Here is a 115,343-nt window from a genome sequence, read left to right as displayed (position 1 = left end):
GGAGACACTATGAAGATGACCCATTGGCTGGCAGCCGCCAGCGCCACTGTTCTGGTGGCAGGCGCCTCATTCGCGCAGATCGGTTCGACGCCGCAGGTGTACAGTGAAATGGTCCCACCGGACAAGGGCACCGCGGAAGTTGGAATCGCTTTCAACGCCGTTCTGCATCAGTCCGGCGGCGGAACTTCGCAGTCTCTGAACCTGCGATATCTCCCCTATCTGAACCGCAACGTCCAGGTCGGCGGCGGGTTGGCTTATTCGCACGTTTCCGGTGGCGATACGTTTACGTCCATTGAGGCCGTCGCCAACTACAACTTCATGCCCCAGGAATCCACGGCAGTCAGCCGCACGGTTCCTTACGCCGGCGCCGCTATCGGCACCTCCCACGTGAAGACCGGTGGAAACTCGGACAACGTTTCGCACTGGGGCCTGCAGGGCGGCGTCAAGCAGTTCATCAGCAACGACGTCTCGCTCTTCGCCGAAATCAACTACCGCAAGTACAACAAGGGCAACGGCAATCAGACGCTGCTTCTGATCGGCCTGAACACCTATCTGCGCTAACATCGGCTTCGTGACGGCTTAGGGCGGGGGGCGGTCCATACGGGCTGCCCCCCGCGCGCGTTTGACCCTCTTCGGGCGTTATGCTATGTTCAAATCAGCGTCGGGACCTGCCCCGGCGGTGCCTCCCGGAGGAACGCATGCCCATCCTCACACCCGAAGATGTCCGCAAAATCGCCATACTCGGCCGCCTGCAATTGAGCGAAGACGAAGTGGACACATTCGCCCGGCAACTGGACGGCATCCTCGACCATTTCGCGGAGCTTCAGGCCGTGGACACAACCGGGGTGGAACCAACCGCCCACAGCGTGGGCGCTAAGAACGTGACGCGTGCGGACGAAGTGCGCCCGAGCCTGACCCCCGAGGAAGTGGTGGCCAACGCCCCGCGCGCCGAGTTGAATATGTTCGTCGTTCCGCAGATTGTCGAGACCTGAGGCCCCGTTCCCCCACCATGTCGAATTGGAACACAAAGCCCGCGCACGAGATCGTGGCGGCGATAACTAGCGGTGAAACCACGGCGCGGGCGGTGATGCAAGACAGCCTGGCGAAGATCGCGCGCGTCGAACCGGACGTGAAAGCGTTTCTGCGCGTGATGGGCGATTCTGCCCTGGAGCGCGCGGATGGCATCGATGCCTTGCGCGCCGCCGGCAAGCCGCTGCCGCCCCTGGCGGGCGTGCCCGTGGCGCTGAAAGACAATATGGCGATGCGAGGGGTCGAAACCACCTGCGCATCCCGCATCCTGAAAGGCTGGAAACCGCCGTACAACGCCACCGTTGTGGAACGCCTGGAGGCGGCCGGCGCGATCATCGTGGGCAAGGCAAACATGGACGAGTTCGCGATGGGTTCATCCACCGAGAACTCGGCGTACCAGGTCACGCACAACCCATGGGATACCGATCGGGTTCCCGGCGGCTCCAGCGGCGGATCGGCCGCGGCCGTTGCGGCCGGCGAGACGCCCGTCGCCATCGGCTCGGATACCGGCGGCAGCATCCGGCAGCCCGCCTCGTTCTGCGGAGTCGTCGGCGTGAAGCCGACGTACGGCAGAGTCTCAAGGTACGGGCTCGTCGCGTTCGCCTCGTCGCTCGACCAGATCGGCCCGCTGACCCGCGATGTGCGCGACGCGGCGCTGTTGTTGAATGTGATGGCCGGACACGACGCGTGCGATTCGACGTCCATCGACCAGCCGGCGCCGGATTTCGCCGCGGCCCTGGAAGGTGGGGTGAAGGGCCTGACCATCGGCCGGCCGATCGAGCTGTTCGGCGAAGGCCTCGAGGAAGGGACCCGCGCCGCCGTCGCCGCCGCGCTCGCGAGATTTGAGGAACTTGGCGCCAGAGTGGTGGACGTCTCACTGCCATACCTCCGATATACGCTGCCGGTGTACTACATCATCGCGCCGTGCGAAGCCAGCAGCAACCTGGCCCGCTACGACGGCGTCCGCTACGGGCATCGGACCGACAAGGACGCCGATATGATCGAGATGTATCTCCTCACCCGCGAGGAAGGGTTCGGCGCGGAGGTCAAGCGTCGGATCATGATCGGCACATACGCCCTGTCATCCGGTTATTACGACGCCTGGTATAAGAAGGCGCAGCAGGTTCGGACCCTCATCCGCCGCGATTTCGATGCCGCGTACGCCCAGTGCGATATGCTGATGGCGCCCGTGTCGCCCATCCCGGCGTTTCGAATCGGCGAGATGGCCGACGATCCGTATCAGATGTGGCTGTCCGATATCTGCACGCTTCCGATCAATCTCGCCGGGGTTCCGGCGATGTCCATTCCGGCGGGCTTCTCCAACGGTCTGCCGGTGGGACTCCAGATCATCGGGAAACCGCTGGACGAATGCGCCATGCTCAGGGCCGCGTACGCGTACGAGCAGTCCACGGACTGGCACACGAAACTTTCACCGGCAGCCCGGGCGTAATGGTGACAGAGCCGACCAAAGAACGAGATATGTCTGACACAGTCCTGTATGAACCGACAATCGGCATGGAAACTCACGCCGAGCTGAAGACCCGGAGCAAGATGTTCTGCGGGTGCAGCGCCGAGTTTGGCGGCTCGCCAAACTCACACGTCTGCCCGGTATGTATGGGGCTGCCCGGCAGCCTTCCGGTGCCGAACCAGAAGGCCATCGAGTTTGTGATCAAGACGGCCATGGCGCTTGGCTGCAAGATCAACACGCCGACGATTTTCCATCGCAAGAACTATTTTTACCCGGACCTCCCCAAGGCGTATCAGATTACGCAGTACGGCGACGAACCGATCGGAACGAACGGGCATCTCGATATCACGGTCAACGGGGCCGTGAAGCGTGTCCGCATCCGGCGCGTCCACCTCGAGGAAGATACGGGCAAGCTTTTCCATAACGCGGGCGATGTGAGCAGCCTGGTGGATTACAACCGCTGTGGGGTTCCGCTGATGGAGATCGTGAGCGAACCGGATGTGGAAAGCGCGGAACAGGCCCGCGAGTACGCCACCACATTGCGCAATATCCTCGTGTACCTCGGCGTGTCCGACGGCAAAATGGAGGAAGGCTCCTTCCGCTGCGAACCCAACATCTCGATCAAGCCCGTCGGGACCACGGAACTGGGCACCCGCACCGAACTGAAGAACCTCAACTCCTTCAGGGTGCTCTTCAAAAGCAGCGAGGCCGAGATCAAACGGCAGGAACGCCTGCTCCGCCGGGGCGAAAAGGTGATGCAGGCGACCCTGCGCTGGGACGAGGCAAACGGCGTGACCGTGCCGATGCGCTACAAGGAGTCCGAGGCGGACTACCGTTACTTCCCGGATCCGGACCTGGTCCCGCTTGAATTCAGCGACGCGTTGCTGGAGGGAATCCGCTCGTCTCTGCCCGAACTCCCGACGGCGAAGGCGGCCAGATTCGTTGCCGATTACGGCCTCAGCGCGTACGACGCTGCGGTCCTCACCGTCGAACGGCCGATCGCGGACTACTTTGAGTCGGTCGCCAACGCGGCGGGCGATCCGAAAGCCGCGGCGAACTGGGTCACAGGCGAATTGGCACGACTCTTGAATGCCGACAATCTGGACATCCGCGAGACGCGGGTGACGCCGGCGGAACTGGCCGCCCTTATCGGACTCATCCGGGACGGCACGATCAGCGGCACCATCGCCAAGGCTGTTTTCGAGGAGATGTTCGCAACGGGAAAGAGCGCTCACGCCATCATTGACGAAAAGGGCCTGGTCCAGGTGAGCGATGCGTCCGCCATCGAAGGCATCGTGGACGAGGTCATCGCGGCCAACCCGGGCGAGGCCGGTCGTTACCGCGCGGGCGAGGATAAACTCCTCGGCTTTTTTGTGGGCCAGGTGATGCGCGCCAGCAAAGGAAAAGCGAACCCCGGTCTGGCAAATCAAGTCGTAAAGAAGAAACTCGCGTCTTGAGCAAGCCCTGCCGCGCCGGCGAATGAATGATTACTGACTACTAACTACCGACTACTGACAACTGACTACTAACTACCGACTACTGTCTACTGTCTACTGTCTACTGCCTACTGACTACTGTCTACTGCCTACTGCCTACTGCCTACTGCCTACTGATGGAATCCGTTTACCTCAAATTGTTCGTGGTGTTCGCTGTGCTGGCCGGTTTCCGGCTGGCCACTTTCGCGCGCTTCGTGCCGGCGAGGGTGCGGTCCGCGATCGCCGAATACACGGACAGCGGGATCATCGCCAGCGTGGTCGCTATCTTCGTGGTGACTTTCCTCCTGCAGATATCCCGTGTCGAGGGCATCTCCATGGCGCCCACCCTGCACGGCGGCGAGTACACGCTCATCAACAAGCTCACCTACCGGTGGCGCGTGCCGGAGCGCGGCGACGTCATCGTGTTCCGCTCACCGACGGATCCCCAGGCAGACTACATCAAGCGCGTCATCGCCGTTCCCGGTGAGACGGTGGAGGTGAAGGACGGCATCGTCTTCGTGAACGGAAATCCGCTGAAGGAGTCGTACGAAGAGACGATGCCGGACTACAACTACGCTGAAGCGAGGGTGCCGCCGGGCAGTCTCTTCGTCCTGGGCGATAACCGGAACCGGAGTTTCGACAGCCATCTTTGGCCGATCCCGTTCCTTCCAATGGCCCTGGTTCGCGGCCGCGCCAGCATCGTGCTCTGGCCGCCGCAGCGCATGGGCGCCATCCGCGGAATGCCCATCGCCGGGCCGGCCACCCAACTGCCGATGAACGCCTGCCGCTGAACCCGCCGGAATACCGCTATGTCCCACACAATCAAGCCAATGATCCGCGTGTGGCGATTCGTCAGGACGGTGGTGCGCGAGTTCCTTCATGACCACGGCCCGATCATGGCCGCCGCGATGAGCTTCTTCGCGACCCTCTCCCTCTTCCCCCTGCTGCTGTTCGGCGTGTCCGCCCTGGGCTACGTGGTGGGATCACAGAAGGCTTTCCATCAGGTGATGGATTTCTTCCAGTCCTACGCGCCCGGCCCGGTGGCCGATATAGTGCGCACCACGCTGGGCAACATCGTGGCCACGCGCGGCAAGGTGCTGGCGGTCGGTGTGCTCGTCCTGTTGTGGACCGCCACGGGCGCTTTCGTGAACATGGAAACCGCGCTCTGCATGACGTGGGATGTCGAGAAGCGAAAATTCCTGAAATCGCGATTGCTGGCGACCGCCATGCTGTTGCTTGTCGGCGCCGGGCTGCTCGTGTCGCTCGCGTTCACCGCCATCACGCTGCGGATCGAGGGCCTGCATTGGCGCGTCTTCGGCCACCAGACTCCGGACCTGCCGGTGTTCTGGCACGCTATGGGATACCTCGTCCCCATCCTGCTCGGCGTGGCCATGTTCACCGCGACCTACTACATCCTGCCCAACACGCGCGTGCATTTCCGGGCGGCTCTGCTCGGCGGCGTCGTCGGCGGCCTGCTGTGGCACCTCGCGCTGCTGGGTTTCCGCTGGTACCTGAAACACTACGGGCACTTCGACGTGGTCTACGGCTCGCTGGGCGGCGTCATCATCCTCGTCATGTGGATCTACTACTCGATGATCGTGCTCCTGCTGGGCGCCGAACTGGCGTGGCAGGCCGACCAGAGGCTGCGTCACCAGGAGGGGAATGAGGCGCTCAGCCCGGCCGAAAAGCTCTCGAGTCCCGCGCCGATGCCGTGACGGAGGGCCGTGGGGGAAAGGGTTGCAAGGGACCCGCGAGTACCGTGAGGAGTCGTGTTTGAACCCTTCTGGTAGAAGGGTGGGCCGCTCGGCACGTACGTAATGCCCCCGGATCCAGGCCGGGTACCACCCGGTACGCACGCTCGCAGCCCTTAGAGTGATTGTCGGCTCAACACGAACGTACCCAGCACCAATACCGCAGGGAGCCCCTTGCTGTCTCTATGTTACCACGTTCTTCGCTGGATAGCGAGAGATTGGGCTAAACGATGAAGGATGAACGATGAGCGATGAGTACCGTCACCGTTCAGTAGAAGCGGTCGCCGGTAACACAGTGGATAAACGGCATACGCAACTCTTATATATCGAATCCTTGACAAGTAAGCCGGGGGGGGACAATCCCTGTGAGCCAAAACTCTTCTCGCGCGAAGTGACCATCAAGACATGCCACCAAGCGCACTGTTGTTCGCGAGGAGGTGCGTCATGCGAGTTCGCCTGGGCCTGTTGACGGCATTATCCCTTCCCCTTCTGCTCGCCTGCGCGGGAAATGCGAACGCCGAGGTGCCAAGGCCACCCGGTATCCCGACCCAGTGCATTATCAGGAAACTCGAACCGAAAGGCTCCGAAAAGCGAGTGCTGCCCAGTGCCATACTTCCAATTACCCAACCGGACGGCAGATCGGTTCTCGTACCGGTAGAGGTGTGCGGCACGTATCATCGTTGCGAATACCGGGAGGTGAGCGGCCTGGGACGAAAGGACAGGGCTTTCGACCGATACTGCTATGAGGTGAGGTCGACGGATACCAACAAATCGTTTCATTGGTACTTGTGGTCGGATTTCGCCTTAGGGCGGTTTCACATGTGGACCACCGAGACCGGTCGATCCTACCTAACTTCCATCAGCGGCTTTGTGATCTTGGGTGATGAGGTCGGCAAGACGCAAGACAAAGCCGCGAGCTTCTCCGATTGGGTCGTGATGAAGAAGCCGACGACCAGGCAGTTCTTCGTACCGGTAGCTGAGTTGGTGGGGTATGCGTCGCTCCCCGCTTCGGGAATGGTGGATCACAATGCGGTGATCGATGTGCTCTCGTTGGCCGAGTCCGCAGACGGGATATTCACGATTCAGTTCAGATCGGCGGATCCAACCAAGGTTTACACCGCAAAGTCCGATCCTTCCACCAAACTGAAGTGGAAGCTCATCGAATAGGGGTACTGTACCCTGTTCTGGGAACCGCGCATTGTTGGCGGCTTCGGTCGGACGGCGGGGCGGAGCGGGGGCAATCCTTCTCCGCCCAGTTTGTGTACGCCGCTCACTCGCCGCGCCTCCCACCGGCTTACTATCCTGTGCGGGTGAGCCTGACCGCAAATAGCCGGGCCGACCGTTCCGTGTTCGCCCGATACGGCGCGCCGATGATGGTGGCCATGAACCTCGTGTGGGGCGCCTCCTACCTCGTGGCGGACATCGGTTTGCGCGAGATGACGCCCGCCGGCCTGGCTGCGTGGCGTTTCCTCATCGCCACGCTCGTCTTCTTCCCGATTCTGGTGGTGCGCCGCTCGAGGATCAGCATCCGGCGCGCCGATATCGTCCGGATCGTCGCCATCGGCGGCATCACCGTCGCAGGCAGTTACCTGCTGACGTATCAGGGCATTCTCCTGGCCTCATCGACAGACCGGGCCGTTGTGAGCCCGTTGGAGCCGGTCGCGCTGGCGATCATGGGCGCTATCTTTCTCCGCGAGCGGCTGGCCGGCCGGCAATGGGCCGGAATCGCTGTGGCGTGTATTGGGGCATACCTCCTCGTGTCGCGGCACGGATTCGGCCGGGCGAGCGAGCGCGTGATGCTGGGGCAGGGTCTGATGCTGCTCAGCTTCTTTACCGAGGGGCTGTATTCCATCCTGGGCAAGCCACTGCTGGGCCGCTACCGTCCCCTCGTGCTCACGGTGTGGGCGATGTTGTTCGCCACGATCATCCTCTTCCTCACGGCAGCGTTCAAAGGCGGGCTTCCGGCCCCGCCGCACACACTCACAACGTGGCTCGCCGTGCTGTTCCTCGCGATACCGTGCTCGGTTGTGGGCTATACGCTCTGGTACCTGGTTCTCGAGCATATGCCGGCGGGCAAGGTTGGAGTGTTCGTCTTCCTCCAGCCGGTTGTGGGCATTGGGTTGGGCATGCTCTTCCGCGCGGAGCGCGCGACGCTCCTCCTGCTGGCCGGAACGCTGTTGGTGGTCCTCGGCGTTTGGCTCACCGGCGGAGGCGCGGTCGAAGCTCTGCCTGTTGCGGAACCATCCGCATAGCGGAGGTGTAGCCGGTGAGAATCGTTTAAGATAATCGGTGAATTGGCTTTACATGCTCTGTTGGAGCGCCAATAATGGGAAGGGCGAGCGGCCAAACGTCCGACGCTCAGCGTACGAGCTATGGCATAGTATATGCACCGAAAACCGAAGTGAATATGCTTGTCCGGCGTGGGAGAAATCCCAGGTTTCCATTTCGAGAGGGCCCGGAACCCCTTAATAAGATGACTATTGCAAGTACTGACGAACACTGTAAGCATCCCGCATTGCTGACGCTTTTCAGCGAGAACGACCTGCGTCCCGCCCGGCGCGCGGTTAAGCAGATTGTGCAGCATTTCCCGTTCGACAATCGTCAGGTGGCGGACATCACGCTCGCGGTTGCCGAAGCCTGTGTCAACGGCGTCCGCTACGGCGCCGCCCCCAGTGTCCCCGAAGATGCGCCGGTGGTCACGGTCGCCGCTCTTCCAGCGGACGACCATCTCGCCATCGAAGTCCGCGATTTTGGGGATGGCTTCACGTTTGAAGAACCGCACATGGCGGAGAATTCGGCGGAGTCCGGACGCGGCATCGCATTGATCCACGCCCTGATGGACGACGTGGACATCACCAGCACCCGGCGCGGCACCAAGGTCCGAATGGTCAAATATTTCAACCGCTGAGCGCGCGGCGCCGGTTCCGGCGCATAACGTTAATGAAGTGACAACTCAGTGACAGGCCCCAGACGCCTACTCCCCCTCATCGTTGTCCTCGCCCTCGTTGCGCTGTTCGCCTTCCGGAATAACCACGAGCTTCGCGAAGCCGTCCGCATCCTCCAACACGCCCGTTCCGGGCCCCTGATGTGGGCGCTCGCCGCCCAGATCCTCTATTATGCCTTCGCGACGCTCACCGTTCGGCAGTGTCTGCGCCTCGTCGATTTTGACATCCCGTTCGCCCAATCGCTGCGGGCCACGTTTCTGCTCATATTTGTCAACCGAATCGTGCCCGGCCCGGCGGCCACCGGCCCCGCGGCCATGTACCTCATCCTCGGCCGGCGCGGACTGGACAAAACGCGCGCCGCATTCGTCGGGCCGATGTTCTATGCCGTGGATTACGCGGCGTTCTTCCTCCTTCTGCTGCTGGGGGTCCTCAGCGCGATTCTGAACCGGCAGGATGTGCGCTCGGCTGTCGCGGCGATTCCCATCGTGGGCGTCGCCGTCGTGGTCGCGTGGGCGGCTCTGCGGATGTGGCGGCGTCCCGAACGCGTTCGCCGCTTCCTGACCAGATGGCGCGACGCCCTGAACGCAACGCTCGCCGGATTGCGGTTGAAAGCCCGGCTGCCCGCGAACGGTCCGGACCACGTGGCGGAAACCGTCGCCGGCATGCGAGACCGTTTGGACCGCCATCCCGGCATAGGCTGGAAGATGGGGTTCGCCGGCGTCGCGATGCTTCTGTCCGACGTGGTGACGATGGCTCTGTGCCTCAGCGCGTTTGGCTACTCTCCCTCCGTGTCCACTGCGCTCCTGGGGTTCTGCCTCGCCACCGTTGGCGCCATCATTTCGTTTCTCCCGGGCGGTCTGGGCACCTTTGAAATCGCCATGGTCGCCGGGTTCGGGAGTCTGGGCGTGCCCAGACCGGTCGCCCTGGCCGGGACGCTTGCTTACCGCATCATCGCCACCTGGCTCCCCGCGGCTCTCGGGGTGTTCGCGTCGGGCGAACTGGCTCGGCCAAAGGCGAATCGGGACGCAGGGTAAGGGCTGAATGCGCCCACCCTGCGTCCCGATTCGGTTAACCCTCCCGGTATTCGGTACGGCGGGCCGTACCGTGGACCGCCGTCTGTGCTAGAAAGCGTAGACGGTTCCCAGAAGCACCGTCGCCTGGGAGTCCTTTCCGGTGCCATCGTGATTCTGAAATGAATCCGCGTTGGACTTGTCGTATCGGAATTCCGCGCGGGTGAGGAGGCCGGTCGTGGATTTCCACTCATAGGTAAGCGTCGCTTCCTTCACCTTCTGAACCGTGCCTGTGGTGAAGCCATCCTTATCATCGTAATACTCCGCGCGGGCCACCACGGCTGTGGATGGCGTGAGCGCCTGGCGGACGTAGCCGGCCACCCCGCTCCATTTCACGTTCTGCCCCGCAACCTTGTCGAACCCGAAGTCCGTGTTCAGCATCAGCGACGTCTTGTCCGTTGCGTTGTAGGTCAGCACCGTGTCAATCAGGTGCCGGATATCCTTGTTGTCCTTGTTCTGCTCGGGCCCTCCCATGTAGTTCTGCACCCAGGTGAACTTCGGCGTGAACGCCTTGGTGTACATAAAGCCGACGCTGGGCGAGGTGTTATTGTCTTCAACATTATTCCAGCCGTTGACCAGATGCAGGGTGAGGCTGGATGTCGCGTCGATTGGGTGGTTGTATCGCAGTCCGGCGTGGTAATAGGGGATGGCCCACGCGAAGAGCAGGCTGCGCGTGTAGTTCCAGTTGTCCTTGGTTTCGATCACCTCGGCGCCGTGGGAAGTCACGAATTTGCCGACATCGATCGTGTCCCCTTTGCCGAACGCCTTCACCGGGGCGGTCAGGTAGGCCTGTAGGATATGCTTGTACGTGTCGGCGCCACCCGGTTCGCCGGCGTGGATATAGTCCGTGGCCTTCCCGAACGCCAGGTTCACATGGAACCCAACCGGGGCCGGCGCCTTCTGGATAACCACTTCCGCCATGTTGAGAGCGAACTGATTGTCCTTGAAATCAAAATTCCGCAGGTTGTTCTGGATGGGATTGAGAGTGGTTCCGCCTGCGCCGTCGGAAATGTACCGCTGCGGACGGTTGAAATTGTACTCGTAGTACCAGTCCACGAAGCCGCTCACCTGGATGGCGGGCGGCGCCGGAGCCTGGACGACCGGGGCATCCTGGGCGTGAGCGACGGCGGCAAGCAGCGGCAAAGCCGCGAAGAATGGGCGTATCTTGTGCACGGGCAACCTCCATTGAACATCCGCGACGCGAGAGCAGGGACAATTCCCTCGTTCCGTCCGATCCTCTCGGCTGTCGCAAGTCGATGTTCAAACAATACCATTCAGGCCGTTTCACACCCGTGGCGAAACCATTAAGATTGCATTAGGCCGGTGTTGCCGGCTTGTTTCGAGAGCCCGAATGAAGAGAGGATGACCAATGTGAAATTCTTTTGGAACTTATATTCAACCGTCCATTCGGTCTAAGCATCCTGCCTCCATATACCGATGCTATCATCATGGCAGAGCAATCACGCTCTCCGCGCAATCCCTCGACCCGTCCGCCCGGACGAAGAGGAACACGCGTCATCCCCTTTTTGGAGGAGGGAGACAACTGTGAGACTTACTGTTCGCTCGCTTGCGGCCATGATGGCGCTCGCTATGACCGTTGGTCTGGGTGTGGCAACACGGACACACGCCCAATCTTTGACCACCGGCACCATCGCGGGAACCGTCAGTGATGCCAACGGCAACTCCCTGCCCGGTGTTCAGATCTCCGTTGACACCGGCCAGATGGACGTCACGAACGCCTCCGGCAAGTTCGTGATCTCGGACATCCTTCCCGGCACCCACACCGTTCAGGCAGCCCTCGTTGGCTTCCAGACGGTCAGTGCCAGCGTGAACGTGACCCAGGAACTGACGAGTACTGTTGACCTTGTCCTTTCCAAGCGCGAAACCGTATTCACGGGCGTGCAGACTGTCATTGCACCGCTCATTCACAAGAACGTCACCCCGACGCTGTACACCGTGACCAGTAAAGAGGAGCAGCTCGTTCGCTCTCAGCCGAACAACCTGTACCAGTATCCTGGTGCCCTCATTTCCCAGCCTGGTATTATCCCGGACGCGGACGGCTACCCGTCCGTGCGCGGATCGCGCATTCAGGAAGTCGGCTACATGCTGGACGGCATCCTCATCGTTGAGCCGTCATCCGGTGGATTCGCCACCAACCTCGTCACCGTCGGCCTCGACCGGATGAACGTCTACACAGGCGGCTACCGCGCTGAACTCGGCTCCGCCATCGGCGGCATCATCAATTCCGTCGTCAAGACGGGCGCCTCCATGCGCGGCCAGGCCGCCGTGGAAGCCAGCACCGGTTCGTGGGATTACAGCGGCCTCGTTTACGAACAGGGCAACGTTGAAAAGAACGGGTTCAACTGGTACGTCTCCGGGAACTTCTTCCGCACACGCTTCGAGAAGAACCACCAGCTGGAATCGCTCCCCGCATCCAACGACGAAATCATCAAGCTCATCCAGCCCTTCGGCAAGAAGGACCGCTTCACCCTGATGTACACAAACGGCGCCGAGCATTACAACCTGCCCGTCAACGACCCGTACACCGGCAAGCCTTGGGCCGACACCTATACCGGCGCCCACATCTACGAGTTCAACTACCAGAACAACGCCTTTGTGAGCACTCCGCTCACTCAGGACTACCAGGTCCAGCAGCACAACATCGGTTCCCTCACATGGAACCACCAGTTCACCAATACCAGCGGACTCACCGGCCAGTTCTATTCGTGGGACCGCCGCGTGGACGCCAACCAGCTGTCTTCGTGGGACATCGCGGACGTCACCAACCGCGACAAACTGAATGCCGGCAAACTCGACTTCACCACCCAGATGGGCCCGGCGTTTACGGTTCGTATCGGCGGTGAGATGGTCGACGCCGCTAACAGGAACGCGCTCGTCCAGCTGTCCGGCGATTTCAACGACCCAGCGTCGCTCCGCGTTTCCCATCGCGTTCGCCATAACCCCACGCTGGACCGCAACGGCTATCTGTCAACCACCTGGAAGCCCACCGGCAGCCTCGTGATCGACGCCGGTCTTCGCTACGACTCCCGCCGGTATGACCGGTCGGCAGCCGCCGCCACCCTGAGCACGATGACAAACGCGGACCGCAAGGCCGCGGACGAGGCTCTGCTCGCTACCATGGGCGCCAAGAACACCTACTCCAAGACCACGCCGCGTATCGGCGCCACGCTGACCCTGTCTCCCAAGACGCTCTTGAAGGCGTCCGCCGGACGTTTCATTCAGTTCGCGCCGGCCAACCTGGAATCCCGCTACTACGTTGCCACAACCGGCCCGGGCGGGAACACGCGCCCGCTCAGCATGGGCAACCGCCGCCTCTTTGACGTGAAGCCGGAGATCGTGGATGGCTATGACGTGGGCATCGAAACCCAGCTGTCCAAGGTCGTCGGCCTCGCTATCACGCCTTACTATCGCAAGACCAAAGACGCGTTCAACTACACGAACTTCGGTCAGTACGATCCGACAGACAAACAGGGCTTCGTTTACAATAACAGCGGCCATGGCAAGACCAGGGGCGTTGAGACCAAACTCGAGATGCGCGAAGTGAACGGCCTCAGCGGCTGGATCACCTACACGTATCAGACCGCCAAGAGCAACGTCGTCGGTTCTCTCGTTACCGATTCTATTGGCTCGGCTACCGATCCGAACGCGGAGCATCGCCTGAACTTCGACCAGAAGCACACGATCTACGTCGTGGGCAAATACAATAAGGGCGCCTTCGAGATCAACCCGATGCTCGAACTCGGCTCCGGCTACCCGTATGGACAGCCCGGCGACGGTCCTACCGGGGCCGGCTACGGCCTGGACCCGAACGGCAACCAAACCACCGACGAACTTCCCATCATCGTGAACGGCAAGCTCAACACCGGCGAAGTGAACCCGTTCAACACGGGCTGGCACAAGAACCTGTCCGTCACCTTCCGCCTCTACAACAACAAGCAGAAGTCGTCTTACTACTTCATGCAGGTTCAGAACCTGACGAACAGCAAAGACGTAACAGCCAAGTTCTGGCAGAACCCGCTGACGGGCACGAACACCTACGGATACGTTCCCACCCCGGTAACGGTGGACGGTACAACGTACCCGGCGCACTTCGAGTACAAGACGTGGACCACCGTCCCGCCGATCTTCGTCCTCATCGGTGTCCACCAGACCTTCTAAACCCACAAAGAGGCAATCGCCTCCACGTTAAAGGAGCGTGGCCCGGACTTCGGTTCGGGCCACGTTCCTTTTTGGTGGATGGTGAATGGCGGGTGGGGGAAGGTAGTTGAAGTGGCGATTCCACTTCCGCCCCGCTATCGGGCCAAATGGCCGTCTGTTGTGGCATCATACGGATGGAAGAACCGGAAACGGTGGAACCAGTCATTTTTGTGGAGGTGAGCGACATGAAATCGAAGTTACTGCTGCTGGCGGCGATGGGGGTGATGGCGGTCTTGGTGGCCGGCTGCGGCGGCGGCGGCGGCGGAGATACTGACGTCTCCCGGATCAAGGGCCGCTATCGCGAGCTGCAGAAAGGCATTGAGAACAAGGATATCCAGCGCGCGATGTCCGTGTATTCCTACTCCTACCTGGACTACGGGTACACCTATGACGACGTTAAGAACGGCTTCGCCAACCTGTTCATCGACTGGAACAACATCCAGGAAGACCAGGTGTTCCACGACATCCGCGTGGCTGGCAACATGGCCTACGTTAACTGGACCGAGACGCTGACCGCCACAGATGCCAATACCGGCCAGGTGAGCCAGTCCGTGCAGACCTACGACGATGTCCTTCACTGGGAAAACGGAGACTGGTACCTTTACGGCAACCAGCAATCGGCGGCGCCCGCCGCGAAGAGAGCGCTCCGCTACAGCGGCCAGCGCCTCCGCGAAGCACCCGCCAAACCTCGATAGCCATTTGTGCCCCGCCCCACCGGGCGGGGCACAAACGTTGTTTGGGTGATAGACCCGCCGAATCATGGCATAAGCTTGCGGGACCTGCGGCTGAGAGCATTGCCGGGGCGCCTGAAAGGACACCTGCCATGCGCGATGTGTGCGGCGGATACGCCATTACTAAAACTCCTGTTGTTTTCGGTCCGTGGTCAGTCGCTTTGGCGGCGGGCCCAGACGCTCGTCCTGTGCGCCTGACGCAGCTGGCGATTCCCGATGCCCTGTACGAGGCCGACCTTGCCGCCGTGACCGCCGTCTACCAGCGCATCGTGGCCGCGGCGGTGGCTACCCCAAGCCCGGCCTCCGTCCTGTCCGTGCTCGGCGGAGGGGTGGAGAGCGGAGTGCTGTGGTTGGCGGAGGAGGCTCCCGGCGGGTCGTCCCTCGCGGACGTCATCGCTGGATCCGGTCCCATGGCCGCCGATCACGTGCTGGCTTTCATGCATTCAGTTGCGGCCGCGCTCGAACCGATGCACTCGGCGGGCATTTACCATGGTTGGCTGTGCCCCGCCAACGTGTTCCCGGAAGGCGCAGCCGTTCGCGTCGGCGGTTGGGTTTGGGCGTACCCTATGGCGCGACTGGCCGACGTCGGCGGTCTCGAATCCTGGCCTGAAGAGGCCTACGTGGCGCCTGAGTCAAAGCAGGGGGGCCAGCCGACCGCCGCATCGGAAGTCTTCTCCGCGGCGGCGATGGCGGCCTTCGCGTGCTCGGGTAAGGCGCCCGCCGGCGCGGGAGCGGTCACCGGGCTGCCGCCGGCATGGGAGAATGCCCTCCGAACAGGCATGTCCAGCGACCCCGGCAAGCGGTACGGAGGGGTGAAGGAGATGACCGTCGATGTGACGGTCGAGCAGGCCATCTCGATGACCGACCAGGCCGAGACCCACGCCGTTCCGACCGGCGGCGACGTTCCCGATTGGGCCACCGATCTGTTGGCGGAAACGATCGCCCAGCGGGACGCCGTTCCGGCGCCGGTGGAGGCTGCCCCTGCGCCGCCGCAACCGACCGCCGCGCCGCCACAACCGGCCCGGCAGGCTCCGGCGCCCGCCGCGCCCGTGGTTGCAGAGGCCGTGGTAATCGTCGAGCCGGCTATGCCGGCGTCGCAGAAGGCGTCCGGCGGCTCAGTTTTCGAATGGAACGTCGGCGATCAGCCCGGTAAGTCCTGGGCGCCCCTTGCCATCGGAGTTCTCAGCGCGCTCTTCGTGATCCTCGGCATCGCGATCACCCTGGTGCACCATCACTGACCCCGCGCCGCGCGTTTGGACAGAGCTGGGATTTCGAAATGCGGCCTTCTCGGGCCGCATTTCCTTTTTCGGCAGCGTCCCCGTCCGATTGCCGGCGCCGGAGGTGGCCCCAAAACCAGGGACGGCGGACGCATCTATCGCATCCGCCGTCCATAGGCTCGTCGCTCCATATTGTGCCTCCAACCCTCTCAGGCCGGTTGCGACCCGGATTGTCCGGGATACTGAACGGAGCCGATTCCAAATACGTTTTACCACTTCCATCTGAATTTGTCACATCCGGACGCAGTGGATATTCGGGGAAATGCACGCGGGCGCCGCGGTCGTGCTCCGTCACCCCTTCAGATAGTGGTCCGCCACCTGATTTGCCAGCCGCGTCAACACGGGTTCGCCGCCGTTGACCAGCAGAATAACGCTCAGTCTGTCCTTCGGGAATTGCGCAATCACCGCTCTCTGCCCGACGCCGCTCGAACCGTAGTGCCAGATGCGCGGGCGGCCCCTGTAAGTGTCCACGAAGAACCCGAATCCGTATTTGCACCCCGACGGATCCGTCACCGTTCCGGGCGTCCACATTTGCCGGCGTTCCGCCGCGGTAAGGACCTTGTCCGTGTCGAGCGAGATGTCCCATTTGGCGAGGTCCAGCACGGTCGAAAGCACTCCGCCGTCGGAGATCTCCGCGGAATCCCCCGGCGGGGCGCCGTTCACAAATACACCCGCGTTCCACACATATCTCGCGGCGCGGTGCGGAATTACGGCCATGGAATTCGCGTTGCGCGTTGCCGTCATGCCGAGCGGTTTGAACACGCGGTCGGCCAGCAGGACGGGGTCGGGCGCCCCGCTCACCTGGTGGATGATCAGCGCCAGCATCACGTAACCGGTGTTGCTGTACGCGTACTTCTCGCCCGGTTTGAATTTCAGCGGGAATCGCGCCACCGCGGGTGGAATCGCTGAGTCCGGCGCGTTCGGCTCCAGGTTCAGGTTGAGGTTGTCGTTCAGGTAGTCCGGGATGCCGGAAGTATGGTGCAGCAGATGACGGACCGTGATGCCATCCCATGCGGGAGACGTGCCCGGGAAGTACTCTGTGACTGGGTCATCCAGCCCCACCTTGCCGTCGCGCACGAGAAGCATGATGCCGGTCGCGCAGAATTGCTTGCTCACGGAGTGCAGGCTGTACACCGTTTCCGGCGTAGCGGGCGCCTTCAACTCCAGGTTGGCGAACCCGTAACCCTGTGCCCGGATGACCTTCCCGTTTTGCACGATCGCCATTGAAAGCCCTGGCACGTGCGTCTTATGCATCACGTTGCGTATCAGGTCGTCCACCCTGTCGGCGTGCCCGGGGGCGGAGAGCGCACCCGCCAGAACGGCCGCGGCAAAGAGGCTGGAAATGGTGTTTTGCATATGTCTTGAACTCCGGGGCATGGCGCCCGCGACGCGATCAGTTACCGCTTCCTGTCGTTCAGAAATTGCGCGGCGATCCGGTTGACCAGCGCCGGCAGTTTGGGCTCGCCGCCGTTCACCAGGATGATGACGGTGACCTTGTCGTCCACGTAGCGCGCGATAACGCTCCTCTCGCCGCTGAACCCCGCGCCGTAGTGCCACACTCTGCGATGGCCGTTGAAAGAGTCGAGGTAGAATCCGAAGCCGTAGTGTGCCTTTTCTTCTTCGTCGTACGGGCCCGGCGTCCACATCAGGCGTATCTCTCCCGCCGTTAGGATCCTGTCGGTATAAAGCGCGGCATCCCATCTGGCGAGGTCGAGGACCGTGGACAGCATCCCGCCGTCCCCAATCTCAGGCACGGTCGACGGCGGCCTTCCATTCACGAAATGGCCGTTCTGCCAATCGTACCGCGCGGCGCGGCGCGGGATGATATCCGCCTGGCTGGACGTCCTCGAAGAGGCCATCCCCAGCGGTTTGAAGATCCGTTCGCGGAGGAATTCCGGGTCCGGGCGGCCGGTCAGTTGATGGATCATCAGTGCCAGCATCAGGTACCCGGTATTGCTGTACGCGAACTTGCTGCCCGGCGCGAACTTGAGGGGCAGTTTGGAGACCGCGCCGGGGATGGCCGAATCCGATGCGGCGTCCGGCAGTTTCAGGTCTTCATTGAGATAGTCGGGGATTCCGGATGTATGATTAAGCAGATGCCTGACCTGTATCGCATCCCAGGCGGGCGAGCACTCCGGGAAATACCTGGTCACGGGGTCGTCCAGTTTGATCTTCCCGTCGCGGATGAGCAGCATGATCCCGGCCGCGCAGAACTGCTTGCTCACGGAATGCAGGCTGAACACGGTGTCGGGCGTCGCACGGATGCCCAGTTCAAGATTCGCGAATCCGTAGCCTTTGGACCGAATCACCTTGCCGTTGCGGACGATCGCCAGGGCGAGACCGGGAATGTGGCGCTTGTGCATCTCGCTGCGGATTTCATTGTCCACGGCATCCGCGAACGACCTGCCGGCCTGGAGAAGCAGGCCGGCGAACACCAGCGTTCGCAGCGCCATAATTCGACTCACGGTTGCCATGGGCCGATGAACTCCTTTATGCGGCACATTTCTTGCCACTGAACATAGCGGTTTGCGGGCGGCCTTACAGACTGAGTGTTCCCTGGCGCCTCGCACGGAAGTCAAAGAGGTAAGCGCGATGAACTCCCGATATTGGCTGCTGGCCGGCGCTCTGATGCTGGTTCCCGCCGCGTGGTCAGCACCCTTGTACGGTGATGTGAACGGAAACGGTGTCATTGACTTCAAGGACGCCGTCGTATTGCTGCGAGTGGCCGGTGGCCTGCGCCCCGACACAGATTCCGTCCGGCGAACGGGCGACGTGGCTCCACTACGAGACTATAACGGTGGCAGTTTCGGGGATGGCAAGATCGACATACTGGACGCGCTGCGCGTTTTCCGCAAGGCCGGGGGTTTGTCTACCGCCGAATGGCCCGCCAAGTTCACCGCTTTCGTGCTCGAACAGGACAACACCTTCGTGCTCCGAAAATACGGAGTCAACGGCGCCGCCGTCACCGGGCCGGACCAGGATGTTCCGGACGTGGCCGAAACCATCTCGGGCCCCATCACCGATCTGGTCGGCGGAACGGCCGTGCCCGGTGTCTACGTGATCAAGCCGGTCAATGGCATCGAAGAGCACATGCTTCAGGTGCTGGACGGCACGAACACGCCGGCCTCGCTCCAGGCCACCCAACTCGTGTTCGGAGGGAACGCCACAACGTTCAATCCGCCGCTGATTGTTGCCCAGTATCCCTTCCAGGACGGCGTCACCTGGTTCGGACAGACTACGGTGACCGACGTGGTGTCTGGCTTGCAGTTCCCGGCCACATACGCCGGAACGGTTCAGGGGCCGGTGGTGGTCACAACGGCCGACCAGACGCACGCTTTCGACAACGCGTGGCGCGTCACTATCACCTACAGCACCGCGTTCCCCGGCCCGAGCGGCACGGAGTATTACTGGTTCGTCCCGTTCCTCGGTCCGGTTCAGCACGGGTACAGCCGCACGATCTTCCTGCAGACGACGACGATCAACCCCGACTACAAATTGGTGAACGCGAACATCCACGGCGTGTTGTATCCGTAGGCGAGCGCCGGTCAGGCGAGGGCAGGGGGCGATATTGAGAATCATTGCGGCGGCGGCGGTTATCCTCGGGGCAGCGTGCGCACACGCGGCGCCGGTCTATGGCGATGCGAACGGCGATGGCGCGGTGGACTACCGGGACGCGGTTGTCCTGCTGCAGGCGGCGGCCGGGTTCACGCCCGTCGATGATACGATGCGGCGAAACGGTGACGTCGCCCCGGTGAACGACTACAACGGCGGCAGTTTCGGCGACGGTAGAATCACAATTCTGGACGCGTTGCGGGTCGCGCGCCGGGCCGGAGGCCTCTCGACCGCCGCGTGGCCGGCGAAATCCACGGGGATGCTCCTGGAGAACGGCAATTCGTACACCGTCCGGAAGTATGACGCCACCGGCGCCGCCACGACGGGGCCCGGAACCGGCCTCCCCGACGAATCGAACGTCATTACAGGGCCGATCTCCGAGACAGTGGGCGGAGTCACCTACAACAACGTTTACGAGGTGACCGCGTCCGACGGCGCCGTGCAGCATCTGCTTCAGGTCACGGACGCGACGGACACGCCGGCGTCCGTTCAGGCAACCCAGCTCGTGCTCGGCGGCAACGTAACCTCGTTCTCTCCGCCGCTCATCGTTGCCAAATACCCTCTGCAGAATGGAACGACGTGGAGCGGAACGACGACGGCGACCAGCCCCGCCGCGCCCTCGCCGGTGACGGTTTCGTACAATGCCAGCGTCTCCGGACCCGTATCGGTCACCATCGCCGATGGTGTACACATCTTCGATAACGCCTACAAGGTGACGCTGAATTACAGCAGCTTCCCGTTGCTGAGCGGCAAGGACTACTACTGGTACGTCCCATTCCTCGGCCCGGTGCAGCACGGCTACACGCTCACCACCCTCCTGACGACGACCAAGACCATCAATCCGGACGTCAAGCTCGTTTCAGCGAACGTCCACGGAGTGCTGTACCCGTAGGCCGGCGGCTCACGCTTGCGCGGCGGCGCGCCCTCTCGCATCCAGCACAACCAGGAGCACCGATATATCGGCGGGGGTGAGCCCCGGTATTCTGGACGCCTGCCCCACTGTCAGCGGGCGGACCGCGCCGAGGTTATGAATGCCTTCGTTGCTGAGGCCGCGAATCGCCGTGTAGTCGATATCCGGCGGGATGGCGCGGTCCTCCATGCCCTTCTGCCGTGACGCTTCCAGCCTTTCCCGCTCGATATAGCCGGAATACTTGATGCTGACGCTCAATGTCTCGACATCGGAGGACTGAGGCCTGAACGCCGGCAATTCCCGCGCATTGCCTGGTACCACGCGCTCAAGGTCGCATATATCGTGGTACGAAAGGCCGTTCCGTTTCAGCAGGTCGCCCAGAGTGGTCGGCTGCGCCATCGGCGGCTGTCCGCGCTCCGCCAGCCATGCGAGCACCGCGGCGGTAGGCGTCACCACCGTGCTGAAAAGGTGCCGCTCCTCGCCTGCGATCCAGTCCCGCCGCGCTTCGAACAACCCCCAGCGCGTATCATCGACAAGACCGACCTCGCGACCGATCGCGGTGAGGCGGAGGTCGGCGTTGTCGTGGCGCAACAGCATCCGGCGTTCCGCCCGGCTTGTGAGCAGGCGGTACGGCTCATTGACGCCCTTCGTCACGAGATCGTCGATCATCACCCCGATGTACGATTCATCGCGACGCAGCACCATGGGCGGCTCGCCCCAGGCCAGGCGTGCCGCGTTGATCCCGGCGACGAGCCCCTGGCCCGCCGCTTCCTCGTAACCGCTGGTGCCGTTGATCTGCCCCGCCGTGAACAGCCCCCCGACGCGCTTGGTCTCCAGCGTGGGGTACAACTGCTGGGGGAACACCACGTCATACTCGACCGCGTAACCGGGCCGGAGCATCACCGCTTCCTCCAGCCCCGGCATCGTGTGGAGATATTCCACCTGCACTTCGGCGGGCAGGCTTGTGCTCATTCCCTGTACGTAGATGCTGTTGGTGTCCCAGCCCTCCTGCTCCAGGAAGACGTTGTGGCGGTCGTGGTGCGGGAAGCGGACGACCTTGTCCTCGATGCTGGGGCAATAGCGCGGGCCGATACCCTCGATGTGACCTCCGTACATCGCGCTGAGGTGAAGATTGCGGCGTATGACCTCGTGCGTCGCCTCGTTCGTGAACGTGAGCCAGTTGCTCAGCAGGCCGGGACGCTCCAGAGGCTCGGCGGTGAACGAAAACCAGAGCGGTTGGGGATCCGACTGCTGTTCCTCGGCCTTCGAGTAGTCGACTGACTCCTTCGCCACGCGCGGCGGCGTCCCGGTCTTGAACCGGCCCAGGTCGAACCCCAGCGCTTTCAGGGCTTCGGAGAGCGGATATGATGCGTCCTCGTCAACCCGGCCTCCGACCGTCTTCACATCGCCGGAGTGCATCAGACCCCGTAAAAACGTACCAGTCGTCAGTACAACCGCCTTCGCCGCAACTTCGCCGTTGAGTCGGGTGATAATCCCCAGAATCCGGATTGGCCCCGCTGAATCCTGAATCCTGAATCCTGACTCCTGGCCCTTGGATCCTGTCTCCTGTCTCCTGCCTCCTGCCTCCTCAGTCAGCAATCCGACGACCTCGTCCTCCAACACCTCCAGGTTTGGCTGGTTCTCGATGGCGTCCAGCATGTGCCGGTGATAGAGCGACTTGTCGCACTGGGCGCGGAGGCATTGGACGGCCGGCCCTTTGGCGGTGTTGAGCATCCGGATGTGCGTCGTCGTGGCGTCCGACGTAATGCCCATCTGCCCGCCCAGCGCGTCGATCTCGCGCACGACGATGCCCTTGGCAGGCCCGCCGATGGAGCAGTTGCACGGCATCGTGGCGATGCTTGCCCTCGAAAGCGTCACGAGCAGCGTGCTGCGCCCCATGCGCGCGGACGCGAGCGCGGCCTCGCACCCCGCGTGCCCCCCGCCGATCACGATGACGTCGTATTCCCGGTCCGAACTCATACGGGCATGATAGACGGGAGTTGCCCCCTCCCCCTAACCCCCTCCCCCGCGCTGCGGGAGCGGGGGAACCCGGAATGAACTCCTCCTGCAGCCACCCACACCGCGTTCTGTCGCAGACCTACTGGTTGCCCGTTTCGGCTCCCCTCCTCCGCAGCGCGGGGGAGGGGCTGGGGGAGGGGCTGGGGGAGGGGGCTCCGTACCGGTGCGCTTCGACATACCTGGCAATCGTCTCAACCACGGCTTCGATATCCGATAGCACGTCGGTGTTCGTGAAGCGTAAGACCTCCAACTCGAACTTCCGCATCGCGGCGTCCCGGGCGTCGTCACGCTCCCGCTGGGAGGCTTCCAAGTGAACGGCGCCGTCCACTTCAATCACGAGGCGTGCGTCGTCGCAGTAGAAGTCGGTAATGAAGCGGCCCATGGGGTGCTGCCGCCGGAAATGCGCGCCGCATACCTGGCGCCGCCGCAATCGATTCCAGAGATCGTGCTCGGCGGGCGTCGGCTCCTTGCGGAAGCAACGAGCCTGCTGAATGAGCCTATCGGTAGGTCTGTCCTTGCGATCTACGCCGTGATTCCGGCTCCCCGCCCCCGCAGCGCGGGGGAGGGGCTGGGGGAGGGGGCACCCCTACACCCCCAGCGCCCGGTCCAGTATCTCCACCGGGTGAAGCACTTCCAGGTTCTCGCCGTGCTTCAGCAGGCCGTCGTTGATCCAGCTCAGGCAGCCCGGGTTGGCCGTGATGACCATCTGCGCGCCGGTCGCCAGGATGTTGTCCACCTTGCGGCGTTGCAAACGGCCGGCCATATCGGGCTCCAGGAAATTGTAGATGCCCGCGCTTCCGCAGCAGAGCTCGGATTCCTCGAGCGGCAGCAGCGTGAGGCCGGGAACCTGCGCCATCAGGCGGCGAGGGGCCATCCGTATGCCCTGCGCGTGGCCGAGGTGGCACGCATCGTGGTAGGTCGCTACGGCGCGGACCGGGTTGAGGGGCTGGGTGAGGCCGAGCGCGTCCAGGAACTCGTTGACGTCCTTCACCTTGGCGCTGAACGCCGCCGCGCGGGCGGCCCAGGCCGGATCGTCGCCCAGCAGGTGGCCGTACTCCTTCATCGTGGACCCGCAGCCCGCGCTGTTCACCACGATCGCCTCGACGTCCACCCTCTCAAACGCGGCGATCGTCTTCTTCGCCATCTCCTTCGCCCGGTCCAGTTCGCCGTTGTGAGCGTGCAAGGCGCCGCAGCATTGGTGGCCTTTGGGAATCAGCACCTCGCAACCGTTCGCGGCCAGCACGCGGATCGTCGCCATATTCACATCGTGATACAGGACGTTCATCACGCAGCCGGACAGCATCGCCACGGTCGCCCGCTTCCTGCCGGCGGGCGGTGTGCGCCGGGGGACGCCGTGCGCCAGGGGAGCTACCGGGTGGTGCAGGTTCATCGGCTCGGTACCGCCCAGCAGGCGGGTGAACAGCGCCGGTATCACGTTTCGGCCCGCGCCCAGAATGCGCCCGGCCCAGGCCGCCGGCCCCATCGCGAGGGCCGCGCGGCGCTCGTCCGTCAGCGTCCAGAGCAGCAGGCGTTTCGCTCGCGAAATCGGTTTCGGGTCCATACCGGCCAGGCGAATGCGCTGCCTCTGAATCTCGATCAGCCCGCCATACGCGACGCCGCTCGGGCAGGCGGTCTCGCAGGCGCGGCACCCGACGCAGCGCGATAGGTGCTCCACCGCCGACGCGTCCAGCTCCCGAACGCCCTCCTCGACGGCGCGCATCAGGTAGATGCGTCCGCGCGGGCTCTCCGCCTCGTTGCCCGTCTCGGCATACGTTGGGCACACATCGAGGCAGAAACCGCAGTGAACGCAGTCCAGCAGGCCGTCGTAGAACGACCGGACCGGCGCGGGTGAATTGGTGGCTGTTTGCTCCATTACGTGCATCCTACGCCCCACGGGCGGTGGGGGTCAATGAGCGGGGAATTGCGCACGTTCGTTCTCGGCGGCACGGCGGTGCGCCGGACCGTGATTGAACGATGGACGCCCCCAGCCGGAACTTCATGCCCCTGAGAGGTGTGATACTTCCGTTCCAGCCGGCCCAATCCCGGGCGGCTGTTGATCAGGAGGTACGTTAGATGAACCAAATGGCTTTGCGCACCGCGCGTTACGCCGCCTTGATACCCTTCGTGTGCGCAGCAACCCTCGCAACGGCAGTGACCCACGCGTGGGCTGCCCCAACGGCTACTGTTGTCGCTACCGGGCTCGATGCACCCAAACAGGCAGTCGTTGGCCCCGATGGCTGGGTGTACGTTGCCCTCTCCGGGCACGCCGCCCCCACCGATCCTCTCCTGGACGGGGCTCCGTTCAACAAGTCCGGCGGTGTTGTCAAGGTATCCCCGGACGGAACTGTCTCCCCGGTCGCGACCGGGCTCCTCTCCCGTTTCGATGAAGGCGCCTCCGTCGGCCCATCCGGCCTCGCGTTCTGGCACGGCAGCCTTTACATCGCACAGGCGATCTACGATCCCCTCAACGGCGTTGCAGGCGACCTCATTTCGTCCCCGATCCTGAAAGTGGTCGGAAGCCGGACGCGAACGTTCACTTCCTTGCTGGCGGAGTCCAACGATCTATCCGTCGGATCGGCGCCGGATACCAACCCGTTCGCAATGACGGTGGGCGCGGATGGGCAACTGTATGTTGCGGACGGCGGCGCCAACGGAGTGTGGCGCGTCGCACCGAACGGTGACGCATCCCTCTTCGTCCAGTTCCCGGGCGATCCCACGGTTACCGGAATCGCCGTAAGAAGATCACCTCGCGACGAAGGCAGATACCAGAGAGGGCGCAGTTTCGGCGGCCTGGTAGTATGCCTCTTCGGGAACGGCAGATCCGGCTTTGCGAATGGCAGAGTGGAAATGGTCGATGGTGAGGGGCACCATACCCTCGTTCCGACCGGCACGATCACGATGCCCATCTCGCCGGCCTATTCGCCTTCCGGCCAGTTGTACATCCTTCAGTTCGCCACTCCCAACCCCAATCCTGGCCCGCCGTTCGTACCGGGGAGCGGCGCCATCTGGTCGATCGCTAAAAACGGCGCCGCCACCAAGGTGCTGGACGGGCTCAATTTCCCGACCGGGCTTTGCTTCGCGCCGGACGGGACCGCCTACGTAACGAATAACGGGATCCTGCCGGGAGCCGGCACGGTCTCAGGCGAGTTGCTCAAGGTAGTCGGACTGTAAGTTGAAGCGGTTGGGGGCCGGCATGTAACGTTCGCCGGCCCCCACGGTCTTCGGGGAACAAGAATGCGATTGCGGAGTGTTGCGTATGTTCTGGCGCTGGCGCTGGGAGGGACCATGGCCCACGCGAAGATAGTCTCGAAGCCGATCGAATACTCATCAGCGGGGCTCACGATGCGGGGCACGATCTCCTGGGACGACGCCACATCGGCCAGGCGCCCCGGTATCCTCGTAGCCCACGACTGGCTGGGCGAAGGGCCGTTCTCGCGCTCTAAGGCGGAGGCGCTGGCCAAACTCGGCTACGTGGCCCTCGCGGTGGACCTTTATGGCAAGGGGGTTCGGGCGGCAAACGCCGACGACGCCGGCAAGCTCGCCGGCGCGCTGAAGGCCGATCGCCCGCTGCTTCGCGCGAGGATGAGGGCCGCGATGGATGCCTTGCTTGCCAACAAGATGGTGGATCCCAGGCGCGTCGCCGCCATCGGGTACTGCTTCGGTGGTTCGGCCGCGCTGGAACTGGCCCGGAGCGGGGCGGACGTGGCCGGAGTAGTCACCTTCCATGGCGGGCTGGACACCCCCACGCCGCAGGACGCGAAGAACATCAAGGGCAAGGTGCTCATCCTCCACGGCGCCGACGACCCGTTTTCGCCCCTCACGCAGGTCATGGCCCTGAACCAGGAGATGAAAGACGCCGGCGTCGACTACCAGATCGTCCTGTACAGCCACGCCGTCCACTCGTTCACCAACCCCGAAGCCGGTTCGGATAACTCCAAGGGCGCTGCCTATAACGCGGAGGCCGACCGCCGCTCTTGGGAGGCGATGAAGGCCTTTTTCGCCGAGATATTCAAAAAGGAGGGGTGATCCGTCGCATATTGAAAGGAGAATGAACGCTCGCCCCTCCACCGATTCGGCCCCTGCACTCACATTCGTCGCCCTGGGCGATCTGCACATTGGCGCGAATGACCGCGCGCGCCTGGAGACGGCGTTCCGGGGCGCCGCCCGGCACAAAGACGCCGCATTCCTCGCGGCGCCGGGCGACCTCACTAACGCGGGCCTTCCCGAGCAGTATGCGGAACTCCGCGCCTATGCGGAGCGCCTGCCCATGCCCCTGGTGGCAATAATGGGCAATCACGAATACCACACCGGCCCCGACGATGACGCCAGGAAACGATTTTGCATGGCGCTCGGCCTGAAGGCGCCGTCGTACATCCGGACTGCCGGGCCCGTGACGATGGCCTTCCTTTCCACCGACCGCGATATCGACGGCTGTTCGGTGGATATACGCGACTCGCTGCCGATTCTGGAGAGCGCGCTCGAGCGCGCCAAGGGCCCGGTTATCGCCTTCTGCCACGCGCCGCTTTCGGGAACCGTCGGCGCCGCGGAAGGGCGCAACTGCTTCCTGTCCAGCGATCCCTTTTTCAGCGTCGGCTGCAGCGCCCGGGTGCGCGCGCTGGTCCGGTCCGCCGGAAAGCCGGTCGTCTGGATCTGCGGCCACACCCATTCCCCGCTTGCCACGGATGGCCTGATCGGCACGGAATACGCCGGCGATACGCCGATTCACACGGTGAACCTCTCATCGCCGTACTATACGGGGCGCGACTTCGTACAGACGGAGCCCATCGCGGTGTACCGGTTCGAGGTGAGCGAAACCGGGGTGGAAGTGATCATCGAGGACGCCGACACGGGCGCCGTGCTGCGGCGGGAGAGCCTGCCTCCAGGATAAGGCGCCCCGCCGCGAAAACGGTACGACCGGCGTCCCGCCGATCTCCGGGCCTGCGATAAGCGTTCGGGAAGGCCGGCGAAACGCCTGTTATTCCTCCGCAGTCGGCTTCAGCCGACTTTGGGGGGCGCCAGACGCCGACTTCAGTCGGTGTGGCACGCTCCCGCCGGATCCCCCGGAGGCGAACACGGTACGACCGGCGGAACGCCTGCTATCCCTCCGCAGTCGGCTTCAGCCGACTTTGGGGGGCGCCAGACACCGACTTCAGTCGGTGGGACACGCTCCCGCCGCTTGCCGCGAACACGGTACGACCGGCGGAACGCCAGCTATTCCTCCGCAACCGGCTTCAGCCGACTTTGGGGGACAACAGACGCCGACTTCAGTCGGCGTGGCACTTCCACAAAACGTGGATCCGGCGGCCTACGCAGTTCGTCCGAAAAGAGGAACACCCCAAGGGCCGCGGGCGTCAATACGGATGTAGCATTTTCAGGGGGTTGGGGGTATACTTAATAGGGAGAGCACTAATCGTTGGTTATACCAATGGCCCTCATCCGGCATCGATGCCGCCGCGCCTCTGCGGCGGTCAACCCGCCCCAGGCGGGTGCCCCACGGCGTCGATTACCGTGACAAAACCTTCCGAAAGGGGGTGACTAAACTACAACCGAATACACCGCCATCCATTTATACCATCATAACCGCTCCCCAATCACAGGGAGTGGCGTCGGTAAGTCCGGTCCATCACCGGCGCTTGCGACGCGGCCGCCCGACAGCACGCGGCCTTCGTCGCCCAATGTCTTCCCGCTTCGGCGGCGGACCCAAGGGTTCGGCAACGGCAAACTGAAAACCCGGCAGTGTCAACGTCCTGGCTGACTCTTGAAGCCTTTGACGTGGGCGCATACCCCGGGGTTGCATAGCAGGTTCACACAGATAATTGATTCGAATGGAGAAAACAATGCAACGGAAAAGAGCGTTTACGCTCATTGAACTATTGGTGGTTATCGCCATCATCGCGATCCTGGCGGCCATCCTCTTCCCGGTCTTCGCCAAAGCGCGTGAGTCCGCCCGGAAGACGAAATCCCTGAACAACATCAAACAGCTCGCCACCGCCGTCACCATGTACTCCCAGGACTACCAGGAAACCTTCCCGGGCTGGACCCAGATCAGTGCGACCGCTTACGCGCACAACTGCTGGGATGAGCAGATCAACGCGCAGGTCAAGGCCAAAGACGCCTTCAATAACGGCGACACCGGCATCAAATCGCTCGCCGATCCCGTTCGCAGCCGCGTCCTCACCTACGGCATCAACGCCCTGCTGATCACGCCTCCGCTGGCCACCTTCACCGGCAACGCCGACTTCAGCGCGGCCAACAACAACCCGCCCGCCCCGTCCAGCCCCGGCGCCATCGGCAGCCCGGCCCAGACGATCCTCTTCGCGGAACTGGCCACCAACACGGCCATGACCGGAACCTACGCGCCGCTCACCCCCGCACCGATCGTTGGAACCCCGCCCTCCGGCACCGGCTCCACCCAGTGGCAGGGTGCTCTGTCCAGCCCCATTGACATCAGCCCGCGCGCATTCGTTGAAACCGGCACCAACGTCACCTCCTACAACGAGCCCTGGGCCGCCGGCGTGGCGGACAAGGGCGTTGCCCGCGACCTGTACGGCGGAGGCGGAGTCTACGCCTTCTGCGACGGCCACGCGCAGTTCATGAAGATCGGCAAGAGCGTCGGCCTCGGAACTTCCGTCGGCGGCACCGTCATCACCAACACCAACTGCTGGGCTGCCGGCAATACCAACAACATGTGGAACCCGCAATAGGCTGCCGCATGACTGTCTAAAGGGAGGGGCCTCCACCTTCACGGTGGAGGCCCCTCCTTCGTCAGCCCCTCCGGGCCCAGGGGTGCGTGTCAGGAATGTGGTGCGTGTCCGATCCCGTTAGTCCCCATCGGCTGAAGCCGACGGCTGGTCGCACAGAGTCGTCTGAAGCCGACTGATGAACGCGCACACCGACGGAAGCCAACCGGGTTGAGCCGGTTTCGTATAGCAGACGTCGGCTTCAGCCGATGGGGCAAATGCGGGCCCCCTCCCCCCACCTTGCACTTTACATTCTCCATTGCACGACCCAAGACCCCCAGCCGCTGTTTGACACGGCGCTCCGTTCTCTGGTATCATTTCTCTGTCTCAGCGGCCCACATGGGCCGCCAATTCGTATCGGAGGTATCTACATCAACGACCGCTATAGGGGGCGTGACCCCCGCGACTTCCGGGATATGCCCCGGCTCAATGAGCGAATCCGCGCAATGGAGATTCGCGTGGTGGACGAAGACGGTGGCCAATTGGGCATTATGTCCAGCCGTGAGGCCAACGACCTCGCCCGTTCGCGTAACCTGGACCTGGTCGAGGTTGCCCCCCAGGCGAAGCCGCCCGTCTGCCGCATCATTGATTACGGGAAGTACAAGTACGAACAGAGCAAGCGCGAAGGCGAGGCCCGCAAGAAGCAGAAGACTTCCGACCTCAAGGGCATCCGCATGCGCCCCCGCATTGACGAGCACGATCTGGTCACCAAGGCCAACAACGCCCGTAAATTCCTGGCCGCCGGCGATAAGGTGAAGGTCACCATGCTCTTCCGAAGCCGCGAAGCCACCCACCCCGAATTCGCCCGCAAATCCATGGACCGCATGGCCGACGAAATCAAGGAAGTCGGCATCGTGGAGCGCCCCCCCATACTCGAAGGACGCCAGATGACCATGATCCTGGCGCCCAAACCGGCCGCGTGATTTGGGAAACGGGGAAACCGGGTGATTCGGAAATGAGGTAATCGGGAACGCAGACGGTCTGCGTGACATCCTGAGCGAAAACTCCTTGCGGCAAGCCGCACCACAAAAGATGAAAATGGCGACGGTGGCCGTCTCTGTCGTCCGAAGGACGATTGGCCGAAGGCCCTTCAGACGGGTACTTCAGTGCCCGGTCGGTAGCGCTGTTTTCACAACTGCGAAGGATCTCAACGCGACCTTGAGATCCTCCGCTTCGCTTAGGATGACAGCCTGATCCATTTCTCCATTTCCTCCTATCCCCATCTCCCTTCTCGGGGTTGGCCGTCGCTAACGTGCCCTGGCTCGATACGGTGAATTGATGAATGACATTACTGCTTCGGCCCGTAGCCTGGCGCGGCGCCTCATCACGCTCGAATCCCCCTCGGAGGATGGCTCTGAACCAGCGTTCGGCCCAGCCCTGCGCGCGGTCGAAAAGCTGCGCCGACCTCTGACGCGGCTCTCTGGAACCGCGGGCTACCGGTCCCTCGTAATGCGCGCTCTGGCACTGTCAAGCGCGTACACGCCTTGGCTCACACCTCTGCGAATCGAGCCCGACGGCTCCATTCAGTGGGCTGGCGAAGCCCTCTATTCCGACACATCGGACGGGGCCGAGGAGGGTGGACTCGCGCTCGTTTCGGAGCTGGTTGCCCTCCTCATCACCTTTATCGGGGAAGGGATTACCCTCCAGTTGGTGCGATCTGCGTGGCCGGACGCAAGTCCGGGTATCACTGGTTTCGAAGAGAAGGAGGCTCCGCGATGACGGCACACGAGGGACAACCGACGGTAACCATCCGAAGAATGCCCACCGGGGTTCCGGGCCTGGATGACGTGCTGGGGGGAGGGCTGCCGGAATACTCTTTCAACATCATCGCAGGCGCTCCCGGGAGCGGCAAGACAACGCTGGGGCATCAGTTGGTTTTCGCCAACGCTACCCCGGAGCGGCCCGCTCTCTACTTCTCCGTCCTCGGCGAGTCCGCCATCAAGATGCTGCGCTGTCAGCAGCAATTCTCCTTCTTTGACCTAACCAAGGTAGACAACTGCATCCGCTTCATCAATCTCAGCGAGGTGGTCCTCGAACATGACCTCGGGGCCGTGCTGGAAACGATTCTCAGTGAGGTCGAAGCCGCCAACCCGGCCATCGTCGTTGTGGATTCCTTCCGAACCGTCATACGGAAGGCTGTCGGCGTCAACAGCGAACTCGAACTGCAGGGCTTCGTCCAGCGCCTCGCGCTCCATCTGACCAGTTGGCAGGCCACCACTTTCCTGATCGGCGAGTACGGTGAGGGCGAGATGCGCGACAACCCCGTATTCACTGTGGCGGACGGCCTCTTCTGGCTTTCGCAGAACGTGGAACGAAACTCCATCGTGCGAAAGCTTCAGATCATGAAGATGAGAGGCCAGTATACGGTGCCCGGCCTGCACACGTACCGGATAACCGCGGACGGGCTGCAGGTCTTCCCCCGCAACTTCGGTCTCTCGGAAGGAAGGGCCAAGAACAATCCCTCACGGCGCCTTTCCACGGGCAACGCGGAGCTGGATAAGATGACCGCGGGAGGTATCCCCAGAGGGGATAGTATCCTCATTGCGGGCGCATCGGGCACGGGAAAATCGCTGGTGGCCACCCAGTTCATCGCGGAGGGCCTGCGCCAGGGCGAAGCCGGGCTCGTGCTGGTCTTTGAGGAACGCCCTTCGGATTACGCTGGCAGGGCCGAGACCTTTGGGCTGCCTCTGGAGGCGGCGGTCGCGGATGGCAAACTGGATATCCTGTACCTGCGCCCCCTGGACCTGTCGGTCGATGAAACCATGCAGGAGATCTTCGCGGCCGTGAAGAGGATCGACGCGAAGCGCGTTGTCATCGATTCGCTTGCCGGGTTCGAGATGGCGCTGGCCCCCGGATTCCGGCAGGATTTCCGGGAGTCGCTCTACCGCATGATCACGGCGATGGCGGGCATCGGCGTCACGATCCTGAGCACGGTGGAGGTCCCCGAAGTCTTCACCGAGTTCCAGTTCAGCTCCTACGCAATATCCTTCCTGACCGACGACATCATCCGCCTCCGATACGTGGAAATCGACGGCGAACTCCGGAGGATGCTCGTGGTCGTGAAGATGCGAGGCGGAAACCACAGCAAGGAAATCCGCGAGTACGAAATCACGTCGGAAGGGATCGTCATCGGCAAGCGCCTGGCGGGCTATCGAGGCCTGATAACCGGCGTCCCGGAGCGAACGTAGCCCCAGCGAAATTGGGTAATGGGGAAATGAGAAAATGCTCCGGCCCATTTCCTCATTACCCCATTTCCTCATTACCCCGTCACCCCATTTCCCCATTTCCCCGTCACCCCATCGCGCCGGTTTGCCATCCGCCCCTTATGCCGTTTATACTGAAGCGCGCTGGCCCTTATGGGCCGACGCATTTACAGGAGAGCGTAATGCCCAAGAACAAGATGAAATCGAACCGGCGCGCCGCAAAGACTTTCAAGATCACCGGCACCGGCAAACTCACCCACCTGTCCAGCAATAACGCCCATAAGGCCGTTAAGCGCCGCCAGAGCCGCAATCGCCGGCTTGAGATTGAAGCGGTTGTGACAGGCAAGACAGCCAAGCGCATCGCGCTGCTGCTGCCCGGCAAGTTTTAGTCGGCATCCAGCATTCAGCATCCGGCATTCAGGCGGTCCTCAGGACCTGAATGCTGGATGCCGAATGCTGAATGCTGACCTTCCCCCCGGACATACGCCCGAAAGGGTTGGTCTCCGTGGATTCAAGAGGAAAATGACACATGGCAAGAGTTAAGCGCGGGCAGATGACCCGCAAGCGGCACAATAACGTCCTTGAGCAAGCCAAGGGCTACAGGATGTCGCATCATTCGCAGTTCAAGCAGGCGAAGGAAGCCGTACAGCACGCGTTGCAGTACGCTTACCGTGACCGCCGCGTCCGCAAGCGCGAGTTCCGCGCCCTCTGGATCGCGCGAATCAACGCCGCCTGCCGCCTGAACGGCGTTACGTACAGCGTGTTTATGGCCCAGCTCTCCAACAGCGGCATCGAACTGGACCGCAAGGTCCTGGCCGATATGGCCGTGAGGGACGCCGCCGGCTTTACGGCACTCGTCCAATCCGTTCGCCCGCAGTAAGACGCGCACAACCTGTTTGATTCCGTAGCCGCCTTCTGTGGACAATGACACAGAAGGCGACTCCTTTTTGGGGCTGCGAGTTCCTGGTTCCGAGTTCCGAGATGGACTCGGAACTCGAAACTCGGAACTCGAAACTCAACTCCCGAACATGAATATCGATCAACTCTTACAAGATGCGCGGACCAGAGTCTCCGCCGCGGGCGTCAGCGCCGAACTCGACGCGCTGGACACGGAACTCCTGGGCCGCAAGGGCTCCATCACCGCTCTGCGCCGCACCCTCGGGCAGGCCGCCCCGGAAGACCGCCCGCGTCTCGGCCAGGCGATCAATGACGCCGCCGAAGCCGTGGAAGCCCTCATCGCCACCCGCCGCGCCGAACTGGTTTCCGGCGAGAGCGCCAGGCGCCTGGAAGCGGAACGGCTGGACGTCACCATGCCCGGCGCGCCCGCCCGCCTGGGGCGCACACACCCGCTCACCGCAACCCTCAACCGCGTGCAGGACATATTCGCCGGCCTCGGCTTCGAGTTCCTCGACAACCCGGACCTCGAAGACGTGAAATACAATTTCGGCGCGCTGAACTACCCGGAAGACCACCCGGCCATGGACGAGCAGATGTCGTTCTTCCTGGAGGGCTTCAACGGCAAATACATGCTGCGCACCCAGACCACGGCATTCCAGGGCCGGATACTCGAGAGGCGAAAGCCGCCGTTCCGCCTGGCCACCATCGGCCGGTGCTACCGATACGAAGCCGTTGATGCCACGCACGGGCACACGTTCCATCAGGTGGACTGCTTCGCCGTGGGCGAGGGGATCAATATGGCCGATCTCCGCGGCACACTGCAGGCGTTCGTGAACCGGATGTTCGGCGAAGGAGTCACCGTGCGCTTCCGCCCGGACTTCTTCCCGTTCGTCGAACCCGGCGCCGAAATCGCCATCTCATGGGAGTCGGAGGGTGAAACCCGCTACCTGGAACTCGGTGGCGCCGGACTCGTGCACCCGAACATCCTGGAGAGCTTCAGCATCGACAGCGAGAAGTACACCGGATTCGCATTTGGCCTCGGCATCGAGCGCATGCCGATGATTCAGTACAACATCCCGGACCTGCGCCTCTTCTGGGAGAACGACCTGCGCTTCCTGGAACAATTTTAGGGTTGCGGGTATAGGGTCTCGGGTCTAGCAAAGGCACTCGAACCCTGCACCCTGGACCCAACACCCTAGACCTTGACTATGAAATATCCTACCCATTGGGTTCTTGAATATGCGCCCGCACCGTGGTCCGCCGAGGAATTGGCGGAACGCCTCACAATGAGCGGGTCGGAAGTTGAGCACATGCGCGACGGCGTGATGGAGGTGAAGGTCACCCCCAACCGCGGCGACACGCTCAGTATGATCGGCCTCGCGCGCGAGGTTAGCGCGCTCTCCGGCGTCGCCATGCAGTATCCGGATCTATCTGTGCCCGAATGGGGACCGGATGTGAACACGCTGGCCCGGGTGGACATCGAAGCGCCGGACCTTTGCCCGCGTTACGCCGCCCGTGTGGTGCGCAACGTGAAGATCGGCCCGTCGCCCGAGTGGCTGGCGAACCGCATCGAAGCAGCCGGCTTGCGCAGCATCAGCAACGTCGTCGATGTCACCAACTACGTGATGCTCGAGTTCGGACAGCCGCTTCACGCCTTCGATTATGCCCTCCTCCAGGACCATCGCATCATCGTCCGCCGCGCGCTGCCGGGCGAAACGATCACCACGATCGATGGCGTGGAGCGGGCGCTGGGACCGGACATGCTGGTCATCGCGGATGCGAAACACGCCGTCGCCGTCGCCGGCGTGATGGGCGGCTCCGACTCCGAGATTTCAGACACCACCACCGACGTGCTCCTGGAGTCCGCCTGCTTCGATGCCCTCTCCGTGCGACGGACCGCCAAGGGCCTCGGCATGAGCACCGACGCCAGCTACCGTTTCGAGCGGGGAGTGGATCCGAATGGCGTTGCCAGGGCGATCGACCGCGCCGCGATGCTGCTGGCCGAACTCGCCGGCGGTGAAGTGGCCAAAGGGGTGGTGGACGTCTATCCCGTTCCGGTTGAGCCCTGGACGCTTACCCTGCGCCCGGCGCGCTGTAACGCCCTGCTCGGCACGGAATTCACCACCGGCCAGATGGTCGACGCCCTCGCCGCGCTCAACATGGCGCCGGCTGGCGCCGACCCAATCTCGGTCACCGTTCCCACATACCGCCCGGACATCCACCGCGAAGACGATCTGGCCGAGGAAGTCTGCCGTATGGTGGGGTACGACTTCATCCCGGCGACGGCCGTGCGCGGCGAGCATCTCAACGGCGGCATCAGCGCCTGGGAGCGATTCCGACGCAGCGTCCACGAAACTGCATTGGCCTGCGACTGGCAGGAAGCCGTCACATCCACCCTCGTGGACGAGGCGACGGTGAACGCGCTCGGGTTCACCGCCACTGCCCGCCTGAGCAATCCGCTTTCGCGTGAGGTGAACGTCGTCCGCCCCAGCCTCTTGCCCGGACTGGTGGACACCGTCCGCCGCAATCTGCGGCAGGGGAGGGGAGACCTTGGTTTCTTCGAGGTCGGCCGCACGTACTACGTGAAGGACAACGCTCCCGGAGAGGACTGGAAATGGGCCGCCGCCGTTCTAGGCCCGCCCGTGACAGCGTCGTGGACCGGGACCGCCGCTCCCGCCGATTTCTATACCCTCAAGGGCGCTCTGGACGCCGCCCTGGCCCGCCTCGGCGCGCCTGCGGCGGTCTACGAGCCCTGCGAGCAGATCGGATTCCACCCCGGCCGTTGCGCCGCCATTTCGCTGAACGGCCGTCCGTTCGGCATCATCGGCGAAGTGCACCCGGACGCCGCCGGTAAGTGGGACATTACCGGCAGGCTCATCTTGTTCGAGGTGGACGTAGCAGCCCTCCATCATGCGGCTTCCGCCCGCCGTTTCGAGGCGCTGCCACGCTTCCCAACGGTGGCACGCGATATTTCTTTCGTCGTCAACCGCGACGTTCCGCAGGAGCGGATCGCCGCCGCCATTACCCGTGGCGCCGGAGCGCTGCTGAAGGACCTGACGCTCTTCGACGTCTTCCGCGGCGAGCGCCTCGGCCCGGACGTTCAGAGTATGGCCTACCGCCTCACACTGCGCGCCGACGACCGCACGCTGTCCGACGCCGAAGCCGTCGAAACGATGGATAACGTCCGCGCCGCCCTCGCCGCCGACATCGCCGCCAGCTTCCGCTGATGAAGAAGGAAATGGGGAAACGGGGAAACGAGGAAACGCCCGAAAGCGGCGCCATTTCTTCGTTTCCCCATTTACCCGTTTCCCTATTTCCTCGTTTCCCCATTTCCCCATTTCCTCATTTCCTCATTTCCTCGTTTCCTCTTCTCGTCGCCGCCTTCCTCCGCCTGCAGGGCCTCTCGTGGGGCCTTCCGTGTGCGCGGCACTGGTTCTCCTATCACCCGGATGAATCGCTCGTCCTCCGCGCCGCCGCGAACGTGAACCTCTTCGCCGGCCACCTGGACCCCGGCTTCTACAACTACGGCAGCTTCCTTATCTACTGCGTGAGCGTGGTCACGCAGATCCTGGATTCATGGTCGCCCCTGAAAACCCTGCCCAGCGAAATGGCGCGGATGACCCTGGTTGGCCGCTGGGAGGTAGCGTTCTTCGGGATCGCGACCGTCTATGTCGTCTACCTGATCGGCAATCGCATTGCCGGGCGCCGGGCCGGATTCCTGGCCGCGACGATCATGGCCGTCCTGCCGATGCACGCCGTGCACAGCCACTTCGTCACGGTGGACGTCCCCGCCACGTTCTGGGTGGCCGTCGCGCTCTACAACGCCCTTCGTTATCCCGAAGGCCGGCGGGCGGCACTCTGGTGCGGAATCGCCGCCGGCATCGCCGCCGGTACGAAATACAACGCCGCCCTCGTCCTCCTTGCGGGTTGGGCCGCAATAGCCCTTAGCCGTGGCGCCGATCGACGTGGCGCCGGCCTCCGTGCCAGCGAAGCGTTCGTCGCCGGAAAGGGCAGGCGAATTGCGGATTGGGTCATCATGACGGCCGCCACTGTGACCGCCTTCCTCATCACCACGCCGGGCATCCTCATCGCGCAATCTGCGTTTCTCCGCGATTTCGGCTACGAGGCCAATCACGTCCGCACCGGGCACGGCCTGGTTTTCGTAAACACAGGCCCCGGCTGGTGGTATCACCTGTCAACCAACCTCTGGCAGGGCATCGGCGCATTCCTGCTCCTGGCCGTCGTGATAGCTTTCGGGGTCTACGCCGCGTCGCCGCGTCGCCCCCTCTTCCCCTCATACGTTCATCGTTCATCGTTCATCGTTCATCGTTTCGGTCCGCTCGCCGCCTTCGCTCTCCCCTATTTCGCACTCATCAGCCTCGCCGCCGTCCGATTCCAGCGCTACGATATGCCGCTCCTGCCGGTCCTGGCGGTCGCCGCCGGGTGTTTGTTCGCCCGTTTGAGGGGACGTTGGCTCGCTCTGCCCGCCGCCGCGATCGTCGCGACCTTCGTGCTGGCCCAGGGCGCCGTTTCCACGATGTCTTCGCCGGGCGGCGACCTGCTGGAAACCGGCCAGCCCTTCCGGGGCGATCCGCGCGACGCCGTCAATGACTGGTTCGTCCGAATGGCGCCTCCGGGCGCCACCATAGGGCTCACGCGCGAGCCGTGGTTTTTCTCGCCGCCGTTCAGCGCCGCGAACGGCGGTCCGCAGACGGTGGGAATGTTCCGCCGTGAGACGGGCCGAAGGTTCAACCTTCAGATTCTGGGGCCCAACGACTCGGATTTCAGCCCGCGTCCGGACTTTGTGGTCATCAGCGACTACGAATACGGCGATGCCCTCCGGCTTCAGGGCGTTCCCGTGCCGGAGCGCGCCGCGCATTTCCGGCGCGTGCCGCTGAAAGAAGGCGTCCCGGAGGAGGCAGCGCGTATTACGCGTCTCTGGAACACGCTCGTGACCGACTATGAACTGGTAGGCGTCTGGAGCCCGCGGCAGACCGCCTTGGGCATTTCGTGGCCGAAAAGGACCCTTCCCCCCCACGACTCCTTCTACTCCTACCCCACCATCATCGTCTTCCGCCGCGCAACCATGCCCCCGCAACACTAGTGCGTCCTCCAGTGAACGGGTAATTGAGTCACCGTTCGAAGCACGTCTGTGCATCCGTTGACTCATTCACCCATTGGCTTGATGCTTCACTAGCATCTCCCGTCCCCCGTCCCCCGTCCTCCATCCCCCATCCCCTCGGTTGTGGTATTATGAGAGAGTGAAAGCCCTTCTGTTAGCCCTCATCGCGCTGGCGCCCTTCGCGGCCCGCGCCCAATCGGTTTCCCTCTTCGATGATTTCTCCGCCCCAGCCCTCGATTCGGCCAAGTGGCAGTTCGCCAATGAAGACGGAACAGCCCTCGCGACGGCCTCGACCGCGGACGCCACGCTGACGGTTAACAGCGTCAACAACCGATCCGGCGCGTACGCAACCAGCCGCATCGGTCTGAAGGGCGCGGTACAGGTGAAGGCGATGGGCTGGTCCGGCACCAACCAGATACTGCAGCTTTGCTCCGCGCCTTCCGGCTTCAGCCACTTCATCGAATACGGCGCCGAACAGAAGGATACCGACGGCACGCCTTTCCTGCACGTCTGGATCGGCGGACAAAACACGTTTAGCGTGCGTTCACCGGTCACCGGGCCGTCGACGCCCTCGAACCCCACGCTGATGCGTATCGAACGCGACGGGACGACCTATCGGTTCTTCGCGAATTCCACCCTTATCTACACGGCCGCGACCGATGCGCTGGACAACGATCCGCGGGTGATGTTGTACGGCTGGCAAACGAGTGTTGGCCATTGGGACGATTTCGCGATGAGCGGCCCGGCCGCTGCTCTGACAACCCCCTCGCAGAACGGCCTCGTCGGCGGCGGCACGGACGTCGTCGGCTCCACCGGTCCCACAACGGCCTCCTGGAAGCTTGAGGTCGGCTACGGCGCCTCGCCGCAGACGTGGATTCCGCTCGCCACGGGCAGCGGGCCGGCATCCGGCACGCTTGCCCATTGGACGCCGGATTCCGGTACCCCGCCGGGAACGCTCGTTTTCCGCCTGAGCGCCACCGATGCAGCCGGCATGACCCGTTCAGCCTGGAATCCTGTCACGATGCTTCGCTTCGCTCTCGCGGAGCCCTTCGAGGGTCAGCGCGTGGGTCCGTCATTCCCGGTACTGCTCGCGGGAGACGGCACGGGGGTGCAGTCGATCGCTTTTCAGGATAACGGGGTCACCTTCGCAACGGTGAGCGGACGCCTCAACGCCCGCTGCGTTCCAGCGCCCGGGTCGGATGGCCCGCACGTCATCAGCGCGTTGGTGATGACAACCACCGGCGCCACGGTTCCGTCCACGCCCGTCAACGTCACCGTTCAGCGCGACCTTTACGGCTCAAACGCCCGCGTGGCCGACGATGGCCCCGCCTTCGTGATGCCGAACGGCCAGACAACCGTGCTCATCGGCGAAAACGACGGCACGATGTGGCCCGGTTGCTGGGACCTCTGGCAGAACAACAACCTGGCGGCCACCGAGTCCTACGTCGCGGGACTCGCCGCCAGCGGCGTGAACTGCATGCGCATTATGCTGGAGGACGGCGGCGGCCCGGCCGGCTATATCGAAAACCCGCTGGGAAGCTTCAACAACGCCCGGGACATCAACTTCTGGGACCAGTTCCTGCCGATGTGTTCCGCGCACAATATGACCGTCCTGCTTACGCCGTGGGATACGTTCTGGATGAACCGGAACTGGAGCACCAACCCCTACAACTCGGCGAACGGCGGACCGTGCGTAGCCCGGCGCGATTTCATTGTCAGTCCGGTCGCCCGTGCCGCCCAAAAAGCGCGGTTCAAATATCTGATCGACCGCTGGGGCAACAGCAGCGCGATCTTCGCTTACGATCTCTTGAACGAGTTCGATATCTGGTGGGACGCGTCCGACGCGGAACGCAAGGCGTGGGTTGACGATATGGCCCAGTACGTTCAGGACTACGAGTTCCAGAAGTGGGGCCACCGCCACATGGTGACGGTTTCGACCGCCGCCGCACAGCCCGGAGGCATCATCGGCGACGTCCAGTACCGGCACCCGCGCTTCGAGTTCTCGAACACGCACCAGTATTACGACGGCACCGTCAACAACCCTCAAAACATCATCGACCCCATCATCAGCGTCAACGGTGGGGTGAAGTACAGCCTGGAGTATATCCAGGACGGGCGGCCCTATTTCGATTCGGAGAGCGGGCCGATCGCCAACTGGCCCCTGGACCAGACCTTCGACAACCAGTATTACCACCACATGGCCTGGGCGCACTTCGCCAGCGGTGGAACCGGCATCGGACAGCGCTGGCCCTATCGCAACCCGCACTACCTCACGCCCGGCATGCACGCCACGCAGAAAGCCGTCTCGATCGTCGCCGCGGACATCGACTGGACCACGATCAACACCGCGAACGCGGACAACCGCGTGAGCAGCAACCACCCGGAACTGATCCTCATGGCCTGCGGCGACACTCAACACGCGGTGATCTGGCTGACCGAAGACGTACGGCAGGCGGCGGCGTATTCCATATCCGGCGCCACCCTCACCTTCACGGGGCTCGCTCCCGGCCGCTACTGTGTCTCCTGCTGGAATCCCAACACCGGGGGCCTGCTGAAACAGGCCGCGCCTCCCGTTGTGAATGGCGCCGTCTCCATCACCCTGCCGACGATCGCCCTCGACATGGCCGTGACCATCCGCCTCCCGCACAAGGGCGATGTAACGGGAGACGGGCTCGTCAACATGGCAGACGTGGTCCGGGCCATGCGTTTCATCGCGGGGATGTCACGCGCTTCGGTGGATCAGGGGCTCAACGGCGACATCGACGGGAACGGATCGATCGACGTGGCCGACGCCGTGCGCATCTGCCAGTCCGTCAACGGCCTCAACCCGCTCTGATCCGGGGCGCGAAGGCGGCCTTCGTGCGGTTCGCAGCCCGCCGCCTCCTGCCTTCTACCCAAACGCTCCCGCGGTCGCCCTTTTCTGCGGCCGTTCCCGAGCCTTCAGCGCGCGGTAGCCGGAGGCCCGGAACGCCGCAATCGGCTCGATGGCGCCGCCGCTTCGGAGCCTGGCCTCGGCGCAAAGGGCGCGTACGTCGGTCTCGAACGCGTCCTTGAGCGTATTTTCCGCCATCACCACGTCGTTGGCGTCCTGGTATCCGTTCAGTGCCGCGCGGTCGATCAGCAGGGCCTTCGCGAACGACGACTGGATGTTCACGATGCTCTGCAGCAGGTCCTCCAGCGGGTCCTTGAGGTTGTGGCTTTGGTCGATCATGTAACCCGGATCGAAGCCGGGCACCTTCTCGGCTTCGGCGTCCACCAGTTCGTTGAATACGAGGAACAACTGGTATGGCTTGATGGAGCCGGTCGTCAGGTCGTCGTCGGCGTACTTGCTGTCGTTGAAGTGGAAACCGCCGAGCTTGCCGGCGCTGATGAGGCGCGCCACCACCTGCTCGATATTCGTGTTCGGCACGTGGTGGCCGAGGTCCACGAGGCACGACGCCTGCGGGCCGAGCGCGGTCGCGATGAGGTAGGATGTGCCCCAGTCGCTGACCACGGTGCTGTAAAAGGCGGGCTCGAACGGTTTGTGCTCGCTCCACAGTTTCCAGTCGGCGGGCAGCGCGGCGTAGATGGCACGGAACGAGTCCAGCGTGCGGTCGAACGATTTGCGCAGGCTCATCTGCCCGGGGTAGGAGCCGCCGTCGCCGATCCAGACGCTCAGGGCCTTCGACCCCAGCGACTGGCCGACCTTGATGACCTCGATATTGTGCGCGATGGCTTGCTCCCGGACCGCCGGGTCCGTATGGCAGAGGCTGCCGAATTTGTAGGACAGCGGCTGGCCGGGTTGGTCCTCGAAAGTGTTGGAGTTCACCGCATCGAAGCCGATTCCCAACTCCGCGGCCTGTTGGCGCACCGCGGCGGGATCGTTCGTCGTATCCCACGGGATGTGAAGCGAAACGCGGGGTGCGGCGCCGGTGAGGGCGTGCAGAGAGGCGGCATCTTCGAGCTTTTCGGAGAGGTTGCGCGGTTCGCCCTCTCCCGGGAACCGCCCGAAACGGGTTCCGCCGGTCGAAACGCCCCACGAGGGGACCGCCACGCCGAACGCGGCCACGCGGGCCACAATGGCTTCCGGGTCGCGGCCTGTGCGTGCTATTCGTTCCGCCAGGGCCTCCCAGTCGGTGTTATGATGCGCCTGAGCCTTGTGGTTGGATGCTTCTATTGCTGTGTGCCAGTCCATTGCTGTCTCCCTGTCAAGTGTGTAGCCGCCGCGGGCAGCCCGCGCAGCAATTCGACCCATTTGGCTGCTGCCCATATTGAATTCCAGATGGGGTAAGGTAACACTGCCCTTCTTCCAGCCCTTTCAAGGGCTTTGTGGCCGAAGGCCCTCTGCCGGGGGATTCATCCCTCGGGGCGTCGGATTCCCGTGGAGGTTCTCAACTGTCATCAGTCGGTGGGAAGGGATGGTGTCACGCTCCGTCGATATTGTATGGCCCCGTGATGGCGCTATCCTAGCCGTATGGGCTCTGCTGCATTCATCTTTGCGAACGAACGCCACTTGGCCCCGCGCGAGGACGCACTGGCGTGGGACGATGACGCCCGCATCTTTGTGGCCGCCGACGGGGTGACGCGCGATTGGGAGGCCATCCGGCAGGGAGAAGCGCCCTACCCCGACCCGTCGCCGGCAACATCGGCCGCGGACGCGGTCGCCCGATTGGCGCTGCAGGCGGCGCTGTGCGGCGATCCGCTGGACCGCGTTCTGGCCGAGGCCAACGATGGCGTCGCCCGCGTGAATGATGCGCTCGGCATCACCGGCCGGTGCGACTACCTGAAGCACGATTATGCCGGCGCCGTCGCCGCTTTGGCCCGCGTGGACGGCGATACGCTGGATATCGCCTGGATCGGCGATTGCGGCGTCGCGGTGATCCGCGATGGTCGCCTTGCGTACCTCACGCGCGATCAGTTGGACGGCTTGACCGCGTTCCTCGCGAAGAACCCCGCGCCGTTCGATGACGCGCGCCGCGTATATGTCAGGCGCGACCTGCGAAACAAGCCCGATTTCCGGCCGGGTGGGGCGGATGTGACCTACGGCGTCCTCACCGGTGAGCCGGAAGCGATATCATACATCGAAACGGCTTCGATCGTCCTTGAGCCGGGCGACATCGTGGCCACGCATACGGACGGTTTCCGCCCGTATTTCGCGCTGCCGGAGTTCTTCGCCCTTCTCTCGGGCGGCTCGGACCGATGGGAGCGCGAACTGCCTCAATTCACAATGGAACTCGCCGCGCGCGACGCCGGATGCGGCCGCGAGCGCTCGATACTGCTATATCAGCACAAAGGAAAACAGAAATGAACCCCCGCCCCGTTGTTGATACCTCCCGGAGCCCCCACGCGAAACTGACCCAGGTCTCGCCGGCCTGCGTACGCCTGAGCGACCCATTCTGGGAGCCCCGGATGGCGCTCAATCGCACGAAGACCTTGTTCGGCCAGTACGAGCAGATCGAGAAAACGGGGCGCCTCGACAACTTCCGTCGCGCTTCCGGCCGGAAAACGGGCATCGATTTCGAGGGCATCTACTTCAACGACTCCGACGTCTACAAATGGCTGGAAGCCGCCGCGTGGTCGCTCGGCACCCACCCGGATCCCGACCTTCAGCGCATCGTGGACCTCGCCGCCGCTGAGATCGAGGCCGCCCAGCAGCCGGACGGCTACCTGGATACCTACTTCATGTTCGAGAGGGAGGCGGAGCGCTGGACGAACCTGAAGGATCTGCACGAGATGTACTGCGCCGGCCACTTCATCCAGGCCGCCGTGGCGCACAAACGGGCGACCGGTGACGACCGCCTGCTGAACGTCGTCATCCGCCTGGCAGACCACATCCTGGACACGTTCGGTCCGGACAAGCGGGCCGGCGCGTGCGGCCATCAGGAAATCGAAATGGCGATGGTTGAGTTGTACCGCGTCACCGGCGACGAGCGGTACCTGCGACAGGCCGAGTTCTTCATCAGCGTGCGCGGCCGCAAACCGGCGGTGCTGGGCGGGAGCCCGTATCTTCAGGATCACGCCCCGTACGCCTCGCTCGACGAAAACGTGGGCCACGCGGTGCGGATGCTCTATATGAACGCGGGCGTGGCGGACATCGTGCTGGAAACCGGCAGTCCCGCGCTCCTGGAAGCGCAGAACCGGCTGTGGGACGACCTGACGCAGCGCAAGATGTACATCACCGGTGGCGCCGGAGCGCGCTACGACGGTGAGGCGTTCGGCGACGCCTATGAATTGCCGAGCCGCGCCTACGCCGAGACCTGCGCCTCGATCGCGCTCGTCATGTGGGCCGCGAGGTTCCTCGCGCTGACAGCGGACGCGAAATACGCCGATGTGCTGGAGCGCGCGCTGTACAACGGCGTCCTCAGCGGCCTGAGCCTCGCGGGCGATTCGTATTTCTACGAGAACCCCCTCGCGGACCGTGGAACGCACCGCCGCAGCGAGTGGTTCGGCTGCGCGTGCTGCCCGCCGAACGTGGCCCGCCTCCTCGCCGAACTGCCCGGCTACCTTTTCAGCACGTCCGCAGGCGGCCTCTACGTCAACCTCTATGCGGAAGGCAGCCTGAATGCGGAGATCGATGGCGCTCCCGTTACAGTGAATACGCGCACGCGCTACCCGTGGGACGGAGCCGTGGAGATGAAACTCGGGCTGGATGCGCCCGCCGCGTTCAGCATTTTCCTGCGTATCCCGGATTGGTGCGAGGGAGCAAGCCTGGTCGTGAACGGCCAACCGACGGATGCGGCCCTCATTCCCGGCGGCTACGCCGAGGTGGCCAGAACGTGGTCGGACGGTGACGTGATCGCCCTGTACCTGCCGATGGATGCGCGCGTTTGGGAGGCCCACCCGCACGTGGAGGCGGATACCAACCGCGTGGCCATCACGCGCGGGCCGCTGGTCTACTGCCTGGAAGCCGTCGACAACCCCGGCTTCGATGTCTGGGACGTGGTCATATCGCCGGAGACGGAATGGAACACGGCATTCCGCGCCGACCTGCTGAACAGCGTCGTAACGCTCAGCGCCAACGCCGCCGCCATCGACCGTTCCACGTGGGAAGGTGCGCTCTACCGCCCGGCGGGTGGCCCGCTGCCAACAAAACCCGCCCGCGTCACCGCGATTCCATACTACGCCTGGGCCAACCGCGAAGCCGGACCGATGACCGTCTGGCTCAGGCGCGCCTGACGATATAAGCTCAATCAGAGGTATCCCGAGCGAGAACCAGATACGTACCGACCAGGAATAACGGGAAGGCCGCCCGCGTCCGTCGTCCGCGGGGCGATTGGCCGAACGCCCTTCAGACCGGTACTTCAGTGCCGCGTCGGTTTCCGCCTGCGCGGTTCATTCAAACGCCCGGTACATCTTTGACAGCATAATGAGCCCGGCGATGGCCGCGGGAAGCAATATGGCTGCCATCACGCACCCACAGCACATGGAGGCGGGCGTCGAGTAGCCGTACCGATGCCTGCCGAACAGGACCGACCTAAAGGCCGCGGCCACCATCGCCACGGCAAACAGAGGTATATAGAACAGTAGCGGACCGCTCATATTACCCGTCCCTTCGGCGCGCCTGGCCGGCTGAGGATCCGGCCGGACATCCTTCGTTACGTCTGATTGCCTGATAAGGTTACCTTCGATGAATACGGACCAGCGAATCAAGGCGAAATGCCTCGAACTGGGCTTTTCCGCGGCACGGATCGCTCGGGTAGAGGAGGCCGCCCACGCGCGCGAGTACGCGGATTGGCTGGAAGAGGGTCGCCACGGCGAAATGGCCTACATGGGGAAGGACCCTGAACGGCGTGAGGACCCGTCACGGTTGTTCCCCGGCGCGTTGTCTGCCGTGGTGGTCGCCATGCCCCAACCGGTCGGGCCGCCCGGCCCGATCAGCCGTTACGCGCGGTCCGAGGACTACCACGACGCGATGTGGGCGCGCCTGAACGCCCTTCTGGCCTTCGTCAAGACGCTGCATCCCGGCGCCAACGGCCGCGGATATGTGGATACCGCGCCGATCCTGGAGCGCGACCTCGCAGCGGCAGGCGGGCTGGGCTGGATCGGCAAGAACACGTGCCTCATCACCCCGGGCGTGGGCTCGTTCTACTTCCTCGGCGAGCTGCTGCTGGACGTTGAGCTGGAGCCGGATCCGCCGATCGGGCAGCATTGCGGATCGTGCCGGAGGTGCCTGGACGCGTGCCCTACAGGGGCGTTCGTGGGGCCGTACGTACTCGATGCGCGCCGGTGCATCTCCTACCTGACGATCGAGTTGAAAGGCTCCATCCCCGAGGAACTCCGTCCGCTCATCGGCAATATGGTGTTCGGGTGCGATATCTGCCAGGACGTCTGCCCCCACAACAAATGGGCTCCTGCCGCATCGCCGCTCCAGGCGCGGCACGACCTCGATGCCCCGGATCTCATCGATTTCCTGTCCATGGATGAGGCAGCCTTCCGCGAGCGTTTCCGGGGGACACCCATCCTTCGCGCGAAGCGTCGGGGGTTCCTCCGGAATGTCTGCGTGGCGCTTGGCAATCTGCGAGATGTTCGGGCCGTCCCCGCGCTGGAACGCGCGAAGAGCGACCCGGAGCCCCTGGTCCGCGAACACGCCGCCTGGGCGCTGCATTGCATCGCCGGCCGCTGAAAACGCCAATATACTTGAAATACTGGACTCGCGAGCCCCTCAACCAGGGCTCGTCGCCATCCGCCAGACGCCGGGGCGCCGCCGTGCGATGCCCCGGGTCCTGTCCGAAAGGGACCATCATCTATGAGACGTTTCTCACAACTGTGGGTGCTGCCGGTACTGATCCTCACACCGGCGTTCGCGCGTTCGGTTCCGAAACCCGATCCGAACGTTCCGAAGGTTGCCTATACCTCCTACACGCTTCCCAACGGCCTTCGCGTGTTTTTCTCCCGCGACACGACCGCCCCGGTCGTGTCGGTGAACCTCGTTTACAACGTTGGCTCGTTCGTCGAGCCGCCCGGCCGCACCGGGTTCGCCCATCTGTTCGAGCACATGATGTTCCAGGGGTCGAAGAACGTTGGCAAAGGCGAACACACGCAGCTCGTCATCGACAACGGCGGAACGATGAACGGCGGAACGTCGTTCGACTTCACCGTCTACTATGAGACCGTCCCGGCCAACCAGTTGGAGCTCGCCCTGTTCCTCGAAGCCGACCGAATGGGCACGCTGGACGTCAGCCAGGTCAACCTCGATAACCAGCGCGCGGTTGTGAAGGAAGAACGCCGCATGCGCTATGAGAACCAACCGTACGGCACCATCGGCGAGCACCTCCAGGATCTCGCGTACATAAAATCCCCGTACAAACACGTCCCCATCGGCTCCATGGACGATCTGAACAGGGCCGACCTGGCCTACGTGCGCCGGTTCTTCCACACGTTCTATGCGCCCAACAATGCTGTGTTGTGTGTCGCCGGCGACTTCGATCCCGCCCGCGCGAAAGCCCTTATCGCGAAGTACTACGGCAGGATCAAGCGCGGCCCGAAGCCCGTTCTGCCTTCACTGAGCGAACCGCCCCAGAAGGCGGAGCGGCGGGTAGCGTATAAGGACAAGCTCGCGCCGCTCCCCACCTACGTCGCTGGCTACCATATCCCGAACGGGAATGACAAGGACGCGCCCGCCCTGGATATGCTGTCCAGCATACTCTCCGGCGGCAAGTCGGCGCGGCTGTGGCAGTCTCTCGTCGAGAAGCAGCAGGTATGCACTTCGGTCAGCTCGGGCGCCAACGCCGGGCGCGGCCCGGACCTGTTCTCTTTCCGCATGGCCTTCGGCCCCGGCCAGAGCGTGGAGAAGGCCGAAAAAGCCCTCTACGCCGAAATCCAGAAGATTCAGAAGGACGGGGTGACCCACGAAGAGATGCAGACCGCGCGCACCCAGGCCCTGCAGTCCTCCATCGAAGGGCGCCGGACGTCTCTGGGCCGCGCGATGGCGATCGGGATAAGCGCCGTTGTCTACGGTGATCCGAACCGCGTCAACACCGAATTGTCCCGCTTCTACGCGGTGACCGCGGCGGATGTGAAGCGAGTGGCCCGCAAATACCTCGTCAGTACTAACCGAAGCGTGGTCATCGCGGAGGCGGGCGCCGCCAGGGGGGGTGCTCAATGAAACACACAATTCTGAAATCGGCGCTTGCCGCCTTTCTGTTGGTTCCGGTTGGCGCTGCGTTCGCCCAGGGCGATACGGCCGCGGCGCCGGCCGCCAAGGTCGAATACAAGAACCGTGCGCCCGTCGCCAAGACCACCCTGCGCGTGCGCTTCCCGCGTCCGAAGCATTACATCCTGCCGAACGGCCTCCGGCTGCTCGTGCTGGAAAACCACAAACTGCCGACGATCTCGATAAGCATGAGCATACTGGCGGGATCGTTCTTCGAGCCCGCCGAGAAGACCGGCCTCGCTTCGATGACGGCCAACATGCTGGATGAGGGCACGAAGACCCGGACTTCGGAAGGGATCGCCGCGGCGGTGGACCGCCTCGGCGGCTCGCTGAGCGCTTCCGCGGATCAGGGCGGCGAGCGGGCAGGCGTGTCGTCGTCTGGCCTCTCCAGGGACACCGATGCCTTGCTGGCCCTCATGCGCGACATCGTGCGCAATCCGACCTTCCCCCAGAGCCAGTTCGTCAAGATCCAGCGCCGCACCGTGGCCGGCCTCGAGCGGGCCCAGACCGATCCGGGGACGCTCGCCGATGTCCAGATGATGAAGGCCGTCTATGGTGATACGCCGCCGGCCCGCGTTCTGCCGACCGTGGACCAGGTCAAGGCGCTCACCACCGCCGACCTTACCGCGTTCCACGCCGCCTACTATCGCCCGGACCGCACCATCGTGGCCGTGGTTGGCGACGTGAAGGCCGACGTCATGGCCGCGAAGATCAAGAAGGCGTTCGGCGACTGGAAGAAGGGTACTGAGCCCCTGAAGGCCGGCCTGCCCGCGTACGCTCCACAGACGAAGCAGCGTATTTTCGTCGTGGACCGACCGGGTTCCGTTCAGACCGCCATCCGGCTTGGCAACCTCGCTATCACGCGCAAGAGCCCGGATTACGTGCCTTTCGCCGTGATGAACCGCATCCTCGGCGGAGGCAGCAGCATCACCTCGCGCCTCGGCCAGAACATCCGCGAAGCGCACGGCTATACGTACGACGTCCGGAGCACTCTGGACGCGCCCCGCTACCTGGGCTATTGGGGCGCTCAGACCGACGTCCGCAACGCCGTCACGCAGGATACCGTGAAGCAGTTCCTGTATGAGTTCGACAGGATCGTCAAGCAGCCGGTTTCCACGCGGGAACTGGCCAACGCCAAGCGCGGCATGATCGGCAGTTTCGCGCGGGCGCTGGAATCGCCCGAGACGATCCTCGGCAGGGCGCTGGATCTGGTCGAGTTCGGCCTGCCGGCGGATTACTGGGACAAATACCCGGCCGCGATAGACAAGGTAACGAAGGGCGATGTCCAGAGGGTCGCGGCGAAGTATATCCGCAACCTGCAAATCGTGGCGGTCGGCGAAAAGGCGGCCGTCTCCGAAGCGCTGAAACCCTACGGCGAAATCGAAACGCCGTAGAGACCGGCGTAGACTGTGGGCGTTAGACAGTGATTGATCGTTGGGAATGACCGCCGCGATGTCATCCTGAGCGAAGCGAAGGATCTCGACGTAACGTAGAGATCCTTCGCTGATCTGACAATAGCGTCGGATTACGCTCCACCGACTGAAGTCGGCGTCTGTTGAACCCCCAAAGTCCTTACGGACTGCGGATGAACCGGCTTCAGCCGGTTTCGTATAGCAGCCGTTGGCTTCAGCCAATGGGGTAAAGCGCAGCACTTTCATCCTGTGTGGTGCGCGAAGCAAATGAAGTCTGCGCTCAGGATGACAACCCACCAGTCAATATGTACCTTGAGTCGCCGTCGATCCGGCGGCTTCAACCGCGTTCCCCAGGTCGCCGCATCGCGTGCTACCATACTTTCGTGAATCCAACTAATGACAAAGCGTTCAAGGAGTGGGCCGTCGTGGTTCGCGCGCTGGAAGCGGGTGAGAGCATGCTCCTCATCCGCAAGGGCGGCGTGGTGGAGGAAGGCGGCGCGCTGCGCCTGAGCGATCCCGAGTTCTTCTTTTTCCCGAACCACACCCACCAGAGCGGGGACCAGTTGCAGCCTCGGGCGCACGGCTTCCTCGCCGAGAGTGAGGCCGAGCGCCCGGAAGAGGGCACGGTGCGGATCTCCTCCTTTGCCGAAGTCCTGCGCGTTTGGATAGTCACGGACGAGGCAACCCTGGCCTCTCTGGAGTCTGAACACGTCTGGACCACCGAGTGCGTCACGGAGCGCTTCCGGTACAAGCCAACCGATCCACTCTTCGCCATCGCCCTGCGCGTGTACCGGCTTCCCGAGCCCGTTCAGCTGCCATACCTGAGTGCCTACCGCGGTTGTACGTCGTGGGTGACGCTGGATGCGCCGCTTTCCACCGAGGGCGCGATCCCGGTGATCGACGATGCCGCCTGCATGGCCCGCCTGTCCGCTTTAAGCGCTCTCCTGGACAAAATATGAAACCACTCGCCCCTGATGCCCTGTCCGAGCTTATCGACACACGCCGCGATCTTCACGCCCATCCGGAAATCGGCTTCAATGAAGTGCGGACCTCCGGAATTGTGGCCGACCGCCTGCGCGCGCTCGGCATCGACGTGAAAACCGGCGTGGCGAAGACCGGCGTCGTGGGGCTCTTGCGCGGAGCATCTCCCGGCAGCACCGTGATGCTGCGCGCCGACATGGACTGCCTCCCCATCATGGAAGCGAACGACGTGCCGTACAGGTCTCAGAATCCCGGCCTCATGCACGCCTGCGGCCACGACGCGCACACCGCGATCCTCCTTTCCACCGCCCGGGTCCTTGCCGAACGTCGCGAGACGCTCAAGGGCAGCGTCAAGTTCATCTTCCAGCCCGCGGAGGAACACCCGGGCGGCGCGCGCCCGATGATCGAAGAGGGGGTCCTCGAAGAACCGCATGTGGACGCGTGTTTCGGCCTCCACGTCGAGAACGACCTCCCGTGCGGCCAGGTGGGAGTGGTGGACGGGCCGTGTATGGCCAACACCGGTGTGTGGGAGGCCAACATCGTCGGCAAAGGCGGCCACGGCGCCGCGCCGGAATCCACGGTGGATCCGATCGTCGCGGCCGCCCACTGCGTAACCGCGCTGCAGAGCGTCGTCGCGCGGAACGTCGATCCGCTCGATTCAGCGGTGGTAACGGTCGGCATGTTCCATGCGGGCCAGGCTATGAACATCATCCCGGCCAACGCCGTGCTAACCGGCACCATCCGCTCGTATCGCGAAGAGGTCCACACGCTCCTGGAGCGGCGGGTGGAGGAAATCGTCCGCGGCGTGGCCGGCTCCCTCGGCGCGACGGTCGAATGGAGCTATACGCGGGGCTATCCGGCCACCGTCAACGATCCGGCGATGTGCGACCTGGTCCGTTCCGTCGCCGGCGATATCGTCGGGAGTGGAAACGTCCTGAAACCGAATCCCACGATGGGCGGCGAGGATATGGCCTATTACCTCCGCGAACGGCCCGGTTGCTTTTTCTGGCTGGGGAGCCGGGCTGCCGATAAAGACGCGTCCTACCCCGGTCACAACCCTCGCTTCAACATCGTCGAGGACTGCATGCCGATTGGCGTGAACATCCTCGTCGGCGTGGTCGACAAATACCTGGCCGATTACGCTTAGCGCCGTGCGTCGTTGCCAAATCGGCGTCGGAGGCACAACATGTCAGCATCACGACTCGCCACTTCACTGACCCTCGCGTGCGTCGCCCTTTCCGCACACGCAGCGGTCGTACGCTTCGATTTCCGGCACCCGCAATCGGTACGCGACTGGCAGGCCCAGCACGATGTGACCTCCCTGAGCGCAACGTCCGAAGGCATGGCCATCCGCATTGGCGGCAGCGATCCATATATCGCCGGGCCGGCGCGCGACTATCTCCCTGGACTGCCCCTATGGCTCCACCTCCGCGTCAAGTCGCCGTCCGGCGGGATGGGGCAGGTCTTCTGGTTTTCGGCCCGGAAGGGCCCCAACGAAGGCGATTCCGTCCGCTTCCCAGTGAGCGCCGGCGGTTGGGCCGATGTGCGCGTCCCGATCCCGCCTCTCGGCAAGGCAACGCGCCTCCGCTTCGACCCGCCCGGCGATCATGGCACAGTCACACTCGCGTTGATCGAGGTGACTCCGCGCCCCACGTGGAAACAGCCGGCCTGGCCCAGGCCGCCGACCGCATTCCGAACCGAGGACAACCAACGCAGACCCGGCGCCACCGTAGATGTTCGCGTTGGCGAAACGGTGGGCGCTTTCACCGTTAGCGTGGATGGAAAACCGATGGCGATTGGCCACTCGCGCCCTTTGATCGGGTATGTCGTTGGCGGCAAGCAGCGCTGGCTGGACGTCAATCGGGCCGGACCGATGTGGCCCAAACGTTCAGGGGGATTCACGGTAGCACTCAGAGTTGTCAAAGACCCCGACGGCGGTGTCTGGACGATTACGCAATCGTTCAATCCGTTCAACGGCTACGTGGACGTCTCAACGACTGTATCCTGCACGCGGGACCGTGATGTACTCTACGTGCCGATGCTGACGCTGCTCCCCGGCGCCGGCTCCTTCGGCACGCACAAGACACAGGCGCTCTTTTCCGGCCTCGAGTACCTGGACAAGGACGAGCCCAGCTCTTCCCAGAAGGACATCATCGGGCCAGGCGCGAATCGCCGAGTGCCGGATACCGCGAAGATCACACAGCCGCTGATGGTCGTCCAGCACGATGGGCGCTACGTGGGCCTCATCTGGAAGCCCTCGCCCGAGTTCTGCGCCGTGTTCGATTCACCCGACCGTACGTTCCACTCGGGTGGGCACGCGATGGGCATCCTGTATCCTGGCTCGAACGGGTCAGACCGCGAGGAAGGCCGTCTTCTTCCCTACGCGCCGCGCCGTCTTGTCGCCGGGCGCAAGATCGTTCTTGAAGCGAAGATCATCGGCGGCAAAGGCGATAGCGTCGTTCCTTCGATTCAGCAGTACGTGGCGATGAATCCGCCACCCGCGCCGCCGTCCGCGGGATTCGACTGGAACAGATACGTCACCCTGACATCCGCCGGATGGCTGGACTCAGGAATCCGCGCCGACGGCCTGTACGCCCATGCGTACCCCGGCCAATTCAAGCCTCAGCCCGCAGCGGATGCCGCAGTCTGGATGGAGTACCTGGCCCGACAGACGGGCGACACAGTTCTGGCGGCACGTTTGAAACAGGCATCCGCCGAGGCGCTGGCCCACGTGCGGGCAAACGAACTGAACAACGCCGGCGTCGGCCACGTGCGCTACCCGGTTCCGGCCCTGGTGTACGGCGACGCGCTCAGCAGCGTTCGTGACGCCGCGCGCGACGCGAAGGATGTGGTCGGACGCTTCACCCCTGAAGGCACGTTCCTCTATCGGGCGCCCGTCGATGGCCCCGATCTGGGGCGAACGCATTTCTCGAAGGAAGCGAACGGGCTTACCGCGGAGCGTGTCCTTGCCGTGCTGAAGGCCGCGGAGTACAGCGGAGACCCCGCCCTGCGGAAGGACGGCCTGCGCCTGCTGGACGCGCTCGGCAAGTTCGCCAACACCGTGCCGCGCGGTGCGCAGACATGGGAAGTGCCGCTTCACACCCCGGACATCCTGGCTTCCGCGAACCTCGTCAAGGCGTACGTTATCGGCTATGAACTCACGGGTGAACCCCGCTACCTGGACGAAGCGCGGTACTGGGCCTGGACCGGCGTGCCCTTTGTCTATCTTGTGCGCCCGGTAGACCATCCGGTTGGGCTCTACGGCACCATCGCCGTTTTCGGCGCCACCCAGTGGGTTGCGCCCAACTGGATGGGCCTGCCGGTGCAATGGTGCGGCCTGGTATATGCCGACGCGATCGCGGACCTGGCCCGCTATGACGCCGCCGGTCCGTGGAAGCGCATCGTGGACGGCATCGCGGCCTCCGGCATCCAGCAGACGCACCCCCTGAAGGCGGACCCGAAGCGCCAGGGGCTCCTCCCTGACTCCTTCAACCTGCGCGGCCAGATCCGCAACGACGTCGCCATCAATCCGGCAACGCTCTTGCCGTCGGCGGCCCGTCTTTATGGCCGCCCCCCGGTGTACGACCGCCACGCGTTGGCCAATGGGGCGATTGCCCACGCGCCCGGACCGATCTCGAACGCCCGCGAAACGGCGGACGGCTTCACGTTCACCGTGAACGGATGGCCGCGCGGCCCGTACCAGATTCTCATCGTCGGCCTGAAGGCGCATCCTCGAAAAGTGCTGGTGAACGGCGGTGACCCCGACGCGATTTTCGACTCCCGCCTCGGCGCACTGGCCATCCGGACCACCGGTAATGCTATAGTCCAGATAACCGGCGGATGAACTCCGACCAAAAAGGTCGGAATTGGCACGCGCCTTGCCGGGTCACAATGCAAGCGTCATTGTGTCTGCGCCGCGGGCAAGCGCATGTTGAGCGCTCCCGGCCATCTTGCGATACAATGAATGACAGGGCCGGCAGGCCATTCACATAGAGGCGTTCCATAGAAGGAGATAGCCGCATGACCGAACAAGCCACACTCGAGGCCGCAAGTGACAACCTTCAGCCCATCCTGACAAAGGTTCTCACCGAGAGCATCGAGAAACATATTCCGTTCAACATCATCTTCGAACTGACGTACCGCTGTAACCTGCGATGCAAACACTGCTATATTCCCGAGCCCAGCCGCCACATGCGCGAACTGACCACCGAGGAGGTCTTCCAGACCCTCGATGACCTCGCGGCGCTTCAGGGCTTCTACATCACGTACACCGGCGGCGAGATCTTCCTTCGCCCGGACTTCTTCAAAATCGCCCATTACGGCAAGTCCCTCGGTTTTGCCCAGAAGTTCTTCACGAACGGCACGCTCCTCACGCCCAACCTCTGCGATCGCATCGCCACGGCCAAGCCGGTATCGGTCGAGATCAGCATCTACGGCGTCAACAACGATACCCACGACTTCGTGACCAAGGCTAAGGGCAGCCACCGCAAGAGCATGGAAGGCATCAAATGGCTGGTGGAGCGCGGCGTGCGCACCAAGGCTAAAATGCCGCTGATGTATCATTCTTTCGACGAGTTCAAGGAACTCCTGGCGGAATGTGAGCAGCTGGGCGTGGAGCTCAGCATGGACCACAGCATCGCGCCCATGGACGACGGCACCACGGACGTCCTGGGGCTGCGCATCACAAACGACCAGTTGTACCAGATATTCACCGACAAGACGATCATGCCGAAAGGCGACCTGCCCAGTTCCCCCGCCCAGATATGCGAGGCCGGCCGGAACACGGGCAGCATTTCCCCGATGGGCGACGTCTTCCCGTGCCTCCAATTGCCGATCAAGGCCGGCAACGTACGCGAACGCAGCCTGAAGGACATCTGGAACGACAGCCAGATCATGCGGGACCTCCGCGGCCTCCAGGTCAACGACCTCAAGCAGTGCCCAACCTGTTCGCTCCAGGCTTACTGCAACCGCTGCGCCGGCATGGCGCTGCTGGAAGACGGCGATTACCTCGGCTGCTCCTCCCGGGCGCGCCAGGTGGCCACCATACGCCAGCAGATCGCGCTGGAGAAGCAGACCGGTCGTACGGACATGCCGCTGGCTTCCTTCCCGCAGCCCCCGATGAGCCGCACGCCAACCGCCACCGGCGCGGGCCTCCTGCAGATCGCCCGCCCCTGGAAAACGCCGGGCAATACCGTTCACTCTCCCGAGTGAATCACAACGGGGAATCAGGGGATTCCTGAAATGGGTCGTCCCGAACCCACGCGTCTGCGACGGGTTCGGGACACGGCCCCGATGAGCGAATGACCCGGGTCCAGCCCTACACCCCTGATCCCTCATTCACACCGTTCCGCGACCGATGCCTCCAGCGTCGCGGGCTCGCCCCATCTCGGTCCCAACTACTATTCGATGCTGGCAGCCAACGCTATTATGCCTGTATGCTATATAAAAGCCATCGAATAGACTTATGCAAACACCCCTTTGGCGCGGTTTGTGCTCTCTATCAATCGTATAACCAACTTCATGGCCCGACCGCTGAACGGCGGCGGGCATTTCTGAAAGGAGACGATAGAAATGCATAGAGTCACGACTGGAACCGCGTGCGCATTCGCGCTTGGTATCATGGCGTTCGGGTTCCTTGCGCGCCCCGCTTCGGCGGGACTGGTGGAGGTCGGTGTCGGCTACGCGGACGGTATCCGCCCCGATCCCACTTCGCCGTTCCCGTCACCCTGGCGGGGCGATCCCGGCATTCATTTTCTAGGGCAGGCGGATGCCTCCGCCACGTTCGATTGCGGAGTGGTCTGCATCAAGAACGTGGGGACAACCAACGTGGTTCTGGACCCCGGCATTAAGGTCGACAGCTTCCAGAACGGCGCCTCGTTTCAGTTGTGGGATGGGATGATCGGCGCGGGTCTGACCATCGCTCCAGGCGAACAGGCCCTTCTGGCGCAGACGTCGATGTATGATTTCGACACCAGCGACCAGACGAACGGGACTCAGACGAGTCCTGACAGCGCGCACCCGGTGATTCACGCGTCCTTCGACGGCGGCGCCACCACGGCATCGTACGTCGATTCCGCCCAGGTTTTGAACACCGGCGGATTTGACCTTGCTTCCTACATCAATCCGGCGACCGGCGTGGCCTACAACGAGAACCTGCGCTGCCGGCCGATCGGCACCACCGGCATTAGCGACCCGTTTGGAAACAATGTGCCGGAGCCCGGCACAATGAGCCTCCTCCTTGGGGGTATCCCGGCGCTGGGACTCGTGTTCCGCCGCCGCAAGTAACGTACGAGCCACACATCGAGGCAATAGAATGGGGCGCCGATTCAGCCGGCGCCCCATTCCGCCGTCTAGCGCATTTCAGGCAGCAACTCGCGCTGCAATTCGAGCATCTCCTCCATGCACTCCACCGCGGCGCGGTAGGAGTGAACGGTCGGATCGAGCAGCAAAGCCTGGAGAAGGTATTGCTTCGACCGTTCGGCAAACGCTTTGACCAACAGTTCGTGGATGCTGCCCTGCACGCGCAGCATGGCGGCGATGCCCTCGGGCAGAGGCGCCATCTTCACCGGGCGCAGCCCCGACGCGTCGGCATCGGCCGGCGCCTCCACAACCATATCGTGCGGCAGGTTTGGGATCGCGCCGTGGTTCGGCACATTTACGGCCTCGAGGCGCCGCTCAATTCCGCAAGCCAACGCCTCGATGATGGGTATCGCCAGTTCCCCGGATCGCTCCAGCGGCGCGTCGTCCAGTCGTTCCACATTCGCCGTCGGCTTCCGCCAGGGCCGCGTCGTCTTGTCGCCGCTCAAAGAATAGACGAATTCCGGTTCGAAGCCCGTCTCCCATGGCTTCCCGTCCGCGGGATCGTGGAAGAATTGAAGCTCGGACGCCACGAACTCGTCCGCCCAGCCGATGTATTCGCCGCAATGGTTGGCGGCCGGCGACGGCCAGAGCCCGTATCGCCGGAACAGGATCCTTGCCAGGCCGATCTCGTGCCAGTCCGCCAGCCAGTCGCCCTCGCGTTCCGCCGCCCGCAGGCGGGGATAAAGGTCTTCGCCGGTCCGTTTGTCGCGGATGGACTGGAACCAGGTGAAGTGATTGATCCCGCAGGCGTCCCCTTCGACGTCCTCTACAGGAATGCCCAGGATGGCGGCCATCTGGTGGAGGCCCATGAACACGCCGTGGCAAAGGCCGATCGCCTTGATGGAGGTGAGCCGCGACACTGCCTCGCAGAGTTTGTGCTCCGGATTCGTGAAGTTCAGCAGCGGCGCGTCCGGGCACAAACGCTCCATCGCGCGTGCTATTTCGAGGGTCGGGCCTATGTTCCTGAGCGCGTGGAACAAGCCGCCCGGACCGCCGTTCTCGCCGTAGACCTGGCGGAAGCCGTACTTGCGCGGCACGTGGAAATCCTGGGCCCAGTATTTGTAGCGCTCGACCTCGATGGCGGCGATCACGAATGCCGCCCCATCCACGGCGGCGTTGAGGTCGGTGGTTGAGGTGATCGAAATCCGGCGGCCCAGCTGGGCGTTGAGCCGCCGCGCGTATGCCTCGATCTCAACGAGGTGTGCGGGCACGGTGTCCATCAGGGCGATGGAAACCTGCCGCTCCGCCAGAGGCTGGCTCAGCACGATATCCCGGACGATACCCGGAGCGAAACTCCGGCTCCCCGCACCGATCACGGCGATCTTCACTGCCTGCATGCCTCACCCTCCCCTCAAAGCGGAGGAAATCGGGAAATGGAGAAACGGGAGTTCCCGGATTTCCCCGTCACCTCATTTCCCCATTTCCTCATTTCCACTCTGTCAGGTCACATCACGTCCAGGTCCCCGCTCCAGTCCACGGCTTCGGCGTCGAAGGCGGGGCCTTCGGTGCAGACGCGCTGGTAGCCCGCGGATGTCGGGATGACGCAGCTCAGGCACGCGCCGACGCCGCACCCCATCCGCGCCTCAAATGAGACCTGGCACGGGCGGTTGAACTCACGGGCCGTGTGGGCCACGGCGCGGAGCATGGGGATCGGGCCGCACGCGTAGAACGTCGCCGGCGCGCCATCCGAAAGCGCTTCTCTCAGGATGTCGGTCACCAGGCCATGCCGCCCTGCCGAACCGTCATCCGTGCTGATCTGGGGCGTGATGCCGATGGCCGCGAAGTCGTCGTTGCAGAGGATGTGGCCCGCCGTGCGCCCCCCGAGGAGAACGGCTATCCCGTCGTCAGAAGGCCCTCCAGACGGGTACTTCAGAGCCCGGTCCGTTTCGCGAATACGCTTGAGGTTTTCCGCCAGGAACAGCATCGGCGGAATGCCGACCCCGCCGCCGACGAGGATGTGCCGGCCCGTCCCTGCCAACCGAAATGGCGACCCCAGGGGCCCCATCACGTCAAGGGCCACGCCGGGCCGGGTGCGCGACAGGATCCCTGTCCCTTCACCCACCACCCGGTAGATCATCTCCACCCAGCCGGCACTAGAGTCAACACGGCTGATGGAAATGGGCCGGCGCAGCAGCGGCGCGGGTTCGGGCGCCACCAGCACATGGAGGAACTGGCCGGGCCGGGCCGCCGCCGCGATCTCCGGCGCCGAAACCCGCATGACGTAGTGCTCCGGCGCAATCTCCTCGTTACGCAGGATCTCGTACCGGCCCTGGAAGCGGTTGGGGCTCATCGGGAAACCTCCGGGGGATGAATCGCCCGGCAAAGTGTCTTAGGCCGCGAACCCCATGTATGGGCTGGCGCGGCAGGGCCTTCAGGCCCTTTGCGGCCGAAGGCCAGGATGCCGGGGCATTCATGCCCCGGGTGCATGCGGTTCCCGATCCGTGCTCTCACAGAGCCCCCCTGTGGACCGGGAAGTACTCATCCACCGTCGCCACGTCCAGCAAAGTGCCGCTCCGCCGGGCGTCCAGCGCGGTGAGGAGCGCATTGGCCGTATCGAGCGACGTGAGGCACGGTACTCCCATCTCCACGCTCGCGCGGCGGATGACGCTCGATTCGCGCTCGATCGTGCGGTCTCGGCTCACCGTATTGATGAGCAGTTTCACCTCGCCCTCGCGGATGACGTCCACCGTGTTCGGGCTGCCTTCATGGACCTTCTTGACCGGCGTCGATGGTACCCAGTGCTCGTCCAGGAACTTTGCCGTCCCCGCCGTCGCGATGAGCTGGAATCCCATGTCGTACAGGCGTCGCAGAAGGGGCAGGGCCTCCTCCTTGTCGTGGTCGGCGATGGTACAGATCACTTTGCCGCCAAGCGGCGGAAGGTCGATTCCGCTGGCGACCATGGCCTTGGCAAGCGCGCGCGGGTAGTCGTTGTCCAGTCCCATCACTTCGCCGGTCGATTTCATTTCCGGCCCCAGGCCGATGTCCACGGAGCGCAGTTTCTGGAAACTGAAAACCGGCGCCTTCACCGCGATGCTGTTGCCCGGCGGATACAGGCCCGATTTGTAGCCCAGATTCTTGAGCGTATCGCCCAGCATGATGCGCGTGGCGAGCGTGACCATCGGGATGCCGGTGATCTTGCTCAGATACGGCACCGTGCGGCTCGCGCGAGGATTCACCTCGATGACGTAGGCGACTTCGTTCTCCACGACGTACTGGATGTTCATTAGGCCGTGCACGTCCAGCGCGCGGGCGAGACGGATCGCGTGTGTCGTGACCTGCTCCATCACGGTCTCGCTCAGGCTCTGCGGCGGATACACCGCCATGCTGTCGCCGCTGTGCACGCCCGCCCGCTCGATGTGCTCCATAATTCCCGGCACGAGGCAGTCCTCGCCGTCGCTGATGACGTCGACCTCCACTTCCTTGCCCAGGATGTACTTGTCAACGAGGATCGGCGCGTCCGGCGAAACCTCCACCACGTAGGTCATGTAGCGGCGCAGTTCCGAGGATGAGTACACGAATTCCATCGCGCGCCCGCCCAGCACGTACGAGGGGCGTACGAGGCACGGGTAGCCGATCGACTCCGCGACCCTCACCGCATCATCGGCGTTCGTCACCGCCTTGCCGGCCGGTTTGGGTATGCCCAGTTCGGTCAGCAGTTTCTCGAAGAGGTCGCGGTCCTCGGCCATGGCGATGGAGTCCGACGACGTGCCCAGTATCCTCACGCCGGCTGCGGAAAGCGGCGCGGCGAGGTTGATGGCCGTCTGCCCGCCGAACTGCACCACCACGCCTTCCGGCTGCTCCAGATCGACCACGTTCATCACATCTTCGAACGTCAGAGGTTCAAAATAGAGGCGGTCGGACGTATCGAAATCCGTGGAGACGGTTTCCGGATTGTTATTGATGATGATGGATTCGTAGCCCGCCTGCCGCAGCGCCCACGCGGAATGGACCGAGCAGTAGTCGAACTCGATGCCCTGTCCGATTCTGATGGGCCCGGAGCCCAGTACAATTGCCTTTTTCTTCGCCATTATCTATCCAGTTTCGAGTTCCGAGTTCCGAGTTCCGAGTTCCGAGTTTTGAGTCCCGGAACTCGAAACTCGGTGCTTACACACTTCTATCGCCGCTTCGCTCGCGTCTATCCCGATCCACCGTCTGCCAAGGCGCTGCGCTGCCACCAGCGTTGTGCCGCTTCCGCAGAACGGGTCCAGCACCAGGTCGCCCGGGCTGCTGCTGCCGGCAATGATCCGCTCCAGCAGCGCCAGCGGCTTCTGCGTCGCATATCCCGTCCGCTCCGGGTCGCGCTGGTTCAGATGGCTGATGTCGTCCCAAACGTCGTCCGGCGGCGCCCCGCCCTCGGCCGGGTATTCATACGTCTTCCCGTTCGAGCGGATCGTCCGCACGGTTTCCCCTGCCGCGTTCACCGTCCGCTTCATATGATTGCGCCGGTCACCGCGTTCCAGCGTCGAGACGGCCTCTCGGTTGAAGGCCGGCTCGCCGCACGGTGCGTACCACAGGATCGTGTCGTGCTTCGCCGAATACCGCTTCCGCGCCGTCCCGCCGCTCCGGTAGTGCCAGATGATCTCGTTCACGAACGCGTCCAATCCGAACACCTCATCCATCAGCACCTTCAGGTAGTGGATCGCGCGCGCATCGGCGTGCAGGAACACGCTCGCTCGCGGCGCCAGCAGCGGCTTCAGCGCCTCGATCCTCTCCCGCATGAATGCCAGGTACTCGTTCAGGCCGCGTCGGTCGCGATACGCCACCGTTTCCGTTGTCCCGCGCCCACCGCTCGATCCGCCGACATAGAAGGTGCCGCCCGTGTTGAATGGCGGGTCCATATAGACCAGATTGACCCGTCCCGCAACACCCTCGTCCGCCGCCATCTCCCGCATCAGCGCCAGGTTGTCGCCGAACAGCAGGCGGTCGGGGCAGTCCAATCCTACCCCTCCCCAAATCCGCTCGCCTCGTCGTTGCCTGCCGGCTCGTAACTGCTGTAGAAATACGGCGTCAGCGCCTCGAACTCCGCGGCGCAGGTGTCAACCATCTTGTACGCCGGCACGAGGCCGATCTCCTTGCGGCGCGCCCGGATATCCGCTTCCTTTATCCCCGTCAGGTAGGCGATCTCGCGGTCCGGGAAGCCTTTCCGTTTCGCCTCTCCAAGCAGATCGTCCGGCATATCCGGCGATCCGGACGTCCGGGCCGCGTCGCCGACGCGCCGCAGGCGGGCCTCAAGCTCGACAAGCCCCTTCAACTTCACGAGGAACCACGGATCGATTGCGCTGAGGTCCTGGATCTCCTGGACCAGCCAATCGCGTCGCAGCGCCTCGATGACGGCGAACAGGCGCTCATCGGTCGGGTTCTTGAGGCATTCTTCCAGTTGCATTTCCGACCACTGCCCGATGCCCTTCAGCCTGAGCCCTATGATGCCCTGTTCGAGGCCGCGGATGGCTTTCAGCAGCGCGCTCTCGAACACGCGGGCGATGGCCATCACCTCGCCGGTGGCTTTCATCTGCGTGGTGACCGCGCGGTCCGCATGCACGAACTTGTCGAACGGCCAGCGGGGTATCTTCACCACCACGTAGTCCAACGCTGGCTCAAAACAGGCGAGCGTCTTCTTCGTGACCGCGTTGGTGATCTCGTCCAGCCTCAACCCCACCGCTATCTTCGCCGCAACGCGGGCGATGGGGTATCCGGTCGCCTTGCTGGCCAGGGCCGAGGAGCGTGACACGCGCGGATTCACTTCGATCACGAAGTAGTCGTATGAATTAGGGTCCAGCGCCAGCTGGACGTTGCAGCCGCCCTCGATGCCCAGCGCGCGGATGATCTTGATGCTCGCCGTTCGCAGCAACTGGTATTCCTTGTCGCTGAGAGTCTGGCTGGGCGCGATGACGATGCTGTCACCAGTATGCACGCCCATCGGGTCGAAGTTCTCCATGTTGCAAACCGTGATGCACGTGTCCGCGCCGTCCCGCATCACTTCGTACTCGACTTCCTTCCAGCCCAGCAGCGAGCGCTCGACCATCACCTGGTGGCGCGGTGAGAGCGTGAGGCCCTTGCGGCCGATATCCATCAATTGCTCGATGTCATACGCGAAGCCGCCGCCGGTCCCGCCAAGCGTAAAAGCGGGGCGCACGATGAGGGGCCAAACCCCGTGGTCCGCGCACGCCGCCAGTTCCTCCTCGGTTTCCACGATCCACGACTCCGGCACTGGTTCGCCGATCTCGCGCATCAGCGTGCGGAAAAGCTCCCGGTCCTCGGCTTTCTGGATCGCGTCCAGTTGCGTCCCGAGCAGTTTGACCCCGTACTTGGCGAGGATGCCCTTCTCGGCGAGTTCCGTCGCCAGATTCAGCCCGGTCTGGCCGCCCAGGGTGGGGACGAGGCCGTCCGGCCGCTCTTTGGCGATCACCAGTTCGGCAAACTCGACCGTCAGCGGTTCCACGTACACGCGGTCGGCCATCTCCAAGTCGGTCATGATGGTCGCCGGGTTTGAGTTCAGGAGGATGACCTCGCAGCCTTCCTCGCGAAGGGATGTGCAGGCCTGCGTGCCGGCATAGTCAAATTCGGCGGCCTGGCCGATGATGATCGGCCCGGAGCCGATGACCATCACGCGCTTTATAGTTGGGTCTTTAGGCATATTTCAGGGTTCAGGGTTCAGGATTCAGGATTCGGGATATTCAGTTCAGTTGTTTGGCGACGAGACGGACGAGGGCTCTTCCGACCGCGATTGTCACAACAAGTGACGCCAGCACGAATGCCGCCCACAGCGTGATCGTGCGTGACACCCCGTGAAGCGTCACGAAGGCATCCGCCACCACATACGCAGCAAACCCCCCGTTCACACCAATGAACGCGGAGCCAAGCCACAACAGCACATATCGTTTGGTATCAGTCATCACGTCAGCATTCAGCATTCTGCATCCGGCATTCAGGCCCCGATTTCAGAAGGGGCGTCATCGGCTTTCGCGGTCAGGGAGTTGAGCAGTCCATTAAGAAGGCGGCCAACCTCCGAGGACAGCGCAAAGAAAGCGGTTGTCTCTTCCACCGAAACGAAGCCGAGCCGAAGCGCCAGATGGATATGCGTCTCAGTTTCGCCCAGGGAGCCATAGGCAATGTCCAGGTGGTGAAGGAACTCCTTGGTTCTCCGGCGCGAGCGCCCTTCGGCGATATTGGCGGGCACCGAAACGGAGGATCGCTGCAGTTGGCTTACGAGACCATAGACCTCGGTCTTCGGAAATCGTTGTGCCAACGCGTAGGCGGCAACGACCATATCCATTGCCTTCTGCCAGGCCACAAGGTCCTGGTAGCCGGTCAGGCTCATGGCTTGGCCTCCGGGCCTGAATGCTGGATGCTGGATGCTGGATGCTCTTCCAGCATTGAAACGAATTCCTCAAAAAGCCCCATGCTGTCGCGCGGCCCCGGGCTGGCTTCGGGGTGGTACTGGATGCTGAAAACGGGAAGCTCCCGGTGCCTCAGCCCCTCGACCGTGTTGTCGTTCAGGTTCAGCCGGCTCACCTCCAGTCCGCTTCCCTCCAGCCCGGCAGCGTCCACCGCATAACCGTGGTTCTGGCTCGTGATGCTCACGCGCCCCGTCGCCAGGTCTTTCACCGGGTGGTTCGCCCCGCGGTGGCCGAACGGGAGTTTGAACGTGCGACCGCCGAACGCATAGCCCAGCAGTTGGTGTCCCAGGCAGATTCCCAGAACCGGCTTGCCGCTCTCCGCGAAGGCTTTCACGGTCTTGACCAGGTACCCGAGCTGCGCCGGATCGCCGGGGCCGGGTGAAACCACGATGCCATCCGGTATGGTCTCGAGCACCGCCTCGGCGGCGCTGTCGCACGGCCAGGCGGTCACCTCGCACCCCAGATCGGCCAGGGTCCGCATGATGTTGTGCTTCACGCCCAGGTCCAGGAGCGCGACTTTGTGCGGTGCTCGTCCTTCGCGCTTAAGCCACTTGGCGCGCACCGGATCGTCGCCGATGCCGCCGGTCCACGGCGTCGCGACCTTCACGCTGCGGTCCTTCACGAAATCGAACGTGCCGTAATTGGGCGCGACTTTGATCTGCGCCACCAACTCCTCCGCCGAATACTCCGTGGAAACGGCTCCCATCATCACGCCGGCGGTCCGCAGGTGCCGGGCCAGCGCCCGCGTGTCCACGCCCTGCAGGCCCACGACCCCGGTCCTGGTGAGATAATCCTGCAGCGTGCCCGCGCTCCGCCAGTTGCTCGGCACTTCCGCCAGTTCGCGGACGATCAACCCGGACACCTGCACCGCCAGCGATTCGTCGTCCAGGTCCGTTACGCCGTAGTTCCCGATCAGGGGATACGTCAACGTCAGAATCTGCCCGGCATACGAGGGATCGGTCAGCATCTCCTGATAGCCGGTCATGCTCGTGTTGAACACAACCTCGCCCAGCGAAGTGCCCGGCATACCGATGCCGGTCCCTTCCCAAACCATCCCGTCCTCTAGTACAAGTAACGCCTTCATATGTTCATTTCACCACACAAACCCGAAACGATGGAGTAGTGTCGGCGTCCTCGCCGACATTCGGGCATTCATCTGACCTCGTCCTCGCCGACAATCGGTCATTCATCGTTCATCGTTCCGCATTCATCGTTTCCTGCCCGGGCATTCATCGTTCATCGTTCCGCATTCATCGTTTCCGACCCGGTCATTCATCGTTCATCGTTCCGCATTCATCGTTTTCGGCCTGGGGCATTCATCGTTTCCGACCCGGTCATTCATCGTTCATCGTTCCGCATTCATCGTTTCCGGCCAGGCCCTTCAGCCTTCCCGCCCGTCGTGCACGACGGTGCCGTTCACTACGGTCAACATGATCTTGCCCGGTAGCGCCCAGCCTCCGAACGGCGTGTTCTTGCTCTTGCTGTTCAGCGCCGTGGGATCCACGGTCCACTCCTCGTCCGCGTCGAAGACGGTGACATCGGCAGGCGCTTCCTCCGTCAGGGTTCCCCACGATACGCCCAGTTCCTCCAGGGTCACGTGATCGCCGGTCAGCACGCCCACCGGCTCAATGGTCAGTTTCGCGATCGCTTCGTTGATTGTCAGCAGGCCCGGCTGAACCAGAACCTTGAGCGTGAGACCGAGAGCCGTTTCCAGCCCCACGATACCGAAGGCCGCATCCGCGAATGGCGTTTCCTTCTCCTCACGCGCGTGTGGCGCGTGATCGGTAGCGATGCAGTCGATCGTCCCGTCGGCGAGGCCGGCTTTGACCGCATCCGCGTCCGTGGCGGTGCGGAGCGGCGGGTTCATCTTCGTGTTGGTGTCGTAACCGGTAACGGCCTCATCGGTGAGCGCGAAGTGATGCGGGCAGGCTTCGGCGGTCACTTTCGCGCCGCGCGCCTTGGCCCGGCGAACCATTTCCACCGCCCCCGCCGTGCTGATGTGGCAAATATGGAGTCTCGCGCCCGCCGCCTCGGCCAGCGCGATGTTGCGGGCGACCATCGTCTCTTCCGCCAGCGACGGCATGCCGGTAAGCCCCAGGGTGCTGCTCACCGCGCCCTCGTGCATGCTGGCGCCCTTCGTCAGCGGCTTGTCCTCGCAATGCACCATCAGCACCCGGTCCAGCGGCGCCAGGTACTCGATGATGCGGCGCATCCGCTCGGAATTCTGCACGGGGAAGGCGTCGTCCGTGACGGCCACCGCGCCGGCCTCGATCATGTCCGCCATCTCGGCCATTTTCGTCTCGTCGTAGTCGCGGACGATGCTGGCGTTCACGCCAACCTTCACAACGCCCTCGCGCGCTGCCTTGTCGCGTATATCCCGGACAACCGAGGCGTTATCGATCATCGGGGTCGTGTTGGGCATGCAGCAGACCGTGGTGAAACCTCCCGCCGCCGCGGCGCGCGTGCCGGTAGCGATGGTCTCTTTGTGCTCCTGGCCCGGCTCGCGAAGGTGTGTATGCAGGTCCACGAAGCCGGGGCAGATGATCCACCCGTCGCACTGGATGGTCTCAACGCCCCTCGGCGCCGCAACCGCGCCGACCGCCGCGATCCGCCCGTCGGTGACCAGCACGTCGCCTACCACGTCAAGACCCTGAGCCGGGTCGATGATGCGACCGTTCTTCAGCAGCAATGAACTCACGTCAGACAGCCTCCTTCAGGCGCACCGTCGCCAGGACTACCGCGGCCAGGACGGCAAGAGCGGAGCTCAGGCCGAAGGCCACCGCCGGTCCTTGGCGCGTATACAGCCAACCGGTCATCAGGCTCGCGGGGAGCACCGCGACGCCGGTGAACATTCCCAGAACCCCGTACGCCGATGCGCGGCGCTCCGGGCCCACAACCCGTGCCACCAGGGCCTTCTGCACTCCGTCCGTTGCTGCGATGTACAGTCCGTACACCGCCCAGAGGCCCCAGATCGCCCTGACGTCGTGGACGAACGCGAAACTCAGGTAAACGCCCGCGAAAATCACATAGCCCGCCGCCAGCACGCGTTTGGCGCCAATCCGGTCGGACAGAGCGCCCAGCGGAATCGAGGCCACCGAGTACACGGCGCTGTACAACGCCCAGATCAGCGCGACCGTCGCTGCGCTTACGCCCAGTTGGCTTGTGCGCAGCAGCAGGAACGTGTCTGATGAATTGCCCAGTGAGAACACCGTTCCCGCGATGAGCACCACCCAGAACGTAGAGGGCAGCGCAACCTTCGGTGCGGCCTCCTTCTTAGGCGCCTGGGCCGCCACGTCCTTTACGAAGAACGCCAGGACCAGCGTGCCGGCCACCGCGAAAACCGTTGCCGCCATGAATGGCAGGCGGAAATCCGCCGTCCTGGTCGCGGCGTGCGACCTCAAGAACAAAAACGCCAGGAGCGGGCCGATGGCGGCGCCCGCCGAATCCATGGCTCGATGCACTCCGAACGCCTTGCCCGCCTTGCCCTTCGGGGCCACGGCCGCGATGATGGCGTCCCGCGGTGCGGTCCGGACACCTTTGCCAACACGGTCCATCCATCGCGACGCCAGCACGCCCATCGGGCCTGTTGCCGCCACCAGCACGCCTTTGCCCAGGGCGGACAGCCCGTATCCCGCCACGGCCAGGGGCTTCCGCCGCCGCGGCTTGTCTGCCAGCCTGCCGAACATGCCCTTGAGAAGGCTCGGGATGGCCTCCGCGCCCGCCTCGATCGACCCCATCGCCATCGGCGACGCGCCGAGAGCAACCGTAAGGAAGACGGGGAGAATAGGGTACACCATCTCCGACGCGATGTCGATGAGCAGCGACACGAGGCCGAGGATCAGAACGGTTGCCGGGAGCCCCTCCGTCCCGCGCTTCGCTGGCGTTGCGCCGGTCGTCATAGCTTTGTCAACTCTCCACCAAGAACGAGGTAAAGGAGCGCCATCCGCACCGCAACGCCGTTTGTCACCTGTTCATCTATGACCGCATAGTCCGCGTCCGCAACGTCGGAGCTGATCTCGATCCCGCGGTTCATGGGGCCGGGGTGCATCACCATCACATCGTCCTGGCACCGCTTCAGGCGGTCCGCTGTGATGCCGTAGCGCTGATGGTATTCGCGCGTCGTGGGGAAAAGCCCCTGGTCCTGCCGCTCCATCTGGATGCGAAGCACGTTCACCACGTCCGCGCCGTCAAGGGCTTCGTCGATATTGGTCGTCACCCGCGCGGGCCAGTGGTCGGTCACCGGTGGCAGCAGCGGTTTCGGGCCGCACAGCCACACCTCCGCGCCCATCCGCGTGAGCCCCCACATATCGCTGCGCGCGACGCGAGAGTGCCGGATGTCCCCGACGATCGCCACCTTCAGGCCCTTCCAGTCGCCCTTGTGGCGCCGGATCGTCAGCATGTCCAGCAGTCCCTGGGATGGGTGCTCGTGCTGGCCGTCGCCGGCGTTAATGACGGGCAGCCCCGTCCATTTGGCCACGTTGTGCGGGGCGCCGCTCGCCTGATGGCGGATCACGAACGCGTCGATGCCCATCGCGGCCAGCGTCAGCGACGTGTCCTTCAGCGATTCGCCCTTCGTGACCGATGACGCCGCAACCGCGACGCTGCTTGTATCCGCGCTCAACGTCTTCGCGGCGATCTCAAAGGATGTCCGCGTCCGCGTGGACGCCTCATAGAAAAGCGTGCATACCGATTTGCCGCGCAGCACGGGGACCTTCTTAATCGGCCGCTCCAGGATGCCCCGGAAATACTCCGCGGTATCCAGAATCAGGCCGATCTGGTCAGCCGGCATCGGCTGAAGCTCCAATACGCTTTGTTTAGCAAGATTCATGGCAGTGGCACCGAATGATGAAGTCGGAACGATGAACGATGAACGCTCAACGCGCTAACCGGGTCTTGGCAGTCTTGACGGAAGCTACCGTAATGCATATCAACTCCTCAGCTTCACACTGAAGTGGGCCAACCAAGTCGGTCGGCATTCCGCAACCCTCGATCAGCAACTCGAACCAGAAGGCCGTTTCGTCCAGTTCCTGCAGTACGACCTCCAACTTGCTGATGAACTCGGCCGTTGTGCGTGCTCGGTGCGCCTCACGGTAATTGGCTCCTACAGATGTCCCGCTGCGAACCATCTGCCGGGCGATCACTTGTGCATCTGCGCGTTTCGGCACCTCGGCAAAGAGCCTGATCACGGAAAGCGCAAATCTCTTGGTTCTTTGAGGAAGGTCGCTCGTCTTGTCCAACCGACCCTCCGGCCGTTCATCGTTCATCGTTCCGCCTTCATCGTTCAGACGTGGCTCTCCTCTACACTGATCTTCATCAGGTACACCGAGTTCTCCTGGTCGATGCCCTCGACCTTCACCTCGATGGACTCGGAGCGGGCGGTCGGTATGTTCTTGCCGACGAAATCCGGGCGGATCGGCAGTTCGCGATGCCCGCGGTCGATCAGCACGGCCAACTGGATGGCCAGCGGGCGGCCCAGGTCCATCAGGGCGTTCAGCGCGCTGCGCGCGGTGCGGCCCGTGTAGAACACGTCGTCCACCAGGACGATCGCCTTGTCCTCCAGCGGGAATGTGATCGCCGTAGGCCCGACCACCGGCTGGCGCAGCTTGATATCGTCGCGGTAGAGCGCGATATCCAGCGTGCCTGTCGCCACATCGATCCCCTCGATCTGCTTGATGGCGGCGGCCAGACGGTCCGCCAGGGGCACGCCGCGGCGTCGGATGCCCACGAGCGCAACGTTCTCGGCGCCTTTGTTCTTCTCGATGATTTCGTGAGCGATGCGCACCAGTGAACGGCGCATCTCATCCGCGTCCATTACGCGGCGACCCTGGGTTTCATCCATGGCTGCATACCCCCTGAAAAACGAAAAACCTTCCCACCGTAAGGCGAGAAGGTCAGGCAAGCGTCCGTACGGACCTTGCGTGGCCGCCTTGCCTGCCTCACGGGACGGGCTTAAAAGCAAACCGTAACTCTTGTCGTATGGTAGCACCCGACTGGGGCGATGAGGAAATGGCGAGGTGAGGAAATGGGGAAACGGGGCGATGGGGAAATGGGGAAATTGGGAAACGGAGTGATGGGGAAATGGAGGAGTGGGGCATCGTCGGATGCTCACAGAACTCTCAATCCGGCAATCCGACTCCGCCGCTCCTCCAGCCCTTTCAAGGGCATTGTGGCCGAAGGCCCTTTGCCGGGGCATTCATGCCTCGGAGCCGAAGGCCTCTTGCCGGGGCATTCATGCCCCGGAGCCGCGCCGCTCCTCCAGCCCTTTCAAGGGCATTGTGGCCGAAGGCCTCTTGCCGGGGCATTCATGCCCCGGAGCCGCCGCCGCTCCTCCAGCCCTTTCAAGGGCATTGTGGCCGAAGGCCCTTTGCCGGGGCATTCATGCCCCGGAGCCGCCGAACGCCTTTGCCGGGGCATTCATGCCCCGGGGCTTTCGGCGGGAGCCTCAAGCACCCCTTCGATCTTCCGCGCCAGCGCGGTGTCTTTTTCGGTCACTCCTCCCTCGCTATGGGTGGACAACCGCAGCGTGACCTTGTTCCACCGGATATCGATGTCCGGATGATGGTCGGCTGCCTCGGCCTCGTCGCCAACCGCGTTCACGAATTCCAGCGCTTCGGCGAATCCATCGAACGTGAACTCCTTCACGATCTCGCCATGCTCATACGTCCAGCCCGGCAGCTCCGCCAGTTCTGACCGCACCAGCCCTTCCGTCAGGATGCCCGCCATATCCCTGCCCTCCGTACGTTGTGTATCATGGAAGTAGAAAGTAGTCACTAGTCAGGGCGGAGACCAGGCTCCGGAATCCCCTGCCACTCTGCGTCCTCCGCATTGACACCGGAGGGACTCGTCGCAATGATACACCAGGTGATCCCATACATACCATGCGACAACCGATTGGACTGATATTAGCCCTGCTTATGGGGCTGGGGAGCGGGACGGCGATTGCGGACGAAAGCGATGCGTCCCCTGGCCCTGGCCCCAGCGCCGCCATCCGTCTGCTCCCGGCGCCTCCGGCGATCAAGCCGGGCGTCAAGCCCAAACCGAAGACCGGCCTGGCGTGGGCCTCGCCGGCGCCCAACACCCTGTTCTTCCGTCCGGCGACCATCACACTGGACTGGACCGGCGCCGTACCGCTGGGCGTCACCTACAGCGTCGCGCTCTCGGAGGACGGCAAATCGTTCAACACGCTGCTGGCGGACAATATCACCGACTCCCATTTCTCGTGGGCGCTCCCGGACGTGCCGCGTACGACCCTTTACCTCCGGGTGAGGGCCTCCGCGGTAGAGAGCGGGCAATTGGTGAGCAAAGTGCTCCCGATCCACGTCGTTCCCGGAGACGCCATCGTCGTCAGCAAGAAGAATCAGCGGCTGTGGGCGTTCCGGGACGGGCGGCTGCGGCAGCGTTACCTCGTGTCTACCGGCCAGATCGACTACGACACCCGTGCGGGGTGGTTCAACGTCTATAGCCGCCAGAAAGAACACCATTCCCTGCTCTATGACGTGGATATGCCCTTCGCCCTGTTCTTCAGCGGCGGACAGGCGATCCACGCAAGCACCGCTCTGCGCCAGTTGGGAAGGCCCGCCTCTCACGGGTGCGTCCGCCTGCCCAGACGCCACGCGCAGACCCTGTTTCAGGACAGCACTGTAGGGCGGCCGGTTATCATCACGGACTGGCGCCAGGATATGTCTTGGCTGGATGCCGTGCCTCGCGCGGCAACCGCTCGCGCAGCAGGCGGCGGAAAGCCCGTCTCCGGCCCGGTTTCCAGAGCTTCGGTGGCCGGGCGATAATCCCATGATCTGCCCTGTCTACACCGCCGTCCGCCGATTCATGGAATCCCACGCCGTCCCGGCGGACGCGACCCTCATAGCAGCGGTATCCGGCGGGGCCGACTCGCTCGCGTTGCTGCACTCCATGGCATCGCTGCGTCACGAACTGGGATATGCGTTGCGGGTCGCGCACGTCCACCACGGGATGCGCGCGGAAGCGGACGATGATGTCACCCGTCTGCAGGCAGCCTGTGACGATTTGGGCGTCCCGCTCAGCGTTGGCTATATGGACGTGCCGGGCATCGCCGGCGCGCAAAAGGTCTCGCTGGAGGTCGCCGGCCGCCTGGCCCGTTATGGCTGCCTGTACGACGTCGCCGCGGAGCACGGCGCCCACGCGATCTGCACCGGCCACACGCTGGACGATCAGGCCGAGACCCTTCTCCTGCGGATCGTTGCGGGCACCGGCATCGAGGGGTTGGGCGGTATCTTCCCCGCGCGCCTGGCCGTCCCGCCGGAGAGCCGTGCGCCGGTGTGGCTGTGGCGGCCCCTGCTGGAAGTCAGGCGCGCCCAGACCGCGGCATTCTGTGAGGAGCGCGGCCTGGTGACCCTCGATGACCCGGCCAACGCCGACCCGCGCTACCCCCGAAACCGCGTGAGGCACGTGCTTCTGCCGCTTCTGGAACGCGAGTTCAACCCCGCAATCCGTGACGCGCTGGCCAACCTTGCCGACCTCGCGCGGGAGGATGAAACGGTACTGGAGGCGGCCGCCGAAAAGGTGTGTCCGTTCGACGAAACCGACGGGACTTTTCGCCTGCAGGCCGAGGCGCTTCTGGCCCTCCCGTTGGCGCTCCGGCGGAGGGTCGCGCGAAAACTCCTTCGCGCCGCTGGCGGAACGGGGAAGGCCCTCGCTTTCGATAACGTAGAACGCCTGCTATGGGCGGTGCGCACCGCCCAGCGCGAATGCCACCTCCACGGAGCCTTCGCGTTACGCGTAAAAAGGGGTTTGGTAACGCTGGAAAGAATTCAGGAGGCAGGATTCAGAAGGCAGAACCCTGATACCGGACGGAATCCTGAACCCCAGACCCGAAATCCTGAATCCTGAACCCTGAATCCTGCCCCCTGAACCCAGAATCCTGCCCCCTGAACCCAGAATCCTGAATGCTGGATGCTGGATGCTGGATGCTGCCCCCTGAATCCTGCCCCCTGAATGCTGGATGCTGGATGCTGGATGCTGCCCCCCCTTGAATCATCCCCACTCGCTGAGCAGTTCGTCCACCTTCGCGCGGATCTGGTCGCGGATCACGCGCACGCGCTCGATCGGTTGGCCGGCGGGGTCGTCCAGGCTCCAGTCTTCGCAAACGTACACGCGCGCCGGGCACGATTCCACGCTCACGCCGCAGCCCATGGTGATGATGCGGTCGGCTTCATCCGCCATCTCGGCGGTCAGCATCTTCGGCTTCTTCCCCGCAAGCGGCACGCCGATTTCGGCCATCGCTTCCACGACGGCGGGGTTCAGGCTATCAGCAGGCGTTGTCCCGCCGGACACCCCGCGAACCGCGAGAGCGCGCTCGTCCGCCACGGCGTTTGTGAACGCCTCCGCCATCTGGCTCCGCCCCGCGTTATGCCCGCACACGAACAAGACTGTCTTCATCTCTGAAATCTCCTAAAGCATACATACACCCGCGCCGCCCCGTTGGTCAAACACCGGAATGAGACAACCCGTCCCCACCGGGTTTCCGCAGGCTGTGAACTATTCCGGAACGGGTCCTGTTTCATCTGCGAGGCGGTCAACCGACCGCCTTTCGCCGTTTACCCGAGCCGAAACTCAGGCTCGTCGCGGAGGGGCGGTCGCGGGCATGCTGTCGCCCGATTCGTCGGTTTGATGGAGGAGAACGAAATGAGCATGATTCACGCGTGGGCTGCCCTCGGTGCAAAGCAGGCACTGGTCCCCTACGAATACGACCCGGGTCCGATTGGCCCCGACGATGTGGAAGTCAGCGTCGAGTACTGCGGCGTCTGCCACTCCGACCTCTCTATCCTCGACGATGAATGGGGGATGTCCACGTTTCCCGTTGTTCCGGGCCACGAAGTGATCGGGCGGATTACTGCGCTGGGCGAGCAGGCGAAGGGGCTCGCCGTCGGGCAGCGTGTGGGCGTTGGCTGGTACTCGGGAAGTTGCATGGCATGCGCGCAATGCCTGTCCGGTAATCAGCATCTATGCGCCACAAGCACGGCCACAATTGTCGGCCACCATGGGGGTTACGCCGACCGCATCCGCACCCATTGGGCATGGGCCATTCCGATTCCGGAAACGGTGGAAGCCTCCTCTGCCGGCCCCCTGCTCTGCGGCGGCACTACCGTGTTCGCGCCCCTTGTGGCGTTGAACGTAAAGCCAACGGAACGCGTCGGCATCGTCGGCATTGGCGGGCTCGGACATATGGCCGTGAAGTTCGCCACAGCCTGGGGCTGCGAGGTCACCGCCTTCACCTCCAGCGCAACCAAGTACGACGAGGCGAGGGAATTCGGCGCGCATCACGTGGTTTCCAGCAGGGATGCAGACGCGATCCGTGCGCTGACAGGGTCTCTCGATGTTCTGTTGGTCACCGTGAACGTCCCGCTCGATTGGTCCGCGCTGATGGCCACGTTGGCGCCGCTCGGACGAATGCACATACTGGGCGCCGTTCCGGAGCCGATTCCGGTAGGTGCCTTCGACTTGATCTTGGGTCAGCGGAGCATCTCCGGCTCCCCCACCGGTGCTCCGGTCACAATCGCGACAATGCTCGATTTTGCCGGCCGTCACGCCATCAGGCCGCAGGTTGAGCACTTCCCGCTGGCCAGGGTCAACGATGCCATTGCGCACCTGAAGGCCGGCAATGCGCGCTACCGTATCGTCCTGGATGTCGGCGCCGAGTGAACGTCTAACCGCCAATGACACCGCTCAAGATTGCCTTGCTCCCCTCCGTATGCTCATGATATGGCGGTATGCAGAACACATTGACGGAGATGCTGCGCGAGAGCGCGGCGGTAAAAACGGCGCTTGCGGAGACGATGGCGGCACAGATCGCCCATTTCGCGGAGTGGATGACGGAGACGTACCGCGGCGGCGGTAAGGTTGTGCTCTTCGGTAATGGCGGGTCCATGTGCGATGCCAACCACATCGCCGAGGAACTCGTCGGACGCTACAAGATGGAGCGCCGCGCGCTGCCGGCCATGGCCTTCTCCGAAACCAGCGTCATCACCGCGCTTGCCAACGATTACGGCTACGACACGATCTTCCGGCGCCAGGTGGAAGCCTGGGTCACGGCGAAGGACCTGACGGTGGGATTAACCACAAGCGGCCGCTCGGTCAACGTTCGCGAGGGCTTGCGCCTGGCGCGCGAAAAGGGCGCGCGAACCGTCGCCCTCACCGGCGCGGGCGGCGAATCCCTGTCGGACGTATCCGATCTCGTGATCGTGGTCCCCACGCACAATGTGCCGCGCATCCAGGAGTGCCACATCACCATCGGTCACATCGTCTGCGAGATCACCGAACGCGCCATTTTCGGCGGCGCCGCATGAGTTGGCGCCTGTCTCCACAACGAGTGATTCTGACCGCAGACTTCATCCATACAGACACCAACGGGCGGAACTACTACCCATTTCCGTCGTCCGAAGGACGATTGGCCGAAGGCCCTCCAGACGGGTACTTCAGTGCCCGGTCGCTGTCTCCGTCGTCCGAAGGGCTTCAGTGCCGGGGCGGCCGTCCCTGAATCATCTCCATCGTAATATGCCTTCCAGATATCCACAATTCGATCTCTCATCTGTCACGACCTATCCCATGGCGGATCGCGCCAGCAAGGTCGCCCTCACCGATCTCGGCCGCCCCATTGCGCTGGGCCGGAGCGTGACCGAGTTCCTCGATTCGCTCCCCCGGACCCTCGGAGCGCACGGACTTCGCGAAGTCGTTTCGGCGATCGTGCTGGCGCGGCGAAACGGGAAGGCGATCGTGTTCGCCACCGGCGCCCACACGGTCAAGATCGGCCTCAGCCCGGTGGTCATCGATCTGATGGAGCAGGGCTTCATCACCGCGATAGCCCTTAACGGCGCCGGCGTGATTCACGACCTCGAGATGGCGCGCTTCGGCGCTACCAGCGAGGACGTGGTCGAGGGCCTGCGGGACGGCCGGTTCGGGATGGCGGAAGAGGCGAACGCGGAGATCAACGCCATCGCCAAACGCGCGATGGCCTCGGGGCAGGGCTACGGCGAAACGGTTGGACAGGCCCTTCAGGACGCGCCCCATGCCGCCATCAGCATCTTCGCGAGCGCATACCGGCTGGGCATCCCCGCAACCGTCCACGTTGGGGTGGGCACGGATATCCACACGATGCGGGCCGATGCCGAGGGCGCGGCTTTGGGAGACGCCAGCCTGCGCGATTTCCGGATCCTCACGGAGCACATGCGCGGCCTGAATCGCGGCGGTGTGCTGCTCAACGTCGGCTCCGCGGTGATCCTGCCGGAAGTTCTTCTCAAGGCGATGGCCATCCTGCGGAACACGACCGAACTCACGGACTTCACCGGCGTGAACCTCGATTTTCTCCAGCAGTACCGCAGCGGCACCCAGATTGTGTACCGTGTCAAGGAAATGGGCGGGCGCGGATTTGCGCTCACCGGCCACAACGAAATCATGGTCCCGCTGATCGCCTGGGCGGTGAGAGAGGCGGCTCAACGATGATGACACGCAGTAAACTGGGTAGCCTGCTCGATGGTTTTGGATCCCGCCGCATCCTCGTCGTCGGCGATGTGATGCTGGACGAATACGTCTGGGGCCAGGTGAACCGCATCTCGCCGGAAGCGCCCGTGATGGTGGTGGAAGTGAACAGCACCGACTGGCGGCTTGGCGGTGCGGGCAACGTGGCCAACAACGTCCAGGCGATGGGCGGCCGTTGCATCGTCTGCGGCGTCGTCGGTGATGATCCGAACGGGGCCGTCGTGCACGCGCAGGTCGCCGCGATCGGCGCGGACGGGAGCGGCCTCGTCGTCGCGAAGGACCGGCCCACAACCGTCAAAACCCGAATCGTCGCCCACAGCCAGCAAGTCGTGCGCGTTGACCGCGAAACCCGCGCGCCCGTCGACGGCGATGCGCTGGACGGGATGGCGGCGTTCGTCCGAAACGCGCTTCCAACGGTCGATGCGGTCATCCTCTCCGACTACGCGAAGGGCGCGCTGACCGAGGCCCTGGTCCGCGAGATCATAGCGCTGGCCCGCCGGCACGGAAAGCCGGTGGCCGCCAACCTGAAACCGCCGCGGGTCGCCCCATTTCACGGCGCCACATTCCTGACGCTGAACGTGCACGAGGCGGAACGCGCCGCCAACACGAGCATCACCGATGAAGCGGCGCTCTTGACCGTGGGAGCGGACCTCCGCGCGCAATTGGACTGTGACGGCCTGCTGATTACCCGGGGCCCGAACGGGGTGGTACTGTTCACAGCGGGCGCCGCGCCCCTCCTTCTGCCGGCGCACCCGGTGGAGGTCTACGACGTGGCCGGCGCGGGAGACGCCGTGATCGGCGCGGCCACGATGGCCCTGGCCTCCGGCGCCGCGTTCGCCGATGCCGCCGCGGTCGGCAACCTCGCCGGCAACGCGAAGGTGACGAAACTTGGCGTCGCCCCGGTTACCCGCGAGGAGATGCTTCGACTGGCGGGCCGACCGTGATCCCCGCACGTGACAAAGTGGTCGATCGTCAGGCTCTGGCGAACCTGCTTCGAAGGCCTCGGGACGGCAGGACCGTGGTCTTCACAAACGGCTGCTTCGATATCCTCCATGTCGGCCACGTACGCACGCTGGAGGCCGCGCGGGCGTTCGGGGATATCCTCGTGGTCGGCGTCAATTCGGACGCGTCCACGACCCGCCTCAAAGGCCCCAAACGCCCCATCGTCCCGGAACGGGAGCGCGCTGAGATGGTGGCCGCCCTCGGGATGGTCTCTTACGTGATCATCTTCGATGAGGACCTCCCCAACGAGTCCGTGGCCGTCCTGGAACCGGACGTGCATGTCAAAGGCGGCGATTACGACGTGGAAGCCATGCCCGAAACCCCGGTCGTGCGGGCCCACGGCGGCCGCGTGGAGATCGTGCATTTCGTGGACGGCTTCAGCACGACAGACATCATCGCCACGGTTAAGGAGCGGTGCGCGTGAGAGCCGTTGGCATCATCCCCGCGCGCTTCGCCAGCACCCGCTTCCCCGGCAAGCCGCTGGTCGATCTCGGCGGCAAGCCGCTCATCCAGTGGACCTGGGAGGCCGCGAAACGCTGCCGACGGTTGGAACAGGTGCTTATCGCCACCGATGATGATCGCATAGCCGCCGCGGTCCGCGGTTTCGGCGGCGGCGTGGTTATGACGCGCGCGGATCACCCCAGCGGAACGGATCGCCTGGCGGAAGTGGCGCGCGGCCTCGACGCGGAAATCATCGTGAACATCCAGGGCGATGAACCGTTCATCAACCCCGCAACGATTGATGCCGTGGTGCAGCCGTTCGATACGGCGCCATCGCACATCATGATGACCACCGCTTGCGTGACCACCACGGATGCGTCCGAAGCGGCTGACCCGAACGTCGTGAAGGCCGTTGTCACAGCGGGCGGCCGCGCTCTGTACTTCAGCCGGCATCCCATCCCATACCTGCGGGACGCCGGCAACGGTCCGGTTACCTATCGGCTGCATCTCGGGCTGTATGCCTACCGCCGCGAATTCCTGCTGCAATTCGCATCCTGGCCTCCCACCCCCCTGGAAAAGGCCGAAAGCCTCGAGCAGCTCCGCGCGCTGGAACACGGCGCCGGCATCCACGTGGTGGACGTCCCCGAACGCGCCCTGGGCATCGACACCCCCGCCGACCTGGACCGAGCCAAGAGAATGATGAACGATGAGCGATGAACGATGAGCTCCCGGACCCATTTCCCGGACGGCCATTCATCGTTCATCGCTCATCGTTCATCGTTTATTGTATTCCGTCAATCTCCGCCATCACGCTTGAGTCCAGCGTCAGGCCGCTGTTCTTCACGTTGGATTCCAGGTGCTCGATCCTTCGGGTGCCCGCGATGAGGGTGCTCACGCAGTCGTTGGTCAGCAGGAAGCGGAACGCCATATCCGTCAGCGTCATGCCATGGCTCTCGGCGATGGCCTTCAGCTTCTCCGATTTGGCGACCCGTTTGTCCTTTGCCGCATCCAGGCGCGCGTACTTCGGGGTCAGCGAGCCTCCGCCCAGCGGCCACTTCAAAATGACGCCGAGTCCCGCTTTCTTCGCCGCCGCAAGGACGCCGGAGGTCTCCATGGTGCGGTCGAAGATGTTGTACGTGAGTTGCAGCGTGTCGTAGATCCCCATCTCGATCGTGGCCATCGCGGCCTCCACGGTGCCGGGGGACACGCCCAGGAACCGGGCCTTGCCCGCTTCCTTCGCGCGGACCATCGCGCCCATCGTCTCTTCGCTCGTCACGGTCTGGGTGTCGTTTGCCCCGCAATGGATCTGCCAGAGGTCCACATAGTCGGTCTTCAACACGCGCAGGCTGTGTTCGAGAAACGCTTCGGCCGCGGGCGCGCTGAAATCGTAGTGACTGCCTTCGCCGGTCTTGAAGCGCTCGCCGAATTTGGTTGCCAGGTAGTAGTCGCCCCGGCGGTCCGGTATGGTCTGGCCGATGCGCTCTTCGCTGTCCTCGTACGCGGCGGCGGTGTCGATGAAATTGATCCCGAGATCCAGCGCTCGGCGGAGCAGGCTGTCCACCTCCTGAAGCGACGGCGGCATCCCGGGGTCAACCGCCGATTTGATGCCCCATGGGCGACCGATCTCCAGCGCCCCCAGCCCGATATCAGTCACTTCCAATCCTGTCCGACCCAACGTGCGATGATTCATGGTTACCTCCTGAATTCAGTATATCTGGACCGGGAGGGAGCAGATAAAACCGTTCAACCATGATACTGCTCCCGACGCCTTCAGAACGAAAGCGTGAAACCGCCGGCAAGGCGGCTGCGGATGCGGGTGCGGCGGTCTCCGTCCGGCGCCCCCGGCTCACAAATAGTTGGGCGCGGACCCGCTCTGGAATTGGCCTATTTATTGCTCGCCCAGCAAACGGGCATTAATGCCGCTTATACTCGAGCGGGAAAGGACTAACTGAGATGTATGATCTGCGGCTACCCGTCTTGTGCGGGTTGATGGTACTCGCGGCCCAGGCCGCGCGCGCCGACGAGGTTGTGTGGGCCATGGCCGATGCCGGGAATGGGCATCTATGGCAAATTAACGTCACCCAGGACACGAAGCAGGACATGGGACGGCTCAGGGACCCGGTTCTCGGGGATGTCGGAACGGGGTGGTCTACGATTGCGGAGACCCCGGACAAAAACCTCTATTTCATGCGCCGGTACCAGGACGACGTCCATATGTTCCGTCTGGACTCGACAAACATCGTATCCAGCGGTGGCGTGATTACCAACCTGTCATCGCTGGGATCCACGGGTCTGGGCGGCAATCTGGACGGCCTTACCGCCGGCCCTGACGGCAATCTGTACTTCACGGCCTACCAGAACAACAATGCCCACTTCCCGGCAAACGGTCTCCTCCGGTTCCACCCCGGCACCGCGACGACCGATCTGGTCGGGACGTTCGGCGGAGGTAATGCGTTCTATACCGACCTTGCGTTCGACCCGATTAGCGGCGACCTTCTGGGAACCGGAAACGGCGGAAGTACCATCTATCGCATCAATGGTGGCGCCGCTCTTGGCGGGAACCACCAGACCTTCAACTACAACACAGCGTTTCCCGCGCTCGGCCTGGACGGCCTCGCGTTCAACCGCATCTCCGGACAGATGTACGAATCCAGTGATACCGGAGGCGTGTTTGAGGTCAACCGCACCACGGGCGCCTTCATCCGGTACGTAGGCGGTACCCAGGGCACGAACATCGGTACCGACCTCGCTGTGCAGGCAGACACGATTCCGAACCCAACTGTGCCGGAACCCGGCACGATGTCGCTGATCGCGACGGGCCTTGCCGTGGTGCTCGGCGCTCGACGCCGCAACCGACGGTAATCTGAGGTTCTACAACAGCACGGCCGTGGGCCCCACAGGCCCACGGCCGTGTTCGCCGCGTCTGCCCCTCTCCGTATCGTCCCCTCGCTCCTACGGTCCGGTGGCGGAGCGGAGCGCAAGGTCGGCGTCGGCCAGCGTGATTCGTCCATCGTCGTTCAGATCGGCGAAATCCAGATCGGCTTGTGAGGGCAGGGTGGGGGAGAGCGCCAACGCCAGTATGCGGACCGCGTCTGGCGCGGACATCGAGGAGCGGGACGGGGGTCTGTAGCGTAGCAAGCCGGCGCCGCCGGTGGCCAGCAGATCACCCGCTGTGCCGTACGGCGCCCAGGCCATGGTGAAAATGCCCGCGGTCCCGATCGACTCGACGCGCCAGGTGGCGCCCGCGTCGTCGCTGATCCGCAGCCCGCGGTTGGTGCCCAGCAGGAACCGGTTCGGCTGGCGCGGATCGATGGCCAGAAACGACGCGGCGAATGCGCTGTTGCTCGCGCCGGTCTCCTGGCGGATCACCGCCCAGGTCGCCCCGCCGTCGGTTGATCGCGTCACATAGGCCGTGGTCCCGATTGTGGAGGCGCGATAAAGGATGTCCGCACTCGTCCGCCCGGCGCACAACATCGCGCCGGCCGGAACCGAAGCCGTCCGCAGTGTCCAGTGCGCCCCGCCGTCGGTGCTCCGGTAGATCCCGTCCGGCCGGGTCGCATACACCGTCGAGCCGTTCACCGGCGAAATAACCAGGTCGGGCGGCGATGACGGCGGGCTGGGCCACGCCGCGAATCTCTGCACCCAGTTCGGATTACCGGTAGTGTTCTGGTATACCGCGCCGCCCGCTGTCACGATGAAAACCGTGTTCTCCAGCGTGGGATGCGGCACGATGCGGGCGATATCGATGGTCGCGGGAAGGCCGGTGGTGAAATGCTGCCACATCACGCCCCAATCGTCGCTCTTCTCGAGCCCCTGTGCCCCCGTATGCCAGACGCGTCCCGCGAGGGCCGGGGATACGCCCAGGATCGATCGCGTGAGCGAGCCATGGCACATGGTCCACGAGTCTCCGTCGTTGGAGCTTCGGTACAGGCCGTCGGTCGCCGCGGCCAGAATCACGCTCGGGTTGGCGGGGGACTGGCAGGCTCCCGTCACTGTCGCCGCCGCGAGGCCGGTGTTGGACGGGTGCCAGACGAAACTCTGGTCGTTCGCCATCACGCCGCCGCGTTCCGTGCCGGCCAACGGAGTCCAATCGGGGCCGAAGGTCAGCGCCAAAGCGCCGCGCGCCGTGAAGCCCACGTACAGCGGATCCCAGTATCCGCCGTCGTCACAGGTTCTCGCCACCGCCGGGGATCCCGTCGCCCTCGCCACCAGCAAGCAGGAGGGGGACACCTGCGTCGTCGCCTGGGCGGCGACCGGATAGGCGCAAACCTGCGACGACACGCCATTCCTGGCCACTCGCCACAAACCGCCGGCGGTGGCGTCCGAAGAAGACGCGTAGAACGCGTCTCCGGTGAGGCCCGGCCGGACCGCGTTCAGCGGCACCCCGCTGAACGACGAGAACGCATACCAGGACCCGCCGTCATCCGACCGGTATAGCTGCCGCCCGGAGCCATCGGGGACCGCCCGCAGCCCAACCAGCGCCGCCGGAACCTTCGGGTCCCAAGTCATCGCGCACATGGTGGGCACGGAGAGCGTGGCCCAGGTGTCGCCGGCGTTCTGGCTGCGATACATCGTGTTTCCGGACGACGCCAGCAGTTGCTTCCCGTTCATCGAGAACGAGACCGATGCGATATCCGCTGTGACTCCCGGCGCCTGTTTCCACGTCACCCCGCCATCCGTGGTGAGGTAGAGCCCGCGGGGTGAGCCGACGGCAACGCGATTGGGGTCCGCCGGGCTCACGGCGATGGAGCGGACGAAAGGCGGTGCGACGTCGGGGCCGGATATTGGAAACACATCCGAGGTTCGCGCCCAGCTTGCGCCGCCGTCGTCGGAGCGATACACGAAGGCGTTCCCCGCGTAGACGATCCTCGGGTTGGACGGAGCGGCAGACAGCGCGGGGATCCGGCCGCCATCGGGACCCAGGCGATCCCACTGCGCCGAAAGCGATGGGGGTGGGCAGGACAGGCATAAGACGAACGACAACGGCCATACGGGAATGCGGTACATCGGGGTCCTCCGGAATAGCATTCTTGCGCCCAGTTGACCGCCATGTTATCACGACCGTGACCAGACGGGCAACCGTTTTCTTCGATTGGCAAAAAAACGAAAAAAACATGTGGACAGATCATCGGCCCTTCTGGTAATCTAGGTTTAGCGCTTTCCCTGTATGTTTCGCACTCATTAATGGCTTGATAGGGAAAGCGCTAAACCTATAAGCTGGAGCGGGGTCGCCAGTCAGATGTCTTTGCGTGATATTGCGGATGAAGCCGGGGTATCGATCACGACCGTTTCACGCGTGATCAACAACACTGCGCTCAACAAGGTGAGCGAAGACACCCGCCAACGCGTCCTCGAGATCGCCCGCACACGCCGCTTCCGCCCGAACCGGCAGGCCGTTTCGCTGGCCTTGCGCCGACCGCCGGACACGATCGGCCTCGTGATGCCGTACCGCTCCCACATCTTCGACAGCTTCTATTTCTCGCAGATTGTCTGCGCCGTCGCCGACGTCGCCGCCGCGAACGGGATGGACATCAACCTCCTGGTCTCGCGGGAGACGTCGTCCGAGAACTATGTGGAATCACTCTCCGGCCAGCGCGTCGCCGGGGGCATACTGCTCGGCACCGAGATGGGGGACGACGTCCTCACGCAGTGCCGCGGCGCCGAAATGCCGTTCGTCATCATCAACAACACCGCGCCGATGTCCGGCGTCGATACGGTGACGTGCGATAACAGGTCCAGCGCGCGCGATATGACGCGCCACCTCCTGAGGCTCGGGCACGAGCGCATTGGCTTCATCGCGGGTCCCACGAGCCTTCTGGACGCATACGAGCGCCTCATGGGTTATCGGGACGCCGTCGAAGAGGCGGACATACCCTTCGATGACGACCTCGTTGTCTGCGGGGACTTCAATGAGAAGAGCGGGCGCGAAGCCATGCGCGCTCTCCTCGCCCTCGATCCGCGCCCCACGGCGGTATTCGCCGCGAACGACGAATCCGCCCTGGGAGCCCTGCAGGTCCTGCGCCGCGAGGGGCTGCGCGTGCCCACCGATATGGCCGTCGCGGGTTTTGACGACATCCCAATAGCCCAGTACGTCGCCCCTTCACTCACCACGGTTCACCAGCCGTTCTACCGCCTCGGTGAGACCGCCGCCGAGAGACTCATCGCCCGCATCCGCGGCGATGAGCCCTCCAACGGCGATGCCCATCATATTGTCCGTACCCGGCTCGTGATCAGGGAGTCGTGTGGCGGCCGTACCCAACCGGTCTGAGGAAGAATAATGGTTACCTTCGAAACCGAACAGACTCTTGAACACGAAGCGGGGGATGCGTTTCCCCGGGGATTTATCTGGGGCGCCGCCACCGCCGCTTATCAGATTGAGGGAGCCGCCAACGAAGACGGGCGCGGCGAAAGCATCTGGGACCGCTTTTCCCATACCCCCGGCAAAGTGCAAAACGGGGACACCGGCGACGTCGCGTGCGATCATTACCATCGCTACCGCGAGGATATCGCCTTGATGCGCGACCTCGGGATTCAGGCATACCGCTTCTCTATCGGGTGGCCGCGCATCTTCCCGACGGGAGAAGGCCCGCTGAACCCGAAGGGACTCGATTTCTACAACCGTCTCGTGGATGCCCTGCTGGAAGCCGGGATCACACCCGTTCCGACCCTCTACCACTGGGACCTCCCGCAGGCGCTGGAAGACAAAGGCGGCTGGGCCGGCATTGACACCGCCAACCGATTCGCCGATTACGCCGAAACCTGCTTCAAAGCCCTCGGCGACCGCATCGACACCTGGATCACGCTCAACGAGCCATGGTGCGTGGCCCATATGGGCTACGTGAGCGGCGAGCACGCGCCGGGAAAGACCGATCAGCGGCTTGGCCTCCTGGCCGGGCACACGCTTTGCGTGGCGCACGGCCTCGCGGTCCAGCGCTTCCGCCAGGTTTGCCCCGGCAAACGAATCGGCATCACTGTCAGCCTCTCCCCGGCCCACGCCCTTTCGGACAGCCCCGAGGACCAGGCGGCCGCCCGCCGCTCCGATGCCTACGGCAACAAGTGGTTCCTGGATCCGATTTACCGCGGCGATTACCCGCCCGAAATGCGCGAGGCGTTCGGTGAACTCCTGCCGCGCTTCACGCCCGAACAGCGAACCGCCGTTCAGTCGCCCATCGATTTCATCGGGGCCAATTACTACTTCCGCGGCATGATCGCGGACGACCCCGATGGCTCCGGGCTGCGGACGCGCTGGTCTTTGCCCACCGAAGGCCCCCTCACCGCGATGGGCTGGGAAGTGTACCCCCCCGGAATGACGGAAACCCTGTGCGACCTCGATGAGGCGTACGGAAGGCCTCTGCTGTACGTGACGGAGAACGGCGCTGCGTTTGACGAAACCGTGTCACCGGACGGCAGGGTGCACGACGAAAATCGCCGCCACTACCTGGAAACCCATATTCGGGCGGCTGCAAGGGCCATCGAGGACGGCGCCAACCTCGGCGGATATTTCGTATGGTCGTTGCTGGACAACTTTGAATGGGGCTTCGGATACGCAAAGCGGTTTGGCATCGTGCACGTTGACTACGCAACCCACGAGCGCACGGTGAAGGACAGTGGCCTCTGGTACGCCGGCGTGATCCGGCGAAATGCCGTTTAACGGAAATTGTGACGAGAGTCAAAGGAGACAATGACATGAGAATCAGGCTTAAAGCCTTTACACTCATTGAGCTGCTGGTCGTGATCGCCATCATCGCCATTTTGGCCGCCATCCTCTTCCCCGTCTTCGCCAAGGCGCGTGAACGCGCGAAGACCACCAGTTGCATCAGCAATGAGAAACAGATCGGCATCGCGTGCATGAGCTACGCCGATGACAACGACGGCACTTATCCCCCCAACCGCGTGCCCATCGTCGGCGGCACGTGGACCTGGAAACGGGCTATCCAGCCGTACCTGAAATCCTTCGATGTGTGGCGCTGCCCCAGCGTAACCAACTACTTCCCGGGCCTCGGAGGGGTGAAGCAGGCGTGGCCGAACCAGGGCGACGAGAGCAACACGCTCCCGCAGTTCCGGAACGACAGGTCGCAGGCGCTGCCCGCCTCCTATGGCTACTCCGGCGGCTTCTTCTTTGAGGACAATGGCTCGCGAAGAATCATCCACCACCTGAGCGACGTGAAGGATCCATCCGGCACGCTCTTCATCCTCAACACCCGCATGGCCTGGCCGGACCTGGGACCGTGGATGATGAACGTCCGCTGCGATCAGAACGGCATCCAGGTCAGCCAGAGCAAATTGGGCCCGTTCGTCGCGCACAACGGCCGCATCCCGATCATCATGGCGGACGGCCACGTGCAGGCCCTCAAACTGATCCAGACCGTGGTGCCCAACGATATGTGGAAGTCACTGAACCCGGCCTACGACACCTCCGCGAAGCTGATGCCCATCGTCAACGGTATGGCCGACGAATACAGGTAACCACCGACGGGGCTCAATGTGACGCCTCGCGTCGCCAGGGCAAGTGATGTCAGAAAGCAGACGATGCTCAAATTGATTTTCGCCGCCGCCATAGCCGCTATGCCCGTCGCTTCACGCAGTGAAGCGACGCCGCTCCCTCGCCTGCGGACCGATGGCATCAAGATCGTGACGCCCGCCGGCGACGAGGTTCGCCTCGCCGGCATCAACCTGGGCGGCTGGTTCGTCCAGGAAATGTGGATGACGCCCTGGGTGCAGGACCCGCCGGACGGTTCGCCGTACCACAAGGTGAACGACGACGCCGGGTTGTGGCGGGTCCTCGGCGAACGCCTGGGACCAACCGCCATGCAGGACATCAAAACGGCGTGGCGCAACGCCTGGATCCAGCGCGAGGATTTCAAGCGCATCAAATCCGCCGGGTTCAACTCCGTGCGCATCCCGTTTCTGTTTGACATCGTGGATGAGCCGAAGGGTATGGACTGGCTGCGGAAATCCGTGGCCTGGGCCAACGAAAACGGGCTCTATGCGGTCCTCGACATGCACGGAACGCCCGGCCGCCAGAGCGCGGACCATACAACCGGTGAAGCCGGCGTGAACAAGTTCTTCTATGAGCCGAAATACGTCGAACAGGCGGAGAATATCTGGACGAAAATCGCCCGCGAGTTCGGCCGGAACCCGGGAGTCGCCGCGTTCGATCTCATCAACGAACCGACCGGCGCACCCAACCCGGCGACGCTGCACCTCGTGTACAACCGCCTGTACCAGGCGGTCCGGAAGGCCGCGCCGGACACGATCGTCATCGTGGACGACGGATACAAGGGGTTCGACACGACGCCGCACGCAAATGTCGCCGGCTGGGCAAATATGGTATACTCCCTGCACTTCTACAATTTCGACGCCAAATCCTCCGACGAGCAGATCAAATCGCTTGCCGGGCGGTTGCCGAAGACCCTCGAACTGCGCGGATACCGGAATGCGCCGGTCTACATCGGCGAGTTCAATATCGAGCCGCACAGCTCGCCTGAAACAATGTCGGAATACCTCCAAACGCTCAACGGAAACGGCTTTTCCTGGGCGGTCTGGACCTACAAGACCGTCGCCCGAGGCGGACCCATGGGCTATTGGGGCCTCTATTCGAAGCCGGATGCCGCGAACGCCATCAACCCGTTCACGGACACCGTGGCGGAGATGAAAGCGAAAATCGAGCAAGTCCGAACGGAAAACCTTTCCCCGGTTCAAGAACTGCTGGCAGTCTACCAAGCCTCGGCCAATCCTGCCCCACCGAAACGCCAGAAATGAAGCGCGTGAACAAGCGACGGATGACAGTTGGGTTCAAGGCGGCGGTGGCCGGTTCGTCGGCCGCATTGCTGCTTGCCGCTGCCGCGTGCCGCGCCGTCCCCCTGATGGACGGCGTCCGGGACGCCGAATACACCGTCGTCGCGTCAAACCTGACCGCGCCGGGGCATGCGCTGGTGGTCGACCCGTCGGCTTCGCCCGCCATCAACGACCCGGCCGACCCCCGTGCAACCACCCTTTACACAAACGGCTTGTGGGCCACAAACACCCTCACCGACCTCTACCTCTACGTGGACATGCCCAACCTCGACCTCAATGTCATCGAGGGGGAATGGGCGATTCCTTTCCACCTTCGGGGCGTGAATGACGGGATTCAGCGTCTCGGTACATTCGGGGATCCGTATGGCGCGTCCTGCGATTACGTCCACGTTCCGGCCAGCAACGCCGTTCTGAAATCCAATATGGCCGGCTTCAAGCACGATTACGACGGCAACCAGGGCTACGCGTTCCTCATTGCTCCCAACAAGGCGGGAACGGACTGGTCCTGGGACAACAGCGGATTTCTGGGCAACGGCGGTTGGGCCTACGATACCGCGGGCAACATCGTCCACGGTACCGGCACGTCGGGCGGAGAGATCGTTTACGCCGGCGCGAAGGGCATCGAGGTCAAGATCCCGCTGGCGCTCTTCGGCATCAATCCCGGCAACACGAACCTTGTGGCGCCCCGGATCGGCGACGAGATTCTGATGCAGTTCTACGCCAACATGCGCAACCGAACCTCGCCGCTGTACCCGCGCGGCCCGGTAGACAGCGCGCCATACCAGGCGTCCGCGCAGGGCAATGCCGCCACGCATAACTACTCCCGCGGATCGATATCCCAGTGGGCGTCCTACACGCTCAGAACCCCTCCGATGCTGGAGGTCTCCGGCGCGGGCCTGAGCACCACCGCGGACCCCGGGCATTTGGTCGTCAAGTTCACCTCCGCGGTCGGCGCCGGGGCGGATACGGCATCGAACTACGCGGTTGTCAACGTGGGGACCGCTGCTCCCGTCCCCGTCGCGTCCGCGCAGATCGACCCCGATGACGCGTCGCGGGTGATCCTCGGTCTGACGCTGCCGTTGAACTCCAGGCTCCGCGTGACGGTGGGCGGCGTGTTGGGGACAAATGGCGCTCTGGTCTCCTCGATCAGGAACTCCGCGGAATTGTCGATCGGCGCGCCCGTCGTCTTCAATATGTACGACCCGTACGGCATCGTGGCCGCGGCCGGGACGAACCCGGGCACCGGCCTGCCGTACCGTGTGACGCTGACCGGCGACTTCATCGGCTATGCCAACGCCCGCCCGCCCGAGGTGATGCCCGCCGGAAAGGCCTACGGCTGGAACGAGATTCCCATGGCTCCGGTCGCCGGTGAGCCTGCGCATTTCCGGTCGCCGGCTGTCATCTGCAGCCCGGGTGTCAACGGCTACAAATACTGCTTCCCGGAGATGCCGGACGGCGGATCGTGGGACGGCTGGAACTGGCTGAATCCGAACGACCGGGTGGCCTTCGTTCCCAGGTCGTCAAGCGTACTGCAGGTGAACGACAACGCCGCGGGCGCCGTCGCTGGCACCGTGCGTGACGGCGGACCGGTCTCGATGACGTTCACGCTGATCGATCGCGATAACCTGGCGGCGGGACGGCCGGTTTACTTAACCGGCACGTTCAACGGGTGGTCCGGCGACGCGGCGGGCGCGGTGCCGATGGCCGAGGTTGCCGGTCAGCCGCATACCTACAGCGCAACGTTTACTCCCGCCTCCGGAAGCGGCCGGGACGTCACGATCAAGTACAGATATGTGCTGATCGACGGCGCCGGGACGGAATGGGACCTGATGAACCCGCTCCATGACCGTGCCGCGCTCGTGAAGGGTTCCGGCGCCCCGCCGCGGCAAAGCGTCACCGATTACCTCGGCTCCTCGCTGTTCGCGCGCATTCTCCGCGTGGCGGCGGGGCTGGGCCCGGCGCCTTACTGGAGCGGCTATTACGGAGAACTGGACGTGGATTTCAGCGGCGACGTAACGTTTCTGGATGCCGTGACCGCATTACGGACCGCCTCGATGCCGGTCTTCCCGCGATTGCGGGCCGAAGGCGTCAAAATCGTCGATCCGACCGGCAAAGAGGTTCGCCTGAGGGGCTTCAACCTCGGCGGTTGGTTCGTCGAGGAAATGTGGATGACCCCCTGGGTTCAGGATCCGCCCGGTGGTTCGCCATACCAGAAGGTGGACGACCACTTCGCGCTCTGGACGGTGCTCACGCAGCGTCTCGGCGCCGCGTCCGCCCAGAACGTGAAGGCGGCCTACCGAAACGCCTGGATTCAGCCCTCCGATTTCAAGCGCATCAAGGCAGCGGGCTTCAACTCCGTGCGCCTGCCGTTCATCTACGACATCGTCGACGAGCCCAACGGAATGGACTGGCTGCGCGGCGCCGTGCGCGACGCCAACGCCGCCGGGCTGTATGTGATCCTCGATATGCACGGCGCTCCGGGCAGCCAGAACGGTTGGGACCATTCCGGCGAGGCCGGCCCGGTCCTGTTCTTCTCGAACACGGACAATATCGCCAAGGCGGTCCAGGTCTGGACCACCATCGCGCAGGAGTTCGGCTCCAACCCCGGAGTCCTCGGGTGCGACCTGCTGAACGAGCCCGCCGGCGCTCCGGACGTCGCCACTTTGCACTCGGTTCACAACCAGTTGTACCAGGCGATCCGCCACGTCGCGCCGGACACCATCGTCATCGTCGAGGACGGCTACAAGGGAGTCGCCTCGCTGCCGCAGCCGGCCCAGTACGGGTGGACCAACGTGGTCTATTCCATCCACCTGTACGACTTCGGCGCCACCTCGCCGCAGGATCATCTGAACAGCCTGAACGGTCAGTTGCCGGGCATCCTGCAGGTCAGAACCTCGCGAAATGTCCCCATGTACATCGGGGAGTTCAATCTGGAGCCGAACAACTCCTCGGCGGCCATGTCGGAATACACCAACACCATGTACACCAACGGTCTGTCCTGGAACCTCTGGACATTCAAGACCGTGAACACTTCCGGCCCAATGGGGTACTGGGGCTATTATTCCAACCCCAGGGCCGTAACTCCGCTCAACCCATTTAGCGACGCCGAATTGGCCCTCGTTACAAAGATGTCGCAGGTTCGAACGGAAAACCTGACTATTCCCTCTGGTCTGGCGGCGGCCCTGACACCGCCCGGTCCATGAGATTTTTCCACCCACCCGTGCCCTGGACGGCACACCAACACCGGGTTGGGCGGCAAAGCCGCCATGACCCCTGCTAACTCCAACATCAGAAGGAGGAGAGTAAGTGATGATTCATCGTACCAGAGCGTGGCGGTGGGCAATCGGGCTTGGCATCTGCGCCACGGCCGCGATCTTGCCCAATCCCGCCGCATATGCGACCCCGATCATGGACGGAATCCGCGACGCGGAGTATACGCTCGTATACAACAACACCACGGATCCCAACCACAAGTTGGTCAATGACCCTGCCGCAATCCCCACGCCTATCAACGATGCCGCCGATCCGCGCGCGAATCTGCTGCTGTCCAACGCCATGTACGCGGCGAACACAGGCTCGGATCTCTACATCTACATCGATATGCCGAACCTCGACCTCAACGCCGTCGAAGCCGAGTGGGCGATCGTGATGCACCTCAAAGGCGCCAACGATGCCATCGAACGCCTGGGAGTCGCGCATGACCCGTACGGCGCCGCGTGCGACTACGCACAGACGCCCGCCTGCAACGTCGTCATCAAATCGAACGCTGCCGGCTTCAAACACGACTATGACGGCAACCAGGGCTATGGGTTCGTCCTCCCTGCCAACACTGCCCTCACGGACTGGGACTGGAACGACGCAAGCGGGTTCACGGGCAGCCTTGGCTGGACCTACGACACCGTTAACAACCTCGTCCACGGGGTTGGCGGCGGTGGCGGCGAGATTGTTTACAAAGGCGCCCACGGCATCGAGCTGAAGGTTCCGCTGGCCCTGTTCGGCACCAACCCGGCAAACTCGCCGGTGACGCCTCCCAAAATCGGCGACCAGATTCTGATGCAGTTCTACACCAACATGCGAGACCGCACCGCGCCCAACTACCCGCGCGGCCCGGTCGACTGCATCCCGTTCGAAGCGCGTGGTCAGGGCGACCCCGCAACCCACGACTACTCCCGCGGGCTCATCAGCACCTACGCGCCGCCCTATACGCTCGTCGCTCCGGCCACCCTTGAGGTGAGCGCGGCCTCACTGAGGGATGCGCTCGACCTGAACCACATCGTGCTCTCGTTCACCGCTCCGCTGGGCGATGGCGCGACAACACCTGCCAACTACACGGTCACCAACCTCTCCACCAACACCACCATACCGGTGGTCTCGGCCGTCGTCGAGGCCAATGGCACCAAGGTTGACCTCGAACTGCCCGTTCCCTACAACACCAAACTCCTCGTGGCGGCGGCCAACGTGAAGAACACGAGCGGAACAGTCGTTTCCGCCGGCAAGAACACCGCCACATTCATGGTTGGAACGGCCGTTCAGTGCACCATGCATGACCCATACGGCATCATCGCCGCCCTCGGAACGAACCCTGATACCGGGGCAGCTTACCGCGTGACGATGACCGGAAGCCCCATCGGCTGGCGGAATGCCCGTCCGCCGGGATACACTCCCACCACGGATCGTCCCTACGGTTGGAACGAGATTCCGATGAACCCGGTGTCGGGACAGCCGAATACCTACCAGTCGCCGGTGTTCCTCGTGAATGCGGGGCCCATGGGCTTCAAGCTCTGCCTGCCCGAGATGCCGGATTCCGGTCTTTACGTCGGGTGGAATGCCCTGAACCCGACCGATCGACGATTCTTCGTACCGCTGTCGTCCAGCGTCGTCCAGGTCTCTGCGAACGCCGCCGGACCTTACAACGGCACGAACTATGACGGCGGCCCCGTCAACATCACGTTCACGCTGGTGGACCACGACAACCTGGCCGCCGGCCGCGCCGTGTACGTTGCCGGTGCTCTGAACGCCTGGGACGGCAGCATTACCGGCGCGATACCGCTCCCCGCGGTCGCGGGACGGCCCAACACCTATAGCGGGACGTTCACAACCGGCGCCGGATTCGGCAGCGACATGGCCACCGAGTACAAATACATCCTCATCTACGACGACCCCGCGAATCCCGGTACAAACAAGACCGATTGGGACTTGCTGAACCCCTCCGGCAACCGCTGGATCAGGATCAAGGGCGCCGGATCGCCGCTGGCACAGTCCGTAACCGAATTCGTTGGCGCCACAAAAGCCGTACGGATTCTGCGGATCGCAGCCGGCCTTGATATGTCGCCCCAGTTCGGCAATTACTACAACGAACTGGATCTCGACATGAGTGGCAACATCACCTTGCTCGATGCGGTGAAAGCCATTCATTCCTGACAACTCATACCGGGCGTGATCGGAACGTTGGCCCCTTCACGCCCATTGTCCGCCGATCTGATCGGCACAGACGGTATACGAAAACGCGGACGGCGGAGGGCTGATCAACCCTCCGCCGTCTCTTTACGGGGCGTGTACACTTTTCCGCAACAGTGACCTATTATGTGCATATGGGGATTAGGACAAGCGCTTGCCCTTTCGTCCCCCACGTTTGTAAGTAACCTGAAATTCGCTGGGAGGCGCCATGTCTCTGTCTGCCCGCAATTATCTTTCTTACCGGGTTCGTGCCATTCTGTTCCTCGCGGCTGTCGCGTTGTATGCGCCCGCTTCCCGGGCCGTGACCACCATCCGGTTCCGCTACTGGGGCGATATCAAGGAACTGCACATCGTGCGGGATCAGTGCGCCGCCTTCGAGAAGGCGCACCCCGGCGTACACGTCAGCGCGGAGCGCGCGCCGGCGGGCGACCCCTACGTTCAAAAGGTGCTCGTCGAATTCGCGGGCGGTACCCCCCCCGATGTCCTCTTCGTTGAAACCAACATGTTCGTCACGCTGGCGGACAAGGGTGTCCTGCTCCCGCTCAACACGTTCATGGAGAAGGACCCATCCTTCCACATCCGGGACTACTATCCGGAAATCGTAGACCGGTTCACGATGAAGGACCCCGTGACGGGCAAGCCCAACGTCCTCACCATTCCCAGGGATATCGCGCCGGTCTGCTGCGTCTATTACAACAAGAAGATTTTCGATGAGGCCGGCGTGCCTTATCCTTCGGACGACTGGTCCTGGTCCGAAGACCCTGCTCGCTTCAGCAAACCCGGTTTCGACCCGGACAAGGATTTCCTCTCGATCTGCAAGAGGCTCATCAAGATCAATCCCAGGACCGGCCGCCCCAGCCAGTTCGCGTTCAGCGGCGATATCGACCACTTCATTTACTCCGCGGGCGGCCGCTTCGTGGACAACGTGAAGAACCCGACGCGCGTGATGTACGACGATCCGAAGACCCTGATGGGCCTCCAGTTCCGCGCGGACCTCGTGAACAAATACCATTACATGCCCTCACCGCTGGACTATTCCGCGATGGGGGTGGGCGCTCCGGACCTCTTCCTCACAGGCCGCCTCGCGATGTTCCATTCAGGAATCTGGAATACGCCCCAGTTCCGCGATATCAAGACGTTCGACTGGGACGTGGCGATGTTCCCCAAAGGGCCCACCGGCATCCGCGCGTTCGGCACCGGCGGTTCCGGCTACGGAATGGCGCGGGGCACGAAGCACCCGGAACTCGCCTGGGAGCTCGTGAAATACCTCGCCGGCCCGGTAGGGCAGTCCGCGCTGGCGGCCACGGGACTGGCGCAGCCCTCCATCAGGAAACTGGCGGAATCGAAGGTCTGGCTGGACGGCAAGAAGCCCCTGCACAAGATCATCACCTGTCAGGGCGTGCCGTTCATCCAGTTCAACCCGTTTACGCCGGTCTGGAACGAGGTCAACACCAAGGTAAACCCGGAACTGGACCTGGTGTGGGAAGGCAAGCAGACGGCGAAGGCCGCCGTAACGAAGACGCTGCCTGCCGCGCAGCGCGTGCTGGATCAGTGGCGCTTCCCGCAGAAATTGCGGCCGTTCCCGTGGGCGGCCGGAGTGACCGCGTTCTTCCTGATCCTGGCGGGAATTGTATTCACCATCTGGTGGGTTTCGCGCTCCGAATGGAGGGGGCTCAAATCGCGCCATCGCCGTAAGGACGCGGTGGCCGGCTACGTCTTCATAGCGCCCTGGATCATCGGTTTCATCGTCTTCACCATCGGCCCCATCGTTGCGTCGTTCATGCTGGCATTCTGCCAGTGGGACCTCATCAACCCCGCGAAATGGGTCGGCTTTGGCAACTATGCGCAGATTTTCACCCAGGACGAGTTGTTCGGGAAGTCGCTGTCCAACACGATTTTCTTCACCGTTTTCAGCGTTCCCCTCGGCGTTGCGGGAAGCCTGGCGGTCGCGCTCCTCCTGAATATCAAGGTGAAGGGCCAGGCGTGGTTCCGCACGGCGTATTACCTCCCGGCCGTAACGTCCGCCGTGGCGGCCTCGGTGCTCTGGCTGTGGGTCTTCAACCCGGATTTCGGCCTCCTGAACACCGCGGTGGACCGCCTGCACCTGATGGGCCTGGCCAATCTGCTGCATATGGTCGATCCGGACAAGCACAAGATCCTGTGGCTGCTGGACGAGCGCCTCGCCAAACCGTCGCTGATCCTGATGGGCCTGTGGGGCGTGGGCGGAGGGATGATCATCTTCCTCGCCGGCCTCCAGGGGATTCCCAACGCCCTGTATGAGGCGGCCGAGCTCGACGGCGCCGGCATCCTGTCCAAATTCCGCAACGTAACGATCCCGATGCTCACGCCGACCATCTTCTTCACGCTCATCATGGGCGTGATCGGCAGCTTCCAGGTGTTCACCCAGGCGTTTGTAATGACAAGCGGCGGCCCGCACAACGCCACCCTGTTTTACGTGCTTTACCTGTACCAGAACGCCTTCCAGTTCCTGAAGATGGGCTACGCCAGCGCGCTCGCCTGGATCCTCTTCGCGTTTATCCTCATCGTCACGGCCATCCAGTTCCGGTTCAGCGGATGGGTCTACTACGAGTCCGGAGACGCGAAGTGAGGGAGCGATTGGGGGGGAGTGGGAGAGTGGGTGATGGGGGGATTGCGAGATGGGGCGTTCCCGTGCCAATGAATTGGCGGGCTTCAGCTGCGAAGTCGGCCTTCGCCGACTCGGACCCAGTCCGCGGAGGCGGACTTCGGGCCAGTTGTAGCCGCGACTTCAGTCGCCGGGGCGATTGGGTGAGTGGGACATCTGCCGGCCAGCCACCGAATTCATACGGTGTGAAGTCGGGGCGTGATTGGGAGCAATGGAGAGTATGATGCCCGAGACACGAAAAACTGATGACATTTCGACGAGCAGCGGTGCGTCGGGCGCCCCCGCGCCCCCAACCCCCGTCGCCCCCTCTCCACCGTCCCGCCGCCAGAAGAAGCCCTGGATCCCGTTCGTCGTGCTCTATGTCGTGCTCGTCCTGGGCGCGGCCATGTTCCTCGTGCCCTTCGTTTGGATGGTCGTCACGTCGCTCAAGACAACCGACCGCGTGATGATCTACCCGCCGGAATGGCTGCCGAAGCAGACGTATTTCTACTATCAGAGCCCCACGGGCCGCATCGCGATCGACCCGCCGCTTGTGGACAACGACAAGGGAAAGGCGACCATCCGTATGCCCGGCGCAGAGACGACGACAAAGGTCCCGTCCTCGACGATCTCCAAGGAGGTGCGGGTCGCGCCCAAGTGGTCGAACTACCCGGACACGTGGAAGGAAGTGCCCTTCGCGCTGTTCACGAAGAACACGCTGACGCTGGCCCTCCTTGTGGTCCTTGGGGTTACGATTTCGTCCAGCATCGTGGCCTTCGGCTTCGCGCGCATCCCGTTCCCGGGGCGGGAAGCGCTGTTCATGCTGATGCTCAGCACGATGATGCTGCCCGGAATCGTGACGTTGATCCCGGGTTATATGCTGTTCCGCGAACTCGGCTGGCTCGACAGCCTGAAACCGCTGTGGGTCCCGGCGTTTTTCGGCGGCGGCGCGTTCAATGTCTTCCTCCTGCGCCAGTTCTTCCGCACGATTCCCGTGGAACTGGACGAGGCGGCCAAGATGGACGGCGCGTCGTGGGGGCAGATATACTGGCGCATCCTGATGCCGCTCACCGGCCCGGCCACAACCACGGTCGCCCTCTTCTCGTTCATCGGCGCGTGGAAGGACTTCATGGGCCCGCTGATCTTCATCAATAGCCTGGAAAAGCAGACGCTGGAACTGGGACTGCAGACGTTCCAGACCCTTTACGGGACCCACTGGGAGATGATGATGGCGGGCGCAGTGATCGTCGTGCTGCCGCTGATCGTGATCTTCTTCCTCGGCCAGAAGGTCTTCATCCAGGGCATCGTGATGACGGGCCTGAAAGGCTAGAACGGGACGTTACGCGCGATACCCGGATTCAACCGCGGTTCCCGGATTCAACGCAGAGGACGCGGAGGAACGCAGAGGTATCGCGGAGGAAGAGCGATGTGGAGGGACTGCAACTGGGACAACCGGTCCGCCTACCAGTAGAACTACCTGGATCACGACGGCGGCAGGAACCCTGCGACGCCTACGGCCAGCGGCTGGCCGGCTCATCAACCGATCCCCAGCCACCCCGCAGTCGGTTCGGGCCTGGATGCCGGATGCCGGATGCTGAATCCAGCCTCCTGACCCCTGAATCCTGACCCCTGAATCCTGACCCCCGAATCCTGTCACCCGCCACCCGGCACCGCCTACAATACCCCTATGTCTTCACCCAACAAGCAGCACAAGGTCGATGAGCGCGATACCGTCATCCTCGCCGCGCTGGATACCGGCGCCACCGATATCGAATCGGATTTTGAGGAACTCCGCGCGCTCACGAGAACCGCGGGCGCCAACCCCGTGGCCGAGTTCGTCCAGCGCCGCGCCGAACCCAACGTCGCCACCTATTTCGGAAAGGGCCGCGCCGAGGAGCTTTTCGCGCTCGTCCAGCACCATGAGGCCGATATCGTGGTCGTCAATGACGAGCTCACCTCCACGCAACTCCGCAACCTCGGAGAGGTCGTGCAGACGCGCCTCGTCGACCGCACGCAGTTGATCCTCGATATCTTCGGCCAGCGCGCGCACACGCACGAAGGCAAGCTCCAGGTCGAACTCGCCCGCCTCACCTACCTGCTCCCCCGAATCAGCAGCCAGTACACGCAGTTCGAGCGTCAGCAGGGCGGCGTCGGAATCCGCGGCGGCGCCGGCGAAACGAAAACAGAATCCGACCGCCGCACCATCCGGGGCCGCATCACCGACCTTGAGGCCGAACTGCAGGAGGTGCGCCGCCAGCGAAGCGAGCAGCGCCGCGGCCGTCAGCGCCTGCCGTTCCCGACGGCGTCACTGGTCGGCTACACCAGCGCCGGAAAATCCACGCTGATGAACGTCCTGTCCGGCTCCGAAGTGCTCGTGGACCCGATGCTCTTCGCCACGCTGGACCCCACCACCCGGCGCGTGGTCCTGCCGAACGGCTGGGCCATCCTGCTCACGGACACGGTCGGCTTTCTCCAGCGCCTCCCGCACGGCCTCGTCGCCGCCTTCCGCGCCACCCTGGAAGAGGTCAACGAAGCGGACATCCTCATCCACGTGGTGGACGTCAGCCATCCCAACTATGAGATGCAGATGAAATCCACGATGGACGTCCTGAACGAACTCGGCGCGGACGGAAAGCCCGTGGTGACGGCGTTCAACAAATGCGACCGCGTCACCGACCAGTACGAGCTCCGCCGCCTCGTCTCCAACACACCCAACAGCGTCTATCTGTCGGCAACCCGCCGCGACGGCCTGCAGCAGCTTCTCACGACCGTCAGCCACGTTGTAGAATCGCTTCTCACGCCGATCGAGGCGTACCTCCCGTACGGCCGCGGCGATTTGCTCACCCAGTGCTACGAGCGCGGCAAGGTGGAGGGCGTGGAATACGCGGAGGACTTCATCCACGTCCGCGCCCGCGTGACCACCGACCTGGCCGGCCGCCTGTCCGAATTCACAGACGCCGCGCACCCCTGACCCGTACCGCGGACGCCGCGCGCCCCTGACCCGTAGCGCGGTCGCCTCCGCCCGCATCCGTCGCCCAGACACCGCTGACCCGTAGCGCGGGCGCCCCGCCCGCATCCGTCTCGCAGGCGCTCCCGCCCCCCATTGTCAAATGACAACTGGCAAATGGCCAATGGCAAATACCGGGCGCCTCGCCCGCATCCGTCTCGCAGGCGCTCCCGCCCCCCGTTGTCAAATGGCAATTGGCAAATGGCCAATGGCCAATGGCAAATGGCCAATGGCAAATACCGGTCGCCCCCGCCATCCTCTGCACCCTCCGGCCTCCCGGGGAACTGAAAGCTCCCCTCCATCGTCAACCAACCATGTGCGCCCGAGTCACCGCAAAGCGGCCTCCAGCCTGAATCCTGAATCCTGAATCCTGAATCCTGAACCCTGAATCCTGAATCCTGAACCGTGAACCCTGAACCCTGAACCCTGAACCCTGAACCCTAAATCCTGGATGCTGGATGCTGGATGCTGGATGCTGGCTGTCGGATGCCGGATGCCGGATGCTGGATGCTGGCTGCCGGCCCCCCCCTTGACTCGCGAACTCGCGCATAATAGGATGACACGGGCGCAATATCGCGCCAACACGTTTGACACATTTGCCCGTACGGGCGTTGGGAGCGGCCCATGGCGGCAGCCATCGAGATCCAGAACCTCACCAAAAAATACCGCAACGTAGTCGGAGGCGGTACCTTTACAGCCGTGAATGACCTTACGCTCGCCGTGGAGACCGGCCAGATCTTCGGGTTCCTCGGCCCGAACGGAGCCGGCAAAACGACCACCATCAAGATGCTCCTCGGCCTCATCTTCGCGTCCTCCGGCAAGGCAACGCTCCTCGGCAAGCCGATCGGCGACATCAGCGTCAAATACGATATCGCTTACCTTCCGGAGTCGCCCTATTTCTATGACTTCATGACCGGCCCGGAGCTCCTGGATTTCTACGGCCGCCTCTTCGGCCTCACCGCCAAAGTCCGCAAGGAACGCATCGAGCGCCTCATCGATGAGGTCGGCCTCGGCCACGCAACCGGCCGAACCCTGAGGCAGTATTCAAAGGGCATGCTCCAGCGAATCGGACTCGCTCAGTCGCTCATCAACGACCCCAAACTCCTCTTCTTCGATGAGCCCACCTCCGGCCTGGATCCGGTCGCCCATATCGATATCCGAAACCTCATCCTCCGCCTCAAGGAAGAGGGCAAAACGATCTTCCTCAGCAGCCATCAGCTCAGCGACGTCGAGATGGTGTGCGACCGCGTCGCCATCATCCATAAGGGCACGCTGCGAACCACCGGCCACGTGGCCGACCTTCTCTCCGGCAGCCAGGTTCGCATCGTCACCCTGGGCCTCACGCCCGAGGCCGCCAAGCAGGTCGTTGCCATCGCAGACAAGGTCGATGATGAGGACGGACAGATGACCATCTGGTCCGACGATGACAACAAGGTAAACCAGTTGGTTGACGTCATCCGCGGAGCCGGCGCCCGCATCGTCAGCCTCACGCCGGAACGCCGCAGCCTGGAAGACCTGTTTATCGAAACCGTCCGCGAGACCGTCGCCGTCAAGCCCAGCGAGCCCACGGTGGCCCACCAGGACTAGTGGGATGTGGTGATGAGGAAATGTGAAAATGAGGAAATGACCCGGATCGGTTCCTCATTTCCCCGTTTCCCCATTTACTCGTTTCCCTCACAATAAGGTACGAAATAATGAACACTTGGGTAATAGCGCGCAGCACCTTCGGTGAGGCCATCCGTAAGAAGATCGGGATGTATATCCTGTTCACCAGTCTGATCTTCATCGTCCTGTCGCAGCTCTTCGCATCGCTGAGCATGTCCGGCAGCGTGGCGCAGCAGACGGCGTCGTCCGGCAGCCTCGAAGTGCAGATCATCACCAGCATGGCCTTCGGCATCATGGTCATCGGCGGCCTCATCCTCGCGATCTTCCTCTCCTTCGACCTCATCCCGTCCGATTGCGAAAAGAAGACAATCTACACCATCCTCAGCAAGCCCGTCTGGCGGTGGCAGTACGTCCTCGGGAAGTTCGTGGGCACAGTGATGGCCCTCGCGGTGAACATCGCGTTCATGGGTCTCGCCCTGATGGTCGTGGTTTTCGCGAAAACGATGCAGATCCAGTGGCCCATCCTCGCCGGCGTCTTCTTCACGTTTCTGCAGTTCGTTCTCCTCGCCGGCATCAGCATCATGCTCAGCCTGCTCGTCACCAGGAACATCAACGTGGCGATGTGCTTCGGGTTCTACATCCTGGGCACCGTCAATGAGTTCTGGCAGGACATCGCGAAAGCGGCGCCCAGCCCGGTCATCCACTGGATCGCGAATTTCCTGCACGTGGCCATTCCCAGCTTTTACTCGTTCAACTTCGTGAACATCATCGTGCACCCCGAACTCTGGAAGGAAACTCCCACTCTGGCCCACGACGCGGCAGCGTCCGTGCTGTATGGGATACTGTGGACGTCCGGCGTTCTGGTGATCGCCGTCGCCGTCTTCAGCCGGAAGGAAGTATGACCACCAACACCCCGAAATCAACCGGCCCCGACGCGTATGGTCAGACGATGAGCAGGACGAAGACCGCCCTTGTGGTGGCCGCGCTGTGGCTGTGCGCGATGTTCACGCTGACGGACATCGACAAGCACAGGCACTACTACAACCCCATCCTCAAGACACCGGGCAAATCCTTCATCGACAGCCTCCGCAACAACATGTTCGGCGCCAGCATGCTGGGCTTTCGCGAGGTGGCCGCCGGCATGCTCTGGGTAAAGGCCGATGAACTCTTCCACGAAGGCAAATACCAGGAACTGGTGCCGTATTTCAGCCTGGTGACCTTCATGGATCCCCACCAGACCGACGTCTACAGCACCGGTGCCTGGCACCTGATGTACAATTTCGGCGACCCGCGGATGGTCCCCCAGGGCCTTTCGTTCCTGAAAGAGGGCGTCGCCAACAATCCCAAAATATGGGACCTGTATTTCCAACTGGGCTGGTCCAATTTTGACTGGCCGGTTGAAGACTACTTCGCCGCGCTTCCCTATTTCGAGGAGGCGGACAGGCACAACGGGGCCGACGGCACGCCCCCGCCGCGCTATATCTCGCACATGGTCGCCCACTGCCTCGCCCGCCAGGGCAAGATTGACGAGGCCCGCAAGACCTGGACGGATAACATGGCCTTCGCCGAACGCGAGATCGCAAAGGCGAAAGCGGCCAAGGACGAAAACTCCGCCCGCCTCTGGGAACAGGAACGCGACGTCTGCAGGCTGAACCTCAACCTCGTCATCGTCCGCGATGTTGGCCGCAGGGACCTCGCGAAGAACCCGAAACACGTCTCCTTCGATGTTCAACTCCGAAACCAGGGCAAGCGCGTCCTCGGCGTTCACTGCCGGGTGAATGGCCTCCCGCCGATGCGCGATAATCTGGGCGAGGTGAGCAATGCGCGCCTGGAGTTCGTGGTCCAGGACAAGGATTACGACAAACTGCAGGCCGCCCATACCAACGATCTTACGTGGGGCCCCAAACACCTCACCCGGTTCCGCAGCATCTACAACATCGTGGAATCCGATGGCCAGGTGCTTTACCAGAAGAAGCCCTGGGTCCCCCTGGACATGAGCAAGGACACCATGCTGGAGCCGCCGCGCAAGCCGGAGGAACTGTTCCCGCTGGAGTCCGCCCAGTACGAAGTCATCATCCGCCTCGACCCGCGGGTGCGCCGTCAGCCGGAAACGGTTCAGGACATCCTGGGCTGGATCGGAGAAGGACTCGCTCCCGGCAAGGACGTCGTTCCCGGCAGGGGCAACGGCAGGATGCTGGAACGTCGGATCATCATCCCGCGCGAGATGATTCTGGGCAAATAGCGGAATGGAGGCTTGAGAGTTGAGCGGCTGCGGTAGCCCCCGGTCTCAAGCCTCTGTTCATTGCTTCCCGGTTTCCCGCCCCCGTCCGCCGCTCCATCCGTGCCGAAATGCGGTTAACGCGGAACCTGCGGCCCTCAGTGGCGTATAATACCATGTATGAGGCCATGGGCGTTCATAGCCGCGATGTTGTGCGCCACGAGCGTATCGGTGGCGTTCGCCTCACCCAAGCGCGTGACCGACAGCCCCCATTTCCGCTTCTACTACGATAAGTCCCGCACGGTGGAGGTGGATTCCGTGCAGCGCAGCGCCGAAGCCGCGTTCGATCGCATCTCGCAACTGCTCAGCTTCACGCCGACCCAGCGCATACCCGTCTACCTCTATTCGGACCGCAAGGAGTTCATCCGGGACACGGGGATCAACCGGTCGGAACTCGTCTTGGGCGTCGCCACCAGCGCGGACGAGGCGGTTCGGCTGGATGCCAGCAAGATTTTCGAAGCCCCGGACCGGGTCGTCGGCCACGAAATCGCCCACATCTTCCTGTATTACGACCTCGGGCCGTCAATCGGATTGCTTCCGCTCTGGATGAACGAGGGGATCGCTCAGGTCGCGGGCGGCGCGGACGGCGACGCGGCGCGCGCCCGCGTTTCCGATGCGTATGTTAATGGCCGCCTGATTCCGCTGGGCGACCTCAAGAGCCGGTTCCCGGTCGGAGACAGCGCCGGCCTCGCCTACGATGAGTCGCAGGACGCCGTGATGGCGCTGCTCGACTACGGCAATGGCTGGCCCAGGGTGCGCTCCCTCCTGTCCGAACTCAAGACCGCCGCATCGTTCGATGCCGCAATGCGAAGCGCCTACGGCATGAGCGCAACCGATTGGGAGTCCCAATGGCGCCACACCGCCTGGTTCAACGCGCGATTCGCCTTCTGGGTCACCGTCGCCGAGTGGATCGTGCCGTTCATGATGTTCGGTGCCCTCGTATGGGGCATCCTTACCGTCCGCCGTCATCGCAAAAAACAGATCAAGGACGAAGAACCGCTTGTCGAAATCGCACCACCATCATGGTGGAAGGAAGACCAATGGAGATGAAAGGTGAATTGAAGTCTGAGTATTGAGAACTGAGTATCCCTGATGTGTCATTCTGAACGAAATGAAGAATCTCAGCCCTCGGCTCTCGGCTCTCGGCCCCCAGCCCTCAGCCCTAGGCTCTCAGCCCTCGGCCCTAAGCCCTCGGCCCTCGGCTCTCGGCCCTCAGCCCTCAGCCCTCGGCCCTCAGCCCTCAGCTCTCAGCCCTCGGCTCTCAGCCCTCGGCCCTCAGCCCTCAGCTCTCAGCCCTCGGCCCTCAGCCCTCAGCCCTGAAATATGTACCCATCAACCCTCTATGAACTGGCCGGACTCCCGTTAGACGTCCCCTCGAACATGGTCCGGGCCGCCGCGCTCGTCGAAACCGGCGGAATACGCACCGAGGCGGCCGTCGCCCTGGACGTCCTGGCCGATCCGGGCGCCCGCGCGGATTACGACGCGCGCTCGACACAGGGCCTCGCCTTCGAACTGGCGCTCGCCTGGGGAGTCGCGGCGCTCGCCGCCGGCGATGCCCGCGCCGCGCATGACCATTTCGACCGCGCCCGCCGGATCGCACCGGACCATCGTGCCGTCCCCATCCTGCTCGCCGCCGCAGACCCCGATGCGCCGGCCGTGGCGCCTCCGGACGAGGCCCGCTGCGCCGCCGCCCGCGGCGAGATACTGCGCCTGCGCAATAACAGCGCGTTCCCGCACCGCCTCATCCGCTATGCCGTCGCCCTCGCCGGGGATCCGGAAGAGCCCGAGCATGCCGAATCCGGGGTGATGGCCAACGCCGCGCGCGAACTGCTCCAGTACGATATCGCCGAAGCGCCGCGCTCCTACGCGATGGTCCTGCCGGTGCTGCGGGAGCACTATCCCGTGGTTTACAGCCTCGACGCCCCGTTTTTCGACGCGGCCGCGGCGGTCCTGGCCGCTCACGCGCCGGCGGCCGAATACGAACGCGGGAAGCGCACCTACCTGGATTCCGCCCCCCCGGCCCCGACGCCGGTTGATGTGCCGCCGCCGCTCGACCTCGCGAACCTGCGCCTGCCGCCGCTGCGCTATTCCGACCGCCGGCTTTCGCTTCCCGTCCTGCCGCGCCCCGGATACTCCTGGGTCGGAGCGGTTGTCGGCGCGCTGATGATGACGGAGGGCGGACCGGAGACCATGATCGCCGGCGCGGCGGTCGGATTCGTCCTGGTCTACGTCCTGAAATGGGCCTTCACCAAACGCTGAGTGGCCCGGACTCCAGCCTCCAGCCTCCTGCCTCCTTCCCCTCAGCAGTTCGGTAACGGTTCCAGCCCCGCGATGCCCCGGATCAGGTGGACGGCGTCCTTCATGTCGACGGTACCGTTCCCGTCGATATCCGCGCAGATTGATGCCGCCACGCTCAGCGTTTGGGTGGCGGTGGTGCCGTTCCATTGCGCCTTCACCTGAGCGCCGGTACCGGCATTTGGCGCCGAAGCGATGAACGTCGCCGACGTGGCGCCCTCCGCAACAGTCACCGAGGATGGGACGCCCACCACCGCCGGTGCGGTGCTGCTGAGCGCCACGCTCGCGCCGCCACGTGGCGCGGGGTTGTTCAACGTCACTGTTCCGTTCAGGGACCGGCCTGCCTTGCCGGGGGCGGGCGACAGAGCCACGCTGGATACGGCCGTTGCAGTCGGTGAACACGTGATGTAGGCCAGGAAATCGCTCTTCTCAGCGGTAACCGGAGGGCCGGGAGGGAAGAACTCGAGCATCGTGACGGAGTAGGTGTTCACCCCCAATGTGACGGATTTGGTGTAAGCGTCCGTCCACGTGTTCACCAGGCTGCTCCGTGTGTTCGAGAAACTGCCGGTGATCTTGCCGGTAAAGGTGAGGATCCCGGGCGTCACAAAATCGTAGTCGTCGATCTCCAGGGTTATGGTGTAAGTTGCATTGAAGGGGTCCGGGGCGTTCGAGCCGCTGAAACCCGCTCCCTGTAAAACGTGCAGGATCGTCCCTCCGCCATCGCACGCAAGAGTGTTTCCGCTCCCCGTGGTGAACTGGACGTTGCTGAGCCCGGATATCGACAGGACCTGTTGATTGCCGTTCTGATCCTTGAGGGTCGCGCTGTATCCGAACGCCGCACGAGAGGGCGCCGCGATTGAGGCTGCTATTATAAGGACCGCTAGGGTTCGCCGGACCATGGTGTATTCTTCCTTTCGAGACATTCAGGGGCGCATCACGCTCCCTGATGTATGCGATACCGGTCCTCCCGGATCCGGTCGTGATGTCCATTCATACCCCGCAGCCCCCTTTGCGACACATGCGGAAGAGACCACCGGCATTCCTCTTCGATTGTCCGGTTCACAGGGTGACGGCCGATGCCACCATTGGCCCTGGTATTGCTGCGATTCCGCCCAGACACCGATTTTGAGCATGCAACCCCGGCCGGTTCGGGCCGTCTAAACCCATGAGCAGTTGAAAGGAACAGTCCTTTGCCAGTGGAATCGGTAAGCGATGAGATGCTCATTCAACGGTGCGGGGAAGGCGATGATGCCGCATTCCGCGCGTTGTACGAGCGTCACAATCGCATGATTTACAACCTGGTCTTCCGGATGCTCGGCAGTCACGCCGATGCCGAGGAAGTGGCGCCGGATGTCTTCGTCAAGGTCTGGCTCAAGGCCGCGGATTTCCGCGGGCAGAGCCGGGTCTCCACGTGGATGTACCGCATTGCCGCCAACATGGCGATGGACCGCTTGCGCTCCGGCCGTGTGGGCAAGGAGGTCTTCTGGGAGGATCTTTCGCCCACCGAAAGGGAAATGCCGGACCGGCGGGATGCCGCGGAGACTCCCGAGGAATCGGCGATGCGCCGGGAGGACAACCGGGCGCTGGCCGCCGCGATGGCGAAATTGAGCTCGGACGACAGGCTGCTCGTCACTTTGTACCACCTGCAAGGGTGTTCGTACCTGGAAATAGAAGAGATTACCGGCATTTCGCCGGTTAACATCAAGAGCCGTCTGTTCCGCGCCCGGAGACGATTGCGGGACACGATGGTGAACTTGGAGAAAGGAGACGCGCCCGATGAATTGCACCGAAATCCGTCCACAACTGATGGACTACGCATGGCAGCGGCTGTCTGCAGCTGAGGCGGGCGCGATCGATATCCACCTCGGCGAGTGCCAGGAATGCCTCGCCCTGCTGGAGGAAGAACGCACTCTGGGAACCACTCTCGCCAACGTCCCGATCGTTAGCGCGAAACAGGACCTCTGGGATACCGTCCGAGCCCGCCAGACCGCGCTCAGCGCGTTGTCGGCGGCCGCGCCGGCGCCCATCGCGGTGGCGACATACCGCCGGTCCAATCGCCGCGCCTGGACGCTGGCGGTGGCCACCGGCTTCGCTGCCCTCGTCCTGATGCTCGCGCCGTCACGCACCGTTCCCGAACAGACCGCCGGCGCACGCGATATTGCACAGACGCTGGATCAGGCCCGCATGGTCGCTCAACAAAGCGATAACCCCCTGCGGGACGTCTCGGACCAGACTTGGACATACCTGGCCGATGGCGGGAAGGACTGACCACGATGAAACTCATTTTGGCTGAACTCGCACTGGCCCTGCTGATTGCCGGACCCGCATCGGCGCAGGCGCCCCCGCCGCCGGGCGGCCCGCCCCAGGGCCGCGTCAACAGGCTGAGCACACTGGGCCTGAACGCCGACCAGATGAAGAGGGTGCAGGACGTCCTTAAGGATTTCGGCCCGAAAATGCGCGATCTGGAGAAATCGCTCTTCGACCGCCGGCGAACCCTTGAAGGGCTCTATGACCGGTTCGACCTCGACCTCGGCCAGGCCAGACAACTGAACAAGCAGATCAACGGCATCCAGAAAGACATTCTGGACCAGCACCTCAAACTGCAGGTGGAACTCCGGAAGATTCTAACCGCCGATCAATATAGCAAGATGCGCCAGGGCATGCACCGCCGCCCCATGGAACGCCGCGACGCCCCCTGGGAGCGCCCACCGCGATAAGCCGTTCAGAATTGAGACTTGAGAATTGAGACTTGAGAATCGGGCAACCGGCCTCAAGTCTCAGTTGTTCCTACTCCTAAATCCTGTGTCCTAACTCCTGTATCCTGAATCCTGAATCCCAAACCCTGGATGCCGGATGCCGGATGCTGGATGCTGAGTCCTGAATCCTGAATCCTGAATCCTGTATCCTGAATCCTGCACCTGAACCCCAAACCCTGGATGCTGGATGCTGGATGCTGAATGCTGAATCCTGAATCCTGAATCCTGGCCCCTGAATGCTGTCACCCGCCCCCTTCTCCCAAAAGTGGTCCCAATCGACTTCCGTTGTGGTATAATTCCGGTAGACACGAAAGGAGGGATGCTAAGTATGTTAGATCACAGTCGAGGTGACTGTAGGGGCTGAGGCTCTTCTTCACGGAGGCTTCGGCCTCTAGACCCAAACAGTATACCGTCCGGCCCCGTCTCAATAGAGGCGGGGCCGGTTTTTGGATGATGAACGATGGATGGCGGGTCTGGACCCCTCACCCCCTCACACTCCGAGAGAAGGGCTGGGTTGAACGCTTTGCGTCGGGCACCCTGCATTTTTCATTCTCCATTTTTCATTTTGCATTGCCCGTCCTCCGCCCGCCCCCTCCGGCCTGAATGCTGGATGCCGGATGCTGGATGCTGCCACGGAACCCGGAACCCGGCACCCGCCGTTGACCCGGCCGCCCGCCACGGTACTATCATCAGTTCAGGAGCCTCTATGGAACGTGAAACCCTAAGTAAGTTCGGGGTCCTTCTCCTCATCTTGTCATCCCTGGGATGTGCGGTCTATTTCAGCCGCCCGCTGCCGCCGTCCGGTAAGACGGTCATCCGGTTCCTCACCTATGAGACCGGCCAGGGGCAGATGGACATGGTGAACGCCATCAAGCGTGACTTCGAGAAGGCCAATCCCGATATTGAAGTTCAGGTCGAATTCAACAGCATGGCCCGCGACAAAATCTACGTCGAGACCGCCTCTGGAACCGAACCTGACGCATTCTACGCCGTCACCGATGACATCCCGCGCCTCGCCATCAAGGGCGCCATCGAACCGCTCAATGAACTCATCGCCCGCGATAAGGCGTCGAACCTCAACATCTATTTCCCGGAGGTTGTGAACGCGCTGCGCTACGCGCCGCCGTACCTGAAAATACCGCGCGCGAAGCAGGAGCTCTACGCCTACCCGATCCATTTTTCCACGGACATATTGTTCTATAACAAGGACCTTTTTGAGAAGGCCGGCGTGCCGTTTCCCACGGACAAGTGGACATGGGCCCAGATGATCGAGGCCGCCCGCAAACTCACGGTGAAGGACGATAGGGGACGCATCACCCAGTTCGGAATGTTCCTGCCGGACACCGCCACCACCATCGAGGGCAATGGCGGCCACGTGTTCAACAGCGATTACACCAGGTGCCTCATCGCCTCGCCGCAAGCCCTGGAGGCGGTTGAAACGCTCCGGGCGCTCCGGTTCAAGGACCACATCGCGCCAACGCCTGCCCAGGTGCAGGAAACGTCGTCAATGCAGATGTTCAAGCTCGGACAGATCGCGATGCTGCCGGGACGCACGTACATGACGGTGGACTTCAACAAGATCACCGATTTCAAGTACGATGCCACTCTCATGCCGGGCATGAAGTTCAACGTCGAGCGCCTCGCGGTCGGTGGTGTGTGTATCTCACGGCATTCCGACGCGCAGCACAAGGCGGCCGCGTACCGCTGGGCCAAATTCTACTGCAGCCCGGAGGGCGGCCAGGCGATCCTGGGTTGCGAGAAGAACTGCGTAACGGCTGTGAAGGCCCTCGCCCTCAGCCCGAAGTACTTCCTGAAGCCGCCGCCGGCCAACTCGAGGGTGCTTGTGGACAGCCTGTACGACTCTCGCATCACCATCCCGCCCATCGTCGGCGCTTCGGAGTACATCAACGGCATCGCGACACCGTCCACCGACGACATGCTCCGCACCGAGCATATGGATATCGCGGCCGCCCTGCGAAATTATCAGGCCGCCACAAATAAACTGCTGGCCAAAGAACCAAAAGGCCCAACCCGGTAGGTCGGGCCTCCGTGCCCAACACCGGGTCCAACGTCCATCCTCCAATTTCCATCTTCCAACTTGGTAGGTCGGGCCTCCGTGCCCGACACTGGGCACACGACGGAGCGGGGGCGCCTCGCCCGTTCTGAACGCCGGGGCCTGCAACACGGTACGACCGGCACATATCAATAAGGTACAACGACTTTGCCAACAACGAATAACACCACCGGGGAGACAACCCGATGAACGCCAGGTTCTGGAAACGCTGGGGCGGATTCTTCTTCATCCTCCCCTGGGTCGTCGGGTTCTTCCTGTTCACCATCGGCCCGCTCATCGCGTCGGCCCACTACAGCCTCCTCGACTGGGATATGTTGGCCGCCCCCAGGAACGTCGGACTGCAGAACTACCGCGATCTCTTCGTAAATCCGGATTTCACCTGGAGCCTCTGGCGCACCGCCCTGTACGCCCTGATGGCCGTTCCGGTCACCATGCTGGGCAGCCTGCTGGTGGCGATGCTGCTCAACCAGAAGGTCCCCGGCATCACCATCTTCCGCACGGTGTACTACCTGCCGGCGGTTACCAGTGGCGTGGCGATGATGATCCTATGGAAGCTCCTGTTCCGCCCGGACACGGGGCCGGTGGACTGGGCGCTCACGAAGACCGGCGTGTACGGTGCCCTGATGGCGCACTGGATACCCGGTTTCACCCTGCACGGCGGTTTTCACTTCCAGTGGTTCCCGTTGCTGGATGCGCAGCCCGGCTGGCTCTCCAGCCCGGACTGGGCGCTGCAGACGATGGTCCTCCTCAGTGTCTGGGGCCTCGGCAGTGGGATGATCATCTACCTCGCCGGCCTCCAGGGAATCCCGGACCACTTGTACGAGGCCGCCGAACTGGATGGCAGCGGCGCGTGGGGCAAATTCATCAACGTCACCATCCCGATGCTCACCCCCACCATCTTCTTCAATCTGATCATGAACACCATCGGCGCGTTCCAGGCGTTTGACCAGGCGTACATTCTAAGCTCCGGCCTCGGAGGTCCCTCCCGCTCGTTATTGATGTACGTCCTCCTGGCATACAACACAGCGTTCAAGTTCCTGAAGATCGGTCCGGCCGCGGCGATGGCATGGGTGCTGTTCTTCATAATTCTCGCGCTCACGGCAATCAATTTCTATGTAGGCAAGAAATGGGTCCATTACGATTAGTAGACAGTAGACAGTAGACAGTAGACAGTAGACAGTAGTCAGTAGGCAGCGGGCATCAAACCGGGGACGGCACTACATTTGCCGACAGCCGTCCACCGGCTACTGTCTACTGACTACTCCCCCGGAGATATTCATGGCAACGGTAACAGCACCATCGGTTGGCGGTTGGCGGGAGCGGAAGCGAAAGCGGGAGCGCAACACGCGCATCACGGCGTTCATCGCCCTGACGCTCGGCGCGATCATGTTCGCCGCCCCGTTCCTCTTCATGTTGAGCATCAGCTTCAAGAACCCGGCGCAGGCGGACAAAATGGCGGTGTTCGAGCTCCCGAAGCCGTTCTACCCCGCCAACTACGGCCTCGCCCTGGCGCAGATGAACTTCATGCTGGAACTGCGGAACACGTGCGTCATCGTCTTCGCGAACGTCGTCGGCATACTCTGCGCATCGGCCATGGTCGCCTACGGCTTCGCGCGCCTACCGTTCCCCGGCAAGAACGTGTGGTTCGCGATCATGCTCAGCACGATGATGCTGCCTCCCTTCGCCACGCTCCTCCCGCTGTATGCGAAGTTCAAGGATATCGGCTGGGTCAATACGTTCCTCCCGCTCACCGTGCCCGCCTACTGCGGCAGCGCCTACATGATCTTCCTCCTGCGCCAGTTCTTCATGTCGCTGCCAGGCGAACTGGAAGACGCGGCCCGCATCGACGGATGCCACCGTTTCGATATCTTCTGGCGTATTTTCCTCCCGCTCTCGAAGCCCGCGCTCATCACGGTGGGCATCTTCACGTTCATGGGCAGCTGGAACAACCTGTTCGGCCCGCTGGTCTACCTCCGCACGCCGAATATGTACACGCTCAGCGTGGGCCTGGCCCAGTTCAACGGCCTTTACAGCACCGAGTACGGGCGCCTGATGGCCGCCAGCATCGTCATCGTTTCGCCCCTTCTGCTCCTCTTCTTCGTGGCGCAGAAATACTTCGTGAAGGGCATCGTCCTCAGCGGCCTCGGAGGGAGATAACCCAAATCACGTGCGTCCGGTACGCCCAGTAGTGTCGGCGTCCCCGCCGACAAACCTTGCCATTCCGGCCATTCCGCCGGATGCACGGTACGTCCGGCGTCCCGCCGGATGCGGGTGGGGCCGGCCTCCGCGCCGGCCATCGGCGGGCCGGTACGCACGGTAGTGTCGGCGTCCCCGCCGGCAAACCTTGCCATTCCGGCCATCCCGCCGGATGCACGGTAGGTCCGGCGTCCCGCCGGATGCGGGTGGGGCCGGCCTCCGCCCCTACGGGCGGCCCGTAGGGGCCGTGCCCGACACCGGGTTCCAACGTCCGCCCTCCAACTTCCATCTTCCAACTACCCCCGGACCGAACGGATCGCCGCTCCGGCTCGTCAACTCTCTGTAGACATTCTCTGCGAAGCAGGCAGCAATCCCGACCGACGAGGAGACAACCCATGCGATGCGAACGTTGCGGTTCGGAAATCGAGACTGGGATGCGTTGCCCTGCCTGTCTCGATGGGGCGCTGTCAGTGTTCCAGAAGCCCGTTTCAAACGTCACGGCTGGCCTGATTGCTTTGAGTGCATTGTGGCTGTTCGGGTTTGTGCTGATCGGTCCGTGCAACCGCCCGGAACGGGTGGCCAAGACAAAATCTCTCAATAACATCAAGCAACTCGCCATAGCCACACGTGTATATTCAGAGGACTATGGTGCGCTTCCCGGCTGGGTCCGCAACCCCGATGGCCGATACGCCCACAACTGCTGGGACGAGCAGATCAACACCCAGGTCAAGGCCAAGGATGCCTTCAACAACGGCGAAACCGGCATTAAATCCAGTGCCGACCCCGTCAGACGCCGAATCCTCACCTACGGTCTCAACGCCCTGCTCATCACGCCGCCCAAAGGCCAATTCGACGGCAACGCCGATTTTGCTTTTGTAAATGCCGGAAATCCGCCGAAACCCCTCGCCGTCAGCGCGCTGAATAGCCCCGAGAACACGATCCTCTTCGCAGAATTGTCAACCAACACCCCTATGCCGGGAGTGTACGGTCAGGCGCCTGACCCCAAGCCGTTCACCTATGCCCTCGGCCCGCAGAGCGAGCCGTGGCGCAACGCTCACGATGGCTGGATCGACATCAGCCCGCGTGCGTTCATCGAGATCCTGAGGGATCGGGACAACAACCCCTATGCGGAACCGTACGGAAAGAACGCGGACTGCGGCATCGCTCGCGACCTCTACGGTGGAGGCGGAATCTACGCGTTCGCCGACGGCCACGCCCAGTTCATGAAGATCGGCAAAACCGTCGGCCTCGGCACAACGGTCAACGGCAAACCGATCACCGTCGAAAACTGCTGGTCCCCGACCAACACCAACAACCTGTGGAACCCGCGACTACGCGCCAACCGATAGACACTCACATTCCGCGTCGCCCTCTCCGCCATCCCCAGCCCCCACAAACGGGTAGTGTAACTCGCTCTCGCTCTCAATCACGTATCCGCTCGCCTCGCACACCCGCCGCATCGCGTCCACGTGCCGCTTCAGCGCATATCGCCCCGCCGCCGTCAGTTCCCACCATCCCTCATCGTTGAAGGTCTGCGAAAGCAGCTCCCACCCACGCCGTCCCGTCAGTCCGGCCTCCCTCCATTTGTGCAGCAGGAAGAACGTCAGAGCCCGATTGCCCGCGTAGTGGTACAGCCCCTGCAAAGGCGTCGCGCCAAACAGCGCCAGTTGGAAAGCCAGCGCCAGCGACGACGGGCGCAGGAATTCGGTCCGAACGCACTCACGGATCGCTTCCATCGGATCGCTCGGTACGTCGTCGCGCAGCGGATAGTCCAGGAAATCCGAGAAATACACCCGCCGCGTCACCCAGCCGTAACGCCACAGGTACCGCCGTCCGATGTCCGTGATCGCCGCCATCCGGACCGTCTTGACCTGCCCGCATGCGTACCGACCCGGAATATGCGCCTTCTCTTTCCACGTTTCCAGCACCCGGTTGCCCGCCAACGCTTTCACCAGTGGGTGCAGATTCGCCAGTTCCGTCGGCAGCATCCGCGCCAGGTCCGCCATCGGCGTGGGCCCGTGCACTGCCAGGTGAGTGGTCAACAGCAGCCTCGGCACACTGGTCAGATATGGGCTAACCCACCACAGTGCCGCGCCATCCCGCGACGTCGGAATCCCACCCTTCCCCCCCGTATCAAAGAACCGTCCGGGCTTAGTCCGTCCTTCCATACGAAATGCCTCCTACTTACTAGCCCGCGAAAACGCCCATTTGTCTGAACTTTTTTGGTTGCTGAAGCCCGGAGGCCGAAGAATGACCGCCTCCAGGCATGACTCTCATCATTCCAAATCCATCGTTTCCGCTCCGTACCCTCCGTTTACTCCGTGGTAGACTCTTCTCAACGGTACGACCGGCGTCCCGCCGGTTCACTCCTGCCCCCAGCCCCCAGCCCTCAGCCCCCAGCCCTCAGCCCCCAGCCCTCAGCCCCCAGCCCTCAGCCCCCAGCCCTCAGCCCCCAGCCCTCAGCCCCCAGCCCTCAGCCCCCAGCCCTCAGCCCCCAGCCCCCAGCCCCCAGCCCTCAGCCCCCAGCCCTCAGCTCTCAGCTCTCAGCTCTC

At 63.4% G+C, this 115,343-nt stretch carries 93 protein-coding genes, 1 other RNA gene and 2 pseudogenes; 68 read left to right on the top strand and 28 right to left on the bottom strand.

The genetic code is table 11. The annotated features are described in order from the left end of the window. The first annotated feature begins 9 nt into the window (after nt 1-9). The 6 genes from VGM51_11295 (at nt 10) to VGM51_11270 (ending at nt 5,687) form a co-directional block, all read left to right on the top strand. Nucleotides 10-561 carry an outer membrane beta-barrel protein gene (locus VGM51_11295; protein HEY3413621.1) on the top strand — a complete coding sequence of 184 codons (552 nt, stop codon included), beginning with the start codon at nt 10-12 and terminating at the stop codon, nt 559-561. A gap of 137 nt (nt 562-698) precedes the next feature. Then, the gene (gene gatC, locus VGM51_11290) at nt 699-992 is read left to right on the top strand and encodes an Asp-tRNA(Asn)/Glu-tRNA(Gln) amidotransferase subunit GatC (protein HEY3413620.1); all 294 of its coding nucleotides are present in this window, start codon (nt 699-701) and stop codon (nt 990-992) included. A 17-nt stretch (nt 993-1,009) separates the two neighbouring features. Next, nucleotides 1,010-2,479 carry an Asp-tRNA(Asn)/Glu-tRNA(Gln) amidotransferase subunit GatA gene (gene gatA, locus VGM51_11285; GenBank protein HEY3413619.1) on the top strand — a complete coding sequence of 490 codons (1,470 nt, stop codon included), beginning with the start codon at nt 1,010-1,012 and terminating at the stop codon, nt 2,477-2,479. Nucleotides 2,480-2,508: 29 nt separating this feature from the next. Continuing rightward, nucleotides 2,509-3,954, top strand: coding sequence for an Asp-tRNA(Asn)/Glu-tRNA(Gln) amidotransferase subunit GatB (gene gatB / locus VGM51_11280; protein ID HEY3413618.1), 1,446 nt, complete (start codon nt 2,509-2,511; stop codon nt 3,952-3,954). Nucleotides 3,955-4,109: 155 nt separating this feature from the next. Further along, nucleotides 4,110-4,763: a signal peptidase I gene (gene lepB / locus VGM51_11275; protein ID HEY3413617.1), complete on the top strand. Its 654-nt coding sequence runs from the start codon at nt 4,110-4,112 to the stop codon at nt 4,761-4,763. A gap of 18 nt (nt 4,764-4,781) precedes the next feature. Continuing rightward, a complete protein-coding gene (locus tag VGM51_11270; protein ID HEY3413616.1) occupies nt 4,782-5,687 on the top strand; it encodes a YihY/virulence factor BrkB family protein in 906 nt (301 codons plus the stop codon). 26 nt (nt 5,688-5,713) lie between these two features. Here VGM51_11270 and ssrS read toward each other — a convergent pair. Beyond that, nucleotides 5,714-5,895: non-coding RNA, 6S RNA (gene ssrS, locus VGM51_11265), on the bottom strand. Between the two features lie 272 nt (nt 5,896-6,167). Between ssrS and VGM51_11260 the strand changes: the two genes are divergently transcribed. From VGM51_11260 to VGM51_11245, 4 genes are all read left to right on the top strand, one after another. Continuing rightward, complete coding sequence (locus VGM51_11260; protein HEY3413615.1) at nt 6,168-6,890, top strand: hypothetical protein; 723 nt, start codon at nt 6,168-6,170, stop codon at nt 6,888-6,890. A gap of 203 nt (nt 6,891-7,093) precedes the next feature. After that, the gene (locus VGM51_11255) at nt 7,094-7,975 is read left to right on the top strand and encodes a DMT family transporter (GenBank protein HEY3413614.1); all 882 of its coding nucleotides are present in this window, start codon (nt 7,094-7,096) and stop codon (nt 7,973-7,975) included. 221 nt (nt 7,976-8,196) lie between these two features. Beyond that, on the top strand, nt 8,197-8,631 hold the full coding sequence (locus VGM51_11250; protein ID HEY3413613.1) for an ATP-binding protein: 435 nt from the start codon (nt 8,197-8,199) through the stop codon (nt 8,629-8,631). A gap of 48 nt (nt 8,632-8,679) precedes the next feature. Next, nucleotides 8,680-9,702 (top strand): lysylphosphatidylglycerol synthase transmembrane domain-containing protein, encoded by a 1,023-nt coding sequence (locus VGM51_11245; protein ID HEY3413612.1) that lies wholly within the window; start codon nt 8,680-8,682, stop codon nt 9,700-9,702. Nucleotides 9,703-9,789: 87 nt separating this feature from the next. Here the strand turns inward: VGM51_11245 and VGM51_11240 are convergent, their stop codons facing one another. Further along, nucleotides 9,790-10,911, bottom strand: coding sequence for a porin (locus VGM51_11240; GenBank protein ID HEY3413611.1), 1,122 nt, complete (start codon nt 10,909-10,911; stop codon nt 9,790-9,792). A gap of 372 nt (nt 10,912-11,283) precedes the next feature. Here VGM51_11240 and VGM51_11235 point away from each other — a divergent pair, with 372 nt between their 5' ends. The 3 genes from VGM51_11235 (at nt 11,284) to VGM51_11225 (ending at nt 15,925) form a co-directional block, all read left to right on the top strand. Continuing rightward, the gene (locus VGM51_11235) at nt 11,284-13,917 is read left to right on the top strand and encodes a TonB-dependent receptor (GenBank protein HEY3413610.1); all 2,634 of its coding nucleotides are present in this window, start codon (nt 11,284-11,286) and stop codon (nt 13,915-13,917) included. A gap of 224 nt (nt 13,918-14,141) precedes the next feature. Continuing rightward, nucleotides 14,142-14,651: a hypothetical protein gene (locus tag VGM51_11230; protein ID HEY3413609.1), complete on the top strand. Its 510-nt coding sequence runs from the start codon at nt 14,142-14,144 to the stop codon at nt 14,649-14,651. Nucleotides 14,652-14,875: 224 nt separating this feature from the next. Further along, a complete protein-coding gene (locus tag VGM51_11225) occupies nt 14,876-15,925 on the top strand; it encodes a hypothetical protein (GenBank protein ID HEY3413608.1) in 1,050 nt (349 codons plus the stop codon). 330 nt (nt 15,926-16,255) lie between these two features. Here the strand turns inward: VGM51_11225 and VGM51_11220 are convergent, their stop codons facing one another. Both VGM51_11220 and VGM51_11215 read right to left on the bottom strand, forming a co-directional pair. Beyond that, a complete protein-coding gene (locus VGM51_11220; protein ID HEY3413607.1) occupies nt 16,256-17,320 on the bottom strand; it encodes a serine hydrolase domain-containing protein in 1,065 nt (354 codons plus the stop codon). Nucleotides 17,321-17,361: 41 nt separating this feature from the next. Further along, on the bottom strand, nt 17,362-18,438 hold the full coding sequence (locus VGM51_11215) for a serine hydrolase domain-containing protein (protein HEY3413606.1): 1,077 nt from the start codon (nt 18,436-18,438) through the stop codon (nt 17,362-17,364). A gap of 118 nt (nt 18,439-18,556) precedes the next feature. Between VGM51_11215 and VGM51_11210 the strand changes: the two genes are divergently transcribed. Continuing rightward, the gene (locus tag VGM51_11210) at nt 18,557-19,498 is read left to right on the top strand and encodes a dockerin type I repeat-containing protein (GenBank protein HEY3413605.1); all 942 of its coding nucleotides are present in this window, start codon (nt 18,557-18,559) and stop codon (nt 19,496-19,498) included. Between the two features lie 34 nt (nt 19,499-19,532). Beyond that, nucleotides 19,533-20,468, top strand: coding sequence for a dockerin type I repeat-containing protein (locus VGM51_11205; protein HEY3413604.1), 936 nt, complete (start codon nt 19,533-19,535; stop codon nt 20,466-20,468). Between the two features lie 9 nt (nt 20,469-20,477). Here the strand turns inward: VGM51_11205 and mnmG are convergent, their stop codons facing one another. The 3 genes from mnmG to VGM51_11190 all read right to left on the bottom strand — a co-directional run bounded on the left by mnmG (nt 20,478) and on the right by VGM51_11190 (nt 24,378). Then, the gene (gene mnmG / locus VGM51_11200; GenBank protein HEY3413603.1) at nt 20,478-22,466 is read right to left on the bottom strand and encodes a tRNA uridine-5-carboxymethylaminomethyl(34) synthesis enzyme MnmG; all 1,989 of its coding nucleotides are present in this window, start codon (nt 22,464-22,466) and stop codon (nt 20,478-20,480) included. 118 nt (nt 22,467-22,584) lie between these two features. Further along, a complete protein-coding gene (locus tag VGM51_11195) occupies nt 22,585-22,998 on the bottom strand; it encodes an endonuclease domain-containing protein (GenBank protein HEY3413602.1) in 414 nt (137 codons plus the stop codon). 93 nt (nt 22,999-23,091) lie between these two features. Then, nucleotides 23,092-24,378, bottom strand: coding sequence for a heterodisulfide reductase-related iron-sulfur binding cluster (locus tag VGM51_11190; GenBank protein HEY3413601.1), 1,287 nt, complete (start codon nt 24,376-24,378; stop codon nt 23,092-23,094). 200 nt (nt 24,379-24,578) lie between these two features. Between VGM51_11190 and VGM51_11185 the strand changes: the two genes are divergently transcribed. From VGM51_11185 to VGM51_11125, 13 genes are all read left to right on the top strand, one after another. Further along, the gene (locus VGM51_11185) at nt 24,579-25,676 is read left to right on the top strand and encodes a ScyD/ScyE family protein (GenBank protein HEY3413600.1); all 1,098 of its coding nucleotides are present in this window, start codon (nt 24,579-24,581) and stop codon (nt 25,674-25,676) included. 63 nt (nt 25,677-25,739) lie between these two features. Continuing rightward, nucleotides 25,740-26,531: a dienelactone hydrolase family protein gene (locus tag VGM51_11180; GenBank protein ID HEY3413599.1), complete on the top strand. Its 792-nt coding sequence runs from the start codon at nt 25,740-25,742 to the stop codon at nt 26,529-26,531. 22 nt (nt 26,532-26,553) lie between these two features. Then, nucleotides 26,554-27,393 carry a metallophosphoesterase gene (locus tag VGM51_11175; GenBank protein HEY3413598.1) on the top strand — a complete coding sequence of 280 codons (840 nt, stop codon included), beginning with the start codon at nt 26,554-26,556 and terminating at the stop codon, nt 27,391-27,393. Nucleotides 27,394-28,342: 949 nt separating this feature from the next. Further along, nucleotides 28,343-29,209, top strand: coding sequence for a prepilin-type N-terminal cleavage/methylation domain-containing protein (locus VGM51_11170; protein HEY3413597.1), 867 nt, complete (start codon nt 28,343-28,345; stop codon nt 29,207-29,209). A 452-nt stretch (nt 29,210-29,661) separates the two neighbouring features. Further along, nucleotides 29,662-30,168 (top strand): translation initiation factor IF-3, encoded by a 507-nt coding sequence (gene infC / locus VGM51_11165; protein ID HEY3413596.1) that lies wholly within the window; start codon nt 29,662-29,664, stop codon nt 30,166-30,168. Between the two features lie 355 nt (nt 30,169-30,523). Further along, nucleotides 30,524-30,964 carry a hypothetical protein gene (locus VGM51_11160; GenBank protein HEY3413595.1) on the top strand — a complete coding sequence of 147 codons (441 nt, stop codon included), beginning with the start codon at nt 30,524-30,526 and terminating at the stop codon, nt 30,962-30,964. Further along, nucleotides 30,961-32,433: an ATPase domain-containing protein gene (locus VGM51_11155; GenBank protein HEY3413594.1), complete on the top strand. Its 1,473-nt coding sequence runs from the start codon at nt 30,961-30,963 to the stop codon at nt 32,431-32,433. The genes VGM51_11160 and VGM51_11155 overlap by 4 nt, the downstream gene beginning before the upstream one ends. A gap of 197 nt (nt 32,434-32,630) precedes the next feature. Next, nucleotides 32,631-32,837, top strand: a complete 207-nt coding sequence (locus VGM51_11150) for a 50S ribosomal protein L35 (protein HEY3413593.1) — start codon at nt 32,631-32,633, stop codon at nt 32,835-32,837. Between the two features lie 140 nt (nt 32,838-32,977). Further along, nucleotides 32,978-33,328: a 50S ribosomal protein L20 gene (gene rplT / locus VGM51_11145; GenBank protein HEY3413592.1), complete on the top strand. Its 351-nt coding sequence runs from the start codon at nt 32,978-32,980 to the stop codon at nt 33,326-33,328. Between the two features lie 148 nt (nt 33,329-33,476). Then, on the top strand, nt 33,477-34,475 hold the full coding sequence (gene pheS, locus VGM51_11140) for a phenylalanine--tRNA ligase subunit alpha (protein ID HEY3413591.1): 999 nt from the start codon (nt 33,477-33,479) through the stop codon (nt 34,473-34,475). Nucleotides 34,476-34,553: 78 nt separating this feature from the next. Then, entirely contained in the window at nt 34,554-36,572 is a 2,019-nt protein-coding gene (gene pheT / locus VGM51_11135) for a phenylalanine--tRNA ligase subunit beta (protein HEY3413590.1), read from the top strand. 11 nt (nt 36,573-36,583) lie between these two features. Beyond that, nucleotides 36,584-38,449 carry a glycosyltransferase family 39 protein gene (locus tag VGM51_11130; GenBank protein HEY3413589.1) on the top strand — a complete coding sequence of 622 codons (1,866 nt, stop codon included), beginning with the start codon at nt 36,584-36,586 and terminating at the stop codon, nt 38,447-38,449. Between the two features lie 157 nt (nt 38,450-38,606). Further along, nucleotides 38,607-41,303, top strand: coding sequence for a dockerin type I repeat-containing protein (locus VGM51_11125; GenBank protein ID HEY3413588.1), 2,697 nt, complete (start codon nt 38,607-38,609; stop codon nt 41,301-41,303). Between the two features lie 54 nt (nt 41,304-41,357). Here VGM51_11125 and VGM51_11120 read toward each other — a convergent pair whose 3' ends face one another. Then, nucleotides 41,358-42,641 (bottom strand): sugar isomerase, encoded by a 1,284-nt coding sequence (locus tag VGM51_11120; protein HEY3413587.1) that lies wholly within the window; start codon nt 42,639-42,641, stop codon nt 41,358-41,360. A gap of 279 nt (nt 42,642-42,920) precedes the next feature. Between VGM51_11120 and VGM51_11115 the strand changes: the two genes are divergently transcribed. Both VGM51_11115 and VGM51_11110 read left to right on the top strand, forming a co-directional pair. Further along, nucleotides 42,921-43,754: a hypothetical protein gene (locus VGM51_11115; GenBank protein HEY3413586.1), complete on the top strand. Its 834-nt coding sequence runs from the start codon at nt 42,921-42,923 to the stop codon at nt 43,752-43,754. Then, nucleotides 43,751-45,622 (top strand): beta-L-arabinofuranosidase domain-containing protein, encoded by a 1,872-nt coding sequence (locus VGM51_11110; GenBank protein HEY3413585.1) that lies wholly within the window; start codon nt 43,751-43,753, stop codon nt 45,620-45,622. Before VGM51_11115 ends, VGM51_11110 begins: the two co-directional genes overlap by 4 nt. A gap of 156 nt (nt 45,623-45,778) precedes the next feature. On the opposite strand, the gene VGM51_11105 is transcribed toward VGM51_11110, so the two are convergent. Further along, nucleotides 45,779-45,985, bottom strand: a complete 207-nt coding sequence (locus VGM51_11105; protein ID HEY3413584.1) for a hypothetical protein — start codon at nt 45,983-45,985, stop codon at nt 45,779-45,781. A gap of 88 nt (nt 45,986-46,073) precedes the next feature. Here VGM51_11105 and queG point away from each other — a divergent pair, with 88 nt between their 5' ends. From queG to VGM51_11065, 8 genes are all read left to right on the top strand, one after another. Continuing rightward, entirely contained in the window at nt 46,074-47,069 is a 996-nt protein-coding gene (gene queG / locus VGM51_11100) for a tRNA epoxyqueuosine(34) reductase QueG (GenBank protein HEY3413583.1), read from the top strand. 123 nt (nt 47,070-47,192) lie between these two features. Continuing rightward, nucleotides 47,193-48,551 carry a pitrilysin family protein gene (locus VGM51_11095; GenBank protein HEY3413582.1) on the top strand — a complete coding sequence of 453 codons (1,359 nt, stop codon included), beginning with the start codon at nt 47,193-47,195 and terminating at the stop codon, nt 48,549-48,551. After that, nucleotides 48,548-49,993 carry a pitrilysin family protein gene (locus tag VGM51_11090; GenBank protein HEY3413581.1) on the top strand — a complete coding sequence of 482 codons (1,446 nt, stop codon included), beginning with the start codon at nt 48,548-48,550 and terminating at the stop codon, nt 49,991-49,993. Before VGM51_11095 ends, VGM51_11090 begins: the two co-directional genes overlap by 4 nt. 401 nt (nt 49,994-50,394) lie before the next feature. After that, entirely contained in the window at nt 50,395-50,970 is a 576-nt protein-coding gene (locus VGM51_11085; protein HEY3413580.1) for a DUF1802 family protein, read from the top strand. After that, entirely contained in the window at nt 50,967-52,139 is a 1,173-nt protein-coding gene (locus VGM51_11080; protein ID HEY3413579.1) for a M20 family metallopeptidase, read from the top strand. Before VGM51_11085 ends, VGM51_11080 begins: the two co-directional genes overlap by 4 nt. A 39-nt stretch (nt 52,140-52,178) precedes the next feature. Continuing rightward, nucleotides 52,179-54,836 (top strand): hypothetical protein, encoded by a 2,658-nt coding sequence (locus tag VGM51_11075; protein HEY3413578.1) that lies wholly within the window; start codon nt 52,179-52,181, stop codon nt 54,834-54,836. A 176-nt stretch (nt 54,837-55,012) separates the two neighbouring features. Further along, complete coding sequence (locus VGM51_11070; protein ID HEY3413577.1) at nt 55,013-56,203, top strand: radical SAM protein; 1,191 nt, start codon at nt 55,013-55,015, stop codon at nt 56,201-56,203. Nucleotides 56,204-56,563: 360 nt separating this feature from the next. Then, entirely contained in the window at nt 56,564-57,277 is a 714-nt protein-coding gene (locus tag VGM51_11065) for a PEP-CTERM sorting domain-containing protein (GenBank protein ID HEY3413576.1), read from the top strand. A gap of 65 nt (nt 57,278-57,342) precedes the next feature. Here VGM51_11065 and VGM51_11060 read toward each other — a convergent pair whose 3' ends face one another. The 14 genes and pseudogenes from VGM51_11060 to VGM51_10995 all read right to left on the bottom strand — a co-directional run bounded on the left by VGM51_11060 (nt 57,343) and on the right by VGM51_10995 (nt 71,472). Further along, nucleotides 57,343-58,689: an alpha-galactosidase gene (locus tag VGM51_11060; protein ID HEY3413575.1), complete on the bottom strand. Its 1,347-nt coding sequence runs from the start codon at nt 58,687-58,689 to the stop codon at nt 57,343-57,345. 107 nt (nt 58,690-58,796) lie between these two features. Next, a complete protein-coding gene (locus VGM51_11055; GenBank protein ID HEY3413574.1) occupies nt 58,797-59,642 on the bottom strand; it encodes a dihydroorotate dehydrogenase electron transfer subunit in 846 nt (281 codons plus the stop codon). 157 nt (nt 59,643-59,799) lie between these two features. After that, nucleotides 59,800-61,374 (bottom strand): annotated as a pseudogene (carB, locus tag VGM51_11050) (carbamoyl-phosphate synthase large subunit). A 9-nt stretch (nt 61,375-61,383) separates the two neighbouring features. Next, nucleotides 61,384-62,289: a site-specific DNA-methyltransferase gene (locus tag VGM51_11045; GenBank protein HEY3413573.1), complete on the bottom strand. Its 906-nt coding sequence runs from the start codon at nt 62,287-62,289 to the stop codon at nt 61,384-61,386. Between the two features lie 44 nt (nt 62,290-62,333). Next, nucleotides 62,334-63,986 (bottom strand): annotated as a pseudogene (carB, locus tag VGM51_11040) (carbamoyl-phosphate synthase large subunit). Nucleotides 63,987-64,026: 40 nt separating this feature from the next. After that, a complete protein-coding gene (locus VGM51_11035; GenBank protein HEY3413572.1) occupies nt 64,027-64,245 on the bottom strand; it encodes a hypothetical protein in 219 nt (72 codons plus the stop codon). A gap of 32 nt (nt 64,246-64,277) precedes the next feature. Then, nucleotides 64,278-64,670, bottom strand: coding sequence for a four helix bundle protein (locus tag VGM51_11030; GenBank protein HEY3413571.1), 393 nt, complete (start codon nt 64,668-64,670; stop codon nt 64,278-64,280). Then, nucleotides 64,667-65,833, bottom strand: coding sequence for a glutamine-hydrolyzing carbamoyl-phosphate synthase small subunit (gene carA, locus VGM51_11025; protein HEY3413570.1), 1,167 nt, complete (start codon nt 65,831-65,833; stop codon nt 64,667-64,669). The genes VGM51_11030 and carA overlap by 4 nt, the downstream gene beginning before the upstream one ends. 297 nt (nt 65,834-66,130) lie before the next feature. Continuing rightward, a complete protein-coding gene (locus VGM51_11020) occupies nt 66,131-67,447 on the bottom strand; it encodes a dihydroorotase (protein HEY3413569.1) in 1,317 nt (438 codons plus the stop codon). Nucleotide 67,448: 1 nt separating this feature from the next. Further along, on the bottom strand, nt 67,449-68,648 hold the full coding sequence (locus VGM51_11015) for an MFS transporter (protein ID HEY3413568.1): 1,200 nt from the start codon (nt 68,646-68,648) through the stop codon (nt 67,449-67,451). Then, nucleotides 68,645-69,577, bottom strand: coding sequence for an aspartate carbamoyltransferase catalytic subunit (locus tag VGM51_11010; GenBank protein ID HEY3413567.1), 933 nt, complete (start codon nt 69,575-69,577; stop codon nt 68,645-68,647). The genes VGM51_11015 and VGM51_11010 overlap by 4 nt, the downstream gene beginning before the upstream one ends. 46 nt (nt 69,578-69,623) lie before the next feature. Then, nucleotides 69,624-70,013 carry a four helix bundle protein gene (locus VGM51_11005; GenBank protein ID HEY3413566.1) on the bottom strand — a complete coding sequence of 130 codons (390 nt, stop codon included), beginning with the start codon at nt 70,011-70,013 and terminating at the stop codon, nt 69,624-69,626. Nucleotides 70,014-70,030: 17 nt separating this feature from the next. Further along, on the bottom strand, nt 70,031-70,588 hold the full coding sequence (gene pyrR, locus VGM51_11000) for a bifunctional pyr operon transcriptional regulator/uracil phosphoribosyltransferase PyrR (protein ID HEY3413565.1): 558 nt from the start codon (nt 70,586-70,588) through the stop codon (nt 70,031-70,033). 575 nt (nt 70,589-71,163) lie between these two features. Further along, nucleotides 71,164-71,472 (bottom strand): 4a-hydroxytetrahydrobiopterin dehydratase, encoded by a 309-nt coding sequence (locus tag VGM51_10995; GenBank protein HEY3413564.1) that lies wholly within the window; start codon nt 71,470-71,472, stop codon nt 71,164-71,166. A 155-nt stretch (nt 71,473-71,627) separates the two neighbouring features. Here VGM51_10995 and VGM51_10990 point away from each other — a divergent pair, with 155 nt between their 5' ends. Both VGM51_10990 and tilS read left to right on the top strand, forming a co-directional pair. Continuing rightward, nucleotides 71,628-72,533, top strand: coding sequence for a L,D-transpeptidase (locus VGM51_10990; GenBank protein ID HEY3413563.1), 906 nt, complete (start codon nt 71,628-71,630; stop codon nt 72,531-72,533). Between the two features lie 4 nt (nt 72,534-72,537). Further along, a complete protein-coding gene (gene tilS / locus VGM51_10985) occupies nt 72,538-73,614 on the top strand; it encodes a tRNA lysidine(34) synthetase TilS (protein ID HEY3413562.1) in 1,077 nt (358 codons plus the stop codon). A gap of 144 nt (nt 73,615-73,758) precedes the next feature. Here tilS and VGM51_10980 read toward each other — a convergent pair whose 3' ends face one another. Further along, a complete protein-coding gene (locus VGM51_10980) occupies nt 73,759-74,163 on the bottom strand; it encodes an arsenate reductase ArsC (GenBank protein HEY3413561.1) in 405 nt (134 codons plus the stop codon). Nucleotides 74,164-74,409: 246 nt separating this feature from the next. Here VGM51_10980 and VGM51_10975 point away from each other — a divergent pair, with 246 nt between their 5' ends. From VGM51_10975 to kdsB, 6 genes are all read left to right on the top strand, one after another. Next, the gene (locus VGM51_10975; protein HEY3413560.1) at nt 74,410-75,426 is read left to right on the top strand and encodes an NAD(P)-dependent alcohol dehydrogenase; all 1,017 of its coding nucleotides are present in this window, start codon (nt 74,410-74,412) and stop codon (nt 75,424-75,426) included. 68 nt (nt 75,427-75,494) lie between these two features. Continuing rightward, complete coding sequence (locus tag VGM51_10970; protein HEY3413559.1) at nt 75,495-76,070, top strand: SIS domain-containing protein; 576 nt, start codon at nt 75,495-75,497, stop codon at nt 76,068-76,070. Between the two features lie 259 nt (nt 76,071-76,329). Further along, nucleotides 76,330-77,223 carry a hypothetical protein gene (locus tag VGM51_10965; protein ID HEY3413558.1) on the top strand — a complete coding sequence of 298 codons (894 nt, stop codon included), beginning with the start codon at nt 76,330-76,332 and terminating at the stop codon, nt 77,221-77,223. After that, entirely contained in the window at nt 77,220-78,203 is a 984-nt protein-coding gene (locus tag VGM51_10960) for a PfkB family carbohydrate kinase (GenBank protein ID HEY3413557.1), read from the top strand. The genes VGM51_10965 and VGM51_10960 overlap by 4 nt, the downstream gene beginning before the upstream one ends. Then, nucleotides 78,200-78,685 (top strand): D-glycero-beta-D-manno-heptose 1-phosphate adenylyltransferase, encoded by a 486-nt coding sequence (rfaE2, locus tag VGM51_10955; GenBank protein ID HEY3413556.1) that lies wholly within the window; start codon nt 78,200-78,202, stop codon nt 78,683-78,685. The genes VGM51_10960 and rfaE2 overlap by 4 nt, the downstream gene beginning before the upstream one ends. Continuing rightward, entirely contained in the window at nt 78,682-79,419 is a 738-nt protein-coding gene (gene kdsB, locus VGM51_10950) for a 3-deoxy-manno-octulosonate cytidylyltransferase (GenBank protein ID HEY3413555.1), read from the top strand. The genes rfaE2 and kdsB overlap by 4 nt, the downstream gene beginning before the upstream one ends. A gap of 64 nt (nt 79,420-79,483) precedes the next feature. Here kdsB and VGM51_10945 read toward each other — a convergent pair whose 3' ends face one another. Next, nucleotides 79,484-80,392 carry an aldo/keto reductase gene (locus tag VGM51_10945; protein HEY3413554.1) on the bottom strand — a complete coding sequence of 303 codons (909 nt, stop codon included), beginning with the start codon at nt 80,390-80,392 and terminating at the stop codon, nt 79,484-79,486. A gap of 263 nt (nt 80,393-80,655) precedes the next feature. On the opposite strand from VGM51_10945, the gene VGM51_10940 reads away from it, so the two are divergent. Further along, complete coding sequence (locus tag VGM51_10940) at nt 80,656-81,564, top strand: PEP-CTERM sorting domain-containing protein (GenBank protein HEY3413553.1); 909 nt, start codon at nt 80,656-80,658, stop codon at nt 81,562-81,564. A gap of 90 nt (nt 81,565-81,654) precedes the next feature. Here the strand turns inward: VGM51_10940 and VGM51_10935 are convergent, their stop codons facing one another. Beyond that, nucleotides 81,655-83,709 carry a hypothetical protein gene (locus VGM51_10935; GenBank protein HEY3413552.1) on the bottom strand — a complete coding sequence of 685 codons (2,055 nt, stop codon included), beginning with the start codon at nt 83,707-83,709 and terminating at the stop codon, nt 81,655-81,657. Between the two features lie 232 nt (nt 83,710-83,941). Between VGM51_10935 and VGM51_10930 the strand changes: the two genes are divergently transcribed. The 14 genes from VGM51_10930 (at nt 83,942) to VGM51_10865 (ending at nt 105,729) form a co-directional block, all read left to right on the top strand. Then, nucleotides 83,942-84,970 (top strand): LacI family DNA-binding transcriptional regulator, encoded by a 1,029-nt coding sequence (locus VGM51_10930; protein HEY3413551.1) that lies wholly within the window; start codon nt 83,942-83,944, stop codon nt 84,968-84,970. Between the two features lie 9 nt (nt 84,971-84,979). Then, nucleotides 84,980-86,353 (top strand): GH1 family beta-glucosidase, encoded by a 1,374-nt coding sequence (locus tag VGM51_10925; GenBank protein HEY3413550.1) that lies wholly within the window; start codon nt 84,980-84,982, stop codon nt 86,351-86,353. Between the two features lie 35 nt (nt 86,354-86,388). After that, nucleotides 86,389-87,168 (top strand): DUF1559 domain-containing protein, encoded by a 780-nt coding sequence (locus VGM51_10920; GenBank protein HEY3413549.1) that lies wholly within the window; start codon nt 86,389-86,391, stop codon nt 87,166-87,168. A 63-nt stretch (nt 87,169-87,231) separates the two neighbouring features. After that, a complete protein-coding gene (locus tag VGM51_10915) occupies nt 87,232-88,464 on the top strand; it encodes a cellulase family glycosylhydrolase (GenBank protein HEY3413548.1) in 1,233 nt (410 codons plus the stop codon). Beyond that, a complete protein-coding gene (locus VGM51_10910) occupies nt 88,461-91,703 on the top strand; it encodes a cellulase family glycosylhydrolase (GenBank protein HEY3413547.1) in 3,243 nt (1,080 codons plus the stop codon). Before VGM51_10915 ends, VGM51_10910 begins: the two co-directional genes overlap by 4 nt. Before the next feature lie 106 nt (nt 91,704-91,809). After that, nucleotides 91,810-93,921 (top strand): hypothetical protein, encoded by a 2,112-nt coding sequence (locus VGM51_10905; GenBank protein ID HEY3413546.1) that lies wholly within the window; start codon nt 91,810-91,812, stop codon nt 93,919-93,921. A gap of 244 nt (nt 93,922-94,165) precedes the next feature. Beyond that, nucleotides 94,166-96,565: an extracellular solute-binding protein gene (locus VGM51_10900; GenBank protein HEY3413545.1), complete on the top strand. Its 2,400-nt coding sequence runs from the start codon at nt 94,166-94,168 to the stop codon at nt 96,563-96,565. 259 nt (nt 96,566-96,824) lie between these two features. Beyond that, nucleotides 96,825-97,910 carry a carbohydrate ABC transporter permease gene (locus VGM51_10895; protein ID HEY3413544.1) on the top strand — a complete coding sequence of 362 codons (1,086 nt, stop codon included), beginning with the start codon at nt 96,825-96,827 and terminating at the stop codon, nt 97,908-97,910. Nucleotides 97,911-98,267: 357 nt separating this feature from the next. Continuing rightward, a complete protein-coding gene (gene hflX / locus VGM51_10890; protein HEY3413543.1) occupies nt 98,268-99,551 on the top strand; it encodes a GTPase HflX in 1,284 nt (427 codons plus the stop codon). Nucleotides 99,552-100,211: 660 nt separating this feature from the next. Further along, nucleotides 100,212-101,174 (top strand): ABC transporter ATP-binding protein, encoded by a 963-nt coding sequence (locus VGM51_10885; protein ID HEY3413542.1) that lies wholly within the window; start codon nt 100,212-100,214, stop codon nt 101,172-101,174. A gap of 107 nt (nt 101,175-101,281) precedes the next feature. Beyond that, nucleotides 101,282-102,094: an ABC transporter permease subunit gene (locus VGM51_10880; protein ID HEY3413541.1), complete on the top strand. Its 813-nt coding sequence runs from the start codon at nt 101,282-101,284 to the stop codon at nt 102,092-102,094. Then, entirely contained in the window at nt 102,091-103,434 is a 1,344-nt protein-coding gene (locus VGM51_10875; GenBank protein HEY3413540.1) for a hypothetical protein, read from the top strand. The genes VGM51_10880 and VGM51_10875 overlap by 4 nt, the downstream gene beginning before the upstream one ends. Before the next feature lie 156 nt (nt 103,435-103,590). Beyond that, nucleotides 103,591-104,520 (top strand): hypothetical protein, encoded by a 930-nt coding sequence (locus VGM51_10870; protein HEY3413539.1) that lies wholly within the window; start codon nt 103,591-103,593, stop codon nt 104,518-104,520. Nucleotides 104,521-104,793: 273 nt separating this feature from the next. Beyond that, nucleotides 104,794-105,729 carry a hypothetical protein gene (locus tag VGM51_10865; protein ID HEY3413538.1) on the top strand — a complete coding sequence of 312 codons (936 nt, stop codon included), beginning with the start codon at nt 104,794-104,796 and terminating at the stop codon, nt 105,727-105,729. A gap of 41 nt (nt 105,730-105,770) precedes the next feature. Here VGM51_10865 and VGM51_10860 read toward each other — a convergent pair whose 3' ends face one another. After that, nucleotides 105,771-106,664, bottom strand: coding sequence for a hypothetical protein (locus VGM51_10860; GenBank protein HEY3413537.1), 894 nt, complete (start codon nt 106,662-106,664; stop codon nt 105,771-105,773). 297 nt (nt 106,665-106,961) lie between these two features. Between VGM51_10860 and VGM51_10855 the strand changes: the two genes are divergently transcribed. The 7 genes from VGM51_10855 to VGM51_10825 all read left to right on the top strand — a co-directional run bounded on the left by VGM51_10855 (nt 106,962) and on the right by VGM51_10825 (nt 114,140). Beyond that, nucleotides 106,962-107,606: an RNA polymerase sigma factor gene (locus tag VGM51_10855; GenBank protein ID HEY3413536.1), complete on the top strand. Its 645-nt coding sequence runs from the start codon at nt 106,962-106,964 to the stop codon at nt 107,604-107,606. Then, a complete protein-coding gene (locus VGM51_10850) occupies nt 107,542-108,033 on the top strand; it encodes a hypothetical protein (protein HEY3413535.1) in 492 nt (163 codons plus the stop codon). The genes VGM51_10855 and VGM51_10850 overlap by 65 nt, the downstream gene beginning before the upstream one ends. A 5-nt stretch (nt 108,034-108,038) precedes the next feature. After that, nucleotides 108,039-108,482, top strand: coding sequence for a periplasmic heavy metal sensor (locus tag VGM51_10845; protein HEY3413534.1), 444 nt, complete (start codon nt 108,039-108,041; stop codon nt 108,480-108,482). Between the two features lie 745 nt (nt 108,483-109,227). After that, entirely contained in the window at nt 109,228-110,559 is a 1,332-nt protein-coding gene (locus VGM51_10840; GenBank protein ID HEY3413533.1) for a sugar ABC transporter substrate-binding protein, read from the top strand. 221 nt (nt 110,560-110,780) lie between these two features. Then, nucleotides 110,781-111,740, top strand: a complete 960-nt coding sequence (locus tag VGM51_10835; GenBank protein HEY3413532.1) for a sugar ABC transporter permease — start codon at nt 110,781-110,783, stop codon at nt 111,738-111,740. A gap of 133 nt (nt 111,741-111,873) precedes the next feature. Then, nucleotides 111,874-112,752: a carbohydrate ABC transporter permease gene (locus VGM51_10830; protein HEY3413531.1), complete on the top strand. Its 879-nt coding sequence runs from the start codon at nt 111,874-111,876 to the stop codon at nt 112,750-112,752. A 434-nt stretch (nt 112,753-113,186) separates the two neighbouring features. Then, nucleotides 113,187-114,140 carry a hypothetical protein gene (locus VGM51_10825; protein HEY3413530.1) on the top strand — a complete coding sequence of 318 codons (954 nt, stop codon included), beginning with the start codon at nt 113,187-113,189 and terminating at the stop codon, nt 114,138-114,140. On the opposite strand, the gene VGM51_10820 is transcribed toward VGM51_10825, so the two are convergent. Further along, nucleotides 114,123-114,959 carry a hypothetical protein gene (locus tag VGM51_10820; GenBank protein ID HEY3413529.1) on the bottom strand — a complete coding sequence of 279 codons (837 nt, stop codon included), beginning with the start codon at nt 114,957-114,959 and terminating at the stop codon, nt 114,123-114,125. The genes VGM51_10825 and VGM51_10820 overlap by 18 nt on opposite strands. Nucleotides 114,960-115,343 lie beyond the last annotated feature (384 nt).

It is taken from the genome of Armatimonadota bacterium (assembly GCA_036504095.1).
Taxonomy (GTDB): domain Bacteria; phylum Armatimonadota; class DTGP01; order JAKQQT01; family JAKQQT01; genus DASXUL01.
This window is presented reverse-complemented; position numbering and strand designations above follow the sequence as displayed.

Coding starts and splice junctions, on each gene's coding strand:
- VGM51_11295 (HEY3413621.1), top strand. CDS start 10: ATGAAGATGACCCATTGGCTGGCAGCCGCCAGCGCCACTGTTCTGGTG.
- gatC (HEY3413620.1), top strand. CDS start 699: ATGCCCATCCTCACACCCGAAGATGTCCGCAAAATCGCCATACTCGGC.
- gatA (HEY3413619.1), top strand. CDS start 1,010: ATGTCGAATTGGAACACAAAGCCCGCGCACGAGATCGTGGCGGCGATA.
- gatB (HEY3413618.1), top strand. CDS start 2,509: ATGTCTGACACAGTCCTGTATGAACCGACAATCGGCATGGAAACTCAC.
- lepB (HEY3413617.1), top strand. CDS start 4,110: ATGGAATCCGTTTACCTCAAATTGTTCGTGGTGTTCGCTGTGCTGGCC.
- VGM51_11270 (HEY3413616.1), top strand. CDS start 4,782: ATGTCCCACACAATCAAGCCAATGATCCGCGTGTGGCGATTCGTCAGG.
- VGM51_11260 (HEY3413615.1), top strand. CDS start 6,168: ATGCGAGTTCGCCTGGGCCTGTTGACGGCATTATCCCTTCCCCTTCTG.
- VGM51_11255 (HEY3413614.1), top strand. CDS start 7,094: ATGATGGTGGCCATGAACCTCGTGTGGGGCGCCTCCTACCTCGTGGCG.
- VGM51_11250 (HEY3413613.1), top strand. CDS start 8,197: ATGACTATTGCAAGTACTGACGAACACTGTAAGCATCCCGCATTGCTG.
- VGM51_11230 (HEY3413609.1), top strand. CDS start 14,142: ATGAAATCGAAGTTACTGCTGCTGGCGGCGATGGGGGTGATGGCGGTC.
- VGM51_11220 (HEY3413607.1), bottom strand. CDS start 17,320: ATGCAAAACACCATTTCCAGCCTCTTTGCCGCGGCCGTTCTGGCGGGT.
- VGM51_11215 (HEY3413606.1), bottom strand. CDS start 18,438: ATGGCAACCGTGAGTCGAATTATGGCGCTGCGAACGCTGGTGTTCGCC.
- VGM51_11210 (HEY3413605.1), top strand. CDS start 18,557: ATGAACTCCCGATATTGGCTGCTGGCCGGCGCTCTGATGCTGGTTCCC.
- mnmG (HEY3413603.1), bottom strand. CDS start 22,466: ATGAGTTCGGACCGGGAATACGACGTCATCGTGATCGGCGGGGGGCAC.
- VGM51_11190 (HEY3413601.1), bottom strand. CDS start 24,378: ATGGAGCAAACAGCCACCAATTCACCCGCGCCGGTCCGGTCGTTCTAC.
- VGM51_11185 (HEY3413600.1), top strand. CDS start 24,579: ATGAACCAAATGGCTTTGCGCACCGCGCGTTACGCCGCCTTGATACCC.
- VGM51_11180 (HEY3413599.1), top strand. CDS start 25,740: ATGCGATTGCGGAGTGTTGCGTATGTTCTGGCGCTGGCGCTGGGAGGG.
- VGM51_11175 (HEY3413598.1), top strand. CDS start 26,554: ATGAACGCTCGCCCCTCCACCGATTCGGCCCCTGCACTCACATTCGTC.
- VGM51_11170 (HEY3413597.1), top strand. CDS start 28,343: ATGCAACGGAAAAGAGCGTTTACGCTCATTGAACTATTGGTGGTTATC.
- infC (HEY3413596.1), top strand. CDS start 29,662: ATGCCCCGGCTCAATGAGCGAATCCGCGCAATGGAGATTCGCGTGGTG.
- VGM51_11160 (HEY3413595.1), top strand. CDS start 30,524: ATGAATGACATTACTGCTTCGGCCCGTAGCCTGGCGCGGCGCCTCATC.
- VGM51_11155 (HEY3413594.1), top strand. CDS start 30,961: ATGACGGCACACGAGGGACAACCGACGGTAACCATCCGAAGAATGCCC.
- VGM51_11150 (HEY3413593.1), top strand. CDS start 32,631: ATGCCCAAGAACAAGATGAAATCGAACCGGCGCGCCGCAAAGACTTTC.
- rplT (HEY3413592.1), top strand. CDS start 32,978: ATGGCAAGAGTTAAGCGCGGGCAGATGACCCGCAAGCGGCACAATAAC.
- pheS (HEY3413591.1), top strand. CDS start 33,477: ATGAATATCGATCAACTCTTACAAGATGCGCGGACCAGAGTCTCCGCC.
- pheT (HEY3413590.1), top strand. CDS start 34,554: ATGAAATATCCTACCCATTGGGTTCTTGAATATGCGCCCGCACCGTGG.
- VGM51_11130 (HEY3413589.1), top strand. CDS start 36,584: ATGGGGAAACGGGGAAACGAGGAAACGCCCGAAAGCGGCGCCATTTCT.
- VGM51_11120 (HEY3413587.1), bottom strand. CDS start 42,641: ATGGACTGGCACACAGCAATAGAAGCATCCAACCACAAGGCTCAGGCG.
- VGM51_11115 (HEY3413586.1), top strand. CDS start 42,921: ATGGGCTCTGCTGCATTCATCTTTGCGAACGAACGCCACTTGGCCCCG.
- VGM51_11110 (HEY3413585.1), top strand. CDS start 43,751: ATGAACCCCCGCCCCGTTGTTGATACCTCCCGGAGCCCCCACGCGAAA.
- VGM51_11105 (HEY3413584.1), bottom strand. CDS start 45,985: ATGAGCGGTCCGCTACTGTTCTATATACCTCTGTTTGCCGTGGCGATG.
- queG (HEY3413583.1), top strand. CDS start 46,074: ATGAATACGGACCAGCGAATCAAGGCGAAATGCCTCGAACTGGGCTTT.
- VGM51_11095 (HEY3413582.1), top strand. CDS start 47,193: ATGAGACGTTTCTCACAACTGTGGGTGCTGCCGGTACTGATCCTCACA.
- VGM51_11090 (HEY3413581.1), top strand. CDS start 48,548: ATGAAACACACAATTCTGAAATCGGCGCTTGCCGCCTTTCTGTTGGTT.
- VGM51_11080 (HEY3413579.1), top strand. CDS start 50,967: ATGAAACCACTCGCCCCTGATGCCCTGTCCGAGCTTATCGACACACGC.
- VGM51_11075 (HEY3413578.1), top strand. CDS start 52,179: ATGTCAGCATCACGACTCGCCACTTCACTGACCCTCGCGTGCGTCGCC.
- VGM51_11070 (HEY3413577.1), top strand. CDS start 55,013: ATGACCGAACAAGCCACACTCGAGGCCGCAAGTGACAACCTTCAGCCC.
- VGM51_11065 (HEY3413576.1), top strand. CDS start 56,564: ATGCATAGAGTCACGACTGGAACCGCGTGCGCATTCGCGCTTGGTATC.
- VGM51_11060 (HEY3413575.1), bottom strand. CDS start 58,689: ATGCAGGCAGTGAAGATCGCCGTGATCGGTGCGGGGAGCCGGAGTTTC.
- VGM51_11055 (HEY3413574.1), bottom strand. CDS start 59,642: ATGAGCCCCAACCGCTTCCAGGGCCGGTACGAGATCCTGCGTAACGAG.
- VGM51_11035 (HEY3413572.1), bottom strand. CDS start 64,245: ATGACTGATACCAAACGATATGTGCTGTTGTGGCTTGGCTCCGCGTTC.
- VGM51_11030 (HEY3413571.1), bottom strand. CDS start 64,670: ATGAGCCTGACCGGCTACCAGGACCTTGTGGCCTGGCAGAAGGCAATG.
- carA (HEY3413570.1), bottom strand. CDS start 65,833: ATGAAGGCGTTACTTGTACTAGAGGACGGGATGGTTTGGGAAGGGACC.
- VGM51_11015 (HEY3413568.1), bottom strand. CDS start 68,648: ATGACGACCGGCGCAACGCCAGCGAAGCGCGGGACGGAGGGGCTCCCG.
- VGM51_11010 (HEY3413567.1), bottom strand. CDS start 69,577: ATGAATCTTGCTAAACAAAGCGTATTGGAGCTTCAGCCGATGCCGGCT.
- VGM51_11005 (HEY3413566.1), bottom strand. CDS start 70,013: ATGAACGATGAACGGCCGGAGGGTCGGTTGGACAAGACGAGCGACCTT.
- pyrR (HEY3413565.1), bottom strand. CDS start 70,588: ATGGATGAAACCCAGGGTCGCCGCGTAATGGACGCGGATGAGATGCGC.
- VGM51_10995 (HEY3413564.1), bottom strand. CDS start 71,472: ATGGCGGGCATCCTGACGGAAGGGCTGGTGCGGTCAGAACTGGCGGAG.
- VGM51_10990 (HEY3413563.1), top strand. CDS start 71,628: ATGCGACAACCGATTGGACTGATATTAGCCCTGCTTATGGGGCTGGGG.
- tilS (HEY3413562.1), top strand. CDS start 72,538: ATGATCTGCCCTGTCTACACCGCCGTCCGCCGATTCATGGAATCCCAC.
- VGM51_10980 (HEY3413561.1), bottom strand. CDS start 74,163: ATGAAGACAGTCTTGTTCGTGTGCGGGCATAACGCGGGGCGGAGCCAG.
- VGM51_10975 (HEY3413560.1), top strand. CDS start 74,410: ATGAGCATGATTCACGCGTGGGCTGCCCTCGGTGCAAAGCAGGCACTG.
- VGM51_10970 (HEY3413559.1), top strand. CDS start 75,495: ATGCAGAACACATTGACGGAGATGCTGCGCGAGAGCGCGGCGGTAAAA.
- VGM51_10965 (HEY3413558.1), top strand. CDS start 76,330: ATGGCGGATCGCGCCAGCAAGGTCGCCCTCACCGATCTCGGCCGCCCC.
- VGM51_10960 (HEY3413557.1), top strand. CDS start 77,220: ATGATGACACGCAGTAAACTGGGTAGCCTGCTCGATGGTTTTGGATCC.
- VGM51_10945 (HEY3413554.1), bottom strand. CDS start 80,392: ATGAATCATCGCACGTTGGGTCGGACAGGATTGGAAGTGACTGATATC.
- VGM51_10940 (HEY3413553.1), top strand. CDS start 80,656: ATGTATGATCTGCGGCTACCCGTCTTGTGCGGGTTGATGGTACTCGCG.
- VGM51_10935 (HEY3413552.1), bottom strand. CDS start 83,709: ATGTACCGCATTCCCGTATGGCCGTTGTCGTTCGTCTTATGCCTGTCC.
- VGM51_10930 (HEY3413551.1), top strand. CDS start 83,942: ATGTCTTTGCGTGATATTGCGGATGAAGCCGGGGTATCGATCACGACC.
- VGM51_10925 (HEY3413550.1), top strand. CDS start 84,980: ATGGTTACCTTCGAAACCGAACAGACTCTTGAACACGAAGCGGGGGAT.
- VGM51_10920 (HEY3413549.1), top strand. CDS start 86,389: ATGAGAATCAGGCTTAAAGCCTTTACACTCATTGAGCTGCTGGTCGTG.
- VGM51_10915 (HEY3413548.1), top strand. CDS start 87,232: ATGCTCAAATTGATTTTCGCCGCCGCCATAGCCGCTATGCCCGTCGCT.
- VGM51_10910 (HEY3413547.1), top strand. CDS start 88,461: ATGAAGCGCGTGAACAAGCGACGGATGACAGTTGGGTTCAAGGCGGCG.
- VGM51_10905 (HEY3413546.1), top strand. CDS start 91,810: ATGATTCATCGTACCAGAGCGTGGCGGTGGGCAATCGGGCTTGGCATC.
- VGM51_10900 (HEY3413545.1), top strand. CDS start 94,166: ATGTCTCTGTCTGCCCGCAATTATCTTTCTTACCGGGTTCGTGCCATT.
- VGM51_10895 (HEY3413544.1), top strand. CDS start 96,825: ATGCCCGAGACACGAAAAACTGATGACATTTCGACGAGCAGCGGTGCG.
- hflX (HEY3413543.1), top strand. CDS start 98,268: ATGTCTTCACCCAACAAGCAGCACAAGGTCGATGAGCGCGATACCGTC.
- VGM51_10885 (HEY3413542.1), top strand. CDS start 100,212: ATGGCGGCAGCCATCGAGATCCAGAACCTCACCAAAAAATACCGCAAC.
- VGM51_10880 (HEY3413541.1), top strand. CDS start 101,282: ATGAACACTTGGGTAATAGCGCGCAGCACCTTCGGTGAGGCCATCCGT.
- VGM51_10875 (HEY3413540.1), top strand. CDS start 102,091: ATGACCACCAACACCCCGAAATCAACCGGCCCCGACGCGTATGGTCAG.
- VGM51_10870 (HEY3413539.1), top strand. CDS start 103,591: ATGAGGCCATGGGCGTTCATAGCCGCGATGTTGTGCGCCACGAGCGTA.
- VGM51_10865 (HEY3413538.1), top strand. CDS start 104,794: ATGTACCCATCAACCCTCTATGAACTGGCCGGACTCCCGTTAGACGTC.
- VGM51_10860 (HEY3413537.1), bottom strand. CDS start 106,664: ATGGTCCGGCGAACCCTAGCGGTCCTTATAATAGCAGCCTCAATCGCG.
- VGM51_10850 (HEY3413535.1), top strand. CDS start 107,542: ATGAATTGCACCGAAATCCGTCCACAACTGATGGACTACGCATGGCAG.
- VGM51_10845 (HEY3413534.1), top strand. CDS start 108,039: ATGAAACTCATTTTGGCTGAACTCGCACTGGCCCTGCTGATTGCCGGA.
- VGM51_10840 (HEY3413533.1), top strand. CDS start 109,228: ATGGAACGTGAAACCCTAAGTAAGTTCGGGGTCCTTCTCCTCATCTTG.
- VGM51_10835 (HEY3413532.1), top strand. CDS start 110,781: ATGAACGCCAGGTTCTGGAAACGCTGGGGCGGATTCTTCTTCATCCTC.
- VGM51_10830 (HEY3413531.1), top strand. CDS start 111,874: ATGGCAACGGTAACAGCACCATCGGTTGGCGGTTGGCGGGAGCGGAAG.
- VGM51_10825 (HEY3413530.1), top strand. CDS start 113,187: ATGCGATGCGAACGTTGCGGTTCGGAAATCGAGACTGGGATGCGTTGC.
- VGM51_10820 (HEY3413529.1), bottom strand. CDS start 114,959: ATGGAAGGACGGACTAAGCCCGGACGGTTCTTTGATACGGGGGGGAAG.